Annotated in this window: 76 protein-coding genes (1 of these 76 running past the window's edge); 43 read left to right on the forward strand and 33 right to left on the reverse strand. The window is 46.2% G+C overall.

Annotation, left to right across the window (positions count from 1 at the left end):
* The first annotated feature begins 417 nt into the window (after positions 1–417).
* The 3 genes from QUA74_RS00005 (at position 418) to QUA74_RS00015 (ending at position 6,408) form a co-directional block, all read left to right on the forward strand.
* Positions 418–1,131 (forward strand): hypothetical protein, encoded by a 714-nt coding sequence (locus tag QUA74_RS00005; RefSeq protein ID WP_333323809.1) that lies wholly within the window; start codon positions 418–420, stop codon positions 1,129–1,131.
* A gap of 767 nt (positions 1,132–1,898) precedes the next feature.
* Positions 1,899–3,920, forward strand: a complete 2,022-nt coding sequence (locus tag QUA74_RS00010) for a S8 family serine peptidase (protein WP_333323811.1) — start codon at positions 1,899–1,901, stop codon at positions 3,918–3,920.
* 148 nt (positions 3,921–4,068) lie between these two features.
* Positions 4,069–6,408 carry a CHAT domain-containing protein gene (locus QUA74_RS00015; protein ID WP_333323813.1) on the forward strand — a complete coding sequence of 780 codons (2,340 nt, stop codon included), beginning with the start codon at positions 4,069–4,071 and terminating at the stop codon, positions 6,406–6,408.
* Between the two features lie 48 nt (positions 6,409–6,456).
* On the opposite strand, the gene QUA74_RS00020 is transcribed toward QUA74_RS00015, so the two are convergent.
* Positions 6,457–8,415, reverse strand: coding sequence for a cation:proton antiporter domain-containing protein (locus tag QUA74_RS00020; protein ID WP_333323815.1), 1,959 nt, complete (start codon positions 8,413–8,415; stop codon positions 6,457–6,459).
* A gap of 505 nt (positions 8,416–8,920) precedes the next feature.
* On the reverse strand, positions 8,921–10,171 hold the full coding sequence (locus QUA74_RS00025) for a GH25 family lysozyme (protein ID WP_333323817.1): 1,251 nt from the start codon (positions 10,169–10,171) through the stop codon (positions 8,921–8,923).
* A 113-nt stretch (positions 10,172–10,284) separates the two neighbouring features.
* Here QUA74_RS00025 and QUA74_RS00030 point away from each other — a divergent pair, with 113 nt between their 5' ends.
* Together QUA74_RS00030 and QUA74_RS00035 are read left to right on the forward strand one after the other, a co-directional pair.
* A complete protein-coding gene (locus tag QUA74_RS00030; protein ID WP_333323819.1) occupies positions 10,285–10,779 on the forward strand; it encodes a DUF427 domain-containing protein in 495 nt (164 codons plus the stop codon).
* Between the two features lie 391 nt (positions 10,780–11,170).
* Positions 11,171–12,280, forward strand: coding sequence for a GGDEF domain-containing protein (locus tag QUA74_RS00035; protein ID WP_333323820.1), 1,110 nt, complete (start codon positions 11,171–11,173; stop codon positions 12,278–12,280).
* 248 nt (positions 12,281–12,528) lie between these two features.
* Here the strand turns inward: QUA74_RS00035 and QUA74_RS00040 are convergent, their stop codons facing one another.
* Positions 12,529–13,536 (reverse strand): methyltransferase domain-containing protein, encoded by a 1,008-nt coding sequence (locus QUA74_RS00040; protein WP_333323822.1) that lies wholly within the window; start codon positions 13,534–13,536, stop codon positions 12,529–12,531.
* Positions 13,537–14,120: 584 nt separating this feature from the next.
* Here QUA74_RS00040 and trxB point away from each other — a divergent pair.
* From trxB to QUA74_RS00065, 5 genes are all read left to right on the forward strand, one after another.
* Positions 14,121–15,491, forward strand: coding sequence for a thioredoxin-disulfide reductase (trxB, locus tag QUA74_RS00045; protein ID WP_333323823.1), 1,371 nt, complete (start codon positions 14,121–14,123; stop codon positions 15,489–15,491).
* 266 nt (positions 15,492–15,757) lie between these two features.
* Positions 15,758–16,642, forward strand: coding sequence for an ABC transporter permease (locus QUA74_RS00050; RefSeq protein ID WP_333323824.1), 885 nt, complete (start codon positions 15,758–15,760; stop codon positions 16,640–16,642).
* A gap of 147 nt (positions 16,643–16,789) precedes the next feature.
* Positions 16,790–17,995, forward strand: coding sequence for an AAA family ATPase (locus QUA74_RS00055; RefSeq protein WP_333323826.1), 1,206 nt, complete (start codon positions 16,790–16,792; stop codon positions 17,993–17,995).
* A gap of 45 nt (positions 17,996–18,040) precedes the next feature.
* Positions 18,041–18,646, forward strand: a complete 606-nt coding sequence (locus tag QUA74_RS00060; RefSeq protein ID WP_333323828.1) for a DUF4276 family protein — start codon at positions 18,041–18,043, stop codon at positions 18,644–18,646.
* Between the two features lie 805 nt (positions 18,647–19,451).
* Positions 19,452–19,616 carry a hypothetical protein gene (locus tag QUA74_RS00065; RefSeq protein WP_242728775.1) on the forward strand — a complete coding sequence of 55 codons (165 nt, stop codon included), beginning with the start codon at positions 19,452–19,454 and terminating at the stop codon, positions 19,614–19,616.
* A gap of 148 nt (positions 19,617–19,764) precedes the next feature.
* Here QUA74_RS00065 and QUA74_RS00070 read toward each other — a convergent pair whose 3' ends face one another.
* Positions 19,765–20,013 carry a hypothetical protein gene (locus QUA74_RS00070; RefSeq protein ID WP_333323830.1) on the reverse strand — a complete coding sequence of 83 codons (249 nt, stop codon included), beginning with the start codon at positions 20,011–20,013 and terminating at the stop codon, positions 19,765–19,767.
* 292 nt (positions 20,014–20,305) lie between these two features.
* Here QUA74_RS00070 and rpoD point away from each other — a divergent pair, with 292 nt between their 5' ends.
* The gene (gene rpoD, locus QUA74_RS00075; RefSeq protein ID WP_242723539.1) at positions 20,306–21,472 is read left to right on the forward strand and encodes an RNA polymerase sigma factor RpoD; all 1,167 of its coding nucleotides are present in this window, start codon (positions 20,306–20,308) and stop codon (positions 21,470–21,472) included.
* Between the two features lie 215 nt (positions 21,473–21,687).
* Here the strand turns inward: rpoD and QUA74_RS00080 are convergent, their stop codons facing one another.
* The 3 genes from QUA74_RS00080 to gyrA form a co-directional block, all read right to left on the reverse strand.
* Positions 21,688–21,840 carry a high light inducible protein gene (locus QUA74_RS00080; RefSeq protein WP_015179166.1) on the reverse strand — a complete coding sequence of 51 codons (153 nt, stop codon included), beginning with the start codon at positions 21,838–21,840 and terminating at the stop codon, positions 21,688–21,690.
* A gap of 122 nt (positions 21,841–21,962) precedes the next feature.
* Positions 21,963–23,417 carry an ATP-binding cassette domain-containing protein gene (locus QUA74_RS00085; RefSeq protein WP_333323832.1) on the reverse strand — a complete coding sequence of 485 codons (1,455 nt, stop codon included), beginning with the start codon at positions 23,415–23,417 and terminating at the stop codon, positions 21,963–21,965.
* Between the two features lie 196 nt (positions 23,418–23,613).
* Positions 23,614–26,166, reverse strand: a complete 2,553-nt coding sequence (gene gyrA / locus QUA74_RS00090; RefSeq protein ID WP_333323834.1) for a DNA topoisomerase (ATP-hydrolyzing) subunit A — start codon at positions 26,164–26,166, stop codon at positions 23,614–23,616.
* Positions 26,167–27,667: 1,501 nt separating this feature from the next.
* Here gyrA and QUA74_RS00095 point away from each other — a divergent pair.
* Entirely contained in the window at positions 27,668–28,063 is a 396-nt protein-coding gene (locus QUA74_RS00095) for a response regulator (RefSeq protein ID WP_006632892.1), read from the forward strand.
* Positions 28,064–28,373: 310 nt separating this feature from the next.
* Here QUA74_RS00095 and QUA74_RS00100 read toward each other — a convergent pair whose 3' ends face one another.
* The 7 genes from QUA74_RS00100 to rpsT all read right to left on the reverse strand — a co-directional run bounded on the left by QUA74_RS00100 (position 28,374) and on the right by rpsT (position 41,401).
* Positions 28,374–32,501 carry a DNA-directed RNA polymerase subunit beta'' gene (locus QUA74_RS00100; protein WP_333323836.1) on the reverse strand — a complete coding sequence of 1,376 codons (4,128 nt, stop codon included), beginning with the start codon at positions 32,499–32,501 and terminating at the stop codon, positions 28,374–28,376.
* Positions 32,502–32,939: 438 nt separating this feature from the next.
* Complete coding sequence (locus tag QUA74_RS00105; protein ID WP_333323838.1) at positions 32,940–34,814, reverse strand: DNA-directed RNA polymerase subunit gamma; 1,875 nt, start codon at positions 34,812–34,814, stop codon at positions 32,940–32,942.
* Positions 34,815–34,897: 83 nt separating this feature from the next.
* On the reverse strand, positions 34,898–35,986 hold the full coding sequence (locus tag QUA74_RS00110; RefSeq protein WP_333323840.1) for an HNH endonuclease: 1,089 nt from the start codon (positions 35,984–35,986) through the stop codon (positions 34,898–34,900).
* 142 nt (positions 35,987–36,128) lie between these two features.
* Entirely contained in the window at positions 36,129–39,515 is a 3,387-nt protein-coding gene (gene rpoB / locus QUA74_RS00115) for a DNA-directed RNA polymerase subunit beta (RefSeq protein WP_333323842.1), read from the reverse strand.
* A gap of 98 nt (positions 39,516–39,613) precedes the next feature.
* On the reverse strand, positions 39,614–39,808 hold the full coding sequence (locus tag QUA74_RS00120; RefSeq protein ID WP_333323844.1) for a hypothetical protein: 195 nt from the start codon (positions 39,806–39,808) through the stop codon (positions 39,614–39,616).
* Between the two features lie 295 nt (positions 39,809–40,103).
* A complete protein-coding gene (locus tag QUA74_RS00125; RefSeq protein WP_333323846.1) occupies positions 40,104–40,883 on the reverse strand; it encodes a TatD family hydrolase in 780 nt (259 codons plus the stop codon).
* Positions 40,884–41,101: 218 nt separating this feature from the next.
* Complete coding sequence (gene rpsT / locus QUA74_RS00130) at positions 41,102–41,401, reverse strand: 30S ribosomal protein S20 (protein WP_333323848.1); 300 nt, start codon at positions 41,399–41,401, stop codon at positions 41,102–41,104.
* A gap of 887 nt (positions 41,402–42,288) precedes the next feature.
* On the opposite strand from rpsT, the gene hisD reads away from it, so the two are divergent.
* Together hisD and QUA74_RS00140 are read left to right on the forward strand one after the other, a co-directional pair.
* A complete protein-coding gene (hisD, locus tag QUA74_RS00135) occupies positions 42,289–43,602 on the forward strand; it encodes a histidinol dehydrogenase (RefSeq protein WP_333323850.1) in 1,314 nt (437 codons plus the stop codon).
* Positions 43,603–43,925: 323 nt separating this feature from the next.
* On the forward strand, positions 43,926–44,354 hold the full coding sequence (locus QUA74_RS00140; protein WP_333323852.1) for a universal stress protein: 429 nt from the start codon (positions 43,926–43,928) through the stop codon (positions 44,352–44,354).
* A 41-nt stretch (positions 44,355–44,395) separates the two neighbouring features.
* Here QUA74_RS00140 and QUA74_RS00145 read toward each other — a convergent pair whose 3' ends face one another.
* The 3 genes from QUA74_RS00145 to QUA74_RS00155 form a co-directional block, all read right to left on the reverse strand.
* The gene (locus tag QUA74_RS00145) at positions 44,396–45,670 is read right to left on the reverse strand and encodes a carbamoylphosphate synthase large subunit (protein WP_333323854.1); all 1,275 of its coding nucleotides are present in this window, start codon (positions 45,668–45,670) and stop codon (positions 44,396–44,398) included.
* Between the two features lie 206 nt (positions 45,671–45,876).
* A complete protein-coding gene (locus QUA74_RS00150; RefSeq protein ID WP_333323855.1) occupies positions 45,877–46,770 on the reverse strand; it encodes an isoaspartyl peptidase/L-asparaginase family protein in 894 nt (297 codons plus the stop codon).
* Between the two features lie 611 nt (positions 46,771–47,381).
* A complete protein-coding gene (locus tag QUA74_RS00155) occupies positions 47,382–48,014 on the reverse strand; it encodes an alpha-ketoglutarate-dependent dioxygenase AlkB (protein WP_333323857.1) in 633 nt (210 codons plus the stop codon).
* A 217-nt stretch (positions 48,015–48,231) separates the two neighbouring features.
* Here QUA74_RS00155 and QUA74_RS00160 point away from each other — a divergent pair, with 217 nt between their 5' ends.
* Positions 48,232–48,504: a hypothetical protein gene (locus tag QUA74_RS00160; protein ID WP_333323859.1), complete on the forward strand. Its 273-nt coding sequence runs from the start codon at positions 48,232–48,234 to the stop codon at positions 48,502–48,504.
* Here the strand turns inward: QUA74_RS00160 and QUA74_RS00165 are convergent.
* Positions 48,476–48,739 carry a hypothetical protein gene (locus QUA74_RS00165; protein ID WP_333323861.1) on the reverse strand — a complete coding sequence of 88 codons (264 nt, stop codon included), beginning with the start codon at positions 48,737–48,739 and terminating at the stop codon, positions 48,476–48,478. The two genes, QUA74_RS00160 and QUA74_RS00165, sit on opposite strands and share 29 nt — an antisense overlap.
* The gene (locus QUA74_RS00170) at positions 48,720–54,851 is read right to left on the reverse strand and encodes an AAA family ATPase (RefSeq protein ID WP_333323863.1); all 6,132 of its coding nucleotides are present in this window, start codon (positions 54,849–54,851) and stop codon (positions 48,720–48,722) included. The genes QUA74_RS00165 and QUA74_RS00170 overlap by 20 nt, the downstream gene beginning before the upstream one ends.
* Positions 54,852–54,948: 97 nt before the next feature.
* Between QUA74_RS00170 and QUA74_RS00175 the strand changes: the two genes are divergently transcribed.
* Positions 54,949–55,077, forward strand: a complete 129-nt coding sequence (locus QUA74_RS00175; protein ID WP_333323865.1) for a hypothetical protein — start codon at positions 54,949–54,951, stop codon at positions 55,075–55,077.
* On the opposite strand, the gene QUA74_RS00180 is transcribed toward QUA74_RS00175, so the two are convergent.
* Together QUA74_RS00180 and QUA74_RS00190 are read right to left on the reverse strand one after the other, a co-directional pair.
* A complete protein-coding gene (locus tag QUA74_RS00180) occupies positions 55,074–60,443 on the reverse strand; it encodes an AAA family ATPase (protein WP_333323866.1) in 5,370 nt (1,789 codons plus the stop codon). The genes QUA74_RS00175 and QUA74_RS00180 overlap by 4 nt on opposite strands.
* 1,087 nt (positions 60,444–61,530) lie before the next feature.
* Positions 61,531–61,923, reverse strand: a complete 393-nt coding sequence (locus tag QUA74_RS00190; RefSeq protein ID WP_333057711.1) for a hypothetical protein — start codon at positions 61,921–61,923, stop codon at positions 61,531–61,533.
* 375 nt (positions 61,924–62,298) lie between these two features.
* Between QUA74_RS00190 and chlP the strand changes: the two genes are divergently transcribed.
* Together chlP and QUA74_RS00200 are read left to right on the forward strand one after the other, a co-directional pair.
* Positions 62,299–63,519, forward strand: coding sequence for a geranylgeranyl reductase (gene chlP / locus QUA74_RS00195; protein WP_333323868.1), 1,221 nt, complete (start codon positions 62,299–62,301; stop codon positions 63,517–63,519).
* A 412-nt stretch (positions 63,520–63,931) separates the two neighbouring features.
* The gene (locus QUA74_RS00200) at positions 63,932–64,825 is read left to right on the forward strand and encodes a phosphotransferase (RefSeq protein ID WP_333323870.1); all 894 of its coding nucleotides are present in this window, start codon (positions 63,932–63,934) and stop codon (positions 64,823–64,825) included.
* 195 nt (positions 64,826–65,020) lie between these two features.
* On the opposite strand, the gene QUA74_RS00205 is transcribed toward QUA74_RS00200, so the two are convergent.
* Complete coding sequence (locus QUA74_RS00205; RefSeq protein WP_333323872.1) at positions 65,021–65,563, reverse strand: Dps family protein; 543 nt, start codon at positions 65,561–65,563, stop codon at positions 65,021–65,023.
* A 355-nt stretch (positions 65,564–65,918) separates the two neighbouring features.
* Between QUA74_RS00205 and QUA74_RS00210 the strand changes: the two genes are divergently transcribed.
* The 3 genes from QUA74_RS00210 (at position 65,919) to QUA74_RS00220 (ending at position 68,508) form a co-directional block, all read left to right on the forward strand.
* The gene (locus QUA74_RS00210) at positions 65,919–66,170 is read left to right on the forward strand and encodes an Asr1405/Asl0597 family protein (protein ID WP_333323874.1); all 252 of its coding nucleotides are present in this window, start codon (positions 65,919–65,921) and stop codon (positions 66,168–66,170) included.
* 67 nt (positions 66,171–66,237) lie between these two features.
* Complete coding sequence (locus QUA74_RS00215) at positions 66,238–66,900, forward strand: (2Fe-2S) ferredoxin domain-containing protein (protein ID WP_333323876.1); 663 nt, start codon at positions 66,238–66,240, stop codon at positions 66,898–66,900.
* Positions 66,901–67,176: 276 nt separating this feature from the next.
* A complete protein-coding gene (locus QUA74_RS00220; RefSeq protein WP_333323878.1) occupies positions 67,177–68,508 on the forward strand; it encodes a hypothetical protein in 1,332 nt (443 codons plus the stop codon).
* 45 nt (positions 68,509–68,553) lie between these two features.
* Here QUA74_RS00220 and QUA74_RS00225 read toward each other — a convergent pair whose 3' ends face one another.
* Positions 68,554–70,674: a flavin-dependent dehydrogenase gene (locus tag QUA74_RS00225; protein WP_333323880.1), complete on the reverse strand. Its 2,121-nt coding sequence runs from the start codon at positions 70,672–70,674 to the stop codon at positions 68,554–68,556.
* Between the two features lie 193 nt (positions 70,675–70,867).
* Between QUA74_RS00225 and QUA74_RS00230 the strand changes: the two genes are divergently transcribed.
* Positions 70,868–71,101: a hypothetical protein gene (locus QUA74_RS00230; RefSeq protein WP_006632866.1), complete on the forward strand. Its 234-nt coding sequence runs from the start codon at positions 70,868–70,870 to the stop codon at positions 71,099–71,101.
* Between the two features lie 187 nt (positions 71,102–71,288).
* Here QUA74_RS00230 and QUA74_RS00235 read toward each other — a convergent pair whose 3' ends face one another.
* Together QUA74_RS00235 and QUA74_RS00240 are read right to left on the reverse strand one after the other, a co-directional pair.
* Entirely contained in the window at positions 71,289–71,870 is a 582-nt protein-coding gene (locus tag QUA74_RS00235) for a hypothetical protein (RefSeq protein ID WP_333323883.1), read from the reverse strand.
* 141 nt (positions 71,871–72,011) lie between these two features.
* A complete protein-coding gene (locus tag QUA74_RS00240; RefSeq protein ID WP_333323885.1) occupies positions 72,012–73,091 on the reverse strand; it encodes a M23 family metallopeptidase in 1,080 nt (359 codons plus the stop codon).
* Positions 73,092–73,251: 160 nt separating this feature from the next.
* Here QUA74_RS00240 and QUA74_RS00245 point away from each other — a divergent pair, with 160 nt between their 5' ends.
* Positions 73,252–73,953 (forward strand): phosphatase PAP2 family protein, encoded by a 702-nt coding sequence (locus tag QUA74_RS00245; RefSeq protein ID WP_333323887.1) that lies wholly within the window; start codon positions 73,252–73,254, stop codon positions 73,951–73,953.
* An 11-nt stretch (positions 73,954–73,964) separates the two neighbouring features.
* Here QUA74_RS00245 and QUA74_RS00250 read toward each other — a convergent pair whose 3' ends face one another.
* Complete coding sequence (locus QUA74_RS00250; protein ID WP_333323889.1) at positions 73,965–74,849, reverse strand: aspartoacylase; 885 nt, start codon at positions 74,847–74,849, stop codon at positions 73,965–73,967.
* 270 nt (positions 74,850–75,119) lie between these two features.
* Between QUA74_RS00250 and QUA74_RS00255 the strand changes: the two genes are divergently transcribed.
* The 8 genes from QUA74_RS00255 (at position 75,120) to QUA74_RS00290 (ending at position 80,799) form a co-directional block, all read left to right on the forward strand.
* Complete coding sequence (locus tag QUA74_RS00255; RefSeq protein ID WP_333323890.1) at positions 75,120–75,458, forward strand: DUF433 domain-containing protein; 339 nt, start codon at positions 75,120–75,122, stop codon at positions 75,456–75,458.
* Between the two features lie 3 nt (positions 75,459–75,461).
* Positions 75,462–75,824, forward strand: a complete 363-nt coding sequence (locus tag QUA74_RS00260; RefSeq protein WP_333323892.1) for a DUF5615 family PIN-like protein — start codon at positions 75,462–75,464, stop codon at positions 75,822–75,824.
* A gap of 156 nt (positions 75,825–75,980) precedes the next feature.
* On the forward strand, positions 75,981–76,118 hold the full coding sequence (locus QUA74_RS00265; protein ID WP_333323894.1) for a hypothetical protein: 138 nt from the start codon (positions 75,981–75,983) through the stop codon (positions 76,116–76,118).
* 22 nt (positions 76,119–76,140) lie between these two features.
* Positions 76,141–79,098, forward strand: coding sequence for a leucine-rich repeat domain-containing protein (locus QUA74_RS00270; protein ID WP_333323896.1), 2,958 nt, complete (start codon positions 76,141–76,143; stop codon positions 79,096–79,098).
* A gap of 66 nt (positions 79,099–79,164) precedes the next feature.
* Positions 79,165–79,677 carry a dihydrofolate reductase family protein gene (locus tag QUA74_RS00275; RefSeq protein ID WP_333323899.1) on the forward strand — a complete coding sequence of 171 codons (513 nt, stop codon included), beginning with the start codon at positions 79,165–79,167 and terminating at the stop codon, positions 79,675–79,677.
* A gap of 67 nt (positions 79,678–79,744) precedes the next feature.
* Positions 79,745–80,161 (forward strand): XisH family protein, encoded by a 417-nt coding sequence (locus QUA74_RS00280; protein WP_333323900.1) that lies wholly within the window; start codon positions 79,745–79,747, stop codon positions 80,159–80,161.
* Positions 80,149–80,484, forward strand: coding sequence for a XisI protein (locus tag QUA74_RS00285; protein WP_333323902.1), 336 nt, complete (start codon positions 80,149–80,151; stop codon positions 80,482–80,484). The genes QUA74_RS00280 and QUA74_RS00285 overlap by 13 nt, the downstream gene beginning before the upstream one ends.
* An 18-nt stretch (positions 80,485–80,502) precedes the next feature.
* Complete coding sequence (locus QUA74_RS00290; protein ID WP_333323904.1) at positions 80,503–80,799, forward strand: hypothetical protein; 297 nt, start codon at positions 80,503–80,505, stop codon at positions 80,797–80,799.
* Between the two features lie 83 nt (positions 80,800–80,882).
* Here QUA74_RS00290 and ileS read toward each other — a convergent pair whose 3' ends face one another.
* The 4 genes from ileS to QUA74_RS00310 all read right to left on the reverse strand — a co-directional run bounded on the left by ileS (position 80,883) and on the right by QUA74_RS00310 (position 87,340).
* Complete coding sequence (gene ileS, locus QUA74_RS00295) at positions 80,883–84,485, reverse strand: isoleucine--tRNA ligase (RefSeq protein WP_333323906.1); 3,603 nt, start codon at positions 84,483–84,485, stop codon at positions 80,883–80,885.
* A gap of 458 nt (positions 84,486–84,943) precedes the next feature.
* Positions 84,944–85,354 (reverse strand): Npun_F0494 family protein, encoded by a 411-nt coding sequence (locus QUA74_RS00300; protein ID WP_333323908.1) that lies wholly within the window; start codon positions 85,352–85,354, stop codon positions 84,944–84,946.
* Between the two features lie 72 nt (positions 85,355–85,426).
* Positions 85,427–86,137 carry a hypothetical protein gene (locus tag QUA74_RS00305; protein ID WP_333323910.1) on the reverse strand — a complete coding sequence of 237 codons (711 nt, stop codon included), beginning with the start codon at positions 86,135–86,137 and terminating at the stop codon, positions 85,427–85,429.
* A gap of 3 nt (positions 86,138–86,140) precedes the next feature.
* Positions 86,141–87,340, reverse strand: a complete 1,200-nt coding sequence (locus QUA74_RS00310) for an AAA family ATPase (RefSeq protein ID WP_333323912.1) — start codon at positions 87,338–87,340, stop codon at positions 86,141–86,143.
* 154 nt (positions 87,341–87,494) lie between these two features.
* On the opposite strand from QUA74_RS00310, the gene QUA74_RS00315 reads away from it, so the two are divergent.
* From QUA74_RS00315 to QUA74_RS00330, 4 genes are all read left to right on the forward strand, one after another.
* Complete coding sequence (locus tag QUA74_RS00315; RefSeq protein ID WP_333323914.1) at positions 87,495–88,985, forward strand: catalase; 1,491 nt, start codon at positions 87,495–87,497, stop codon at positions 88,983–88,985.
* 230 nt (positions 88,986–89,215) lie between these two features.
* Positions 89,216–89,656, forward strand: a complete 441-nt coding sequence (locus QUA74_RS00320; protein ID WP_333323916.1) for a peroxiredoxin — start codon at positions 89,216–89,218, stop codon at positions 89,654–89,656.
* 452 nt (positions 89,657–90,108) lie between these two features.
* A complete protein-coding gene (locus QUA74_RS00325) occupies positions 90,109–92,763 on the forward strand; it encodes a C39 family peptidase (protein ID WP_333323918.1) in 2,655 nt (884 codons plus the stop codon).
* Positions 92,764–93,292: 529 nt separating this feature from the next.
* Entirely contained in the window at positions 93,293–102,574 is a 9,282-nt protein-coding gene (locus tag QUA74_RS00330; protein ID WP_333323920.1) for a DUF4347 domain-containing protein, read from the forward strand.
* A gap of 200 nt (positions 102,575–102,774) precedes the next feature.
* Here QUA74_RS00330 and QUA74_RS00335 read toward each other — a convergent pair.
* Positions 102,775–103,609, reverse strand: a protein-coding gene (locus QUA74_RS00335) for an IS5 family transposase (protein WP_333323921.1) whose coding sequence is annotated in 2 segments (ribosomal slippage) — positions 102,775–102,861 and positions 102,863–103,609 — 834 coding nt in all. Because the reading frame shifts where the segments join, the coding sequence is not laid out codon by codon here.
* A gap of 61 nt (positions 103,610–103,670) precedes the next feature.
* Between QUA74_RS00335 and QUA74_RS00340 the strand changes: the two genes are divergently transcribed.
* Positions 103,671–104,186 (forward strand): calcium-binding protein, encoded by a 516-nt coding sequence (locus QUA74_RS00340; RefSeq protein WP_333324149.1) that lies wholly within the window; start codon positions 103,671–103,673, stop codon positions 104,184–104,186.
* Positions 104,187–104,273: 87 nt separating this feature from the next.
* Here the strand turns inward: QUA74_RS00340 and QUA74_RS00345 are convergent, their stop codons facing one another.
* A complete protein-coding gene (locus QUA74_RS00345; protein WP_333323923.1) occupies positions 104,274–105,176 on the reverse strand; it encodes a PEP-CTERM sorting domain-containing protein in 903 nt (300 codons plus the stop codon).
* A gap of 336 nt (positions 105,177–105,512) precedes the next feature.
* Here QUA74_RS00345 and QUA74_RS00350 point away from each other — a divergent pair, with 336 nt between their 5' ends.
* Positions 105,513–105,635, forward strand: a complete 123-nt coding sequence (locus QUA74_RS00350) for a hypothetical protein (protein ID WP_333323925.1) — start codon at positions 105,513–105,515, stop codon at positions 105,633–105,635.
* A 205-nt stretch (positions 105,636–105,840) separates the two neighbouring features.
* Here QUA74_RS00350 and QUA74_RS00355 read toward each other — a convergent pair whose 3' ends face one another.
* Positions 105,841–106,056 (reverse strand): hypothetical protein, encoded by a 216-nt coding sequence (locus QUA74_RS00355; RefSeq protein WP_333323927.1) that lies wholly within the window; start codon positions 106,054–106,056, stop codon positions 105,841–105,843.
* Between the two features lie 611 nt (positions 106,057–106,667).
* Between QUA74_RS00355 and QUA74_RS00360 the strand changes: the two genes are divergently transcribed.
* From QUA74_RS00360 to QUA74_RS00390, 6 genes are all read left to right on the forward strand, one after another.
* Positions 106,668–108,551 (forward strand): ferredoxin--nitrite reductase, encoded by a 1,884-nt coding sequence (locus tag QUA74_RS00360; protein WP_445302117.1) that lies wholly within the window; start codon positions 106,668–106,670, stop codon positions 108,549–108,551.
* Positions 108,552–108,642: 91 nt separating this feature from the next.
* Positions 108,643–109,977, forward strand: coding sequence for a CmpA/NrtA family ABC transporter substrate-binding protein (locus tag QUA74_RS00370; RefSeq protein WP_333323929.1), 1,335 nt, complete (start codon positions 108,643–108,645; stop codon positions 109,975–109,977).
* 153 nt (positions 109,978–110,130) lie between these two features.
* Positions 110,131–111,000, forward strand: coding sequence for a nitrate ABC transporter permease (ntrB, locus tag QUA74_RS00375; protein WP_006632842.1), 870 nt, complete (start codon positions 110,131–110,133; stop codon positions 110,998–111,000).
* A gap of 148 nt (positions 111,001–111,148) precedes the next feature.
* Positions 111,149–113,173 (forward strand): nitrate ABC transporter ATP-binding protein, encoded by a 2,025-nt coding sequence (locus QUA74_RS00380; RefSeq protein ID WP_333323931.1) that lies wholly within the window; start codon positions 111,149–111,151, stop codon positions 113,171–113,173.
* Positions 113,174–113,277: 104 nt separating this feature from the next.
* Positions 113,278–114,882 (forward strand): nitrate ABC transporter ATP-binding protein, encoded by a 1,605-nt coding sequence (locus tag QUA74_RS00385; protein WP_333323933.1) that lies wholly within the window; start codon positions 113,278–113,280, stop codon positions 114,880–114,882.
* Between the two features lie 374 nt (positions 114,883–115,256).
* Positions 115,257–115,343: the 5' end (the start) of a nitrate reductase gene (locus tag QUA74_RS00390; protein ID WP_333323935.1), read on the forward strand. Its footprint extends 2,121 nt past the window's final position; only the first 87 of its 2,208 coding nucleotides appear in the window; it begins with the start codon at positions 115,257–115,259; its stop codon lies beyond the right edge, outside the window.

The raw sequence follows: 115,343 nt of genomic DNA on the forward strand, positions 1-115,343 counted from the left end.
AGTTTTTGAGCAATAACTTGCCTGCGGTTGAGAGGCAGCTACTTTTAGGTGCGATCGTTTTTTAGTCTAAACTCCAGGTAGTATTTTCGTAAAAAAACTCGTTTCGGGGCCCCATGTAATTTTCTTTCGATCCTCGTAGGCACAGGGCATTGCCGTGCCCATACAATAAAGCCGTGTCCCTACAATAAAGTTAATCAGGCGGCAAGATATTTTTGGATTAGTTGCACTTTCCCGCAATCAACATTGCACCCATCTCTTCATCAGGTCTGTGGGTAGAACGAGTGAAATTCCCATCTGGGTTGCTTAAGATTCAAGTAAAGAAAGACTCGAATTAAAAAATAGTTTGGCACTACTGAAATTCAGTCTTCTGTTTACTAAAAGTCGCTGTTCATTGCAGATATTTGCAAGGTAAAGCCGATGAAAACACAAAAATCAATTCTACCAACCAAAGCAAAATGGGTCTCTAAAGTCATTGGATTTTCACTGTTGAGTGTTCCACTCATGTCCAATCTTACCCATGCACAATCCGGATCGCCTGCCCCTCAAATTGGATTCAGATTTCAACAATCTGAGGAATTTAATATGGGTGTAATCACTAAATCTGTCACTCAATACAATGACTCCGGCGGGTGTCAGTCCTACTCTACCACAGAGGAAATCGGTGGACAAGCAGTATTCATTTCTAGCACGATGCCGCCTGCTCCAGGGTTGCGCGTTGTGATCCGAAATGTCACCCCTAGGATTGACCACAACCCTTCTCCCTATACCGATCGTGAATACGAAAAAGCTCCAAATTCGGAAGGATTTAAAGTGTCTCTTGGCACAATTCATAGCGGTAGATATTTAGCGGTGCAACCCGGAGTAAACCACTTTTACTATGAGATAAAAAGCGGTAACACCATCATTGAATCTGGTACTTTCAACGTCAGAATTGACCAAAAAACTCAAAATATTGTTCGCGGAAGTGATAAGGAATGTCAAAGAGAAAATGCCTGGCCGATGGAAGATACCTGGCCGAGGGAAAATGCCTGGCCGATGGAAGATACCTGGCCGAGGGAATTTGATCCGCTGAGAAAAAATAATCTGATGAGGGAATATCACCGGCAGAAGGACAAGCCAAGAAGGCGTTAATTAATCAATCTTTTGAACTCAGGAAAGGAGTTGAAATCAAATGAATCGACCTACGCTCAAAAACCACAAAAATAACACCAATAATTGGTTTGGAAAGCTCTTTTTTTCATACTCCTGCCTGGTTTTTTCTGGTCATTAGCTGGATGGATGTATGTGACGATTCCCGATCGCTATCGAACCGAAGTGGACTTTCGAGCTAGAGCAGTTAGAACTTCGGGCATCGTCACTAAAAAAAATCAAAAAACAACTTGTTATGGAGGAGGATACGGTTGTTCTTCTAGTTGTGACGTAACCGTGAATTTTCAGACCAACCGGGGAAAAACTATTGTGTTTTCCAACAGTTGCACGTCTGCGGAGGAAAATCAAACAGTTCCAGTAGTGTATGACCCAGACTCTTCCCCCGTCAAAGCTCGGATTGATATAGGGGATAGTCCTGATAGTCGAAGAACAAACGATTTTATATGGTCTTTCATTCTTTTCCTTTTTGGACTCGGTTCACTCATTACTGGCTTTTCAATCTATAGAAAAAAGCACACACAGGATTGAAGGGTTGATTGCTTTGTCAATTCAGATGTATTTCACGCACCGTTTCCTCGCCCAGGTGCTGTCTAGTTTCGCAGGAACAGTCCTGGACGCACTCCGACTCCTCGAAACCGGGTTTTTACGAAAATACTTGGTTGCGACCCGCAGATTCGCTAAAAAACGCGGTTTCTGACCACCCGTGCGATCGTCCTAATGAATAAATTTTGTAATTTGGAGCAACTTCCATGAAAAATGATTTTGCAGATATAAGCTTGTCTACTTCCCTCGCTCAAAACAATCTTCTTCTCGACAGCAACAGCGCCAGCCCGATCGCATTCCCGAATAATCTGAACAATCAGATTCAAGGATTCAACCACTTAAACGATGCGATGGATGGACAAGGCGGCGACGATCGCATGGCTGGACAGAGCAGTGATGACATCGTGCGGGGCACTACTGGCAACGATACACTCTGGGGCAACGCTGGCAAGGATATACTCTGGGGCTATGCTGGCAACGATATACTCTTGGGCAACGGTGACAACGATACACTTTGGGGTAATGCTGACAACGATATACTCTGGGGCGGTGCGGGGCGAGATGTTTTAATCGGTGGGAGCGATCGCGATATCTTTGCGCTGAAACCACAGGAAGGAACTGATACGATTGTTGACTTCAACCTGAGTGAGCGCGATCGGATCGGTTTAGCTGGAGGGTTAACTTTTGATGAGTTGACCATCTCTCAAGGCACAGGGGACAATCGCAACGATACATTAATCAGCACCGAGACCGGTGAGCTACTGGCAATTCTGAACAATACCCATGCAAGCACGATCGGCAATGCAGCCTTTCTCACCTTGGGGAATCGAGGATTAGTAACCAGCCAGGGCGATCGGGCAATGCGATCGGATGTCGCGCGCGATGGTTTTCGGGTAGACGGCACGGGCATAAAAATCGGGGTTTTATCTAATAGTTTCAACAGGCTGGGTGGGGCGGCCCAAGACATTGCAAGCGGTGACTTGCCCGTAAAAGGCAAGGTGTTGGCAGAAGATTTGGGAAATAACTTTTCTACGCTGATCGATGAAGGCAGAGCCATACTGCAACTTATTCACGATGTTGCTCCAGGAGCCGATTTGTTGTTTCATACAGGCTATGCCAGTGGTCAGTTTAACAGCCAGCTAGAATTCTACAAAGCAAGTGAAAAGGCTATGGCTGATGGTATTCGCGCATTGGCAGCTCAAGGAGCGCAAATCATTGTAGACGACCTGCGCTTCCCATCTCAACCGATGTTCCAAGATGGCATCATTGCCCAAGCGATCGATGAGGTCGTCAAAAAGGGTGTTTCCTACTTTACTGCTGCGGGTAACTTTGCTCGCGATAGCTATCAAAGTGATTTCAAGTCGGCTGGGTTCTCCGCGGATTATGGAGAACTTCATGACTTCGATCCAGGAACTGGGGTCGATTTCTATCAAAGCATCACACTGGCGAAAAACGATTCCCTCGCGATCTCATTCCAATGGGACTCACCGCTCGATCGTTCAACCAACGACCTCGATATTTACCTGGTTGACAATACAAAACAAAAAATCTTGGCTAGCAGCAAACTGTCAAATGTGGGAGGAGATCCGATCGAGTATTTCACATTCCGCAATGATGGTTCGTTTGGCTCGGATCAGTTTAATCTCATGATTGCCAAGCGATCGGGTTCTGCTCCCGGTTTGATGAAGTACGTGGCGAGTGGTTCCTCTACCTTCAAAATCAACAATTACAACACCAATAGTTCAACTATATATGGCAACGCAAATGCCAGGGGAGTTGCAGCAGTCGGAGCCGCCCCTTACTTTGGCACTCCTGCTTACGGTGTAAATCCGGCAAGATTAGAAGACTTTTCTTCGGCTGGCGGCACTCCGATTCTGTTTGACGAGAGGGGTAATCGTCTACCCAAACCTGAGTTTCGCCCGCAGCCGAAGTTCGTCGGGCCTGACAACACCAATACGACGTTCTTTGGCACAGACATTCCTCAAGATGCTGACGGTTTCCCCAACTTTCTGGGCACATCGGCAGCGGCTCCTCATGTAGCGGCAGTTGCGGCTTTGATGCTGCAAGCAAATCCCCGCTTAACTCCTGCGGAAATTAATCGAGCACTAGAGCAGACGGCTCTGGAGATGGATGATCCAAACACGCCCGGTTTTGATGTTGGATTTGACTATGCTAGTGGATCTGGTTTGATTCAAGCCGATCGGGCGATCGCTAAAATAGTCATCTAATTCAGATTAGAGTCCCCATCCCTGCCGCGAGATTGGGGAGACAGAGTAAGCTTCTATGAAAGTCGATCGCCTGTGGCAGATTGAGGCGATCGCACGACGGCAGAAAGAGCGATCGGGCTAATTCTCTAAATTCCAACTCTAGAATCCTATGGTGTATTCCCCATTTAAGCGACTCAAATCGACCCACTCTAGGCTCACTAATGTTTTCCTAGCTTCCATTTCCCTGTTCCTGCTTGCTACTATCCCCCTATTAACTACTCCTGACTCTCTCTTGCCAGCGATCACTCAAACTACCGATGCCCGTCAAGCAGAGGGCGATCGGCTCTTGCGGCAGGGCATTCGACAGTATCAAACTAGCCAATTTCAAGCCGCGCTGAACTCCTGGCAAAAGGCACTTCAACTTTATCGTGTCCTTAAAGATCGCTACAAGGAGGGTTGGACGCTGGGCAATTTGGCAGCCGTTTATGGTGATCTGGGCAATTATGCCAAAGCGATTGAGTATGGACAGCAACAGTTAGTCATTGCCCGCGAAATTAAAGACCGCGATGGGGAAGTGGCAGCACTAAATAATTTGGGACGCACTTACCAGTCTTTGGGCAATGATACCAAAGCGATTGAGTATGGACAGCAAAGTTTAGCGATCGCCCGCGAAATTCAGGACCGCGATGGGGAAAGTGCCACACTAGGTAACTTGGGACTTGCCTACTACTCTTGGAGCAACTACGCTAAAGCTGCCGAGTATATGCAGCAGTGGTTGACGATCGCGCGCGAAGTCAAAAACCGCCGAGGGGAAGGTTTGGCACTGGGCAATTTGGGACTCCTTTACCAGTCTCTAGGCAACGATACCAAAGCCATTGAGCATATGCAGCAGAGTTTAGCCATTGCCCGCCAAATCAAAGACCGTCAAGGGGAGAGTGCGGCACTGGGCAATTTAGGACTCGTTTACCACTACCTCGGCAACTATGCTCAAGCCATTGAGTATGCACAGCAGAGTTTAGCGCTCGCGCGCGAAACTAAAGACCTCCAAGGGGAAGGTATGGCGCTCAACAACCTCGGAGCAGCGTTCTTAAAGGCTGGCAACCCAACAGAAGCTGAAAAAATGCTCGTGAATGGGATTCAAGTTTGGGAATCGATGCGTCAAATGCTCGGCTCCAACGACGCGAATAAAGTCTCCATCTTTGAAGGACAAGCTATGACTTATCGGACTTTACAAGAAGTCCGAGTGGCTCAGAATAACCCGATCGCCGCTTTAGAAATTGCCGAACGGGGACGTGCCCGTGCCTTCGTCGATCTACTCACAGAGCGCTTATCCTCTGGTGATGCTAATTCGGTTATTGCCGCTGCTCCCAACCAGGAGCAAATCCGACAAATCGCCAAATCGCAAAACGCCACTTTGGTGCAGTATTCCATCATCTATGAAAGCTTCCAGATTCAGGGCAAACAAGTAGGGCGAGAATCCGCGCTCTACATCTGGGTGATTCAACCGACAGGCGAAATCACATTCCGCCAAGTTGACCTCCAACCCCTTTGGCAAAAACACAACGCCTCTCTAAGAAGCTTAATTATTGGCAATCAAGAATTTCTGGCTGTCCGCAGTCGCAGCAGTTTTGGCTCCACCCAACCCCAACCCAACTTACCGACGCTGCATCAACTGCTGATCGAGCCCATTGCCAGTCTCCTACCCAAAGACCCTAATGCCCACGTCATTTTCATTCCCCAAGATTCCCTGTTCCAGGTGCCTTTTCCCGCCCTGCAAGACTCTGGCGGCACTTACTTAATCGAAAAACACACCATTCTCACCGCCCCCTCGATTCAAGTATTAGATTTGACTCGACAACAACGACAGAAGCTAGCACAGAAGCCAGCTAACAGCGGCCCGGCTCTAGTATTGGGCAATCCCACCATGCCAAGCGTGTCTCTCTCTCTGGGAGAACCCAAGCAGCAATTGTCTCCTCTACCTGGGGCCGAAGCCGAAGCTAGAGCGATCGCGCCTCTGCTCAAAACCCAAGCGATCTTAGGCGCTCAAGGGACAAAAGCGGAGATCGTCCAAAAAATGCCCCAAGCATCTATTATTCACTTAGCAACGCATGGATTGCTCGATGATGTGCGCGGATTGGGAAGTGCGATCGCTATGGCTCCTTCTGGTAGCGATGACGGCTTATTGACCGCAGAAGAGATTTTTGACATGAAACTGCAAGCAAACTTAGTCGTTTTGAGTGCTTGCAACACTGGAGAAGGCAGGATTACCGGGGATGGAGTGATTGGCTTGTCGCGCGCTTTGATTTCGGCAGGAGTGCCGAGTGTGATTGTTTCTTTATGGGCGGTTCCAGATGCGCCGACATCGGAATTGATGCAGTCGTTTTATCAAAACTTGCAAAATAATCCCGACAAAGCACAGGCATTGCGGCAGGCAATGTTAACTACGATGAAAACTCATCCTGGGCCACGAGATTGGGCGGCATTTACTTTAATTGGGGAGGCAGAGTAAGGACGATCGCGACAAGCAAATTACAGAGTACGATCGGGGATACTGCTCCTATCGCGAAACTGGCGGCTGCAAAATTTCATCCTCTGGAACTATTTTTGCTGACTCCAAAACCTCCTCTAAAATCGGAGAAGGAATCGGCACTTTCTCAACTACCTGATGCTTTTCCAAAGTCAAGCGAGACTGCGACGAACCAGACAATCTTTTCAATAATTGCGGTTTGCGATCGCACAGCAAATAAATTATTCGATCGCCTGCTTGCCAAATCTGGGTCGCCGACACTACTTGCAAGTATCCTTGCCTTTCCAGCAGCAACGGCGCCAACTCCCCGGCTTTAACCAAAGCTTGTAAGTGAGCAATTTGAAACTGCAATCCCTCTGTTTTTAACTCTGTTTCCCCCAATTTCACTTCGCCGTCGCTCAAATATTCGTTCCAATCCTTCAGCGACAAATCGGAGACAAAGGCTTGATTGATTTTAGTCGGATTTGCAGGCGTATTTGCTTGCGGATCTTTGGGGAATATTGCCAAAACCCTCGGCGGTGCAAACTCTTCGGCCGCTCGCTGAGCTAACACTAAGTTTACCTCGCCGTTGTTAGTCATTGCCAAAAAAGTTCCCATCGATTCCATTCCGGCTTCTTCTAAAACGCTGTGGTCGAGAGCACTGCTCAAAAATACCCGCAAACCTTCTCGTTCTGCTTGTTCGCAAGCTTCGGGGTTTGTGTCGATAATTGCCACTGATTCTCCGCGTTCTTGAAACAAGCGAGCAATTAATCTGCTCAAAGGATTTGACCCCACAATGACAGCACCGGTGGCCGATTTTGAGGTGATGCCCAAAAGTTGAGCCATCTGTCCAGCCGTTAGTCCCTGGACGAAAACTGTCATAATAATTGTTAGGAAAACTAAGGCTTTAATCGAGTCGCCGCCGTTGATTCCCCGCTGGGTGAGCAAAATTGCAAATAAAGAGGCGATCGACGCTGAGACAATTCCCCTCGGCGCTACCCAACAAACAAATAATTTCTGTCGCCAATTTAGTCCGCTGTTCCAAGTACACAACCAAACATTGATCGGCCGCACTACCCACATTAAAGCTAAAACTGTAAACAAACTTCCCCAACCGAGGGCGACCACACTAGCGAGGGATAAATCGGCCGCCAGCAGCACGAACAGCATGGAAATAGCCAGGACTGTGAGTTGACCTTTAAACCTCCTCAGCAGCCTTTCTTCCGGGACAGCAGCGGCTCTGAGGACGATGCCGGATACCACAGTTGCCATCAGTCCCGATTCACTGCGGATTTCTTCTGCTAAGCCGAAAAATCCCCACAAACCGGCTAAAACTACTAAGTTTTTGAGGTCTTCTGAGAGAAATTGCGATCGCTTGAGAATGAATCCCAGCAGCCAACCTCCCGCAACCCCGATGACTGCGCCAACTAATAGTCGCACGATTAAATCTCGGAACAAAACCAGCAAATCAGCATTGCCATTCAAAATAATATTCAGCACCAATACTGCCAGAATTGCCCCGACAGGATCGATTAAAACGCCTTCTGCTTCGAGCAACGAGGCGACTTGTTTGTCAACAGATACTTGTTTGAGTAAAGGGCCGATTACTGTCGGGCCTGTGACGACTACTAGAGAAGCATACAAAAATGCGATCGGCCAGGGAAATTCCCCCAACCAGTGTGCGGCCATTCCGCCGCCTATTAGCGTAATTAAAGTGCCTACGGTAACTAAATTGCGGATGCTGCCGGAAAGTTTGCCCAAATCTCGCAATTCCAAATTCAAGCCGCCTTCAAACAGAATTAAAGCTACGCAAAGGGATACCATAACTTCCAAACCGCTTCCCAGCAGATTGGGGTGCAGCACTCCCAAGCAGTCTGGGCCTGCTAAAATGCCAAACAACAGCAAAAAGACGATCGCCGGAACTTTCAGATAAGCGGCCAGAACTTGAGCGCTGATGCCACAGATGACGGTCATGACCATCAACAGGGTGATGTTAAAGGAGATTTCCATAGATATAATTGTTACAGGCTGCCCGCTTAGTTTTAAATGTTCGATCGCGGGTAACGGGAGTGCAGGCGTTATTTTCCGCGCAGCTTACAAACTCGGCACGGCCCTGGATTTTTCCCAATAAGATTAAAAAACCTTGATAGTCGCTATAACTTTATCAGATAATTCTCTTGGCGTCAAAGATGGCAGTAAGTTGTAGCTAAGCGAGAGAGTTTCTGTAATATTCGAGAGTCTGATGGGGATGCGGGCACAGAGGGAGAGGATTTGACGAATTTTGATGCGGAGTCAATCTCAAATCTTAAATAGCAAGATTTGCCAGCTTTCCCATTATATAGGCCTTTCAACCCCAGATTCATCTGTGGAGTCAATCTCCAATCAAAAAGCTCACATCTCAAATCAAATCGATCACCCCCAGACTCATCTTTAGAGTAGATTTCCCATCTAAAATCTCAAATCGCAAGATTCATCTGTAGAGTCAATCTAACATCTAACATCTAACATCTAACATCTATAATCGATTCGCATTCTGCCACTTGCGAAAAAACTCTGATAGAATTGCAGGCGAAATTCGCCCTTGCAGCCAATCTAAAGCCTGGTTTTGTTGGGGGGCGGCCCGATAAAATTTGCACGCATCTATCAACCGAATCGGAGAAGTAGTGACTGTAGATTGAGAGCGCCACTTTTGTGCAAACTCGGTAAGAATAGCCGGAGAAATTTGTTTTTGCAACCAATCTAAAGCTTGGTCTTGTTGTGCTAAACCGCGATAAAATTTGCCAACATCTATCAATCGCAAATTAGTGTCTGGAGGTACGGCAGTGGCCCGCCATTTTTGAGCAAATTCCCCTAAAATAGAGGTAGAAACTTGACTTTGCAGCCAAATTAAGGCAGTATCTTGGCTAGCGCTAGCTTGATAAGACGAGAATACCTGAGTCAGCCGCACGCCTGATATGGGAGTGGGAGTGGGCGCTGGAGGGGGGACAACTACTTTGGGAGATTTTCGCATCAAAGCCGCCCAGGTTTTGAGGCTTGCAATGCCGTCGGGATTGAGACCTTGAGATTTCTGAAACGAGATGAGCGCGGCTGTGGTGGTGGCTCCAAATTTACCGTCCATCGCGCCTTGATAAAAACCTTTAATTCTTAATTCCTTCTGGATGTCTGCAACTTTATAACTTACGGCGCCTTCTCGGACGCTTTCAAAAATATTGGTGTCTACATTGCCCGAGACGCCGGACACGGTGCCTGTATCGCTGTATTGCCAAAAAGTCCAAGTTTTCCAGCCGCCGGGAACCCAAGGTTCCTCAGCAGTGGTATAGTGAGCAATCCACAGTGGGTAATCGGCAAACCGTGTGGTTCCCAAGTTGTCCCAGAAACCGGGGTAGGTGTAGATAATCGGCCGCATCAAGGTGGCTTTTTCGACTGCTTCTAGCCAAATTGCGGCTCGATCGCACAATTCACCCGCACTCAAACCGCCTGTAGTTTCCAAATCCAAGACTGCCGGCAAATCTCCCGTTTCGAGTTTGACAGTTTTCAGGAACAAATCTATTTGTCCTTGAACGCTGCTTGTCGGTCGAAAAAAGTGGTAAGCACCGCGTTGAATCCCCGCCGCTTTCATCGCCGCCCAATTGCGGGCGAAAGTTTGGGCAACGAACGTTGCACCCTCGGTCGATTTGACAAAACTGAAGGTAATACCATCCCGCGCCACGGCTGGCCAATTGACATTGGGCTGGTAGTCGGAAACATCTATACCACGAATACTCATATTACAAAGAGTTGAGAAAAGCTGGTTTGCTCTGAAGCAGCGACTCGATTAAGGGTACATTAAATTGTAATGCTAAGTCGCTAATTGTTTTTTTTGCAGGGGAGATGGTGCAAATGAACTTCGATCGAATAGAGCCCGGCCCTGGTCAAGAGTCTGTTTGGGATTACCCACGTCCCCCTCGGCTTGAGGAATCGACCAAACACGTACAGATAATTTTTAATGGAGTGACGATCGCCGACACGCGCCGTCCTCAGCGGGTATTGGAGACCAGTCACCCTCCTGCCTACTATATCTGCCCCGATGACATCAAAATGGAATATTTGCACAAAACTTCACGAGGTTCTTGGTGCGAGTGGAAGGGACAAGCCGGTTATTACACTGTGACGGTAGAGTCGAAAGAAGTAGTAAATGCTGCTTGGTTTTATCCCAATCCTAATCAGGTTTTTGCAGCTATTAAAGATTATGTGGCTTTTTATCCGAGCAAGATGGATGCCTGTTATGTGGACGGGGAATTAGTCCAATCTCAACCAGGGGATTTTTACGGTGGCTGGATTACCAAAGATATTGTCGGCCCGTTTAAGGGAGGGTCAGGAACGTGGGGGTGGTGAGGGAAGATTGAGTTTTAAGTTGTGAGTTGAGAACAGGGGCAGAAACCACCTTTTTTTTACGCAAAACCTCGTTACAGCCTCGACCCAGGTTTAACAACCAGGTTTTTTGAGTTTGTGTGCACTGTCAATGAGTTGAGGAATGGCGCCAAAATCGTTGTTTTACGCCCTAAAAAGCCCATCGTAAAAAATCGAGAATAATTCAATAAATCTGTAATTTAGTGAGGAGGAATCAATGCAATGCAGCTACGGCAAAAACTAACGGTGCAGCTTCTTCCCTTATGAAAAAATAGTGTCGTAAATAATACAAGCAATGGTAACAAATAAATAATTATATAATTTAATAGCTGACACTAGCTTTGTTGCTGGTTTATTGTTTATTCGGATCTGCGCTGTGTCTGTTGAATTTATTGAGCCGTCTAACTCGGCAGAAAACTCACCCCAAAATTTATCTTTAGAGTCTACTCTTAAGGATCTGGCTCTATTCAATTTTCAGGTGGAGTCCTCATATCTCGCCAAAGAAGTAGCTCGGTTGTTTCAATCTCACCCGCTGCTTCCGGGAGTTATCTTGACCGTAAATGGGAAATTTTTAGGGATGATATCGCGTCGGCGATTTATGGAACGCATGAGCCGCCCTTACGGAGTAGATATATTTGCTTGCCGACCGATTATAGCCTTGTATCAAATAGCTCAAACCGATATTTTGATTTTACCAGGAGTAGCCTTAATTGTCATGGCAGCTCAGCGCTCCGTGCAGCGACCGCCGGAACTGCTTTACGAGCCGATTGTTGTGCAGTTAGAACCTCAAGTTTACCGACTTTTAGACGTGCATCAACTCTGGGTAGCTTTATCCCAAATTCACCAAGAAGCTACTTGGTCTATGAGTGAACTTTATTACAATTTATCGCTCACGCAATCCGAGCTAGAAGCAGCTAATTCTCAATTAAAAGCAGCTAATTCCGAATTGTACCGCCTTGCCCACTTAGATGGCTTAACTCAGATTGCAAACCGCCACTGTTTTAACGAATACTTAGATAAAAAATGGCAAGAATTGGGAGAAGCAGCAGCCGAACTATCTTTGATTTTATGCGATGTTGACTTTTTTAAGACATACAACGATACTTACGGACATCAGGCGGGAGATGCTTGCTTGCAGCAGGTAGCCCAAGCTATTTTGGCAGCGGTAAATTACTCAGCAGGCGCAGTTTCGGGGGAGACTCTGGTAGCTCGTTACGGAGGTGAAGAATTTGCGGTAATTTTACCCCGCACTTCGTCGGAAATAGCTGTTTGGATTGCAGAGCAAATTCGAGTTTGGGTAAAAGAACTAGAAATCGAACACCTTAATTCAGCGGTGTGTTCTTTCGTGACGCTGAGTTTGGGGGTAGCGAGCACGTTTCCTCAGCCCGAAACTTCTCAGGAAAATCTGCTTGCAGCGGCAGACCGCGCGCTTTATCAAGCTAAAGACCGAGGTCGCGATCGAACAATCCTCGATACTAAGCTTTAGCTAAGCGAGAGGGGGAGAGGATTCTCGCTTGTTTTGATAGGGAATTAAAATATACAATTCAAATGCAGTAAAGCTTATAAAGTTAGATTAATAGTCCTGGACGCACAGAGTGTCAGAAACTGAGTTTCTTGCCGCCGAAAGAGCCTAAAAGCGTAGGTTTTTGCTCTATTAACCCGGTTGCTTTGGTGGCGAGTGCATCCCGGACAGACTAAGTAGGAAAAATTGCGTTCGATCGCCCCATCCAAACTCTACCTCCAAACACGTTCTGCCGTCCAGTGCCTGTCTGAAGATTCATAAATCCTCAATCCTTCCAATCCGACAGTTTCCACCATCATCTCAACTTCATCCAGCGTAAAAGCCGCTTGCAGCGAATCGCTGAACAATTGTTTCTGATGCGAGTTGCAATCTCCCGCATACATCTCCACTAAATGACTCCTCATTTCCTCATCCATAGGCCGGAGTAAATCGCGCAGAAATATTGCTGCGTTCGGTTTTAAGACTCGCTTGACTTCGCGCAAAAACGGCAGCGGATCGGGCAAATGGTGGATAATGCTGTTGGAAATCACCATGTCAAAATAACTGTCTGGATACGGCATGGCTTTAGCATCGATTAATTCGAGACTAATTTGCGATCGCACGCCCGCCTTTTCCACATTTTGGGCCCCCACTTTCAGCATATTTGCCGACAAATCAATGCAAGTCAATTTCCATGCTGGCCGGAGTTGAGAAATTGCGATCGGAATTCTCGCCGTACCCGTGCCCGCATCCAAAACGTTTCCAAAAACCGGCCCCAACGCCGCAGCACTGTGAGCAAAAGCAGCATTAACCTCAGCAAAATCCATCGAATCGTATTCGATCGCCTCTTCCAAGGAATCCATCACTTCCGGTTCCAAAACTCGCTGCATAAAATTTATCTCGTTATCTGGCATTTCCATATAGGGGCTGAGTTTTGCCTGCAAAAGCTCGACTAACTCCGGTTCCATATATTCGTAATTGTCCGGGATTTGCAGGCAAATAACTTTCTTGCCCTCGATACTTTCGGGAAATTTGCTGCGAAGTCGATCGCCATGCTTCTTCTCCATCACAAATATCCAATCTGCCCAGCCCAGCAAACCCTCAGTTACTCTGATTCTTGCACCTTTTTCCGTTCCCGCCGATCGCACGCTGTAGCCGCTAACTTTCTCGCATATCTTCTCGGCAGTCAAACTTCTCCACTTATTCTGACTGCACACAAACAATATCTTGGTTTTATCCATCAGACACAAGTACAAAATTCTATGTTAATTGTGGCACGGGCGTCCCGCCTGTGCTTCCGAAGCGGTTAAAAATTTCCTTCTAATTTTCCCCCAATCGCACCTTACATACCACAAACACTGTATTTTGTCAAATTTGGCAAAATCTCCGTTACAATTCTTAAACCATAAAATGCTGATTTTGCATAAATAATTGTACTTATTACATTTGAAGAGTTTGCTAATTTTATGAATTAAGTAGGTTTCAGCGTCAAAAAGTGAAATTAGTCATAATGCCCCTGGATTGTGAAAATCGTACCACAAGCCTCAAAGCAAGTAAATAGGTAAAATAATTGAGAATGAAGTCAATAATTTCGGTCGTCTTTAGATTTTTTTAATAATTGAGGGGTTAAAATAGATCGAACATTTAAAACTAAATCGACTTTTAGATTGTTTTTGCTTATTAAAGTAGCTGGAATTGGCCCGAAGACCGATCGACCCTCAACAATAGATACAGATGCTCGATCGCACAATGGCATCAAACCAAACTCGATCGCACTCTGCTAAAATTAATAAAACGAAGTCGTTATGAGTTTAAGTAAATACCTATGACCAACGAAACCGTAGAAAACCTAGTAATTATCGGCTCAGGCCCAGCAGGCTACACAGCAGCCATCTACGCAGGTCGAGCAAACCTGAAACCCGTAGTGTTTGAAGGCTACCAAGCGGGAGGCGTCCCCGGCGGTCAACTGATGACCACCACAGAAGTCGAAAACTTCCCCGGCTTTCCCGAAGGCATCACCGGGCCGCAGCTTATGGATCGGATGAAAGCTCAAGCAGTGCGCTGGGGTGCCGAATTATACACAGAAGATGTAATTTCGGTGGATTTGACCAAGCGGCCGTTTACAGTGCGCTCGGAAGACAGAGAAATCAAAACCCACACGATAGTAATCGCTACAGGCGCGACGGCGAAAAGGCTGGGATTGCCTAGCGAACACGTATTTTGGAGTCACGGCATTTCTGCCTGTGCCATTTGCGACGGCGCTACCCCAATTTTTAAAGGAGTAGATTTAGCTGTAATCGGCGCAGGCGACACCGCAGCGGAAGAATCTATTTATTTGACAAAATACGGCTCTCACGTACATATGCTGGTGCGGCGCGATCAAATGCGCGCCAGCAAAGCCATGCAAGACCGAGTGCTGAGCAATCCCAAAATTACCGTGCACTGGAACACCGAAGCACTGGATATTTTGGGCGAAGGGGGCGCCAAAATGGACGGGGTGAGAATTAGAAATATCGAGACAGGCGCTGAGAGCGATTTGCTGGTGAAAGGATTGTTTTACGCGATCGGTCACACTCCCAACACTCAACTGTTCCAAGGTCAGCTAGAACTCGACGAAATAGGTTATATCACCACCAAACACGGTTCGGTAGAAACCAGCGTCGAGGGAGTTTACGCCGTCGGCGACGTGCAAGACCACGAGTTTCGCCAAGCAATCACCGCCGCCGGTAGCGGCTGCATGGGGGCGATGCTGGCAGAACGTTGGCTGTCAGTCAACGGTTTAATGCAGGAATTCCATCAAACTGAGGAATCCGAGCAACCCACAGCAGCGCCGGAAGCTCAAAAAGTACGCAAAACCAGCGCGAACTTTGATATCACAGACACGCGCCACGAAGGAGGTTATGCTTTGCGGAAGTTGTTCCACGATAGCGATCGACTGATTGTGGTCAAATATGCCTCTCCGAGTTGCGGCCCTTGCCACAGCCTCAAGCCGATTTTGAGCAAAGTAGTAGATGAGTTCGAGGGCAAAATCCATTATGTGGAAATTGACATCGAAGAAGATCCAGAAATTGCTGAAAATGCTGGCGTGATGGGTACGCCGACGATTCAGTATTTCAAAGACAAAGCTTTGGTGACTGAGCTCAAGGGAGTTAAACCGAAAAGCCAGTACCGCGAGTTAATTGCCAGTAATTTGTAGGAATTAGATCGATTTTAGATTTGAGATTCCCCAAAAGAGAGTCAACCTAAACTCAACTTGCGTCCAGCCTGCCAAAAACCAGGTTTCTCCCCTCCGCGCCAGTCCGTGCAGGGGAGAAACCGGTTTTTTTTTTAGCCAAACACTCGCGAAAAAACCCGGTTTCTCGCGAGTGTTTGGCGAATGAGAAAGAGGATTTTTGACTGTTCTGGGTTTTTTCGTCTGAGTGCTACTAAAATCTAAAAGTCTTATATAGGTCGATCGTCATTATGGCTCAAAGCCGCCTCCGACTGCCGCGATTTCTCAAGAGTGCCTCACCGTCAAGCCTGTCAATGAAAATGATGTGGGCAGGTTTGACAATAACTGCCGTCTTTGTATTGGTAGCCACTTTGTCTCCAGCTATGCAAGCTTGGGGATGGCTGCAAAATCCTACCGAGGCTTTGAGTAACCCCATCCACGAACCGCCGTCGGCGAATTATTGGTTTGGTACTAGCCGCAGTGGCTACGATGTTTTTTCTCGGACGCTTTTTGCTTCTCGCGCTGCTTGGCAAGTGGTGCTTTTAGCCACAGCTTTGAGTTTATTTATCGGTGTGCCGCTGGGACTCGTTAGTGGTTATTTGGGCGGTAAGCTCGATCGAGTGTTGTTATTTTTAATGGATACAATTTATACTTTGCCGGGGCTGCTGCTTTCTTTGACGCTAGCGTTTGTAGTGGGAAAAGGAGTTTTGAATGCTGCGATCGCCCTGAGCATTTCCTACATCCCTCAATACTACCGCGTCGTCAGGAATCACACCGTCAGCGTCAAAACCGAATTATTTGTCGAAGCCGCGCGAGCAATGGGTGCTGACACTTGGACAGTGCTTTCGCGCTACCTGTTTCTGAATGTGATTCAGAGCGTACCTGTGCTGTTTGCGCTCAACGCTGCCGATGCAATTTTAACATTAGGAGGTTTGGGATTTCTCGGATTAGGACTTCCCGAAGCAACTCCCGAATGGGGACACGACTTGCGTTTAGCTTTAGATGCGCTACCTACTGGCATTTGGTGGACAGCTTTGTTTCCCGGTTTGGCAATGACTTTAATGGTAGTGGGACTATCTTTGGTGGGGGAAGGATTAAACGAGTTTGTTAACCCTCGCCTGCGGAATCAGCAGTAATTTTTCTGTAGCACAATCTCAAAAAACCAAACACCCCGATTCCGGACTTCTTTGAGAAGTCGGGAATCTAACGAAAAAGCGTTTTAGGTTTAATGAAAACGACCTACTTATCCAAGAAACACCAAGTATAGTTAAGGAGGTGAAATTATGAAAAATGTTCCACGCATAGAATATCTCAAAGTCCAAAATTACCGAGCTTTACATAATCTAGAACTTAAAAAAATTACTCCATTAACCGTCTTCTTAGGACCAAATGGCAGCGGAAAATCAACTATTTTTGATGTTTTCGCTTTCCTGTCCGAATGTTTCACCGAAAGCCTCAGAAAAGCATGGGATAGACGAGGCAGATTTCGAGAATTACGCACCAGAGATAGTACAGGCTGTATCATCATTGAATTAAAATATCGAGAGACATCAAAATCACCGTTAATCACCTATCATCTCGCCATAGATGAAGAAAATAATCGTCCTTTTATCGCTGAAGAATGGTTACAGTGGAGACGAGCAGGTCAAGGTAAACCTTTTCGCTTTTTAGATTTCAAAAAAGGCGAAGGACAAGTCATTAGTGGCGCAACTCCTGATGAAGAAGATGAAAGGATCACCGAACAACTAGCATCATCTGAATTATTAGCAGTAAATACATTAGGACAATTTGCCAAACATCCCCGCGTCAGTGCTTTAAGACGTTTTATTACAGGTTGGTATTTATCCTATTTAACCGCAGATAATACCCGCAGCCTTCCCGAAGCAGGTGCACAGGAAAGATTGTCCCCCACTGGTGACAATTTACCTAATGTTATCCAATACCTAAAAGAACAACATCCCCAACGGTTAGAAGAAATACTAAAAACCCTTTCTGCTCGTATTCCACGCCTCGAAAAAGTCGAAGCCTCAATCATGCAGGATGGCAGACTTTTGTTGGAAATTAAAGATGCTCCTTTTTCTCATCCAATTCTGGCAAAATTTGCCTCGGATGGTACGTTAAAACTATTAGCTTATCTAACAGTCTTATACGATCCTAGTCCCCCCCAATTAGTAGGAATAGAAGAACCAGAAAATCATCTACATCCGCGCTTGTTGCCCCATATAGCAGAAGAATGTCGTGCTGCTTCTGCTAATACTCAATTAATGGTGACAACCCATTCTCCTTTTTTTGTGGATAGTTTGAAGCCAGAGGAATTATGGGTATTATATCGAGATGAAAAAGGTTTTACTCAAGCAAAAAGAACCGCAGATATGCAGAGAGTCAAACAATTTATGGAACACGGTGCATTACTGGGTTCGCTATGGATGGAAGATTTCTTTGATGTGGGAAATCCGCTTAAAAATGCGGGTGTACCGCACATATTTTAAACTTAAAATAAAGAGAAGGTGAGCACTTTGCATCTTGTTTTTTTTGTGGAAGAACCATCCCTAGAATTAGCTTTGACCCAGATTTTGCCGAAAATATTGCCATCAAATGTTACCTTTAACATTCATGGTTATGAAGGAAAACCAGATTTTTTAAAGAAAGTGCCTAATCCTTTGAAAGGTTATCAACCATCGCTTCATCCAGATTGGAAGATTGTTCTTTTAATAGATGAAGATCGAGAAGATTGTCTTAACTTAAAAAAGCAACTAGAAGAGATGGCAATATCAGCCGGATTAATTACTAAATCTTCCTGCCAAAAAAATAAATCATTTCAAGTCTTAAATCGAATTGTAGTTGAAGAATTAGAAGCGTGGTTTTTCGGCGATGTTGAAGCAATTTGCCAAGCTTATCCTAAAGTCTCTCCCCATTTAGCTAAACAAAAAGGGTATCGCGACCCCGATGCTATTAAAGGGGGTACATGGGAGGCTTTGGAAAGAGTCCTGAAAAAAGCTGGATATCATCCGGGAGGACTAGAAAAATATAAAGCCTCTAGCGAAATTTCTCAATATATGAATCCTGAATTAAATCGCTCTAAAAGCTTTCAAGTCTTTTATCAAGGTTTATTAGAAATCATCCATAGTAAGCAGGTATAATCATCTTTATAGACAATTTTCGCTCTTGTCATTGCTGAGCTAGGAGCGTGATGAATGATTTAGAGAGCAAACCTAGATCCGCGCTTTCGGAGGACACGCCGTAAATAAATGTAACAAAAGTTTTAGCGCTCGCACCAGCGTCGTACCCCTCCACATCTTTAAGCGCATCCTGCAGCTTATGCCTTCTCCAACAATAGCAAGCACATCGCTAACTGGGTAAATTTTCCTTCCCTTGCAGAGTTATCTTCTGCAGGCAGTTGCATCAACGTCCGCTGGAGATTTTTTTGCGTCTGCTTGAAATTATCAAGATAATTCGGGAATGCTATCTAAATTTAATTAAAGGGGTTTATGGAATCTTAACACTGTCACGATATATTTAAAGGAATCGTGAAGTTATACTTCCGGGAGATGTCGAATTGTATGGTTTGTGAGAGTGTGCGATCGCGTAAGTGCGAACCGAAAGCCAAAAAATTTTAGAGAAGTCCGCAGCCGAGAGTTGCGCGGCGGGTTAACTCTCAGTAGAATTTATCCTAGTGGTTTTTGCCACTGACGCGACAAACTCGTGTCGAACTGCTTAAATAAGAATGTGACGTTAAGAACTTAATGTGATTTAACGTCAAAATTAAACCCAATTTCTGAGATTTGAGCTAACTTAACAATGAAAGCCCCTGTTGCACTACTCAACCCGCAACGCTTCATGGGGGGTCAGAGTCGGTCTCTAATCCAGAGTGGCCGGCTTAAAACTAAAGCTACGAGCTTTATTCAATCGCAGATTGCGTATGATTCAATTCAGGGAAACAGGGTAATGATGGGTGTATCTACACGGATTGTATTGGTTCCAATTTGGGCAACTCAAAAATTGTCTGCTAACTGTCTGGCCAACTACGCCGCAGCCGTTCACCCAGATATACGCAGAAAACAGCGCCGTTTGATCGTGCCAAAGTTTTTGCGTGCCGTTCTCAGGATTTAGCAGAGCCGGACATGAGTTAGTATTGTCAAGCTAAGCTGACAGAGTTTTCCTAGTTCTTGACAAACAATGGAAAACAACTTCCATTTTTTGTGAGAAAGGCTACAATCGGGAAGGTCTTTGCAAGATCCGATTCTCCCCGTTTGGTGCTTTAACCCTCTGCTGTTGCATTTGAGGCAGCAGACCGATATCCAAGGTGGCTAAAATTTGCTGTGCAACTCCCATGTCTGACAACCAGAGTGAAAGCAAGGCGAATCAAAAGTTCGACACCTCGAATACAAAAGTTAGAGGGTGCCGTGCCGGAAAACTTGTACGGGTAAAAACTCGAAGTACCGGGTGAAAAAGCCAGTATTTTTGGAAGTGCGATCGATCGCACTTCATGGTTTGCTTCTGGGGGCAAGGTATTGCAGATGATGTGGTAACTCGCTCCGAAAGAAAAAGCCGCTAGCTCAATTTAAGGTCGCGATGTTAAAATCTGCGATCAATTGAATGCGCTGCCTGCTTCAAACCCGAACTCGAACTTTGACTCATAAAAATGGTGCAATTTCGGTAACAGATTCAGCTAGCAGACCGAAAATCCCACTATTTTTTCCTGCGGGAATGTCAATACTGGCTAACTTGTCTAAACTACAAACAGACGACACTATTCCACTGTTATTTATTCTTTAATTCAGGAGCATGAGGAAGACGGCATGATCCAGGCTAACACCGTACTCGAAACCACAATTACATCGGAAATGGAAACAATCGAGTTGCTTCGGAGCGCCGAAAGCGTTCTACCTGAGAGCGAGTTAGAACTTTTTATCGACGAAGAAGACGATCGAGAAGAATTCTTAGACTCTCAATCTGAGGAAGATCCTAAATCTGGCAAAGGCGCCAAAGCCCGCCGTCGGGCACAGGCAAAGAAAAAGCATTATACTGAAGACTCTATTCGTCTTTACCTGCAAGAAATTGGTCGGATTCGACTGCTGCGAGCTGACGAAGAGATTGAACTAGCGCGCAAGATTGCAGATTTGCTGGAATTAGAGCGAGTTCGAGAACAACTGCTCGAAGAGTATAACCGCGAACCCAAAGACAGCGAATGGGCGAATGCTGTAGATATGGCACTTCCTGCATTCCGTCACCGACTCCACGTCGGCCGTCGGGCAAAGGAAAAAATGGTGCAATCTAACCTGCGTTTGGTGGTGTCGATCGCCAAAAAATACATGAATCGCGGTTTGTCTTTCCAAGATTTGATTCAGGAAGGCTCTTTAGGTCTGATCCGGGCCGCTGAAAAATTCGATCACGAAAAAGGCTACAAGTTTTCTACCTACGCAACTTGGTGGATACGTCAAGCCATTACCCGGGCAATTGCCGATCAATCGCGCACTATCCGCCTGCCGGTTCACCTTTACGAAACCATTTCGCGGATCAAGAAAACTACCAAACTTCTGTCTCAGGAAATGGGTCGCAAGCCTACGGAAGAAGAAATTGCTACCCGCATGGAGATGACGATCGAGAAGTTGCGGTTCATTGCTAAGTCCGCACAGTTGCCCATCTCTCTAGAAACTCCGATCGGCAAAGAGGAAGACTCACGTCTAGGAGATTTTATTGAATCAGACGGGGAAACACCAGAAGATCAAGTCTCGAAAAACTTGCTCAGGGAAGACTTGGAAAGCGTTTTGGATACTCTCAGCCCCCGAGAACGGGATGTACTGCGACTGCGTTACGGCTTAGATGACGGACGGATGAAGACCTTGGAGGAAATTGGTCAAATCTTTAACGTCACTCGCGAGCGGATTCGCCAAATCGAGGCTAAAGCCCTGCGAAAGTTGCGCCATCCCAACCGCAACAGCATCTTAAAAGAATATATCCGCTAGAGTAATTTGCTAGCATCACCCAAAAGAGTGATCCGCACTCTTTTTTTTGGGGGGGGATACCCCCCGCCCCGGTTTTAGATATAGCTGTTAATTTTTGGGCAGCTAACTGCCCGGAGCAAGTGGCTATTTGCCGCCCACATCCCGCTGCCAAAATTTAGGGAGTCCGTGACGGAACTCCCAAGCTTTGCAGTGTCACAAAAGTCTTAACTAGAAAATTACATCACGCCCCAAAAGTGAAGCAGGCCTTGACCGGAAACCAATTCGATGATGACAGCGGCAGAGAAACCAATCATTGCCAAACGACCGTTCCAATTTTCGGCTCCTTCGCTGAAGCCCCAATTCCAAGCGTTGCGTTTTTGTTCTTGCATAGTGCGAACTCCTTTCGTTAACTTTTGTAAGGCTTATGTAAATAAATATAACATTTTTTGACAAAAATGCAACTTTGTGAATATGGAGATAGGTCACAACGGTCGATCGACCTTGATAATGCCTAACGAGGAAAAATAGCCAACTCGGTATCGGGGTCGAACAAGTGAATCTTGTCATGGGCGATGGCCAACCAAAGCTCCTCGCCAACTCGGATCGATCGCTCAGGAGGAACCCGCACTTGCATCCGCACCGCCGGAGCATCCGTCAAACAAACCCCCAAATAAGTTTCGTGTCCCAAAGCCTCTACAATTTCCACTTGTACCGAAAGATTTTTCGTAGCCGGAGGGTTAATGCTCAGATGTTCCGGCCGAATGCCCAAAATTAGCCCTCGCCCGTCATATTGTTGTAGACTTTTTGCCCAAATATCGGGTAAAGTAAAGCGAAATTGCGGGTGAGAAATCAACAACGGGGCACTAAATTCCACAGACAAAAAATTCATCGGCGGAGAACCAATAAACTCAGCAACAAACAGATTAGTCGGCTTGTTATAAAGCTCTAGAGGTCGAGCTACTTGCTGAAGCTGGCCTCTATTCATAATAGCAATCCGATCGCCCATAGTCATCGCCTCAGTTTGGTCGTGAGTTACATAAATAGTTGTAGTTCCCAACTGTCGCTGCAACTGCACAATTTGCGATCTAGTTTCCGCCCTCAATTTTGCATCAAGATTCGATAACGGTTCGTCCATCAAAAAAACTTCAGGATTTCGAGCCATCGCCCTACCCAAAGCTACCCGCTGCTTTTGCCCTCCCGAAAGTTGTTTCGGCAAGCGATTTAAAAGAGATTCTATTTGCAATAATTCAGCTACCTCTCGCACTCGTTTTCCTACAGCCTTTTCCCGTTCCGACAAATAGCGCAAACCCGGAGGCAACTTGCGAGTGGCTCCTCCTAAAAAGTCCTCAAACAAAGGATAAATTAGATGATTTTTAAAAGAATTGGAAGCTAAATAATTAATAACCTCTTCTACTTTTTTGCTGATTCCTTCTGCATTCTGGTTTCTGCCTTCTCCTCCTCCTTCTGCCTTCGGCATTAGCTCTTCTTCCATCTTTCGTATTCCGTCTTCCGTCTTCCGTCTTTCCTCTTCCTTCTTCCTTCTTCCTTCTTCTTTCTTCCTTCCTTCTTCTTTCTCCCTTTCCGAGCGGCGCAATCCAAAGGCGAGATTATCGTAAACTGTTAAGTGAGGATAGAGAGCATAATTTTGAAATACCATAGCGATATCTCGGTCTTTAGGAGGCAAATCGTTAAGGAGCCGATCGCCAACCCAAATATTGCCGGCCGTCAAAACTTCCAAGCCGGCGATCGAGCGCAGCAAAGTGCTTTTTCCGCAGCCAGAAGGCCCCACCAGCACCATGAATTCCCCGTCTTCGACCGTCAGGTTAATGCGCCGCAAAACGCTGTTAGACGAAGAGCGATCGGCTAGAGGCGAGACAGTTTCTGCGACGGTGTTTGCTTCTTTTTCCTGTTCTCCTTGGCGGAGCGGAAAACTTTTGTAGATATTTTCTAATACAACTTGCGCCATTAAACAATTTTAGGTTTTAGATGGGGTATGGGGTATGGGGCATGGGGCATTGGTAATTGGGGTATTCAAGGAAGGAGAAAGTTCGGCAACGAGCAGTATACGGGATTTAAATGATTTAACGGATGGATGTTGAATTCAGAAGTCAGAGGTCAGAAATCAGATTAATTCCCAATGCCCAATGCCCAATGCCCAATGACTATTGACTGCTGATAACTTTGATAATTTTTTCACCTGGATTCAGGTCAAAAACTCGATCGCCCGCAGCATCTTTACCCCAAAAAGCTATAGCATCCATAGTCGATCGCAGCACGCGGCCAGAATTAGTAAAAAGTTTGACATCCGTACCCGGAACAGCCTGCAGCAAGCCAACTAAAGCATCTTTAGGCTCTGAGAAACGAAAAGCTTGAGTGCCAATTTCGCCCCGGTTAGTAAGTCTGACAGAACCTGCAGGCATTCGTTTTGCCCAACCCAACTCGGAAAATAGCACCAGACTGTCGTCCGGGTAGAGAGTGATGCAACCCACCAACTGTTCCTGCTTCCGCAACCTGGTTACTTGAGATCCCTGGGCCGCGCGGCCCATTGGCGGCAGTTGTTCGTCATCAATCTCAAACCGGAGGACTCGGCCTCCTGAAGTTGCGATCGCCACTTGCTCCCCGACTTTAGCCAGACTCGCACAGCGCAGCCGATCGTCCTCCTTGAGTTTAACAACAGTAACGCCGCGATTAGTCAAATCAGCAAATTCCTGCATCGCCAAGCGCTTAATTTTGCCTTGCTGAGTCAGAGTTACTAAATCCGCCGCCTCCGAATTTTCCGGCAAAATAAAGTGTGCAACTGTGATTTCCGACAAAGCGCGATCGGCACTGTCTTTAGTAGCACTCGGCGACAACAAACTGACGATCGGCGTTCCCCGGTCTTTGGCGCTACTACTAGGAATATCGGCCACTTTCAGCGGGTAAGCTTTGCCGTTAGGAGTTAAGACGACCAAAGTGCGATCGGTTTTCGTCAGATTTGCCGTCACAATAAAATCTTCATTTTTTTCTAAAGCTGAAACCGATTTTTCGCGACTTTTCGAGCGTGGCTTTTCCCCAGTCGGCAAGCGTCGCACGTACTGCTTGTGGGAAAATTCAACTATAGTTTCCTCTGGCTCTAGAACGGGCAATAAGTTCGGCTGAATCGTTGCCGGCGACAACTGCTTCACCCCAGAATTTTTCTTACCAGAAAATTGTGATTCGGCGTTTGCTGCGCGTGCAGTTCCATTGGCGAATTTAGTGCGGCGGGGGTCAGCGTACTTGCGTTTGAGCGATCGCAATTCCTTCTTTAAAGCCTTCAAAAGTTCGCGTCTGTCGCTCAACAACCGCTGCAATTCTTGAATATTAGCCATCAACTCATCAAACTCAGACTGCAAATTTTGCCTTTCCAAACCAGTCAGCCTACGCATAGGCATCGCCAAAATCGCATCAGCTTGACTTTCGCTCAAATTGAGGCGAACTTGGAAAGTTTGCTTAGCAGTAGAGCCGTCAGGAGAATTTCTGAGAATGTCGATCGCTGTATCGAGATTTGTCAAAGCCAACATTAAGCCTTGGACAATATGACAGCGGCGTTCTGCAGCTTGCAACTCGTAATTGTAGCGGCGGGTAAGAGTCACTTCCCGGAAATCCAGAAATTCCTGCAACAATTGTCTCAGCGTCAACTGTCGCGGTTGACCGTTGACAATTGCCAGCAAAATCGCCCCAAAATTTGTTTGTAGGTCAGTTTGTTGATAAAGACGAGCCAGAACCGCTTCTGGGGTAAATTCCCGCTTGAGTTCAATCACCACTCGAATGCCTTCGCGATCGCTCTCGTCACGCAAATCAGAAATACCGTCGAGGCGACCAGCATTGACCAACTCCGCCACCTTTTCAATCCAAGCCGCCTTATTTACCTGAAACGGAAACTCCGTCACCACGATCGCCGTTTTAGTACGCACTTTGCGATTACCAGGCACTTCTTCCACCCCAGCCACACCCCTGACCGCAATGCTGCCTCGACCCTTAGTGTAGGCGTCAACAATGCCCTCTGTAGCGACGATTTCCCCTCCTGTTGGAAAATCCGGGCCCGGAATCAGTTCTATCAACTTCTCGTCCGATAGTTCCGGGTTTTCAATCAAAGCAATTAAACCGTCTACCACCTCCCCCAAATTGTGCGGGGGGATATTAGTTGCCATCCCCACAGCAATGCCCGTACAGCCGTTGAGTAACAAAAACGGCAACTGAGCAGGCAGCGCAGTCGGTTCCTGCTGCGAACTGTCAAAGTTAGCAGTAAAATCAACAGTTGCATCGCCGACTTGGGTTAGCATAGCTTCGTGGGCGATCGGTGCTAGCCTAGTTTCCGTATAGCGCATAGCAGCCGCCGGATCATTGTCCACCGAACCGAAATTGCCGTGACCCGCCAGTAAAGGATAGCGGCTCGAAAACTCCTGAACCATGCGTACCAGAGCGTCGTAAACCGATTGGTCGCCGTGCGGGTGATATTTTCCCAAAACATCTCCAACTACCCGCGCGCACTTACGGTAAGGTCGGTCTGGCGTCAGACCGAGTTCGTGCATCGCATATAAAATTCGACGGTGAACAGGTTTTAAACCGTCGCGGACATCAGGCAAAGCTCGCCCGACGATCACACTCATGGCATATTCGAGGTACGATTGCTGCATCTCGGCGTGCAGAGGCGTAGAAATTACTTGCCCGGAAAGTAGGTTGAGTTGTTTAGCCATGAGTCCTTGTGTCCGTTAATTCCTGAGTGAAAACAGCCTCTGTCAATAATGCCGAGGTTGCCTGTCTCGATTGAAAAGCGTTTGCCGCAGGCGAACCGAAAGTTCGACCCAACCGCCCTGTTGAAGAATAAAAATAAACTTAACTTGTGAAAGCAGAATCAGAGTTCCGAAGACGGGCAACACTTGCCTCTTACTCTCCACTCTTACCCTAACCTCTATGTTGCCTTCATTTGCGCCTACCTGTCTATTTACCTTCTGCCGTGAGAAGGTTGATTCACAGGAGAACACGGAATGCCAGAAACTCAGAACGTAGTGAGGCTGTAGCTCTTCCTAGGAAAGCATCACGAGGGACTTGAGTCCCCGTCAATCCATGATAGAATTTAATTGTAATTAGGAATAACCATCTACACGAAGAAATATTCTATTCAGGAGAAACCCCAGATTGATCTCGTCTCGGTACAGCCGTAGCGTGGATCAAGCAGCAATGGTAGACGATCGAGCTTACCGTATTTTGGCAAGCGTGATGTACTCCGAAACTATTAAAAAAGAAAAGTAAGCGGAATTGGAATACCTCTGGTACTGGTACTTGTTCTGTCTGATCGTGTAGAGGCGACTGGACTATGAGTGAAGTCCAAGTTTTGGGCTTATTCAACCATAGATCGTGGCCGTGACTCGCTGAGAGTGTCAAAAATACCGATCCGATATTGATGAATTCATCAGTCAAAAGCTCTCCTGGCGATATCTCCTAGTCTGACATCCCATTGATGAACGGAAGCGTCGATATTTTAAGCCGTTTTGATGGGTTAAAACTGAGAATTAGGAATCTCCAACAATCCCCGCCAACTCCCGCTAGATTCGCTACTTCAAATGCTGTGGCGACGGGAGTATGTGAATAAACATGGCTTGATTTTAATGAGGAAGAAGGAAAATAATTATCACACATTCCCGAATCTAATACCAGTTCAAAAAATAATGCAACTGTCGGCCCGTGATCCAAACTGATATCCAGTCAATCAGTTCCCATCTAAAATCTAAAATCTAAAATCTAAAATCTAAAATGGTAGAAGCCGAAGGCTTTACCGAAAGAGAGGATACTATAGTCGAGGACGAACGGGTAGTCAGAAACCGGGTTTTTTCATAGCAATAGTTCGTTATAGCCCGCCGAAACGAGCAAAAACCGCGTTGCGAGGCGTCGTCCATGCGTCTTGGATTGTACTATAAACCTGCTACCTGAGAATCTTGAGACTCTCACCAGTGCCAGGTCTAGTTATAAAAAACAACTAAACTGTCTGTGTGTAGTAGTCTAAATGATGGTACTGGATGCTTCTCGGCATCTGTAAACCCTCTCACAGCTAGTGGCTCAAGGATATACATACGGGTTTTGCAGGGTTCCCGGCTGATGGCGCTAAAAACTCTGCATTTTTGACGGGGAATGTAGTCCCCGTGTCGTGTTCCTCTTTGGACTAAAGTCACAAAGTTTCTATACTTCCCATATTTATTTATGAAAACCGTTCTGATTGTAGAGGACGATTTGGTTAATGCTCGGGTTTTTTCCAAAATTCTGACTAAGCGGGGGGGCTTAGCCGTGAAGCACACGGAAAATGTTGAAGAGGTGATGCAGATTGCTGCCAACGGCGAAGCTGATTTGATTTTAATGGATGTGTCTCTTTCGCGCAGCGTGTACCAGGGCAAATCTGTTGACGGCATTAAGATTACTCAACTGCTCAAAGCTGACCCGCAAACGGCATCGCTGCCGATTATTTTGGTGACTGCTCACGCGATGGCTGGTGATAAAGAAACATTTCTGGATCAAAGCGGTGCCGACGGTTACATCTCTAAACCTGTGGTAGACCATCAAGAGTTTGTTAATCAAATCAAGGCTTTGCTGCCTGATTGAGTGAACTATATATGCAGAAGGAATAAGAAGGAAGAAGGAAAAAGGAAGAAGGAAGAAAGAATTATTTGTTTGAACCAACAAACAATTAAAACTCTAGAATTACAAAGTTTGCTTAAACTCTGAATCTTCCTTCTTCCTTCTTCCTTTCGATGTCCCATCGCACAATGCTATGAGTTCGGACTTGTAATTTGTGAGGAAAAATAGGAGCTTTTTCAACTCATGAAATCGGAGTGTGCGTTGCGACGAGGAACCAACTTATCCTCAGCGAGCGCAACGCTGTTCACTCCTTCATGCAATCTCAAAACTATGATTAGTCTTCGTCCTCATCGAAGTCAAAACCGATATCATCATCGTCAACGTCAGGTCCCAAGGCATCATCGTCAGTCTCAGCGACAAAATCGTCCTCATCAACCTCCACTTCCTCAAAATCCTCATCAGGCTCAAGATCAGACGGGCGTCCGATCTCAAAACCGCTCTCGATCGTATAGGCGCGGCGGGCAGTACGGTCATCAAGTACCACATCCTCCTGTAAATCGTGGATGTCGTCATCAAACACAGCACCATCAAAACCCGCATCCTGGACTCCAGCATCCTCATAGGCATTGAAGCCAGTACCAGCAGGAATCAGGCGACCGATAATCACATTTTCCTTCAGGCCCCGCAGCCAGTCAGACTTACCTTCGATCGCAGCCTCAGTCAACACCCGCGTAGTCTCCTGGAACGAAGCAGCGGAAATAAAGCTATCAGTATTCAGCGAAGCCTTAGTAATCCCCAGCAACACCGGAGTATAATCCGCCGGCGCTCCACCAGTAATTGACATCGCCTCATTCACCTGCTCAACCTGCCGCAATTCTACCAACTCGCCGGGGAGCATAGTAGTATCGCCGCCATCTTCCATCCTGACTTTGTTGGTCATCTGGCGAACGATGACCTCGATGTGCTTATCCGAAATATCCACGCCCTGAGACTGATAAACCGACTGCACCTCATTCACCAAAAACGTCTGCACCTGTTGGAAACTCTCCAAGGCAGCCTCAAAAGTAGACTGCCGCTCCTTGAGCACGTGGAAGAACACCTCCAGAATTTCGTGAGGGTTAGCAGGCCCGTCGGTCAAAGCTTCGGCGACGCCTACGCGCTGTCCGTCGGAAACGATCGGGTTTTGACCAGGCAACAAAGGATACTCCTCAATCCGGCCATCATCCTCAATCACCGCAAGTTCCACAACATCGTCATCCGTAACCACACGAGCTGTGCCCGGCCGCTTGGCTAAAATACAAGCTTCCTTCGGCTTCCGCCCTTCCAGAAGTTCCTCAATCCGTGGCAAACCCTGAATGATATCCCCAGTCTTTGCCCGCTCAAACACCAGAATCACCAAATTGTCACCCCGCTGCACCAAGTCGCCATCGTCTACGTGCAGCACCGCACCGGCCGAAACCCGGTAAGGACGAGCCACCCTGAGCAAGAGTTTCGCCGGTTCCGTCTCCGATGTCGGTACAACCTTCACAACTTGGCCCGACTCTTCCAGAACAACCCCTGGAGCTATTTCGGTACCAGCCACCAGCAGTTGACCCGGACTCACATCCGGCGTACCCGCCACAGAGATCGAAATAGAATCCGCATCTCGCATCACCAACAGTCGGCGCACTGGTTCGCCATGCCCCTCACGGATGCCCCGAACGATACCCGCTTCTTTGCAGAGAATCTCTGTGCGGGCGACTACTGCCCCGGGCGCGATCGACTGCCCATCTTCGACCAAGAGCCGCGTGTGGGTGCTGCCCTGAGTCGGATCTGCAGACACGTCCCGCCGAATCACCAGCGATTCCAAAATGACTAGCTGCAAGCGGAAAGTCTTTGAAACTCGATCGCCCCCATCAGCCACAGCCATCGCCAACTCTTGCGACTCCGTACCGTCTTCAGGTGAACCCCAAGCCGGACCCGAACCGTCCGCCCCAAAAGCCATAGCATCATCCTCATCCGGCAGCAGCTCGATATCCGCCGCCAGTTGCGGAGCTCCCGAACCAATTTCCAAGATAAGCTGAGTCCGCAGCAGTTCCAATCCCTCGACAGACTTGACGCGCTCTCCATCCTTATAAGGAAGTCGCTGCACCGCTTTCAAAGAGATTGACTCATTCAGCGCCGTCTGAGAAGGCACTGGTGGCTTATCCGGCACCGGAAACTCCACCACAGGCCGCAGCAGCAAAGCCGGGCCTTCGGGAGTTTCGATATACTCTGCATAGCCCAACTCTTCGGCAACCAAGCCCGGGAAAATTTCTTGACCGGCGTTGACGATTTGACCTTCCCCAAATGTTAGCGGCGGGCGGTCTACTACATGGAGTGTCCCCGGTTTGATCACAATTTCCCGCAGGATGTCATTTTTCTGAGTGATTTCCACTGCCCCGCTGGTTTGGCAGAAAATATCCTTAACCACCTCAGTACCGGCCTCAACGTACTGGCCATCTTCAACCAGCAGCAGAGAAATATCCTTATTGACCTCGTGGCACTCTTCCGGTATCCAGAGCAGAGTGCCACCTTTAACGACTTCGTAGCCAAGTTTAGCTTTGCCGCGCTTGTGGACTTCCACCCCGCCGTACTTGACAATGCCCCCTGTAGCTGTGCGGTAGCTGTCGTCGAGCAGTTCGGCGACGACTTCCCCGTTAATCACTTTGCTCCCAGGAGCCGTCTTCAGGGAAAACCGCTGCTTAGAAGCTGTTTCGATCGTGTAGTGGTCGCGGCCGCCTGCGCTTTCAGCCCGCACAACAGCTTGGTCGAGCAGGACTTGGGCGGTGATAATTTCGATTTCTCTGGGGTCAGCGATGCGGACTACGCCACCGTGTTCGGAGACGAGTTTAGTTTCGGCAATCACGCTTTCTGCCGGAATGCGATCGCCATTTTTCACTGCCGGTTCGGCGCCGGGGGGCAAGTTGTAGACTTCTCCTGAGAGAATCCAAATCAGCCCGCCTTTGCTGGCTGTGCGGGTTGTGTTCCCTTGGCGGTCGGTTTTTTCTTCGGGCACCAAATCCGCAAATTTGGCTTCTCCGGCTAAGTCGGAAGCCACGTCCGTAGTAACTTTTTCCGTTGTTTTGCGGGCTGCGCGACCGAGGATCGGCACTTCTGCCAAAACTTGACCGGGAATGGCCCGTTGTCCGTCTTTGACCATCAGAGTAGAACCCTGGACGATCGCCAATTCGATTTTCAGTTTTTGATTTTTGGCGCCGGATTTCCCTTCTTCAAAGCCGTCGCCTTCAAATACAAGTTTGCCGTTGTTTTCTGCCACCAGTGCTTCTTCGCCGTGTCTGGTGCGGAAGGAGCGGGTACGCAAGTTCTTGAATTTCACTACGCCGGGGAAGGGTGCGCGTTCTTGTTTGGCGACTTCTCCGGTGAATACGCCACCTGTGTGGAAGGTACGCATGGTGAGCTGGGTTCCCGGTTCCCCGATCGACTGAGCTGCAATAATCCCGATCGCTTCTCCCATGTCCACCATTTTCAAGTGGGCGAGACTCCAGCCGTAGCAGTGCTGACAAACCGATCGGGTTGATTCGCAAGTCAGGGGCGATCGTAAATACACCTCTCCCACCCCAGAATTACCAATTTCCCCCGCCAACTCTTCGGTAATTGGCTGATTTCGGACGGCTTTTTCGCTGCCGTAAGACACGATTTCCCCGGTTTTGGGATGCACCACATCTCTGGCGAACACACGCCCTAGCAGCCTGTCCTTGAGGGGAATCAGCACTGTTGCTCCGTCCGTCATCGGCCGTACTCGAATTCCCCGCTGAGTGCCGCAGTCCACTTCCCGCACAATTACGTCTTGGGATACATCCACCAAACGGCGAGTCAAATAGCCAGAGTCTGCCGTCCGCAACGCTGTATCTACCAAGCCTTTGCGCGCGCCGTAGGAAGAGATGATGTATTCGGTAACGGTGAGTCCTTCCCGGAAGTTGGTTTTAATTGGCAAGTCGATGATTTCGCCTTGGGGGTCAGCCATCAATCCGCGCATTCCGACTAGCTGCCGCACTTGAGAAATGTTTCCCCGGGCGCCGGAGAAGGCCATCATGTAGACCGAGTTTAGGGGGTCTGTGGCTCGGAAGTTTTTGACTACTTCGTCTTTGAGGTCTTCTGATGTGCTGTTCCAGGTATCGATTACTTTTTGGAAGCGTTCGACTTCGGTGATTTCGCCTCTGGTGTATTTTTGTTCGGTGATGCGGATTTCTTCTTCGGCTGCATCTAGGAGCGATCGTTTTGACGGTGGCACCTGCAAATCATCCACGCTAATCGAAACACCCGCCCGTGTCGCAAACCGGAAACCCAAATCCTTGAGTTTATCGGCCATTTGCGCTGTACGGGCCGTTCCGTAGTGCATGAAAGACCAAGAGATTAATTTTTTGAGCTGACCTTTGTCAACAACTCGATTGCGAAAAACAATTTCCTTATTTTCTGTCATTTTTCTGAGTAGTGGTAATTGGTAATTGGTAACTTTTACTGCCGTTCAACTTCGGCTCCACTGAGCGAAGCCGAAGGATTGAGGAACCGCGTAGCCGAAGTATTGGTAATTGGTAATTGGTAATTGATAAGTAGAGCGACGGGAAAAAACAACAAGCATTTTGTAGGGGCTGGTTTAGCGTATAAGGAAGAGAGCTAAGCTAGGAGATGAATGGACTCACCTGCCCTTCCCATAATAAAGTTTATTTGCACCTACCTACTTACTTGGTAATTGGTAACTTTTACTGCCCTTAGACTTCGCTCATTAACCGCGTCGCTGAAGTATTTGTAAGTAGTAATGGGTGAATTTTCCGGTTTCAATCACTATTATTTGTTAGCGATTATTTGTCAGTTATTACCCATTACCTCTTACCCGTTACCTCTTATCCATTACCTCTTTCTAATTGTTAATTACCGATTCGATGGTTTGGTGATAGATAATCCTGCCCGGAGTAGTGCGAATGAATTGATTGATCACCTTGCCGTCTCCGTCTTCCCGAACCCGGCGGAACTTGTATTCTTTCGTCACGATACCGTCGGTAGAGCGTTCCACCTTCAGCGGTTCTCCTTCGGGTTCTGTGTTTTCTATGGCGCCTTGAAACCTCACCCACACATAAGAGTGCAAGTCAACGACTCCTTGTTCGTAAGCTACAACCGCGTCGGTAAGGTTGGAAAAATAGTGACCAGCTCCTTTTTGAGCGTCAGGATTTTCGGCTGTTAAGTAATAGCAACCGAGCACCATATCTTGAGAAGGAGTAACGATCGGTCTTCCGGTTGCCGGCGACATAATGTTGTTAGAAGCCAGCATCAGCAAGCGTGCTTCCGCCTGAGATTCCAGAGACAAAGGCACGTGCACGGCCATTTGGTCGCCGTCAAAGTCAGCGTTAAAAGCCGGACAGACTAGCGGGTGAAGCTGAATTGCCCTCCCGTCAACCAAAATCGGCTCAAAGGCTTGAATCCCCAAACGGTGAAGCGTCGGCGCCCGGTTTAGCATTACCGGGTGTCCTTCAATCACCTCCTGAAGCACGTCCCAAACGCTGGGATCGTTGCGCTGGATCAGTTTTTTGGCAGCTTTGATGTTGTTGACCAATCCTTGGCGGATCAGGCGGTGGATGACGAAAGGCTGGAAAAGTTCGATCGCCATTTCCCTCGGCAAACCGCACTGATGAATTTTCAGTTTCGGCCCCACCACAATCACCGAACGCCCGGAGTAGTCAACCCGTTTACCCAGCAAGTTTTGCCGGAAGCGACCTTGTTTCCCTTCAATGATGTCCGACAGCGACTTCAGCGGGCGGTTGTTTGCCCCCACCACCGTCCGGCCCCGGCGACCGTTGTCAATCAGCGCATCCACAGCTTCTTGCAGCATCCGCTTTTCGTTGCGGATGATAATCTCCGGCGCCAGAATTTCTTGCAGTCTCGCCAAGCGGTTATTGCGGTTGATGACTCTCCGATAGAGGTCGTTGAGGTCACTGGTTGCAAAACGCCCGCCGTCTAACTGCACCATCGGCCGCAAGTCGGGGGGAATCACCGGAATCACATTGAGCACCATCCAATCGGGTTGAGAGCCCGTAGCGATGAAGTTGTCAATTACCCGCAAGCGTTTAATTAACTTTGCCCGTTTTTGACCTTTAGCATTAGCAATATCTTCCCGCAACTTTTCCGCTTCACTTTCTAGCGGAATATTTTGCAGCAAAACTTGCAAAGCTTCAGCACCTATGCCTACTTCTACGCCCGTCAGCGTGGAATCTTCGCTGTAAAGTTCGTCTTCTATTTCCAGCCAAGCATCTTCCGTGAGCAATTGCTTGTATTGCAGCTTTTCTGCATTACCTGCATTAAGGACAACGTAGGCATTGAAATACACGATTTGTTCGACATCTCGCAGCGGCATATCTAATAGAATTGCCATGTAACTCGGGATGCCTTTGAGATACCAAACGTGAGCTACTGGAGCTGCTAATTTGATAAATCCCATCCGGTGACGGCGCACGCGAGATTCTGTGACTTCTACACCGCATCTTTCGCAAACAATACCTCTATGGCGAACTCGTTTGTACTTCCCACAATGACATTCCCAATCTTTTGCCGGCCCAAAAATGCGCTCGCAAAACAAGCCATCCATTTCAGGTTTTAACGTCCGGTAATTTATTGTTTCGGGTTTTGTCACTTCACCGGTAATCTGACCGTTGGGTAAAGTTCTCTCTCCCCACTGTCGAATTCTTTCTGGTGAAGCTAATCCTATCTTGACGTAATCAAAGCGTTGTTCTACCTTAGCCATTTTGACTCCAATTGATTATTTACTGTCGATTAGTGCTGGCAATTTATATTTTTTGTTTGCTTCGTTTTGAACTCAAATCAATATTACTCTCCTCTATAGGTGACGTTTCTTTTAATATCAGAAATGATATTTCTGGATACTCCAAATTCCTGAGCTATTTTAGCAAGGGATTCTCCGGCTTGGATTCGTTCTCGGATCTCAATAGCTTGAGCAAAAGTTAGCTTGCGATCGAGATATCCACCCGTGCGAGGAACTGGAACCTCTTCGCCTGCTTCCTTCCAAGTGACGTGATACTTAATATCGTGTATGGTTTTGCGACCAACACTGTATTTCTGAGCTACATCCTTCACTCTCTCTCCTGCTGCTAGTTTTTGCCGAATTTCTCGCACTTTTTCCCAGTCTAATTTGGCATTGGAAAGGGGATGACTTTTGCCTTGAGTGCGTCCTTTCTTAGAAGCATCTAATGAATTTTGGGAACGAGTACCACCCCACAGGTGTTCTGGATTGATACAACTGGGACGATCGCAGCTATGACAAGCATCTATTGAAGTGGGAATTTCACATCCTAATTTCTCTGCTAAAACAGCACGAGTGACTGATTTCGATTTCCCATTTTTAAAGTACCTGCCATAGCCTTGACCGTCCTTTGAGCCTTGAAAAATGATGCAGCCGTTGTCTTGAATTTCTCCTAAAAAACCTGGCGAAACTGTAGTGAAGTTATCGGGAATATTTGTCTGAAGTATCTTAGTAATAGTTTCATGTTGTACCCCATACTCTTTTGCTAGGTGGTTTTTGACTGTTCCAGATAAATATTTAGTCTGAATTTCCCGTAGTTGTGCGATCGACAATATGCCAATACCGGGAATACTTTTGCGTCTGGGAGTTTTGCGATCGCGCCCAATCATCTGCCCGGTATTCTCAGCAGCAGTACCTACTACCAGATGTGCCGGGTTGATGCAGCTTCGATTGTCGCAGGTATGGCAACCAAAATAACCGGAACCGAGGAACCCTGCTATTTTCGATTCGAGGACTAAACGGTGGACTAATACTGTTTTGCCATCGATCCACTTGCGCGCGTAACCGTTGCCAAACTTGCTCCCTTGCCAATTAATACAGCCCGTCGCCCGGTCAACTTCTCCTTGAATTCCTGGGACAACTGTTACAATATTCATGTTCAGCGTCTCTCCTGTTTAGAGCGTTGATTCGCCTCAGCAGTGGTACGAACACTGCTGAGGCATTTTAATTTGAGATTGCCGATTAAAGATTAAAGAATTCAATGCTGTCAAAAAATCTTTAATCTTTAATCTTTAATGCCTAATCCTCGTCCAGTTCGTCACGAGAAAGGGATTCGTAAGTAGGCCGGGAGGGCGATCGCTTGCCCCCAGCATCTGCCATCAAATCCACCTCAACGTGCTCGCTGCCCTCGTCGGACGTATTCACCTTGTGCACGGCAATATCCAAGCACAAAGACTGCAACTCCCGCATCAGCACCTTGAAAGATTCCGGCGTACCGGGGCGCGGAATAGCTTTGCCTTTGACGATCGCATTCAGCGCTTCATTCCGCCCCTGCATATCGTCCGACTTCACAGTCAGCAACTCTTGCAAAGTATAAGCTGCGCCGAACGCTTCCAGAGCCCAGACTTCCATTTCTCCGAACCGCTGACCCCCCTGCTGCGCTTTGCCGCCCAAAGGCTGCTGCGTTACCAGCGAGTAAGGGCCTGTGCTGCGGGCGTGGATCTTATCGTCTACCAAGTGCACCAGCTTCAGCATATAGGCGATGCCGACTGTGATCGGGCGATCGAACGGTTCCCCAGTTCGGCCATCGTAGACAATAGTCTTGCCGGGGTGCTTTTCGTTAAACACCCAAGGCTTGCCGGTTTTTTCGCGTGCCTCCTGTAGCTTGCCGTGTACGGTTTCGCGAGACTTTTCAGCGCCGTGCATTTCATCAAAAGGCACCATCTTGAACCGCATAGACAGATTTTCGCCGGCCCATCCCAGCAAGCACTCAAAAATCTGACCCACGTTCATCCGCGACGGTACGCCCAAGGGATTGAGCACTATGTCAACGGGAGTCCCGTCGGGCAAATAAGGCATATCCTCCATCGGCAGAATCCGGGACACAATACCCTTATTTCCGTGGCGGCCGGCCATTTTGTCGCCGACTTGAATCTTCCGCTTTTGAGCCACGTAGACGCGGACGACCATGTTGGCGCCGGGGGGCAGTTCGTCGCCCTGTTCGCGGGTAAACACCCGCACGTCCACCACGCGGCCTTTTTCGCCGTTAGGAACTCGCAGGGAATTGTCGCGCACGTCGCGGGCTTTTTCCCCGAAGATTGCCCTCAGCAGTTTTTCTTCCGGCGGTTGGTCGGATTCACCTTTGGGGGTCACTTTGCCCACCAAAATGTCGCTAGCTTCCACCCAAGCACCTTTGCGAATAATCCCCTGTTCGTCTAGCTGGCGCAGCGCGTCTTCACCGACGTTAGGAATTTCGCGAGTGATTTCTTCTGGGCCGAGTTTGGTTTGGCGGGCTTCGATTTCGTATTTTTCAATGTGGATCGAAGTGTAGACATCTTCGTACACCAAACGCTCGCTAATGAGCATCGCGTCTTCGTAGTTGTAGCCTTCCCAAGGCATATAAGCTACGAGGATGTTGTGACCCAGAGCGAGTTCTGCTCCTTCGGTGGAGGAACCGTCGGCGAGCACTTGACCTGCTACGACGCGATCGCCCTCATAAATCAGCGGACGCTGGTTTAAACAAGTATCCTGGTTAGAACGCTGATATTTTTGCAGCTCATGTTCGATGCAGCCAGCATATTTTTGCTTCCAAACCGATGGCTGTTTGACTTTGAGCTCGTCGTATTCCTTAATCAGGAAATGTTCTTCGCTGGAATTCGATTCGGCATCTACAGCCAGGGGTTTGACAATAATCCGGGTAGCGTCGATGTAAATCACCTCGCCGTCGATCCGGGAAACCACAACCATCCCGGAATCTCGCGCCGCCTGAGCTTCCAAGCCCGTACCAACTAGGGGCCGTTCTGGTTTCAGTAGCGGCACAGCTTGCCGCTGCATATTTGAACCCATCAGAGCTCGGTTGGCGTCGTCGTGTTCTAGGAACGGAATCAGCGATGTCGCGACGGAGACGATTTGCACGGGCGAAATCGCCATGTAGTCCACCTGCATCGGAGTGGTGGTAGTAAACTCTTGGCGGTAGCGGACGGCTACGGTTTCGCCCAAGAGGTTGTTGTTTTCGTCGAGGCTGATGTCTCCGGGGGCTACGCGCAAATCGTCTTCTTCGTCGGCTGTCATGTAAACAGGGGCTTTGTCGCGCAGCACCCGTCCTTTTTCTACTGGATAAAAAGGAGTTTCGATGAAGCCGTAGGGGTTGACGCGGGCGTGGGTTGCCAATGAGCCGATCAGACCGGCGTTGGGGCCTTCTGGTGTTTCGATCGGGCAAATCCGGCCGTAGTGGGACGGGTGAATGTCCCGCACTGCAAACCCGGCGCGTTCCCGAGTCAGACCTCCAGGGCCCAAGGCGGAAAGCCGACGTTTGTGAGTCAGTTCTGCCAGAGGGTTGGTTTGATCCATGAACTGCGATAGCTGGGAGGAACCGAAGAATTCCTTGATTGCTGCTACCAGCGGTTTGGGGTTGACCAGAGAAGCGGGGCTGAGGGAGTCGGCATCCGAGACGGTCATTCTTTCGCGGATGATCCGTTCTAAGCGGTTGAGACCGACGCGCACTTGGTTTTGCAGCAGTTCTCCGACACTGCGGACGCGGCGGTTGCCTAAGTGGTCGATGTCGTCGGTGGAGCCGATGTCGAATTCGAGGTTAATTAAGTAGTCGATCGCCGTCAAGATATCTTGGGATGTCAGCACCCGCATCGTATCGGGGACTGTCAAGCGCAATTTTTTGTTGAGTTTGTAGCGACCGACTCGGCCCAAATCGTAGCGTTTGGGGTCGAAAAAGCGCGAGTTTAGGAGCTGTTCGCCGCCCGCCACGGTGGGGGGTTCGCCTGGACGGAGTTTGCGGTAGAGCTCCATCAAAGCTTCTTCTTCGCCGAATTGTCCTTCTTTCTCGATCGTTTTTTGGAAGTATTCCGGGTGGCGGAGTGAGTCGTAGATTTCGCCGTCTGTGAGTCCGAGGGCTTTGAGCAGCACCTGGGCTGAGAGTTTGCGGGTTTTGTCGATTCTGACCCAGACTAAATCGTTTTTGTCTGTTTCAAATTTCAGCCAAGCGCCGCGGTTGGGGATGAGCGAGGCATTATAGGAACGGCGACCGTTTTTGTCGGTTTCTGATTTGTAGTAGACGCCGGGGGAACGCACGATTTGGTTGACAATCACCCGTTCTGCGCCGTTGATAATGAAAGTGCCGCGCTCGGTCATCAATGGCAAGTCGCCGATGAATACTTCTTGTTCTTTGATTTCCCCTGTTTCTTTGTTAATCAGGCGGGTGGGGACGTACATTTGCACCGAGTAGGTGCTGTCCCTGCGCTTGGCTTCGTCCACATCATATTTGGGGCGTTTGAGTTTGAAGTCTTTGCCCATGAAGTGGAGTTCCAGCTTGCCCGTGTAGTCTGTAATCGGGGAGAAGCTGTCGAGTTCTTCGATCAGCCCGGCTTCTAGGAACCAGCGAAAACTTGCCCGCTGGATTTCGATCAAATCGGGCAAGGTGAAGGCGAATTCTGTGTAATCTTTAGTGGTCATGGGGGTCCTTTTTCCGCAGTGGCTCTAGCTTTTTACATGGCGCCAAGGCTGGGCTTTTTTACCTTGTTGCGTTTTTTTGATTGATTGTGTGAGAGAATTTATATGATGTTTTCGATCGCCTGCCAACTACTGCAACGGTTATTTTTGCGGGTGGCTCGCAGTATTTTTGTGCGGATTTTGGTTTCGATCGAGATGCTTTTAGCTTCGATATCGGGGTGTCCCAGGGTAAGTTCCCTACACTTTTGACTCCTAAAATTGACTTGACAGCTATTGCCAAATTGCTGAGGTTCCAAGTTTCTTCTGATGTGTAAGTTTGAGGTATTGCGTGAAGTTTTTGGCGATCCCGAAGGTTAGCGTACTCGCTTTGTGTTGGCCGCAACCGGGCGACATCGCAGTCGCGGATACTAAGCCAACGCCCGATCGGTCGGTTCTTTTTATTATAGGACGCAAATCCGATCGCAGCAGGCAACGCCAAAAGAATCTCAAATAAAGGATGAATCCGGTTTTTCGGGCAGGATATAAATGGGATTGTCCCTATCGCTTGCCCCTAAATCGACCTGTTTTCCTCGTTTCTCTATTCTGAATCAGCTAAACTGAAAAGCCGAATAGCTGACAGGCATTTTCGGTTGTCTGCTGGGACAAAGTTAATAGAGAAACTCCTCTCAATTTAGCAACTTGCTCGGCTACGTAGTAGACATAGGCTGGTTCGTTGCGTTTTCCCCGCTGGGGTACGGGGGCGAGAAAAGGGCAATCTGTCTCGACTAGGATGCGATCGCTATTTACCATACAAGCTGATTCTTGTATTTGCAAGGCTTTTTTAAAGGTGACTGTTCCGCTAAAACTGATGTAGAAACCTAGGTCTAAAAACCACTGGGTTTCTTCGGGTGTGCCTCCCCAGCAGTGCATAACCCCGCGCACTGGCCCGCGTGTTTGCCAAAAGTTCCTCAGCATTTCGGCCATTGGGGCGGCGGCGTCGCGACAGTGGATAATGACTGGTTTGTCAAGTTCCTGGGCGATTGCAAGCTGTGCCTCAAACACTTTAAACTGGTGTTCTCGATCGTCAGCTTTATAAAAGTCCAGTCCGGTTTCGCCGATCGCCACTACCCTAGAGTCGGAATTCGCTAATTCCCTAATCTGGCTGGCAGTCTCGTCTTTCCACTTGTCGGCATCTAAGGGGTGGAGTCCCACTGCAAACGAGACTTCTGCAAACTGATTGGCGATTGCTTGAATGCCGGCAAACTCTTCTGGCTCTACACAAGAATGAACCAGCCGAACTACACCAGCTTCGCGCCAGCGTTCTCGAATGGCTTCTAACTCAGATTTGTAGGTCTCAAAGTTGATATGAACGTGAGTGTCGATGAGCTGCATGGGGGAAGCAGATTAGAGGTGATACGGGAGAGTCCTAGTGGGATAGGGCGAGGGGGGAGTGAGAGAGTCTGGGAGTGGGAGTGGCAGAGAGTGTGTGGGAAAAATCTTCCGTCTTCTTTTTTCCTGCTTCACGCTTGACTGCTTCACGCTTGACTGCTTCCCTCAACATCCATCCCTTAAATCTTGTAAACTGCTTCGTTGCCGAACTTCCTTCTTCCTTAAGATGCTACCGATACTTCGTGCGGCTTGAGGGTTCTTGCCAAGCGGGACTTTTTGCGAGCGCCGTTGTTGCGGTGGATTACACCTTTTTTGACAGCTTTGTCAATTTTGCTGTAGGCCTCAGACATTCGCTGCTGGACTTCTTGCATTAATTCCGGGCTCGGAGCTGCGGCGTACTTGTCTACGGCAGCGAAATACTTCTTCATCAAAGTTTTGACCGCTGACTTGTAAGATTTGTTGTACAAGCGGTTACGTTCGGCGATTTTGACTCGTTTGACGGCGGACTTAATATTTGCCATAGTTCAGTTGCTGGAAGTAGGTATTCATTGATACACCCTAGTCTCAAGACAGTCTCAAGACACGGGGATTTTGAAGGACAACCTTTTCGGGATCGATCCGCAAAAAGCTTGATTTTTAATGGCGGAGTGAGACAGCCACTTTCCATTCGCTCAGATTGAGCTGAGTCTGTGGCTACTTTTTGGCGACGCCCGCGCAATAATTTTTTATTGACTCATTTAACTGCCTGTTTTTTACCCCTGACAATACCCAAAGGTATGACACGGGTGTTACGCAGGCGTTTTGCGGTGTTTCCACCGTCACGAGTTAAAGTCACGGTTTCTTGCGCGCAATTTTCAAGTATACAATAATTTGGCGTTTTTTTATAAAAAAATTATCAGGTGTTGGAAAAACTAATATAGCATCTATTCTGCTTAAAATCCAATTCTCTGAAAAATCCAAGTTAAGCTATAACAAAGAATACGGGTGATTTGGGCTTCGGTAAGAAGCACTTACCGAAGGTAGAAGGTAAAAAGCTGAAGGTAGAAGGTAGAAGACAGCACGGATCTGAAGGTAGAAGGTAGAAGGCAGAATCAAAATTCTTCCGCTCGAACACTCTCCCTCTCGGATATTATCGGGGTAGGACACTCTCCCCCTCTGCGTTCCAACCCTCTTCCTCCGCACCTGGTTCTCTGGCGGGCAATTCAAGAGAGAAGGTTGTGACTTGTCCTCAGTGTTGCAAAATCCTCGATCGAGATTTAAACGCTGCACTGAAGCCTTGGAAAATGCCGCGACTCTCGCGGTTTAAGCTTGTGGACTGGTGGTGGCCTACTTCTCTAGGAAAACTCCACAAAAATCCCCAATTGTCAAGCAAATGTTAGTGAAGTTATAGACGGCATTCCTAATCTCCATGCTGCGAATCATTACTCAGTGGGTTGAGGCACAAGCTGAACTGCGACGGATCTGCGATCGCACCCATGACGAACTTGTCGTTCACAAAGAAGCCACCGTGCGGGAGGTGCTGCAAGCTGTAAGGCGCAGAGGCGATCAGGCTGTGCTGCACTACACTGCTGAATTTGACCGCATGACCCTAAATGTGGAAGATTTACGGGTCAGCGGCGCCGAATTGGATGCTGCTTACCAGCAGGTGTCGAAAGAATTATTAAATGCCATCCGGCTGGCTTGCAAACAGGTAGAGGCGTTTCACCGACAGCGCGTACCCAAGTCTTGGGTGCAGTTTGGTGATGACGAGATTGTTTTGGGCAAGCGCTACACACCGGTCGATCGAGCGGGAATTTACATTCCTGGCGGTCAGGCGTCCTATCCGAGCTCGGTGATCATGAATGCGGTTCCTGCGAAGGTCGCCAAGGTGCCGAGACTGGTGATGTGTACTCCCCCCGGACAGGAGAAGAAAATGAATCCTGCGGTGCTGGTAGCGGCTCAGGAAGCGGGAGTTGATGAGATTTATCGGGTAGGCGGAGCGCAGGCGATCGCAGCTTTAGCCTACGGTACGGAAACAATTCCGAAGGTGGATTTAATTACTGGGCCGGGGAATATTTACGTCACCCTGGCTAAAAAACTGGTTTACGGGACTGTGGGGATCGATTCTCTGGCTGGCCCGTCGGAAGTGTTGATTATTGCGGATGGTTCGGCGAATCCTGTACACGTGGCTGCGGATATGTTGGCTCAAGCTGAGCACGATTCGATGGCGTCGGCAATTTTGCTGACGGCGGATTCGGTGCTGGCTAGGAAGGTGGTGGCTGAGGTAGACAGACAGTTGGCCAATCACCCGCGCCGAACTTTAACAGAAAAGGCGATCGCCAACTATGGTTTAGTCGTAGTAGTTGACTCGCTCAAAGCGGCGGCGGAACTCTCTAATGAGTTTGCGCCCGAACACTTGGAATTGCAAGTTGCAGATCCTTGGGCTTTGCTCGACCAAATTCGCCACGCTGGGGCGATTTTCTTGGGCTGCTCGACGCCGGAAGCTGTGGGTGATTATTTGGCGGGCCCGAATCATACTTTGCCGACTTCAGGGGCTCCGCGCTATGCGTCGCCGCTGGGTGTCGAAACTTTTATGAAGCATTCGAGTTTGATTCAATATTCGCCTGCTGCACTTAAGAAGGTGGGTAAAGCGATTAATGTTTTAGCCGAAGCAGAGGGGCTTCCTTCTCACGCTGATTCGGTGCGGCTGCGGACTGAAAATGAGGGAAAGGATAAATTTTAGAGGGTAGATTTAAGCAGATGATCGGCAAAATACATAGGTAGTCAAAAGTGAGTGAAATGCAATGAAAGGAAGCAATTCTCTTGCGATTATGGTAGCTTTACATTCTGTGACAAGCGGCCCAGTTTATTTGCACCTACCTACTTACCAACTCCGGGCTTAAGAAAGCCGGTTTCTTTAAGTATCTTGCTTAAATGACGCAATTATGTTAAGAAACCGGGTTTCTGGGTAGGTAATAATGATGTTGGTGGGAAGCGCGAAATTGTGGACAGTAGGCGACAATCAACGAAAAATTTAAAGTCTAAATATCTGAAATTTAAAGGTGCATGGTATTGAATACTGTTTTGGTAGCGATCGACAATTCACAGCTTGCAGAACGGGTTTTGCAAGCTGTGGGGCAATTTCGCCTAGAACCGACGGCAAAGGTGATTCTAGTTCATGTTGTGAGTTCTGGTACGTCGGATTTTGACGCGGTTGTCGATCGACCTCACGCTCAGGGAGATGAGATTGCTTACCGAGAGGTGGAAAAGTTACTGCAATCTTATCAGGAAAAGTTGCCTTGCCAGAGCGAGTTGGAGATTGTTTCGGGGGAACCGGCAGCAGAAATTTTGCGTTTGGCTAATATTTATAAGGCCGATTTAATTGCGATCGGATGTCGCGGTTTGACTGGTGTAAAGCGAATTTTGGAGGGTTCGGTGAGTGCTGAGGTTGTCGCTGAGGCTCCTTGTTCGGTGTTGGTGGTGCGCGCCAGATGAGCGGGGAAACCGCATAACCGCGGCAAGGGGTAGAGTAGATATTAACCCAATTGCTGCAATCCCTTACTGTGCAAGTTCTCCTCGATGTGCTGCATTTCCTTCATATCCTCACCCGCCACTATCCCGTACATTTCCGTGTAGATTTTTCCGTATTTAACCTTCTCTAAAGCTGACAAGATTATCAAGTCCTTGCGATCGAGTTCGGGTTTCAGGGTGACAAGAATCGATTCCAAAGTCCCATCCATTCGGCAGTTACTGGAATATTTAGCCACCTCCTTTCCCAGCCCCAGTAAAGTATGGCGCTGCACACAAAGCGGAGTGGAGCCATTAACTCGGAAATTGGCATCAATGGCATACAGTTGTCCCTCAGAGTCTTCCAGCACGTCAAAGCCAATAACGCCGAAATAACCCTGTTGGTGAGCATATTTACCAATAGCCGCAATCATCTCAAAAAACCTACTCATGTCGGTTTCGCGGTAGTGAATCAGTCCCCCTAAATAGCTGCCCTCTGGGGTGACAAGTTGACTGGTAGTGCCGATAAGCGTGATATTTCCCGTTTTGCTTACATAGAACTGCACGCAGTAGTTCTGCACTTCATTCTTGACGAATTCCGAGACAATAATCGTATCCAGCAACTTAATATCGAGATATTTCCTCACTTCCTGCAAGCAGTAGTTCAGATCGCTGGCGCTTTTGATAATATAAGTGCCTTCTCCAGAGAGCCCGTGGGATGCTTTAATCAAGTAGGGGAATTGCTCTGGTAATTGAATGCTTTCGAGATTGACTTCGTGCAGATTGTAGGTTTCGTATTTCGGGCATTGCACGCCTAATTCTGCTAGCGTTGCTTTGCTGAGCAAGTGGTAGTGGATGTCGGGATGGACGGCGTGTTTTTCGGGCTTGAGATTGTCGAAGGGAAATAGAGTCAGGAGTTTGTCAAAGCGATCGCTTACGCTGAGATCTTCGAGATAACTTGAGCAGTCTATCATCTCCATACTGCTGTAGCTGAAGCCAAAATACTCCCGCCAATAGTCCATCAGCGAGTTCGGCGGCTGATTAATCACAATCCCTGGGATGGCATCACCTAACACAGCCAGATTTTTCCACGGTTCCTTCTGACCAATCTTGTCGAAAGAAGTTTTGGTGGCTTCACTGCTGCCATCTTGAATAAAGTATTTTTTCCTGTTGGGGTAAGCAGCCCAACTCGCAGTTGCAGGATAATTTAGGATAAACGCATAACGTGCATCTGTGATGTCTGGAGCAAACAAATCGGAAAGAGAATTACCCTGAAAGTAAGGAAAGTCGTATGTTGAGTTCATCAGAAACCTTCAAGTCGAGTTTGAATTCAATTGTTTTCCCGGCAAGTAAGTAGCTCGACATAATAATTAAACGTAGGGCGGGCATTGCCCGCCCTACAAATTGAAAGAGTGTTTATTGATGTCCAGCTACTTAATACCTAGGAAATAAGATATTAGTTGCGAAATTGTCACTCTCTCCAACTAGAGAGAATGCAGCCTCAATAACTTCAATGATGGACGAGTTGTTTTTTCTTAGTGAACACAGCCACCTTGTCCATTTCTGAGGTTCTATAAGCACAAGCCATGTCGGTTGAGTTATGCGCCCAGCCAACCCGCCCTTGAGGGTCTATGAGGATGCACCCAGCTTCTCCTGCCACCTTAGAGGCCAGAGTCTCAATTGCCATCTTCGCTGCTTCGTCTGGGTGCTTGCCGGACGCTAGAAAGTCGATCGCCGTCTTAGCCAGAACTACTGGTATAATCGACTCGCCATCGCCTGTGGTCGAGCAACCGCCTTGTTGACTGTCAGCAAACAAGCCTGAGCCAATAATGGCGCTGTCGCCGACGCGACCAGCGGGCTTATTCATAGTGCCCCCAGTTGAGGTACCGGCAACTAAGGTGCCACTACTATCCAAAGCTACACAACCAACGGTATTGGGGCGGTCAATAACTTCTTTTTCCTCCTCCCACTCTTCCTGTTGCTCGTCAGCGATTAAGTCTTCTTTTGCAGACATTTCGGCTCCATTTTCTGCTGCAAAATGTTCGGCGTGATCCGCTACTAAGAACATGGGTTTTTTATCCATAATCTTTCGGGCCACTGAGATGGGATGGCGCACGCCTTGAACATTGGCGAGCGCTCCCCAAGCTAATAAACCGCCTTCCATCATCGCTGCGTCTAGCTCTACCTCTCCCTGGTTGTTGAGAACCGCTCCAAAGCCTGCGTTAAATGTCTGGTCAGCTTCCAGAACCCGGATAGCTGCCTCAACAGCTTCTGCTGCTGTACCCCCCCTTGTCAGCACTGCCCAACCAGCTTCTGCTGCTGCGGTACAGCCTGCATTGTTGGCTGCAACCTTCTCTTCTGTGATGGTTTTTGCTCCACCGTGAACAATAATACTCAGTACCATAAATTTCCTTTTTTTCTCTTAAGCTCTACTTAAAAATCCCTTATATTAATCAATTTTTAAGTAGTTTTTTCTCCCTCATAGTTTTATAGATTAGCTGTGTTTAATTTGGGGTTCTTCTATCTTCAGAGATAATTATTTTTGTCGAGCTTGGTGTTCCTTCAGACCTAGCTATTTACAAATTATTAATAGACATATGACCAAAGTTATGTCAATAGTGTGAGGCAATTTGGCTTCGAGTTAGTTAGGAAAATTGAAAGATTTAGGGAGTAAAGATGAGGTAAAATTTAAGGCGATGCACTACACATTAACAGGCAAAATGGGTAAACGTGAAGAAGGAGACTTTGAGAGACAATAAGTGCGATCGCGCTTCACACCACTCTGAGCCTTTCTGCTTACCCGCCAAAAACCCTCGCAGCGGCAACAAACTAGCCGTTTGACTCAAATTCAGCCGTAGCAGCGGCACTCCCGTGCGATCGCTAATTCGGCGGTACTGTTATTGCTGTGCGAAAATCGCTACTTTTACTGTTAACAAAAGTTGCAATATTTTTTATTTAAACCGCACGTAAAGGCAGATAAACGCATATGCAAATTACAAATTACCATTAATTCATTTAGGTTACTTTCCTGAAAGTAAGGTTGATTCTTGGTTCAGTAACTTTGGCTGCTTTCGGGATTTGGTGTTGCCAAAAATGCTGGGTTACTCCTTTCATCAGCAGGAAGCTTCCAGGAGTTAATTGAATTTCTACTTTCCTTTCTTTTTGATATTTGTGCCTGAGCATAAAACGACGAGTAGCCCCAAAACTTACAGAACCGATCGCTGGGTTTTCACCAAGTTCTGATTCATCATCACTGTGCCAAGCTACACTATCTTTGCCGTCGCGATATAGATTAAGCAACACGCTGTTAAACAATGTACCTGCTATTGCTTCTATTTTAGATTTGATGGTTATGAGTGTAGGTGTCCATAGATTAGGCTCCATTTTTATTTGGGAGTAAGTGTAAGATTTACCTGCATCTCCGTACCATGCGCTAAGTCGCGGTATAGCGACTTGCTTGCCAAAAAGCAGAGCCGCCTCTTGCTTCCAATTAATAGTGCCGTACAATTCCGCAAATATCTGGTTGCTCTCATTGTTATTGAAGAAGTCGCGGTACATGATTATTTCGGCATCAGGCAGAGATAATTGCTGACCATGCTTCTGGCTTTCTGCTTTTGGCTCTTCCCACAATGAAAGTTGAGTATACATAAATCTGCTCGATGATTACCTTTTACTGAAATTTATAAATATACAGTTGTTGACACAAACACTGCCCAGCTTTACCATTAATCATGTAAAGCTAATTTTAGCATTTTAACAAGACAAGGATAATTACTTTTTGTAACCTACATAAATTTTCATGTATTCACCAACAAAATCCTGAATCGTGATTTAAAATGAGACTGCTGTCAAGTAGCTATGTACTATGAATTGCTTTCAAATAATTAAATCTGTTCTTGATGAAGCTTATGTCCAAATTCCAGGAGATGAAGCTGAAAAGGATGAGGTAATTAATGACGCACTAGAATACCTGCGACGAGAATATTCTCAACTATCGCAGGAATGTAACATAGATTATAGCGAGCCGAGGTTGACGGGGTTGTCACCCCGTCAAATGAAAATGATCTCCGCCTCTAACAATGTAGCGATCGAGTTTGGGACTGTTCCAATTAATCTAAATTGTGTAGCCGGTCTTTAATTTTTGTGCGATTTCTTAAAGTAGACTGACAGCGTTCCCAATAAATTTTAGCCACGCGATCGCCCTGATTCTGACGCCAACACTCGGCAAACAGCCGCCCCGCCTCAGCTAACTTCCTTTCCGAGTAAATTTCCAAAGCTTCGGCAAACAATTGCAGCGTAGCTAACTTGCCCTCTTTAATGTCTGGCGTGTCGGCCTCAAACACTTCATCCAGGTCACATAGCTGCCATGCCATCAATCATAGCTGACTGAATAATTTTATAAGCCTCTACCCAAGCTTTCTCAGTTGCAGGTGTCCACTCTAAACCCATCTGCGCCTTCAGGGCTTGAATGAGTGCATTGGCCACAACAGGATAATGTTCTACTGAAACGCCATATTTGGCATGAGTTGCACCTAATCCTTTAGCCAAAACATTAATTAACTTAGGTTTCCGTAAATTTTCAATAATTATTTCTAAGCTTTGCCAAAGCTTTTCTTTTTGGTGTGCCATTTTTGTATTCATGAAAAGACTTTTAATCTGAGAAGAATCCTTAAAAAGGATTTCATAAAAATTACTGACAAATTCATCAGAGTGAGGTTTAATTAATGCTAAAATTCTCTCTAATAGATCGATGTTTAAAGTGATAGTTTTTTGCTCACACCAGTCCAAATAAATTTGGGCAACTTGATCCGAAGGGCAGAAGCTTAAACATTGAACAAAAAATTCTGTAGCTTCGATAAATTTTTGTTGGCGGTATAAGCTCACACCTCGATCAAATAAGTTTTTTGTTGCTAATTTACCTCGCTTTGTTTCAGGAATATCTGCCTCAAAAACTTCATAAATAGTAGATAAGTTTACTTTTCCCTTAACACTAACTTGAGCAATCATCCGCATAGCATAGTTGCTAGGATTAGCTAACTTATTAAAAGTTTGCTGTGTAATCAGTAAAGCAACACCATAATTTTTTGTTAATCCTTCCACACGAGAAGCTAAATTCACCGCATCACTAATTACCGTCGTATCCATGCGATTTTGCCCGCCCACCGTGCCTAACATTAAATTCCCCGTATTAATGCCAATGCCAATCTTAATCGGGGCATAACCAGAATTAACCCGCTCTTGATTGTATACTTGAAGTTGATGCAGCATGGCAAGACTGGCATTTACTGCATTATCAGCATTACCGCTAAATAGGGCCATAATCGCATCACCAATATATTTATCAATAAAGCCATGATTTTCAATAATCGCTGATTCCATCCGAGATAAATAAGCATTAATAAACTGAAAATTGTCCTCCGGCGTCATACTTTCGGAAAGCGTAGTGAAGTCGCGAATATCAGAAAATAGCACCGACATTTCTAACTGCACTTGGTCGCCCAATTCGACATCGACAATGCTTGGTTTCTCTAAAAAATGGAGGAACTGATTGGGGACGAAGCGCTCGTAAGCTTTGTTGAGTAGAAAGAGTTCAGCGGTAAATCTGATGCGCTCTGTTTCGGCTTTTTTACGCTCCGTGATATCTTGAAAGGCTACAATTGCATAAGAAATGTTGTCCTTTTCATCATAGATGGGAGTACCCCAAGCCTCGATCGGAATAATCTTGTTGCCTTGGTGAATTTCCATATCATCTACAGTGGCACTTTCGCCACTCAACGCCCGCGTAGTGGGCAATTGTGCAGAGGGATATTCTTGCTCTGTTCCCGCTTGATAGATTTGATAAACCTCGGGTATTTGCTCGCTGGTGACTTCAGGAATAACTCCTTTACCGAATAATTGGATCGCAGCGCGATTACTATAGTAAGGTTTGCCAGAAGCATCCAGCACTGAGACACCTACTGGAATTGCTTCTAAAAATTGAGCGAGTCTGTTCTCACTTTCGCGGACTTCTGTATAAAGCTTAGAATTTTGAATCGAGATAGCCGCCTGTCCCGATAACACTTTTAATAATTCCACTCTTTCTGGCGTAAAAGCTCCGGCTGTCAGATTGTTTTCTAGATAAACTATACTGACGGTTTGAGATTGGTTAATTAGCGGCACACATAAAATAGATTTAGGCTGATGCTTTTGGATGTAGGAGTCGTTGGTAAATTGTCCATCTCGAACCGCATCATCTAGTACCACGGTATCTTGAGTGCGGGCGACATAATTAACAATTGCGGAGGAAAGTTCTTGACAATCTTCAACGCGGATTGACTGCAACACGGTGACTTGTTGGGAATTTATGGTCCCTTCAGCTTCAATGAACAGTTGTCCCTGGCTTGATAAAATGAGATAGCCTCGTTGGGCGCCTGCATTTTCCATCAAAATTTTCATCAAGCTAGACAGTAGCTTATCTAGCATTATTTCACCGGAAATCGCCTGAGAAGCTTTCATTACTGTGCTGATATCTAAGTGATTTACCAAACCCGTAGTCGTCACGGTTGCGGTAGTTTTAGTGTTTTTTCTTCCGGCTTGAATAGGTTTTAATAAGTGGAGGTATCGCGTTTCTAAATCTTTTACCTTAGCAGTGGCTCCCCATTGGATATAACAATAATACGCCTCAATCATGTAGAGTTGGGCAAATTTTTCTTTATCCCATTCTAGGTAAAATTTGGCGGCGAGTTCGTTGGCAAGGGCTTCTTCGTTGAGAAATTGATTTTCTTTAGCGAGGGAGATGGCGCGATCGTACATTTCAATCGCCTCGGCTTTATTGCCCAAAACCCGATGTTTTTCGGCCTCAACCAAATACCATTTATGCAGATGATTCATCGGAGCATTTTGGGCCCACTGTTGCAGAGTGGTTTGATGGGCTTCCATCAGGGCCAAAATTTCACCTTGCTCGGTTTCTGGCTGTGTGGGGAAGAGTGCCAAGTGCGTCAGAGCTGCATAAAAATGGAAAGCGGGAACAAAAACCAATCCCGATAATGCCATCAAATACGGCTTGACTTGGCAAATATGGTTTAAGGCAGCCGGATAATTGCCCCATGAATAGGCAAGCAGCAGTTTATAAATGTAGACAGCAGCGATCGCACTGAGTTGATTATCCTGATGGTGCTTAGGAATCATCACTGTTTCATCGTAGGCAGAGCCGATTAAGCAATCCGACAGAATACGGGCTTCCCTCAAGTTCCACACCATCTGCTGCTTCATATCCAAAGAATCCTGAGCAAAATATTGCTTCACCTGAGCCAAGGCAGCACTGTAACTTACTATTTCCGTTTCCCAAGTGTCTAGCTCTACGCCACCAAAAAAGTTTGCATCAAAGTAAATACTTATGCTGCAGCCAGCGTCTATAAAGTGGCCTGTTTCCATGCCAGCCGTATAGCCATCTTTCAGCGTCGGTATCGTTGCCCTTAGAGATTCTTGGTGATGCTGAATAAAAGCCCCAAACAGAACCAGTATTAAAGGCTTGAATTCCCGCGCCTTGAACCGATCCAGCAATGAGAGTGCCAATTGCCCAAAGGCATAGCCTGTTTCTACCTCTCCCAAAAAACCACACAATGCCATCCCATGAATTGCATACCCCACGCTTGATGCGGGTGCATTCCCAAAGGAGAGCGATAAACTCACCATCGTCGAGCTAAGCAGAGGCAGCAAACCGGGCATTCCCAGGAAAATCGATCCAGGTAACATTCCTAACAGTTGCATGGTTGCCTGACTCTGGAGATTGTTCATCGCTGGTAGATCGACCAATTCCTCAATTCTTCGGCTCTGAAGTTGGCGGGCAAAAGTTTGTAGCGCTTTGCCAATCAAGGCTTCGTCAGGTTCGGTGGGGAGTTCAACCCCCAGTTGTAAGAGTGCATTTCTGCCCACGGCGATGGCTTCTACCATCTTCCACTGGGCTGTCTGGGCAGCGATTGAAATTTCGTAAATTTTAATTTTGTCTAAAATCGTCTTAGCTTCTTGCAACACCAGTCCAGCTATCTGTTCCATACCATCAAAGTCACCATTCAAATAGGCAATTTCAGCAGCAGCAACATAAAGATTTAGTGTCAATTCATATTGAGTTTGCCAGCAGTTGACTGTCAGTAGCTCAATTCCCGTTTGTAGATAGATATTTGCCGCAGCGTAGGCGGTAGAATTTCTAGCCTTACGTCCAGCTTCTAAGTTGAGTTGGGCTAAGGCGGAGCGTTCACTTAATTGATTGAGTAACTCAATTCCTTGATTCAAATGCCCCACAATATCAAAGATTTTTTCTTCTGTTTCTATCTCGGAAGAGCTTTGTAGCAGTAACTGTCCTATTTTCAGATGAGTGGCTTGTTTTTTGTCTTCGGGAATCAAGGAATAAGCCGCCTGCTGGACGCGATCGTGCAGGAACTTATAAGTGGGATTAGCCACAGACTGATTTGGGGATTGAGCATCGGCTTGAATGAAGTTATAGCCTTCGGAAATCACTAAAATGAGTCCTTCTTGCAAGGCTTTCCACAGCGCTGATTCTGTTTGTTCTGGTAATTCTTCGCTGACTATTGCCAATGTCTCTAAATCAAACTGCGCCCCAATGCAAGCCGCCAGTTTGAGAATATTCTGAGTTTCGGCAGGCAACTTCTGCAATTGCACCGCCATAAACTCCACCACCTCCGAGGCATAAGTAAGTCTAGCTTGAGCAATATCGTATTGCCACCCCCCTTTACTTCCCCCCTTAGTAAGGGGGGACTGAGGGTGGTTAAAGATAATTTGACCATCTTCATACAATGCCTTAAGGAATTGAGTAGAGAAAAAGGGATTACCTTTAGTTTTTTCATAAACCAATTCTGTCAAGGGCCCGGCTAAGGATAAATCGCAAATCAGCGTATCTGCCACTAACTGATTAATATCTGCTAAACTCAACAGTTGCAAAGTAATCGTATTCACCACTGCCCCAGACTTAACAATCTCATCCACCGTCAGCATAAATGGATGAGCAGCGGACACCTCATTATCTCGATAAGCACCCAATACTAACAGATGCCCCGTATCCTCCATCAATACTTGTAGCAACTTCAGAGATGCCGAGTCTACCCACTGCAAATCGTCCAAAAATATCACTAAGGGATGTTCGGCTTGGGTGAATACTTGCACAAACTTTTGCATCAGCAGATTGAAGCGATTTTGGGCCGCACTCCCTGATAGTTCTAGCGCAGGACTTTGAGCGCCAATGATGCGTTCTAACTCAGGAATCACCTCAATCAGCACTTGCCCGCTCTCGCCTACTGCTGTTAGAATCAGGGTTTTCCATGTTTGTAATTGAGCATCGGATTCTGATAATAATTGCCCCATCAATTCCCGAAATGCTTGCACAAATGCACTGAAGGGAATATTACGCTGGAATTGGTCGTATTTGCCTTTAATAAAATAGCCCCTCTGTCTGGCGATCGGCTTATGTACTTCTTTCACTACGGCGGTTTTCCCAATCCCAGATAAGCCAGCTACCAGCATCATTTCGGCGCTACCGATACTGACTCGCTCAAAGGCTGCTAATAGATTAGAAACTGAAGTTTCTCGGCCGTATAGTTTTTCGGGAATCAGAAAACGGTCGGTAATATCCCGCGTTCCCAAGTCAAATTCTTCTATGCTATCCGTCTCTTGTAATTGAACTAGACACATTTCTAGATCGTGCTTTAGCCCCCCGGCTGTTTGATAGCGGTTTTCGGCATTTTTCGCTATCAGTTTACTGACAATTTGCGAGAGAATTAGGGGAATTGTGGGATCGATTTCGTGCGGAGGAACTGGCTGTCTGGCAATGTGGCAGTGAACCAACTCTAAAGCATCTTCGGTCTCAAAAGGCAGTTTTCCTGTCAGCAATTCGTAAAAGGTAACACCGAGGGAGTAAAAATCAGCACGGTAATCGAGAGAGCGATTCATTCTCCCCGTTTGTTCGGGTGAAATATAGGCTAATGTGCCTTCTAAAATATTCGGGTTTTTTAGGGTTGGCGTTTCTCGCGTTAGCTGAGTGGAAATACCAAAATCAATAATTTTTAATTGTTTCGTTTCCGCGTTGTAAACAATATTCGAGGGGTTAATATCTTTGTGGATGATGTTTGCCCTGTGAATTTGCCCTAAAGTTTCAGTGGTGGCGATCGCAATTTGCAAAAATTCCTCGATAGTAAACTTTCGCTGCTGCATCCAAATTGTCAAGGATTCGCCACCAAAGTCCTCCACAAACATCACGAGGCTGTTTTGGTATTTTTGCAAGTCATAAACCTGCACGACTCCTGGCTCTTTCAACTCTTGGATGATGCGGTATTCGGTGCGGTAGCGCGCCAACTCTTGAGGTGTGGGGTAGCTTTCTTTGAGCATTTTGAGGATAATCGGCTGGTTATCTGCTTCCCGAATAGCCCGATAAACCAGAGAGTTGGCACTTTCATAGAGAAGTGTCTGGGCGGCAACGCCTGCAATAGAGAGCATATTGATTTTTCTGCTAAAATTTAACGCGCAGTCACAACGCACCAGCTTAGTGTATAGAATAGCGCGTTAAAAAGGAAAAAATAAGGTTTGTTAACAAATGTTGAGTTTTTTGGCTAGCAGCCTGCAAATACTTTCTGGTTGCCCCGATTTCGATCGCCTAGTTGGTAGGGTGTCTCAACAGTCGATCGTACTTTTGCTGTGCTTTTCAGATATAGCAACCGCTTAATTTAAATTGTGTAGCCTGTCTTTGATTTTTGTGCGAGTCACCAATGCAGACTCACAGCGTTCCCAGTACATTTTAGCAACGCGATCGCCCTGATTGTGACGCCAACACTCTTCAAAAAGCCGCGCCGCTTCAAATAACTTCCCTCCCGAGTAAAGTGCCCTAGCTTCTGCAAACAATTCCAGCCTAGCTAACTTGCCCTGTTTAATTTCTGGCGGATCTGCATCAAAAACCTCATAAATCGTCACAGCTTCGGATTTGCCCTTGACTTTTACCGTATCGAGGGTGCGGATTGCGTACTGGGATGGATTTTTTAGGCGCGTATAAGTTGGCTGGGTAATTAATAGCGCCACCCCATAATTTTTCGTCAAACTTTCTACGCGAGAAGCTAAATTCACCGCATCGCTGATGACTGTCCCGTCCATGCGATTTGGTCCTCCCACAGTTCCCAGCATCAAAGAACCCGTATTAATCCCAATCCCAATCTGAATCGGTGCACAGCCAGCGTTAGCGCAGTATTCATTGTATTCAGCGAGGCGGTGCAGCATAGCAATTCCCGCTTTCACCGCATTATCCGCCTCGCCACTAAATAGCGCCATAATCGCATCGCCAATATATTTGTCGATAAACCCCTTATTTTCATTAATGACGGGTTCCATACGACTGAGATAAGAATTGATAAATTTGAAATTATCCTCCGGCGTCATAGTTTCCGAAAGCGTGGTGAAGTCGCGAATGTCGGAAAACAACACCGACATTTCTAACTGCACTTGATCGCCCAATTCCACATCAATAATGCTTGATTTCTCTAGAAACTGGAGGAATTGATGGGGAATAAATCGCTCGTAAGCTGTGTTGAGTTGAGCCAGCCTGCTTTCATTTTTGCGTACTTCTGTATAAAGCTTAGAATTTTGAATCGAGATAGCTGCTTGTCCAGATAACACTTTTAATAGTTCCACTCTTTCAGGGGTAAAAGCACCCGCTGTTAGATTATTTTCTAAGTAAACAATACTAATGATTTGAGATTGGTTAATCAGCGGCACACATAAAATTGATTTGGGCTGATGCTTTCGGATGTGGGCGTCGTTGGTAAATTGTCCCGATCGCGCAGCATCATCTAGTACCACGCTTTCTTGAGTACGACTCACATAATTGACAATTGCAGAGGAAAGTTCTTGACAGGTTTCAACGGGGATTGACTGCAACACGGTGACGAGTTCGTCATTGATTGTCCCTTCAGCTTCAATGAACAGTTGTCCCCGGCTTAACAAAATCAGATAGCCTCGTTGCGCCCCTGCATTTTCCATCAAAATTTTCATTAAGCTAGACAGTAGCTTATCTAGCATAATTTCTCCAGAAATCGCCTGAGAAGCCTTCATGACTGCGGCGATATCTAGGTGATTCCCCGAACCAGTCGTTGTCATTGCTACGGTAGTTTGAGTATTTTTCCTTCCCGGTTGAGTTACCGCGAATAATTGGGGATATCGCGTTTCTAAATCCGTTACCTTAGCAGTGGCTCCCCATTCAACATAACAATAATACGCCTCAAATATGTAGGCTTGAGCAACTTTTGTTTTGCCCCATTCCCCGTAGAATTTGGCTGCTAGTTCGTTGGCCAGGGCTTCGTCATTAACATATTTGTTTTCTTTGGCTCCCGAAATTGCGCGATCGTACATTTCAATCGCCTCGGCTTTATTGCCCAACACCCGTTGCCGTTCTGCTTCCACTAAATACCATTTATGCAGATAATTTATCGCAGCATTTTGCGCCCACTGTTGCAGCGTGCTTTGATGGGTTTCCACTAAGGCAATAATTTCAGTTTGCTCAATTGCTGGCTGTCCGGGAAAAAGTGCCAGGTGCGTCAGGGCTGCATAAAAATGAAAAATTGGAACAAATGCTGATCCAGAGACTCCCATCAAATACTGTTTGACTTGGGAAATGTGGTCTAGGGCAGCCGTGTAATTGCCATAGCAGTAAGCAAGCAGCAGTTTGAAGATGCAGGCACAGGCGATCGCCGTGAATTCATTATCCTGATAGTGCTTGGGAATCATCACCGTTTCATCGTAGGCAGAGCCTATTAACAAATCCGGCCGAGTATGGGTTTCCCTCAAGTTTTGCACCGTCTGCTGAATCATATCCAAATAAACCCGCGCAGAATATTGTTTCAACTGCGCCATTACCGCCCTATAACTTGCTATTTCTGGTTCCCAAGTGTCTAGTTCTACACCAGCGAATAAATGAGTATAAAAGCAAATATATATGTTGTAGCCAGCGTCTACAAAGTCGCCGGTTTCCATACCAAACCTATAGCCCTCTTTCAGCGTCGGTATCGTTGCCAAAAGAGATTCTTGGCGATGCTGAATCCAGCCACCAAACAAAAGTAGAACTGTGGACTTAAATTCCGGTACATTCAACCGATCCAGCAATGAAAGTGCCAATTGCCCAAAGCCATAGCCCGTTTCCACCTCTTGGAAAAAGGCACAGAAAACCATCCCGTGCATCGCATAACCCACCGTCGATGCGGGTGCATTCCCAAAGGAGAGCGATAAACTCACCATCGTTGAGCTCAGCAGGGGCAGCAAACCGGGCATTCCCTGGAAAATGGGTGGAAACAACATACCAGACAGTTGCATAGCTGCCTGAGTCTGTGGATTTGTCATCACAGGTAGGTCAACCAATTCTTCAATCTTTCTGTCGCCGAGGAGGGCCGCAAGGGATTGTAGCGCTTTGCCAATCTTGGCTTGATCAGGTTCGGCAGGCAGTTCAATCCCCAATTGTAAGAGTGCTTCTCTTGCTACTGCGATCGTTTCTAACACCTTGCTCTGGGCTGTCTGAGCGGCAATTTTAATTTCGTAAATTTTAACTCGATCTAAAATCGTCTGAGCTTCTTGCAAAACCAGTGCTGCCATCTGTTCCATACCATCAAAGTCCCCATTCAAATAGGCAATTTCAGCAGCAGCAACATATAGATTTAGTGTCAATTCATATTGAGTTTGCCAGCAGTTGACTGTCAGTAGCTCTATTCCCGTTTGTAGATAGATATTTGCCGCAGCGTAGGCGGTAGAATTTCTGGCCTTACGTCCAGCTTCTAAGTTTAGTTGGGCTAAGGCTGAGCGTTCACTTAATTGATGAATTAACTCAATTCCTTGATTTAAATGCCCCACAATATCAAAGATTTTTTCTTCTGTTTCTATCTCGGAAGAGCTTTGTAGCAGTAACTGTCCTATTTTCAGATGAGTGGCTTGTTTTTGGTTGTCGGGAATCAATGAATAAGCCGCTTGCTGGACGCGATCGTGCAGGAACTTATAAGTGGGATTAGCAACAGACTGATTTGGGGATTGAGCATCGGCTTGAATGAAGTTATACCCTTCTGAAATCACTAAAATGAGTCCTTCTTGCAAGGCTTTCCACAGTGCTGATTCCGTTTGTTCTGGTAATTCTTCGCTGACTATTGCCACTGTCTCTAAATCAAACTGCGCCCCAATGCAAGCCGCCAGTTTGAGAACATCCTGAGTTTCGGCAGGCAACTTCTGCAATTGCGCCGCCATAAACTCCACCACATCCGAGGCGTCGGCAAATGTAACTTGATTAATATCGCACTGCCACCCCCCTTTACTGCCCCCCTTACTAAGAGGGGATTGAGGGGGGTTAAAAATAATTTGACCATCTTCATACAATGCCTTGAGGAATTGAGTCGAGAAAAATGGATTACCTTGGGTTTTTTGATAAACCAATTCTGTCAGGGGCCCGGCTAAAGATAAATCGCAAATCAGCGTATCTGCTACCAACTGATTGAGATCTGCTAAACTTAACGGTTGCAGGGTAATCGTATTCACTACTGCCCCAGACTTCACAATCTCATCCACAGTCAACATAAACGGATGAGCTGGTGATACCTCATTATCCCGATAAGCACCCAATACTAACAGATGGCCCGTATCTTCCATCAATAGTTGTAATAACTTCAAAGATGCTGAATCGGCCCACTGCAAATCGTCCAGAAACATCACTAAGGGATGTTCTGCTTGGGTAAATACTTGGACAAATTTCTGCATCAGCAGATTGAAGCGATTTTGGGCGGCACTCCCCGACAATTCTAGTGCAGAACTTTGAGGGCCAATGATGTGTTCTAATTCAGGAATTACGTCAATCAAGACTTGCCCACTCTCGCCTACTGCGGTGAGAATCAGGGTTTTCCATCTGTGTAACTGAGCGTCACTTTCTGATAATAATTGTCCCATCAATTCCCGAAATGCTTGCACAAATGCCGAAAAGGGAATATTGCGTTGAAATTGGTCGTATTTGCCTTTGATAAAATAGCCACGCTGTCGGGCGATCGGCTTATGCACTTCATTCACTACTGCGGTTTTACCAATCCCAGAAAAGCCAGCTACTAGCATCATTTCGGCACTAGCATTACGAACTCTTTCAAAGGCATTTAATAGATGAAAAACTTCTGTTTCTCTGCCGTATAACTTTTCGGGAATCAGGAAATGGTCTGTAAGATCCAGCGTTCCCAAGTCAAATTCTTCTATACTATTGGTTTCTTGTAATTGAACCAGACACATTTCTAAGTCCTGCTTAAGGCCCAATGCAGTTTGATAGCGATTTTCCGCATTTTTTGCCATCAGCTTGCTGACAATTTGCGAAACAATTAGGGGAATTTCTGGCTTGATTTCGTGCGGGGGAACTGGTTGTCTGGCAATGTGGCAGTGAACTAGCTCTAAAGCGTCTTCTGTCTCAAAAGGCAGTTTTCCTGTCAGCAATTCGTAGAAGGTGACACCGAGCGAGTAAAAGTCAGTGCGGTAATCGATAGAACGATTCATCCTACCAGTTTGTTCCGGCGAGATGTAAGCGAGGGTTCCTTCTAAAACGTTGGGATTTTTCAGGGTTGGCATTTCTCGCGTTAGCTGAGTGGAAATGCCAAAGTCGATAATTTTGAGCTGTCCGGTCGCTGGATTGAATACTATATTAGAAGGGTTAATATCCTTGTGGATGATGTTGGCACTGTGAATTTGCCCTAAAGTTTCAGTGGCAGCGATCGCAATTTGCAGAAATTCCTTGAGGCTAAACTTTCGCTGCTGCATCCATATTTTCAAGGATTCCCCGCCAAAGTCCTCCACAAAAATCACGAGGCTGTTTTGGTATTTTTGCAAGTCATAAACTTGCACGACTCCCGCCTCTTTCAGCTCTCGGGTGATTCGGTATTCGGTGCGGTAGCGTAGCAATTCTTGAGGTGTCGGGTAGCTTTCTTTGAGCAGTTTGAGGATGAGCGGTTGGCGATCCGCTTCCCGAAGGGCCCGGTAAACCAGAGAGTTAGCACTTTCGTAAAGCAGCTTCTGGACGGCAATGCCTGGAATGGAGAGCATATTTATTTTTCTGGTAAAAATTAACGCGAAGTCAAAACACACCGGGTTCGTTGTGTCGAGAATAGCGCTTTAGAAAGGAACAAATTATGTTTTTATAACACACTCTTAGTTTTTCGGCAGCGAAGAGGCTTTCAGGTGGTCTGGCATAGTAAGGGTAAGGAGTTATCATGCGACGTACCTAAGCCTTGTTAATTCTCAACTCCATGAATTGTCACCGTTTCGGTTATCCAAACATCGTTAAAAATTGTCCCACCCCCAGCGCTAAGCAAAACTTTAAATGTATATATTGTCACAGGCAGTTTGTTTAAAACCCCAGACATCAAAGGATTTCAGAAGAAACAAAAAAATTGAGAGATCAGCTTTTATTAGAAAAAATATCTTGAGTCGCGATTGTAAAAGTCACGAGGGTGTCCCCCCGTTGGTTCCAATACTATGTGTTTTTCAACAATTAGCCTCAGTCTCCCGGAAAGTTCAAGTAAAGTCAAAAAACCAAGGCACGCTAACGATCCACCATGATGAAATGTAGTCGTTTGTAGGCAATAAGGGGAACAAGCAGTGGAAAGAGCTGCCAATTGATGCCTTAACCCAAGAAATTCTAGCGGTTTATAGCAACCCTACATGAGTCGTAATTTTTTTACCCCACCCCAACCCTCCCCTTAGTAAGGGGAGGGAGTAAGAAATTCACCAATCATTTAGGATGGCTATATATAGGAAGTCGAGTTGAAATGGGTGCTAAAGGTTTTTGGGATTCCCTCCCAGCAGTTTACAGACAATGTGCCGTCTATTATACAGATTTTTTGGTCGCATATAAAAAAGTTTTGCCTCGCCAGCGACACAAATCTGTCGGGAAAGATACGGGCAAAACTTCTGATATCGAAAGATGCAAGAACTCCCTGATGTACAGGATATCTCGCTATTGTTGTAAGAAAGAGTCTTTCCTAATCTAAAAAGCTCTCCAATCGTGTGGGAGCTTTGTGGTATTTTATTCATCATTACAACGCTTCTTTATCCCTAAAAGGATTAAGAATTTTTCGTTGCTATGCAGGACTACCAGACTTTGTTCTGATGATTTTGGACAGTCATTGATCTACTTCCGCTTACCCTTCCCGGCTACAAACTCCCGCAGCCGGAGTAAACTAGCCGTTTGCCCCAAATTCAGCGGCAGCAGCGACACTCCCTCCAACCGAGACTGCACCCAACCATCGCCCCAATACCACTCGTGAAATCCGTCAATTCCCTGACTCAATAACAGCCGCAGACAATTGTGCTCAACAATATCAACGTGATGCTGAACTGCCACGGGGCCTAGCCAACTTGTAAAGGTCAAACCTTGAGCAAATTCTTCCGGCAAACCGCTAGACAACTGCTGCGGCCACAGCCACTGCTGCAATTGACTCGGACGCAACAAGCTGTCTCTAATCGCTGTTTCGGAAGCTTCAAGCTCAATCCGCAGGTTGCTTTGTTGAAAATTACCGAGCATAAGAATTTTAGATAACTGCAAGTAACTTTAATGTAACTTATTGGACTGGTTCTAACCTATTCCGGGCGGGCTAGAAGCCCAACCCCTACTCCCCACAAGCAGAAAATTCATCTGTTGTGGAACAGGCCGGAAAGCCTGTTCTTAGAAAATAGGGCAAAATGTTCGATCGCACATCACCGTCCATCCACCTTCATCTACACTAAAAAATTTAAGATATTCGATCGCACCTACTGCCGGAAACCCGATTTTCGTATCGAACTGTTAAGCTCTGTTTCATTTCATTGAAATCTCCCCTGCTTCACGCCACCGCATCCAAAGTCCGTGATACCATCACACCTGAGTAATGCCTATAGAAAAAAACTGGAGAGAAAAGCTTTGACACTAAGGGTTGCAGTAGTAGGTTCAGGCCCTGCGGGTTCTTCCGCCGCCGAAACATTGGTAAAAGCAGGCATCGAAACATACCTATTCGAGCGTAAATTAGACAACGCCAAACCCTGCGGTGGGGCGATTCCCCTGTGCATGGTCAGCGAATTTGACTTGCCACAAAGTATTATTGACCGCCAAGTCAGAAAAATGAAAATGATCTCCCCCTCCAACGTCGAGGTGGACATCAATATTGAAAACGCACACGAATACATCGGTATGTGCCGCCGCGAAGTGCTCGATGGCTTCCTGCGCGATCGCGCGGCTTCCTTGGGTGCGAAACTGATTAACGGCACCGTTCACACATTAGAGATTCCCGCCAACAATACTGACCCCTATACACTCCACTATGCCGACCACTCCAACGGCACCGCTGTGGGAACTCAGAAAACTCTGAAAGTGGATTTGGTGATTGGGGCCGACGGCGCCAACTCCCGCGTAGCAAAGGCGATCGACGCTGGTGATTATAATTATGCGATCGCCTTCCAAGAACGCATCCGCCTGCCAGAAGATAAAATGGCTTACTACCAAGACTTAGCCGAAATGTACGTCGGCGACGACGTTTCCACCGATTTCTACGCTTGGGTGTTCCCCAAATACGACCACGTAGCCGTCGGTACCGGCACAATGAAAGTAAATCAAGCCAGCATCAAAAAGCTGCAAGCAGGCGTCCGCGCCCGCGCTGCCAAAAAACTGATGGGCGGTGAGATTATTAAAGTGGAAGCTCACCCCATCCCGGAACATCCGCGTCCCCGCCGGGTTGTCGGCCGAGTTGCTCTCGTAGGCGATGCAGCAGGTTACGTTACCAAGTCTTCTGGCGAGGGAATCTACTTTGCTGCGAAGTCTGGCCGGATGTGCGCCGAAACTATTGTGGAGATTTCCAATAAAGGCGCGCGCATTCCGACTGAAGAGGAAATCAAGCTTTACCTGAAGCGGTGGGATAAAGCCTACGGCATTACTTACAAAGTTCTCGACATTTTGCAGCGCGTTTTCTACCGTTCCGATGCTACTCGCGAAGCTTTTGTGGAAATGTGTGCCGATCGCGATGTGCAGAAGCTCACATTCGATAGCTACTTGTATAAAACAGTAGTACCGGCCAATCCTTTCGTGCAGATGAAGATTACCGCCAAAACCATTGGTAGCTTGTTGCGCGGCAATGCTTTAGCGCCTTAATTCCCTGGGGGTGAGCGCACTTTGTATAAAAAAAGCGGGCAGTCACAAAACTGCCCGCTTTTTTTTAGATATCAATATGTGCGATCGAACAATGATAATCAAATTTGTTTGTAGTAAGGACAAAGAATTAATATTGGCCATGTGTAAAATGGTGTTAAAGTTATCTATGACGGTGTTCTGAAGAGTTAAATCACAGTGATACGTTACTACAAAAAACACAAAAATTAGTGAAGCCGGTGCAATCGGGCTAAATGTCCGACTAATTTTGATTGTTTGTTGTATTAACGTCAGGAGTTACTATAGCGGTTCTCAAGAAAGTGAGGTATGGGCGCGAGTCCTATGCCTATGCCCTATGACCTATGCCCTATGCCCTATGCCCGCGAGAGCACCTCATGTTACTGAGAAAGGCTATATGAATATTCCTTGTGAGTATCTAGAAAAAATTAGTGCTGTTTACCCTAATATCTCCTTTGAGCATCTGGACTTTAATCAAGATGGCATGGTTAACGACGTGGTAGTTGTTAATCATCAGATTGTATGTCGCTTTGCCAAAGATGACTGGGGGAAAAAGGCTCTTTCCCAGGAAGCTAAGGTGTTGGAAGTAGTGCGAAATTATGTTGAATTGCGGGTTCCACACTTTGAACATCTGGAAGAAGGCTTTGTTAGCTACACATTTATTAAAGGTGAACCACTTTCGCGTAACACCCTGCTGAAGCTAACTAAAACATCACAAGCGCGTATCATCTCCCAACTAGCTGGATTTTACCAACAATTGCACAGCATTCCAAATGAAGTTTTAGTTAATGCTGGGCTGTCTTCATCTGAGGTGGGGCGTTCCCGTGAAGATTGGTTAGAATTGTACGGGCAAGTTCAGGAAACTCTCTTTCCTTATTTGTGGCGTCATCAGCAAACTTTTATACACGAGCTCTTCGCACCTGTAGTTACAGGTGAACTTAACCTCAGCTACACACCCGTACTTATCCATGGCGACCTGGCAGTTTATCATATTCTGTTTGATCGCCTTTCAGAGAGCATCAGCGGGTTAATCGATTTTGGCACTGCTGGTTTGGGCGACCCAGCTTGTGACATTGCTGTGCTACTGAGTAATTATGGGGAAAGTATTGTACGGCGTATGCAAAGCGACTATCCTGTGTTACCAGATGTTATCAACCGGGCACGCTTTTGGGTGGGGACACTTGAGCTTCAATGGGCTTTAGCTGGAATAAAGTACAACAACAGATCCGTGTCGTTGGCGCATATTGGTTTGGCAAAAGACGTTCAACCTGTAGGTACACGTATTAATTAATCCGCTTACCGCCAATGAGGACTACTCACCCTTTTACGTAGACACGAGATGATGAGGACTGAGGTCCTCACTACAAACAGGTTGCTAGTTTAAGCTCAACCGATCGGATGAGCCGAGTAAAATTGGTTTGTAGCAAGGACTCTAGTCCTGATTGATTAAGGGATGACGACTTGAGTCCTCACTACAAACAGCTTGTTAGTTCAAGTTCAACTGCACTAAGGTATCGGGGGCGAGGAAGTGGGAAATGTGATAAGCCCGTTCCTCGGTTTTTAGCAGGATTTTTTCGTAGAGGTAGCGCGTAGCTCGATCGCCCAAACTTTCTGCTTGTCCTGCTTGACGCCGCAGCAAACTTATAATAGCTTGTTCCGCCGTCAAATCGTGTTCTAGCATTTGGCGGCAGGAATACACGCCGTCTGGTTCCGGCTCAAAACAGCACAGTTCGGCTAACTTGCTAAAACCCGCTGCTGGTATGCCGCCCAATCCGTTTAACCGTTCGCCCAACTCGTGGACGCTATCTTGAGCTTCTCCGTAGCTTTCTTGAAAGAATTGGTGCAAGGAGTAGAATTCTGCCCCTTCCACCACAAAATGATGTTTTTGATATTGCAGGTATAAAGCCTGAAAACTGGCCAGCAGCGCGTTCATCCCTTCACAAATCGGTGCTGTGACTGAATGTTCCAACAAAATTGGGTTTTCTGCTAAGTGGCCAAATGGTCTCAATGCACTCTGAATCTGGGCCATGTGTGTTCTCCTCTCAATAGGCAGTTTTGTTGCCAATAGAGTCAGTCTAGCACCCTAGATTTACCCGTCAAGCAGCGTCTGCCTCGATAGTGGAAGATTTTATAGAGTAGGAATTTTTTTTTATAAACCTATTGAGAATAATTAGCAGTTGGGTTATGCTTTAAAAATATTCTCGTTCTGAACGCTTCCTGAAAGTGGGGCGCACCTTCTGAAGGCAGAAGGCATAAGGCAAAAGGCAGAATTTTTCAGGAAGGGCTTCGGACAATCCTTGATTTTCTGGGAAAACCTAGCTTTTAACTTCTACCCGCTACCAGTCAGGGTAAAAATTAATGCAAATTATTACTGTTGTTAAAAAATGAATCCAGCAGATGCAGAATTAGAAGTTTGTGACATTGTGCAAGTTAGTTGGCTAGATAGGTGGCAAGTTTACAAACGCTTGCAAGAACTAGAAATTCCCTGCTGGTGTGCGGTTGACCAACCTTTGCGGGCAAAAATCAACACTATTAAGCAAGCTGCTCAGCTAATCAGCGTGTTGAAACAAGTCAGCGCTTCTAGGACAGAACTGGTGCAGTGGCTGGAGTGCTGCTGGCAAATGAGAGCAAGGTAGAAGGAAGTTTGGCAACGAGCAGTGTACAAGATGTAACGGATGTAACCGATTTAAAGGAGTCATAACAATGTATAAATCTGGCAAGCAAGTTTCGGAATTCAGTTTAGAGGGAGAAATCCTCGGCCTGATTGTTGAAGATGGCTGCAAACTTAAATATTTGCGAATTAGCAACGATCGCGGAGTAGAATTTTTTGTTAAACTTTCCAAGGAATTGCGGTCATTTCTGTTACCTGTTTTGACGCCCGGGTTGAAAGTTCAAGTTGTAGGTGAGAAAGAACTCAATTTAAAAAATGGTAAAATAAAACTTAAAGCTCGCAGCCTTAAGCTGGCTCAAGGTCAGAACGATCGATCGCCTGAACTGCTCGACTCCACCAATGTACCTGTTGCGGTAGGGACATCCAACGATCGCGCGATCAGCAAAAGCGAATTCTCCTCTTCCACAGCAGCTCAAACTGTAAAATCTCCGGCAAAAACCCAAACCAAAATATTAATATGTCAAAAATCAGACTGCCAGAAGCGGGGCGCTGGAGGAGTCTGTAAAGCTTTAGAAAATGCTTTGAATTCGCGCGGTTTAGAAGACCAAGTGACAGTTCAGGGAACCGGATGTCTCAAACAGTGCAAAGCGGGCCCAGTTATAGTTGTGATGCCGGACAAAACTCGCTACAGCCGCATTGCACCGGCAGAAGTTCCAGCAATCATTGACAAACATTTTGCAGTTGTTAAAGCTTAGGCGAGCGAATCGCTGCTGAATACAGGGCGTTAGACATCGGGAAAAATTATTCCGATCGGACTGGCGGCCAAAAACTCACGTCTTCTGAGTGCTGGTGCGCGCACCTTACGCCTTAATTTGAGTTGGGCTTGTAGTTCGGATCGCGCCACTCGATTTAGAGGCTATTGCCCGAAAAAACAGGAAAAATGACAAAAGCTATGACTTAGGGGCTTCCTTCTAGAGAATCTATAAGGATAGACTGTATCTGAGACCCTGTGACTATTGGGATAAAAAGCCATGTCAGAAGCTGATCTTCGAGCCCATCAGCACCAACCGCACCCTGCTGTTCCATCCGATACCGAACCATTGCAGTCAAATTTTGCTGCTGCTGGGGGTTTTGAGCCGATCGTCCCCCATCCGACAGACACTCCCGCAAGGGTTCCCCAACAGCCAGAAGAGGACTGGCAAACAGTAGATTTTCCCAACGCCATCGGCGTAGATGCAATTCCCACACAACCTGAAACAAAAAATTCGCAATCTCAGACGCAGCCGACCGAGGCGGGCTCGCCCCCGATTTCAGATCATCTGAAAAATCTGCTTAGCAATGCGGAAGAGGCTAAGGGCAAAGGATCGACCCCAGTTACCCTCATGCAAGCGCTGCACGAATGCAACCGCGACCTTTTGCAGCGCCTCGCGCAGCTAGAAACAGCTCTCGAAGAGTCCCAAAACACCTTGCAGAATCGCGAAACTTTGCTAGAACAGCGCACAGCCGAACTCGAAAATACTCAAGAACAATTGACGCGGCTGTTTGGCAAAGTGGAAGTTTCCCATCAAACCCTCCAAAGTCAAGAAATTTTAGTCGAAAGTTTAAGAAGTCAGTTGGCAACCAGCCAAGTCAGGCTAGCGACTGTTGAGCGAGAATGTGCGTCTACTGTGCAGCGCTACAACGAACAGTTACACCAGTTAGTAACCACAGAAAATCTTTGCAGGGAATTACGATCGCGCTTGCACCGCCAGCAGCGCCACACCCTGCAATTTAAAGCTGCCTTGGAAAGAAGTTTGGACAGGCCGCAGGTAAAGTCGCCGAGGATCGAGCCGCCTGACAATGCAGAGGATAGCGCCAGCGCGCAATTAGAATCATTGCTGGCGGTGGTCAAAAGCTCTCAAGTTCCGCTGCCGCCAGCCTTCAACGCTTCCCCTGTCCAACCTTGGTCGGAAACCGAAGAGCATCCAGAGGTAGCGGTTGTTGTCGATGCGATCGAGCCTGAATCCCCAGCCCCTCTAGAACTCAACAAATTAGCCCAAGTATCCGCCATTCAATTACAGGAGACCGAAACCTACCAGCCTCATGAGCCGGCACCTGACTCGGCCCCTGCGGTTGCGGAACCTGAACTGCCGGTGGCGGAGTCTGAACCCGAAACTGCTACCAATGTGGACACGCAAGAATTAGCCAGGGCTTTTCAAATTTTGAACTCCGTTGAAACCTTTGGCATTCAAGAAGTGCGATCAACTGTGGCAAAACCTACAGCAGTCGCCCAACCCGACTGGCTGACCTTGATTGCCAGTCCGCTGCGGGCTTCTAAAAAACGTCGATCGCTAGCTGAAATTGAATTGCCGAGTTTTCGATAGCGAACTGAAGTTGCTAGTTTTGAGTTTTGACTCAAAACTCAAAACTCACAACTCTTTTCTCCCCTTTCCCATGCCATAGGTGAGAGCATAGCTGGTAGCCAACAGCCACAGCCAAACAGCCGGATACCGGGGCTCCAACCAAGGCTGTACCCTGCGGGCGAAGCTGGGAAGCCATCCGAACAGCAAACTGGCCAAAGCCAGCAGAGTAAAATTCAAGTAACTTCCCAGCCAGCGCCAAATATCCCCCAAGGTGACAAAATCTAAAATCCACAAGAGGAGAGAAGGGTTTTTTCCGGCTGCTTCGATCGCCAGTCGATTGAAAGTTAGCCAGTCGGTTCTGTCTTTAATAAAAGTTTCGGCTACGGCGAGTTTTTGCCCTGCCAAAATACCGAAAAAGGTATTGAGAATTGAATTAATTCTTTGGGGTGGCAAACTGCTCCTGGTAGGAACCATCATGCCTTTAGAAAACAGCCAAGTTACTGAAACATTGCTCTGGTAAGCGCGAATTTGGTTTAAGTGATTTGCCGTCAACAAATTGTGCTTTAAAGCTGTATTCAACAGGTCTGTTAAGCGGAAAAGATTGCGGACAAGAGAGCCGAAGCCGGTGAAAACGAGGGGAGATTGCAGGGATGCTGCGTCGCCGATCGAGATTAGGCGATCGATCGCCACGGAGCGATCGCTGCTGTTGCTGCTAAAATGCCCCGGAATATAACCAAAGGTCGGTTTTTTCCACACCAATTTATCGACATCGCAGCGGCGGTATTCCGGCAAAATTGCGAAAAAATCCTCGTACATTTCCAGCAAAGAACCGGGATTCTCTGGATGTACTTGGTGGTAGTGAAATAGATAAACTGTCAGTTCTGTGCCGGCGCCGGGAAACAACTCCCAAATGAGCTGGCGCCCGCGGGAAATGTCCCCGTGAGTGTAGAGCACATCCCCGTACTCGGAATCCCACACTCCCGGCTCAAATCCTGCGTCGATGACTGCTCCCACTGTCGGACAAACGCTGTCAAAAGTCCGCCCTTCGTTCAATTGCCAAGCGATGGGAGAAGCCGAACCCATTGCATCCACCAGCAGCCTTCCTAATGCAGTGCGATCGGCTTTTGTTGGCAAGTGGTGGCCTTGAACTACTACTTTTTCTGCTTCAACATCGGCTCTAAGAAACTCAGTTTCGTCCCAGATTTCTCCACCAGCTTCTGTTAGCTTAACTCCCGCTAAATTCAGCAATTTCTCTCCGTCCAAAGCTACATTGAGTACCTTTGGTGTGTGCAAAACTGGCGCTTTCGCCACGGGCGGATTGTTAGCATCAAAAAACTTGTTGTAGCCATCTTTGTATTCTCTGGCAATCAAAGTTTCGATTTCTGCCGCCGTAAATAAACCCAAATCAATTAAGCTTTGAATTTCGTCCCGCGAAATATTCCACTCGCGATTCATTCGCCCGAAAGGCATTCGTTCAACTAGCAGCACCCGGTAGCCCAATCTCGCCATGACTGCGGCGTGAATCACTCCCAAGGCCCCGCCAATATAAATTAAGTCATAAAAAGTATCGCCAGAATCAGACACCGAAATCGTGTCTTCTACCTTCTTCCCTGTTCCCTCTTCCTTCAAAAACACTACTTGTTTTGGCGTTTGAGGATTGCGAGTGCCTTCGCGCCAACGCTGTTCCCACCAGTAGACACGCTTGAGGTCGTATTCGCCTTGAGGCATTTTTTGGAAGTATTTGACGGTCAAGGGGTAATAGGGGGCAAGAGCCTCAAAAATTGACTGTTTGGAGAGGTCTATGACAGGGGGTTCCCGGTAGCGATCGGGAAACTTGTTTCTCACAGCAAGATTCAGAGCTTCTAGGAACTTTCTTTCTCCCGCAGGCGCGTCTTCTAGACGAAAGACTTTTAAATAAGTGGTGCGTTGCAGTGACCAGACAAAGGTGGAAAGTTCTGTCGATCGCCAATTTGGGTTTCCTGAATTGATGTCAGCCAATGCGGGTTTTGGATTGGCATTTTGAGTTCCAGACTTCAGAACCTCGGCTGTTGTGGCTGGTGAAAGCAGGCGAAAGCCGTCAGCAGTAATAATTTTTTCTCCGATTCCGGGATCGAATTCGTGCTGCAACCAAGTGCAGACGGCTGCTGTATCCGGTGTCGGGACTTCTAGATAAAGAATTTCTTGCATGATTAGGCTCTCAATTCTGAATAAATTAATAAAGATGGGGGAGTTGACAAGGGAGCAAAGTAGGCTATACTCCCGAATACTTATTGAGTTTTAAATAAGTTTACAATGTTCTCAGATTTTTAGGTTTTCGATCGCTCTTGCTCTCGGTGGGGGCGCAGTGGCTGAATATCTACTCCTTTCGGTATGCACTTCTATGAATTATCCCATTCCTACGAATCCTCAAGAAATGATTGCTTTGCGACAGCAGCCACTGAATGAAGAATTGGTGGCGTCGGCGATCGCGGGTGTGATTCAAATAGCTCGATCGCGATCTCAGTCTTTGGAGGAATTAAAGGCTGAGGTACTCGCGGACGACAATCTGCTCGATTTTGCTCAGAGGCTATGGCTGAGCGACATTGTGGCTCAAGCTTGGAACAATTTGCCCTAAATTTTCCCCATCCAAACCACCCTCCCGAACGCTCGCGTTTGACGGGGAAGGATGAGCGATCGAGCCGACGACAACAAGCTGATGAAAGCTACATTGTCCCGGACAATTTGTGATCTTGTAAAAATTATGGTTAAGTGATTGTTAAATTTATCTCGATTGAGCAAATTTCATAAATTGGCTCCCACTTTCATAGGTTAGCTGCATCGACCAAATATTTTAAGATGCCAATAATTTTACTAATATTATCAATGAAATAATCATTTAAATCAACTTCCATAATTTTATTGCTAAGTCGTAAAAATTTCCAATTAGTCCCTGTTGTGACCACTCCATATATTTCGGAAATATTATTGTTTCTTCTTTCATTAAAGATTTGAGCGGCAATCATTTCTGCCATACATTGTGGAAGCCCAGCTTGGATATTATCATTTTTAGCTTCTACTAAGGCGACCACGGGGGCTTTGATTAGCAGTTGTTCGGGAGAACGACTAATCATAAAATCGCAGAAACCCGTTAATCCTTTTTCTAAATCTACATTAAACTCTTTTCCGGAAAAAAAGCTAATTTGATATTTAAACTGCTTTCTAAGTTCTACTAAAATAGGTGTGACAATTAATTCTGAGCGAGCTTTTTCGGTATTAATTGCTAAAGCTAAAGAAATGTTTTCTTGCAGAGTTTGGCTGAGAAGATCGCTATACTCGGAGTCGGGTAAATCGGCAAAAATACCAACTTTGTCAGCAATGGTTATGCCAAAGTTGGTTTCAATCATTTCTAGGTTTGTGAATTGGCTGTATGACACTTTTATTACGAGCCAAGGAAAACTTGACCATCAAAAATGAAAAAATATTGTTGTTATTTTAACATATTTGATGCTCGTTTTCAAAGGAATTTGGTATGAGTAACTTAGCGACTAACGCAACTCAACTTCTCGCTTGACTTCTGCCAAAACTCGATCGCCCCGCGTCAACCGGTATTCGGCCCGCCAAACTCCGGGAATCAGAGGAGAATTTGTGCTGTTTCTTTTGCCGACATAACCCAACCAAGTGCGGCTGGGGGCTTTAATTTCATTGGTCTGATCGGCGATGGTTGTGCCGTTGGGTGCAAATAATTTGTATTGTTCCCGATCGCCCTTGAGCACTCCGTAACTTTGTACCCAAAACAACAAAGCTGGACTGTTTGCAGGGAGTTTAGTCTCTGAAAATTGTCCTTCCCAGGCAGCGTTGATATCGGGTGGCTTATTGGCAAAACCAGCCCGAATTAAACCTGTGGAAATATAGTCTAGAGGCTTGTCCCAAATAGGATTGCGGGCGATGTTGCAGCCTACCTTCGCGTCGGGGCCGACAAACGGATCTACGGGTTTGCCTTGATAGCGGAAAGTTACGTGTACGTGGGGAAAAGATGCCATCCCAGAGTTTCCCACCATGCCCAAAACTGTGCCTTTTTGTACCTGCGTACCCGGTTTGACGGCAACGCTGCCTTTGCGGAGGTGGCAGTATTGGGCTTCCCAGCCTGCGCCGTGGTCGATTACCATGCCGTTGCCGCATTCTGTGCCTGCGATGTTGGCTTTTTCTGTATCATTTTGTAAACGCCGATCGACCACACCATCTCGTGATCGCAAAACTTTGCCGGCAGCGGAGGCAATAACTGGCACTCCTTTTGCCATTGCTTTGGCGTCGGGAATGGCAAAGTCTGTGCCGTCGTGGCCGTCGTAGGTTTGGCGTCCGCAGCCAAAATCGACGGCGGTGGGGCCGGGTTCTCGATCGAAATACAGCAATACAAAACAGTCTTTGCCTAGGGTACAGTCGATCGGCTGACCGAATTGCGGGTTGTTCGGCTTTTGGGCGACTGCGGTCGAAACGAGACGCTGGGCGATCGTGTTTGCTTCGGCGATCGGCGCACTTACTCCGCTGTTATTAGCACAACTAGAAAGACTTGTCAACCCCAAGGTCAACAAAATTGCAGAAATGTATTTTGTGGAGAGTATAGTCATTCGCCGATTGGATGTAAAAGTTGAGGTGGGTAGTGAAAAATCAATTAATCATTCAGAATAGAGTTGCTCAAGAATCTAGACGATGGGTAAGGCGTTTTCGTTTCCTATATTTGTTGTATTATTTTGAGTTGGAAATTTAAAATTTTTAATTAATTCAAGAATGCGTTCTAAAATTCGATCGCTCATTTCGATAATTCGGCTGGCCGGGCTTGCGGTTGCGGCTTTGGCGATGTGGGGATTTGCCACCATTGCCGAAGAGGTGTTGGAAAAAGAAAGTTACGCTTTCGATACCTCTATTTTACTAGCTCTGAGGAAATTGCACACTCCGTTGCGCGATCAAATAATGCTGGGCTTTACCTTTTTGGGGGAGCCGAAGTTGCTGCTAGTGATTTGTCTGAGCTTGGGTATTGTTTTGCTAGGGCGCAATCACCGATCGGAATCTGCAACTATTGCGATCGCGGGTGGTGGAGCGATCGGTTTAAATTTACTCTTAAAAAAACTTTTTGCCCGCGATCGACCTCAACTTTGGGAGCGCGTTGTTAATGTAACATTTTACAGTTTTCCTAGCGGACACGCGATGATTTCAATGGTTATTTACGGTTTGCTAGGATATTTTTTGGGTGCACGCTTTCCCAAGCAGCGGGGGTCGATTTACAGCTTGACAGTTGTATTAATTGCTGCTATTGGTTTGAGCCGGCTTTATCTAGGAGTTCACTGGCCTACGGATGTTATTGCCGGTTATACGGCTGGTGTGGTGTGGCTGATTACCTGTATTATCACTTTGGAAATATGGAAGGAATTGCGTTCTTTGACTACGGCTTCTAAAGAGGAGTTTTTGTCACCTGAAAATTCTCAAGAATAATTTTTAAATTTCTACTCCAGACTGACTATTAGCTTTTGGGTAAAACACATGGCAATTCCTTTTTCGTAGTAAGCAGCCTCGTTAATAAAAATTGGATAAACGGTTGATTTACCTTCATACAAGACCGACTCATCATCAAATGTCAAAAACATCGGATCGCCAGGATTCAGGGCTTGATAATCTCTGGATTGCAGATGAGGATGAATCATTGCCTCAATTTCTCTGTTCTCGTTTCTGGGATAGTCGATCGCCCGAATGCTTTGATAAATAGTCAGGGGATTCTTTGCAGCAGGCATTATGCCTTGATTGTAGGCTTCTACACAGTCTAATATCGTGCCGACAATTTGTTCAGTTTGCTGAAATAAAGACGCATCTAATACGCTTTGCGGGACTGCACCAACTTCCAGCGTACCGCCTAATTCGGAAAGCGATCGCAGCAAAGGACTATCATGATTCTTGGTTGTAGAAGCGAGTACCTTGAGGTGGGGATACACAGAGGTTAAATAAGCTGCTAGTTTCAGGTTAAATGGATGCTGGCTGGCGAGAATAAATGTTAGCCCCATGTTGGATGTGGTGCTGTGCAAATCGATAATTACGTTGGGCTGATGAGTGTTTTTTGAACTCAAAATGCGGTAGATTTCTTTCGCCCGCTGTGCTTCATAGCTGGAGAGATGGGGATTTTCTAAATCTTGCTTTCTAAAGCAGCGGTTGAGGTCGATATCGATGTAGCGTGTCCCGATTTCGCAAGCTTTGGGATTGGCTAGCAGGGTGATTGTTTCAAAAGTCGATCGCCCAATTAACTCTGGCGCGCGATCGAATTTCTTCACGAGGTAAATTCCTGTGAGTTCGTTTCCGTGGGTTCCTCCCACTATGGCAACACGTTTAATTTGGTTCATAGACAAATAACTTCCTATCTCCAGCCTATCACCCTTTGTCATCTGTTGGTAAAAAATATGAGATTGAGGTTTATTATGTGTTTATATTTAGATTATCTAAAGTTTAAGTAAGTAGGTATCACACGCAGACCTTGGAAACCCAGTTTATCTGGGTATTTATCGTCACTAGATAAAAAAATATGATCGCCACCGCGAAGAAATCGATCGCATTATTGTTTCCGATCAAACCGAATAGTAGAATAGTAGATAGCAAAAAGAGGGATTTTAGATATGGCACTGAATGAGTATTTTGATTTCTTAGCACCGGATGATATTCGCATTAAAGGACATCGCATCGGGATTGAAACGGTACTGTATGAGTATCTTTATCGGGAACGCACCCCAGAAGAAATTCAGCAACTATATCCATCTCTAACTTTGGCAGAAGTTTATACGACTATTTTGTATTATTTACAGAATCAAGAATCAGTAAGTAGATATTTGCAAGATTGGTTGGAATGGTCGCATCAGCAGCGAAAGCTCCAAGTAGCAAATCCCCATCCGGCGACAGAAAGATTGCGAAAATTGAAAGCTGAACGGGAAAGACAATCTATTATCCAGGGTGCTTGATCGATGGCGCTCAAATATTTAATGGACGAGAATGTTACGCCCATTTATGCTACACAACTTCGGCGAAAACGCCCTGATTTAGTAGTTTGGGCAGTGGGCGAAATTGGTACACCCCCAAAAAGCACTCTCGATCCGGAGATTTTGGTGTGGTGTGAGGAGCATAACTTTATTTTGGTGACAAACAATGGCAAGTCAATGCCCGTACATTTGGTAGATCATCTGGCTCAAGGTGGTCATATTCCAGGGATTTTCGTTTTGAATCAGGATTTAAGTATTGGGCAAAATATTGAGGAATTGATTGTGATTGTTGATGGTTCGTTTGATAACGAATACCAAGACCGAATCATTCATCTCCCTTTAACATAAATCTACTAAACAAAAAATCTGTAGCCTTTTTCCTCCCCAGATTCCTCGCGGGTGGCCAGAAACCGGGTTTTTGCCCAGAAGACGCGCTACAGTCGTAGAAACCCGAAAAAACCCAGTTATGAAAGTTTTGATGCGTAGGCCCTGGAGGACACGGCAATGCCGTTTCCCTACCCCAAAATAATCGACGATCGCCCTCCCTCGGATATAATCATCGCCAGATTAATTGTAGGGAAACGGCACTGCCGTGTCCTAATTCCCCCCCACCAAGCGAAAATTCCTGTCACAATAAAATGAATCCTACCGAGAGACAAAGGGCATGACGCGAGAGGAAGCAGTGCGGCGAATTGACCAAGCAGCCGAGGAAAAATTGACGGAACTGGATTTGTCGGGGTTGGGGTTGGAGGAATTGCCGCCGGAGATTAGCAAGTGCACGCAGCTTGAGACGTTGGTGTTGGGGAAGGCGGAGAAATGGGGATGGGTTGATGGTAAAGTGCTCCCGCAACTAATCACCAATCAATTAACCGCACTGCCAGAAGAATTGCGATCGCTGGAAAATTTGCGATCGATTAACCTCACTGGCAATCCATTCGGAACAATTCCAGAATTGCTGCTGGAAATGAAGCAATTGGAGAGTTTAGATTTAACCAGCCTTGATTTAACAGAAATCCCAGAAGCGATCGCCAAACTGTCCAATCTGACACAGCTTTACCTCAGTTGTAATCAGATTACCTCCATTCCAGAGGCGATCGCCCAACTATCGAATCTGACAGAGCTTGACTTCTGGAACAATCAGATTACCTCCATCCCAGATGCGATCGCCCAACTATCGAACTTGAAAGAGCTTCACCTCAGTAACAATCAGATTACCGTCATCCCAGAGGCGATCGGGCAACTGTCGAATTTGACACAGCTTAACCTGTATGACAGTCAGATTACCTCCATCCCAGAGGCGATCGGGCTAATGTCGAATCTGAAACAGCTTCACCTCAGTATCAATCAGATTACGGTAATCCCAGATGCGATCGCCCAACTGTCGAATCTGACACAGCTTTACCTCGGTAACAATCAGATTATCGAAATCCCAGAAGTCATAGCCCAACTGTCCAATTTGACACAACTTTACCTCTTTAACAATCAGATTGAAAAGATTCCTGAATGCTTAGAAACACTGTCAAAACTTGAACAACTCGACCTCCGCGGCAATCCCCTGCCCATTTCTCCAGAAGTTCTCGGCGACAACAAAACCCCAGGTACTCCCGCCGCCATCTTCAACTACCTGCGCCAACTCCGCAGCGGCGAAGTCCGCCCCCTCAACGAAGCCAAAGTCCTCCTCGTGGGGCAAGGCAGCGTCGGCAAAACCTCCCTGATCAACCGCCTCATCGACAACAAATACAACCCCAACGAGCCCCAAACCGACGGCCTCAACATCACAGACTGGAAAATTACAGTCAACACCAAACCCGTCAAACTCAACGTCTGGGACTTCGGCGGACAAGAAATCTACCACGCCACCCACCAATTTTTCCTTACCAAACGCAGCCTCTACCTCCTCGTGTGCAACTGTCGCACCAGCGAAGACGAAAACCGCCTCGAATACTGGGTGAAACTGATCGAAAGCTTCGGCGACGCCTCCCCCGTCATCCTCGTCGGCAACAAATGCGACGAACAACCCCTGGATCTCAACCGCAAAGCCTTGCGCGACAAATATCCCAACATCAAAGCGATTATCGAAACCTCTTGCCCAAACGGAACTGGCATCGACGAACTCCGCAGCGCCATTCACACGGAAATCTCCCAACTCAAAGAAGTCTACAATCTTTTGCCGCTAAGCTGGTTCCAAGTCAAGCAGCGCCTGGAAAACCTCGACAAAGACATCATCAGCATCAGCGAATACGCCACCATCTGCGCCAAAGAAAACATCTTTGAAGAAACCGACCAAACCCAACTGATCGGACTGCTGCACAACCTGGGCATTGTCCTCAACTTCCGCGAACACCCGATTTTGCAATCCACCAACATCCTCAATCCCCACTGGGTGACTGAAGGCATCTATGCCCTCCTCAGCGACGAGGAACTCAAAGTCAAAACCAAAGGCATTCTCACCTACGCCGACCTCAGCCGCATCCTCGACTCAAATAAATATCCCAGCCGCCGCTACCACTGCCTCACCGAGTTGATGGGCGAATTTGAACTCTGCTTCCCCGTCAGCCATTGTCCCGCGCCAACTTTCCTCATCCCCGGCATCTTGCCCAAAGAACAACCGGAAAACACCGAACTCCAAGGCGAAACCCTGGAATTTCAATATCACTACCGCATCCTCCCCGACAGCATCCTCTCGCGCTTCATCGTCCTCATGCACGAGAAAATCCACAACCGCACCCACTGGCGGACGGGGGTTATGCTGGAGTACAGGGAAGGCGCTGAGGTGTACAACATCGCCCGGATCAAATCTGACCCGGAAGATAAGAAAATCTTTATTGCCGTTAGCGGGCGGGAATCGACGCGGCGTTCTTTCCTCAGCATGATTCGCGATACGTTTACCAAAATCCACAATTCTTTTGCCAATCTGGAAATCAGTCAATGGGTGCCGGTTCCCGGTTATCCCGATGCTGATCCGCTGGATTATGATGAATTGCTAGGGCTGGAGGAGATGGGCGAGAATACAGTGCGTGTCGGCAAACTTAAACTCAAACTCGATTTGCGGCAGTTGCTGGATGGGTATGAGTCGATCGAACTTCGTCGCAGAAACCAAATGGGCGATCGAGAAATGGAAAAATACGGAAGAGAATATAACGATGGTGTAAATGCTTCTAATTCTCAGCAAATTGTGTACAACGTTCACTTAGGTAATAACAAAATGACTCAAGATTCTCCCCAAAACAACAATAATTTTCAAGGCGCACAAATAGCCAACGCTGCTATTGCTAACGAAGTAAAAGACAATGCCCAACAAACAGCCTCTGGCGGCCTTCAAAACAATAACGCGAATACCGCTGAAATTCTACAACTGATTTCATCGATGCGCGAAACCGCCGCCCAGTTACCCGAAGACATCCGCGAGGGCGTAATTATCGATATTGAAGATGTCGAAACGGAAGTCGAGAAACCGGAGAACGAATGGAATAAAGCCAGGTTAAAGAAAAGCTTAACAGCTCTTGTCGCGTTGGCTGGTATTCTCGGTACTGGTGTGGGAGGCGCGATTGATATTGCTAATAATGCGATCGATGTCGGTCAAAAGCTGGGTATCGAACTCAAGTTACCGTCAGGACGCTAAATCATTTAAAATTAAGGTGACTGGGGCTATCATCGCCCCAATAGCCCCAAAAACCTCGGTGTTGCCATGCGAAAAATTGTACTATACATTGCATCTAGCTTGGACGGTTATATTGCGCGATCGAATGGCGATATTGACTGGCTGTTTACAGACCAAAATTACGGTTATAGTAATTTCTTAGATAGCATTGATACGGTTCTCATGGGTCGAAAGACTTACGAACAAGTTCTAACTTTTGGCGAGTATCCGTACCAGGAAAAAAAGAGTTATGTTTTTACGAAAAATCTAGATTTTCAAGCTACTTCGGATGTCGAAGTGGTAACAGATTTAGAGAATTTTGTCAATGATTTGCGCTTGCTTGAGGGAAAGAATATTTGGTTAGTGGGAGGTTCTCTGCTGATTCGTGATTTCCTGAATCAAAATTTTGTCAACGAAGTGATTCTCTCGGTGCACCCGATTATTTTAGGCGAGGGAATCCCTTTATTTGTTAATCCCATAAATACTACAGATTTGCAGTTAACTGGATGTCAGACATACAGTTCTGGTATGGTTCAGCTATCTTATGATGTCGCGACTTGAGGGCGATCGCAGCAGCTTGCGCGCTTTCGCTGCTATAAGATAGATATAGAAGCTGTATGAGGGAGAAATGGCTGCTAGAGATTTATTTCACGATGCTGTAAAAAAAGCGCTTCAGAAGGAGGAGTGGGAAATCACCGCAGATCCGCTGATCGTCAAAATTCAGGGTGTTAAGTTTGAGATTGATTTAGCCGCAGAGAAGATTTTGGCGGCGGAAAAATTAGGGCAAAAAATTGCTGTTGAAATTAAAAGCTTCCTCAAGAACTCTGCAATTACTGACTTTCATCTCGCCTTGGGTCAATTTTTGAATTATCGGCTTGCCTTACAAATCAAAGAACCGGACAGAACACTGTATCTAGCAGTACCCTTTGATACTTTTGACTCGTTTTTTCAAGAGCCATTTATACAAGAAGCGGTCAATGTGTATCAACTTAAACTCGTCGTTTACGATCCGCAAAAGGAGGTAATTGTGGAATGGAAAGAGTAGAACATTACCGCCAGTGTATCCGCAAATTGCTCACTCAACAAGCAACGATAGAAAAGCCTAATTCAGACGTTGAATGCCAGCTTGTTTTTGATGGGGAACATGACCACTATCAGTTACTAGATGTTGGCTGGGAGGGGCTAAAGCGGATATACAACTGTTTCATTCATTTGGATATTAAGGATAGCAAAATTTGGATTCAGCGCAATATGACCGAAGTGGATCTTGCACGGGAATTTGTAGAGATGGGAGTGTCTGAGGAGGATATTGTGTTGGGGTTACATCCACCTTACAAGCGTCCGCATACTGGATTCGGAGTAGCGTAAAGGAAAATGCGATCGCAGATGATGAAATGTGTTTGCTGCTTGTTGCTATTAATATCTTTTTTCTGGGTCGCGCTTCCTGCTGAGGCCTCTGTATGCCGCAAATATCAAGGAGGCGAGATTTGCATTGTCGATATCAAACGCAGTGCAAAAAATTATTGGGAATACAGGGTAATTCTGAGTGTTGATGGAGTTAAACAGCCTCTGGAAGTCTACAATTGCCGCGATCGCACTACAGTTAAGAAAGATGGCACAGTTTTGGCGTTTGGACAAAACAACCCTGGTGAAATCGTCTGCCGTTTTTTTAATCAGAAATAAGTAAATGAAGTTATTGTAGGGTGCGCTTCGGGATGAATGTGGCTACCACAAACTCAAGAATTTTTCCCGAAGCGCAGCCTACGTTAGAATTTGCCGTCTACTGCTGAAACGCAGCGTTCGCAAATTAGCGGATGTTCGATCGACTCTCCGACATGAGTCGAGTAATTCCAGCAACGATCGCACTTTTCCCCCTCCGCTTTGACTACACCAATCGCCAACTCGGGAGACTGATAACTGTACGGCAATTCTTGCAGGATTGCATTCGATTCAACCAGTTCCACTTCCGAAGTAATAAACAAATAGCGCAATTCGTCTACACCCTTGCCGGTCATTGTAGAATCGTGCGTTACAGCTATGGAAGCAGGAATTTCGGGTTTGGGTTCGATCGCCACTAATTCTGCTTGCGGGATTTGGGGTGTTTCTACAAACACTTTTTCGGCTGGGGCTGTTTGTACGATCGCCTGTGTTTCTACAAGCACAAGCGCTGTCTCTAGTGGGGGTGCGAGGACGATCGCCTGTGTTTCTGCAAGTACAAGCGCTGTACTCCGGCCCACCACATCTGCTGTCAGGAAATCAATTTGTTCTGCAATTTCTTGACGGTTGGCGGCAAACAGCAAGTGACGGAAAGCAAACCAGATTGTAAATAAGATGCCGATGACTTCAAAGAGGCCTCCCAAAAGCGGAATCTGATTCATCGTATCCAAAATCGCCAGCGTTACTCGGCCCGTTATCAACACAGAGGCTAACAGTCCAAGTGTGACCAGCGCTTTTTGGTATTCTGTAAAAAAGTTGCCCGCGTATTCAGGCAAATTAGCTACAAACTCGGCGGCTTGATCTAAGATTGGCTGCGAATCTGAAGCCGACAGTTCAGGGGCGGAATACTCTACTATCTCAGAAGGTCGATCGCTCTTTTGTGCGCTCGTTTTCGGCTCAACATAAATTGTATTTTCTGTCAAGACTTTGGCAACTTTGGCCGCTTGTTCTTCCTGTCGATCTTGTGCTGCTTTTGCTTTCTCCTCTGCCGCTAACTCGATGACTGAATTTTGCGATCGCACATAATCCACCAATTCTTCGCTGCTGGGATTCAAAGCTTGCAATTGCTCTCTTTTCTCAACATCGGGAACGTACAATAAAACCTTAGCTTCCAAAGAAGAACCGATCGCCTTTTCAATCCTGGCTTTTTCCAAAACCTTGTTAACTTCGCCGCGCACTTGCCGCAAATACTGCCAGCGAGTAGCCAATTCTGGATTGTGCCATGAAGCATCAATTTGCACCCAGCCGGCTTCAAACACGGACTTGTAAGGAGTCGGATAGGGAAGGTACTGCCAAATATCCTCAGCCATGTGACACAACACAGGTGCGATCGCCCTTGCTAAATTCTCCACAGCAATTGCAATCACCGTCTGACAACTGCGGCGGCGAAGGGTATCTGTCGCACTGATGTAAAGTCTGTCTTTGGCAATATCCAAGTAAAAATTCGACAAATCCACCGTGCAGAAATTTTGCACCGTTTGGAAAAATCGGGAAAATTGGAAGCTTTCAAAAGCATCTTGGACTTCCGCAAAAACTTCACCCATTCTGTGCAGCATATAGCGGTCGAGTTCCGGCAATTCCTCGTAAGCAACGGCATCTTTTGCCGGATCGAAGTCGTGCAAATTGCCCAGCAAAAACTTAGCTGTATTGCGAATTTTGCGGTAAACATCCGATTGCTGTTTGAGAATGTTTTTGCCCAAAGGCACATCAGCGGAATAGTCTACCGAAGACACCCACAACCGCAAAACATCGGCTCCATATTCCTTAATTACGACCGCCGGATCGACGACATTGCCTTCAAATTTGCTCATCTTGCGGCCTTTTTCATCGAGCACAAAACCGTGAGTCAAAACAGTTTTGTAAGGAGCAACGCCGTTAGTTGCTACACTGGTAAGCAAGCTGGATTGAAACCAGCCGCGGTGTTGGTCTGAACCTTCCAAATAGATATCAGCAGGATAGTTTAATTCCGATCGACCTTGGGCAACTGCGGCCCAGGAAGAACCCGAGTCAAACCATACATCCATCGTGTCGGTTCCCTTGCGGTAAGTGCGGCCGTTATTACGGTAAGATTCCGGCAGCAATTCATCGATCGACAATTCCCACCAAGCATCAGAACCTTTCTCGGCAAAAAGGGCTTGCACATGGGCGATCGTTTCTTGATTCAGCAGCGGTTCGTTGGTTTCTTCGTCGTAGAATACCGGAATGGGAACGCCCCAAGTTCGCTGGCGAGAAATACACCAATCCGATCGATCGCCCACCATTGCAGTAATCCGATTTTCCCCTTGGGCGGGAATCCAATTCACATCGGCGATCGCTTTTAGGGCTTCATCGCGGAACCCTTCAACGGAAGCAAACCACTGTTCCGTCGCCCGAAAAATGGTCGGCTCTTTCGTGCGCCAATCGTAAGGATAAGAGTGAGCGTAACTTTCCTCTTTAATCAAACAATTTGCTGCTGCAAGGGCATCAATCACTGCGCCATTGCCGTCTCGGACGCCTTTTCCGAGGACATTTAAACCTGCAAACTGTCCTGCTTCTGCGGTGAAATTTCCGTTTTCATCTACGGGCGTTAAAACTGGTAAACCGCAGCGTTTTCCGACGATAAAGTCTTCTTGTCCGTGCCCCGGTGCAGTGTGCACTAATCCCGTACCAGAATCAGCGGTAATGTAGTCGCCGCCGGCAACAATTGGACTTTCGCGATCGAACAGCGGGTGTTTGTAGATGCAGCCTTCTAACTCTTTGCCTTTGAAGGTGGCAAGTATTTTTAATTCAGTGTTAAAAGTTGCCGACAGCCGATCAACCGCATCGACAGCTACTAACATAAATTGTTGTGCGATGTGGGAATTTGCCGGCGGTTCCACCACCGCATAAGTCAATTCGGGATTAACTGCGATCGCCAAGTTTGCCGGAATTGTCCAGGGGGTAGTCGTCCAAATCGCCGCCCAGAGGCTCGGCATATAGCGCTTGAGCTTCGTTTGCAGGGATTTTGACAATTTTTTCACATGAAAGCCGACGTAGATGCTGCGCGACGTGTGGCCTTCGGGATATTCCAATTCCGCTTCGGCGAGGGCTGTTTTCGAGCTCGGACTCCAGTGAACAGGTTTGAAGCCGCGGTAGATGTAGCCTTTGAGAACCATTTGACCGAAAACGCCGATTTGAGCGGCTTCGTATTCGGGTTTCATGGTTAAATACGGGTGTTCCCAGTCGCCCCAAACGCCGTAGCGCTGGAAGGATTCGCGCTGCTGTTCCATTGTTTGCTGCGCGAAGGCGGCGGCTTTGCGGCGGAGTTCGATCGGGGTAAGATTTAGCCGATCGTCCGATTTCATGTTTTGCAAAACTTTAAGTTCGATCGGCAATCCGTGACAATCCCAACCCGGCACGTAGCGGACTTTTTTACCGCGCAGCATTTGGTAGCGGTTGATAAAGTCTTTGAGGATTTTGTTGAGGGCGTGGCCGATGTGGAGTTGTCCGTTAGCGTAGGGCGGGCCGTCGTGGAGGATGAACAAGTCGCCTGGGTTATTCTCGGATAGGCGATCGTAGATTTCTTGATCGGCCCAAAATTGTTGCAATTCTGGTTCCCGTTTGGTGGCGTTGGCGCGCATATCAAACTTGGTTTTGGGCAGATTTACCGTGTCTTTGTAAGATTTAGCTTCCATTTTTGACAAACTTTTTATGTAGTTAGTTGTTAGTAGTTAGCGGTTATTTGAGAGATGATATCAAGTCCAGTTAAATAATCATAATTAAGTTTGTAGTGAAGACCGCAAGTCCTCTCTCGTCCTTGAAGAGCTGACAACCAGATATTCTAGTATAAGCGATCGACCGCACATTTGATCGAACCAAATCCGTAGAGATCTCTCTCTTCTCGAACTCTGCGCCCTCTGCGCCCTCTGCGGTTAAATCATTCCGGTCGAACCATAAACGATATCACAAATCGACCTTGGGCTATTCCGTTAGCCAACTGAACATTTCACCGACGGTGAGATTGAAGGATTCAGCAATTGACACTTGCAGTCGGTTTTAACCGACTTTCGCTATGAGACAGGGAATTCATTCCCTGTCGGAATGTCGGAATGTCGGAATGTCGGAATGTCGGACTCGGGCAAGTGAAAACCCCTCAGAGGAACAGTCCCAACCCACGGCTAAAAGCATTACCAATACGATCGCACAATGACGCGGCGGGCACTCCCTGTCCTTCCTGTTCCCATTTTTCCACGAGTTGGCGGCCCAGGGGCGTGAGGCGAAAACTGTCGGTAATCCCTTGTCCGTCTACTTCCCGCCGCAACACGCCGACTTGGATCAGCCAGAGTAGGGAGTTTTCAGCTACGAGTTCGGATACGGGCGATCGGGTGTAGCCGCTTTCAACACCGGAATTTGAGGCGATCGCAGTTAGGAAAACACTGTTATCGCGGATGGTCTGAAAGAAGTGTAATAGAAAAGGGGAACAGCGGACGGCGCGATCGGCTCTTTTGACGGTGCGATCGGGATAACTAATAGATTTAAACGCTTCGGATGGGATAAAAGTCATTGAGAGAACCTCTGAATAGGTTGTATATTTTTAATTGTTACCGATTATATGGTAAGTTTGGCGGTTGATTTACTAAACCAAGAAACTATCTATCTCATCAATAAACCTTTTGAGTTGGTTAACTCTCTTAACCAAGTCCAAATACAAAAATTCATAATCAAGATTATTTATAATCTCTTGCGAAGTTATTTCACTTTTATCATAATTTCTACTTACTAATCGATAAATATCCTTTAAATCTTGACTGGGATGTGGTCTTTGTTCAATATCAATATTTATTAAATCTAAACCTAATTGTTGCAAAATAAAATCTGGGATTAAACGGCTATCTAATTTATAAAAATAATGCCATTCTGCTAAAAACCATGCTTCTATTTCCATAACAGCTAAAGTTATATAAATTGGAATTCCCATTGGCTGCACCAGCTTCAACCATCCTTTAATTCCTCCTTCTACTTGTCCCTTTTCACTTAAAGATTTTGGGTATAAATCTCTCAAGCCTAAAATTTTTTCATAGCCACTATTCGTTAGACTTTCATGCTGTTTTCTGATATCAGAAACTACATGAGCATCACAACCGCAATCATATAAAAGAACAAAAAAAGGAGCATTTTTTATGGTACTTAATTTAAGGGGTTGAATTATACGACTAGCTTTGCCACCTTGAAATTTATAAGTTTCAATATCTATTTCTTTGTATCCCGCAATTTCCTGAAATAACCTTTCAACAAATATCTGTTCTGTTTGTCCTTCAACAAAACAAGCAATTTTCTTTGGTGTCATAATTTATTCTGCCTCTTCATCACCTTCTTTTTGTAACAGAAACTCACTGGTGAACAAATCAAAGTTATTAAGTCCAATAAACTTAAACTCCTCAATCTTCTCGCGTGAATTATAAATATTATGTAATTTGGCACTCCCAGGAGTTCGTTCAATCAATGACCAATATTTTAACGGAACACCATTCATAATAAACTCATCATTGGTAGTCATAATAAGTTGAATTAATCCTGTTTCAGCTTTTTTTATTAGAATTTTAATTATAGAGGAAGAGCGTTGATAATCTAACCCTTCTCCAATATCATCAATCACAATACAACTAGGTTTACTCGCTAGTAAAGAGTAGTTAATTTGAATAAACAATGATAAAGCTCGAAACATTCCTTGTGAAATTTCGGCTTGTTCTGTCACGGAAGTTAAATCTGCTTCCTTAATGTATAGAGATTGTGGTAAGTCCTCTGAACTATCAGCAGCAGAAATATCGGAATTGATGGAAGATGGCACTTTTATTCCAACTTCTGATAACTGATAACCAATTTTCGTCATATCAGAGATAATTGCTTCTATAAACTGCTCGCCAATTTCCTGTTTTCCCAGCGCAAATATACCGACAACAGAGCTAGCATCTTTGACCTTTATATCATTTTTTGATAATTCTCGGTCTCGGGGAAAGGGAGGAGCCCACATAACCTTCTTACCTAGTTCTGTTCCAAACTCATAAAATCTTAGGGAACTAGACCATTGATATAAACCCTCTAAAAATGGATGCTGAATAGAATCTCTACGCTTAACAACTGCGAGTTCTGTTGGGTCAGTTTGAAAATCAATATTTTGCTTAATTTTCTTGGCGAATATAATACCTTCACCTGATTCAGCCCTATCTAAAAGTGGCTCATCACTTTCACTGTATATAATTAATTTTTCTTGAATTACCAGACCTTTCTCTATTTTCAATATATATTCTGTTCTTTCTTCAGGTTGATCAATATCAAACCACAAATGCCATTCAGAGCTTTTGGCTTGTGGAAGACGAGACCTACTATTTGATAGTAACTCTGACAGAGTATATATGATCCTCACAATTTTTGATTTACCAGTAGCATTTTTACCTACAATTAAATTTATTGGGCTTAATTGACATTCTTCGACTCGCCATTCATCAGGCAGACCTTTATTATACACATAGTCAAAAATATCTAGCTTCATAAATTTGTTACCTTTATTACAAAATTTTTATAACACTAAAATGAAACACTTATAATATAACACGCGATCGCCAATCTGAGAATTACCACCGCAGAAACACCTCGACCCCAGAAAGGTATAGAATACTTAGAATAGAGCAATCAATTTACCCACTATGACAGAAGACAAAACATTGACAACCGCTAGCGGAATTCCGGTTGCAGATAACCAGAATTCCTTGACAGCAGGTGAACGCGGGCCAATCCTCATGCAGGATTTTCACCTGATGGAAAAACTGGCTCACTTCAACCGGGAACGCATTCCTGAGCGCGTTGTCCATGCCAAAGGGGCCGCTGCATTTGGCACGTTCACCGTCACCCATGACATTACTCGCTACACCAAAGCTCATATATTCTCAGAAGTTGGCAAACAAACTCAGGTTCTCCTGCGTTTCTCTACCGTAGGCGGCGAACAAGGTTCAGCGGATGCCGAACGTGACCCCAGAGGTTTTTCGATTAAGTTCTACACCGAAGAAGGAAACTGGGATTTAGTAGGCAATAACACGCCTGTTTTCTTCATCCGCGATCCGCTCAAATTCCCTGATTTGATCCACACCCAAAAGCGCCATCCCCAAACGCATCTCAAAGATGCTGACGCAAAGTGGGATTTCTGGTCGCTGAGTCCAGAAGCTTTGCATCAGATAACTATTCTGTTTTCCGATCGCGGTACGCCGAAAAACCACCGCCAGATGGACGGTTTTGGCAGCCATACCTTCAGCCTAATCAATGCTCAAGGAGAACGGGTTTGGTGCAAATTCCACTTCAAAACCATGCAAGGTATTGATAATTTCACCGCCGAAGAAGCGACGCGGATCAAAGGCGAAGACCCAGATCATTCGACTCGCGATTTGTTTGAGGCGATCGACCAAGGTAATTATCCCAAATGGCGGTTTTGCATTCAAGTAATGACCGAGGCCCAGGCCGCAGAATATCGCGAAAGCCCCTTTGACTTGACAAAAGTGTGGAAGCATTCAGAGTTTCCGTTAATTGACGTGGGAATTCTTGAACTCAATCGCAATCCACAAAACTTTTTTGCTGAAGTGGAACAGGCGGCATTTTCTCCTTCTAATGTCGTTCCAGGTATTAGCTTCTCTCCAGACAAAGTGCTGCAATCTCGCATCATGTCTTATCCAGATGCTCAACGCTACCGTCTCGGTGCAAACTATCAGCAATTGCCCGTCAATCAACCAAAGTGTCCGGTGATGCACTATCAACGGGATGGCGCAATGGCACCGGGTAACAACGGTGGTAGCGGGCCCAACTACGAACCCAACAGCCACGAGGATGCCCCGAAGCAAAACTCGGTCTATGCTGACCCAGCTTGGGACTTAGGAAATGTCAAAGTCGATCGCTACGATCACCGTAAGGGCAATGACGATTACACCCAGGCAGGAGACCTCTATCGCTTGATGAAACCCGACGCACAGCAGCGGCTTGTCGCTAACATTGTGGAAAGTTTGGGTGCAGCAAAACCGGAGATTCAGATGCGCCAACTGTGCCATTTCTTCCGCGCAGATCCGAATTACGGCCGCCAAGTCGCAGAAGGTTTAGGAATTGCGATCGATCCGTCTATGATGCCCGCTGCCGCTCAACCGGTTGGTGTGTAGAACCTACGAACATTCAATTAGACATCTGCTTTTTAGCAGATGTCTATTGAAACTATGCGTGTAACAGGCACTCTTACCCCGCGTCTTAGGTGCAAATTAAATGCAGTACAGCTTAACGTCATGGAGTTGGGGGCGATCGCGATTTTTAGCAATTGTCTCTTGAAAAGGCACAGAACCAAGTAAAATAAATTGAGGAACTGCAATAAAAACCAAACAAGAGAAACCAAACTATGACATTACCAATTGGCTGTGCCGCTCCTCAATTTACCGCCACAGACACCAACGGCAACACCGTCTCCCTCTCCGAATTCGCCGGTAAAACCGTAATCTTGTATTTCTACCCCAAAGATGACACCCCTGGCTGCACCAGACAAGCCCAAAGCTTCAAAGCAGCTTATGAAGAATACAAGGGCAAAGATTTAGTAGTTCTCGGTGTCAGCCGAGACAACGAAGAATCGCACCAAAAGTTCACAGAAAAATATGGTTTGCCTTTCCAGCTATTAGCAGATGTTGATGGCACAATTACCAAAGCTTACGATGTCGAGAAAGGCGATTATGCCAAGCGCGTCACTTTCGTCATCGACGGCACCGGCAAAATTATTCAGGTTTATGAAGGGGAAACCATGAAAGTTGACACTCACGCTCAAGATATTCTTGTCACCATAGTTTAGCCGAAGTTTAGTCGAAATTTAGCCGATCGCACTAACACTCCTGCACGCACCAAACGGCTAAAAACCCGGTTTCTTACTAGATGCCTCGTTGCTATAAGCAATAAGCAATATTCTCCTAGAAACCGGGTTTTTTTCGTAAGTCCTGACTCAGCAAATGAGGGGTCAAGGGTACAGGGGGAAGTAACCTACTCGAACTAAATTCCTTCCCTCAAAACTTGCACCACAAATCCGCTCAACCAGGCATATATTCGGTTAAGGTGCTTATTGTACGCCTAAAGTTAGATTTGTGGCGCAACTCCCACCAATAATTAAAAACTTATACTGGAAAAGGCATTAACCGCCCGTAGGGTGAATCTAGGGGCGATTTTGTCCTGGTTCGAGTCATTGTGTTTGATAAAATCAGAAGTTATCCTTGCTTTAGCTGAATAACTAAGTAGGTAGAGGGATATATAATGACAACCAACAACATTATTTTGAGTTACTTAGGCCCGCGAGAAATAGAGGCCAATAGAGCCACTGTCTTAGTTGGCAGTTTTGACAAAAATCTAGTGGCAGCGATTTCAGCAGCAGAAGGCTCAAATGCGCTGAATGTGGAGATCAATCTCTCTAGAGGCTTTTGGAACATCAGTTTAGAAAAAGGATTCGATAGCGCAGGAACTCGCACAGTGCAGGTGAGGGCAACTGATAAAACCGGCAAAGTTATTGGCCAACAAACAATTAACATCAAAGTTAATCCTGCTTCTGTGTCACCCGCTCAATTCTTCACCTTAATTACTCTCACAGATACCAAATTCAAAGTCGGAACATTGCCCGCAAGCAATCTCAACAACCTGCAAAAAGCGGATATACCAGCAGGTAAAACTTATCAAATTAAGGACTACGAGTTAGAAGACGGTCACCTGAATGTTCAACTAAACAATCCAATTCCTCCGGTGGGAACCTCTGGCTTTTTCTACGAAAAACACGTACTTATAACCAAAGGCGCAAAAATTCTCATATTCGATCGCGCCGACTTGCCGGTTCCGCCGCCTGGAATGCAGTTACTGTGGGTGATCAAAAAGACCTGGTTAAAGTTTACCCCCGCAGATTCTGGAACTTTAGGATCAACTCAGAAATTACAATTTAACCCGGGAGAAACTTTCAATATTCTCGGCTACGCTTGCGTGGAAAACCATTTTCGAGTCGCTTTTGCTCGGGCAGTTCCTAACTTGGGAACTTCGGGATTTCTGTACTGGCAGCACGTCCAAATTTTGCGAGACGGCAGGGGAATTGAGTATGATAGAAATGCAGTTACGATGACAATCATCAAAACGACTGTGTTTAAAAAGCGCCCGCTAAATGCGGCTAGCCTGCCACCCGAAGAAAAAACTACCTTGCCGGCGGGAAGGATTTACGGAATTGCCGGATTCTCGATCGAACAAAGCCACATTAAAGTCTCGCTGACCGAGAATTTGCCGCAATTTGGCAATACGGGTTTCATTTATCCCGATTTTGTGCAATTCAGTCGCGGTGGGACATCTTTTAATCCCGCTGTGAATTTAACTTATCAAGGGCCGTCAGAAGTTTTGGTAAATCAGCCGATCGTCCTTCGGGGTACTTTTGACCGGCAACAAGCAGCAAAAATTGACGTGATAGCTGAGGATACATTTCCCCTAAGCGTCACGCTAAACCAAGAGACCAGCACTTGGCAAGTTAATTTGTCTAAAGGATTTAGCGTAGCGGGAGGTCGGTGGCTGAGGTTGCGGGCAACTGACAGCAAAGGCAACGTTACTGGCAGCCAAATAATTTACATTACCGTAACTTCCGATCCGCTAACTGTCGGGCGAGGTTTGACCTTAAAGATAGTTTCGGACACTTTATTTAAGGTAGCTCCCCTTGATTCTTCCCGGCTCAACAATCAGCAAAAAGTTTTTGTCAAAGCAGGCCAGACGTTGGCCGTTAGCAAATACGGATTTATGGACGGGCATCTCAAGGTGGTTCTGGATTCAGCAATTTGGCCGATCGGCACTTTTGGCTATTTTTATGAACCCGACGTTCAGCTTGCCAAAGGTACTCAAATCCTAAAATTTAACCTGGCTGACGTACCGAATAGCAACGTCAGCGCTCAACTGTTAGTAACTCAAACAACTCAGATTAAAGCTAAACCTGAAGATTCATCGAAACTGCCTGCCGATCAAATGGCTGACCTACTTTTAGGCACTACCTATGCCATTACTGGTTATGCCTGCATTTTGGGGCATTTCCGAGTAACTCTAGCCGAATCTATTCCCGGTTTCGGCAATATCGGATTTATTTATTGGCAGGACGTTAAAATTAAAAAAGACGGCAAAGAAGTTCCCTTTGACCCCGATGCTTTGACGATGACAATCCTGCAAGCAACTGTGTTTAAAAAACGGCCGGTAGATTCTGCTAGCCTGAGTAGTAGCGAGAAAACTACGCTGCCTTTAGGTCGAGTTTACGGCGTGAACAGCTACGGTGCGGAAGGATCTCACCTGAAAGTTTCCCTGACTGAAGAACTGCCGAATTTTGGCAATACAGGTTATGTTTTTCCTAGTTTTGTTCAGTTCAAGCGGGGAGATAAAATTTTCGATCCGGTTCCGAACAATGTGGAATTGAACGTGCCGTATTTTTCGCAGCGGGACAATCCGCGTTTTGACTGGTCTACTTGCAACGTAACTTCGATCGCGATGGTATTTTATTACTACGGCGTTCGTTCTCAGTGGGGCGGACAGTTGGAGGATGAGTTGTTGCAGTGGTGTTTCGACTATGCCGGCCAGGGTTCTCAAACGGATCACAGTGTGCTTTCGGCGCTGATTCAGGCCTACGAGTTTAAGACGAGTTTTAGTACGACTCGCACGTGGGCCCAGGTGCGATCGGAATTGCTGAATCGGCGGCCAGTAGTTTTAGCCGGAGATTTTACTGCGGCCGGTCACATTCTGACTTTAATTGGCTACAATTCTCAGGGTTATATCGTGCAAGATCCTTGGGGAAATGCCCTCACCGGTTACAGCGATACTGAGGGGAGAAAGTTGATGTATCCCTACAGTTATGTCAATCAAGTTGCTGGGCCAGATGGGAATGTTTGGGCGCATTTTATCTCTAAATAATCTTTTGAGGTGCGATCGAGATTGCGACTGTCGCTCCGGCTAGGGTTGGCAGTGCATTTGTGTCAATTTACAGCAGATTGCAGGTTTATAGGTACTATCAATATCCCCGTAGGGACACGGCATTGCCGTGTCCCTACCTCTATTAGATATATCGTTGGTATCGCAGTCTCGATCGCCGGCAATCAATATTACTTAATAATTTGAGCTATTTTCATGGGTAAAAATTTACATAGATTTCTGAAAAAAATGTTAGGTTTGGTACAAATTTTACACGATCTAATCAAAAGTCGATGACAAGTCGATGAGAACTCACTCAAGTTCTCAAATAGCCACCTGATTTAATAGCAATACGGTAGAAAGTCCGATCGACCCGATTTGGATATCCCCCCAGTTTTTGTAGGGGCAATCCCCCCGCGGTTGCCCTCGTGGGGGGTGGGGAGGCACCCTTGGCACTCCCAAGGTCGATCGAGGGACTATTTATCAATACATCTTTATCAAATCTTTACAGAGTTTTATGCAATCAAGCCTTATGGTTGATACAACAAATTTTCAGTCTTTTTTAAACCAGGAATTAGGTGGTGTGATGCCAAATTTTAATTGTCAAGTTTCAAGAAGTGCGATCGCCTTTATCGATTCTCAAGTTGAAGATTATCAAAGTTTGATTGCCGGAGTAACATCGGGTACGGAAGTAGTGGTTTTGGATGGGAACAGGGATGCGATCGACCAAATTACTGAAATTTTAGCTCTTCACACCAATATAGACAGCATTCACATCATTTCTCACGGTGCTCCGGGTAGCTTGCAACTGGGCAAAACTAGATTGTGTTCTGAAAATCTGGAAACTTATTCCAAACAATTTCAGCAGTGGGGAAGCGCTTTAAATCTGGGTGCGGACATTCTGATTTACGGTTGCAATGTCGCATTGACATCCTTCACCTTCATCCAGCGCATCGCCAAACTCACAAATACCAACGTTGCCGCCTCCAAAAACCTCACCGGAAGTGCAGCAAAAGGCGGCGACTGGGAACTAGAAGTCACAACCGGGAAAATAGCAGCCTCTTTAGCATTCCGGCCTGAAGTTCTAGCAGCATACAGCCACATCCTCTCCACCTTCAGTGAAGCCGGGAACTATAGTGTCCCCTACTACCCCCAATACATGGGTACGGGCGACTTTAACAGCGACGGTTTCCTCGACTTAGTAGTGCTAAGCAGCGAAGATATTGCCATATTGTTGGGGACGGGTACTGCGGGTGGCTTTGGTACTCCTATCAAATTATTTAACCCAGGTAGCGGCGAGCAGCACTCTGACATTGCTATACAAGACTTTAATGGAGATGGCAAACTCGATTTAGCTGTAGCGAATACTAAAAATAATAGCGGTACCAGTCAAGTCAAAGACGGTTTCGTTTCCATCCGGCTGGGGACAGGTACTGGCAGTTTTGGCAATCCTACTAACTTCAATCAAGGGACAGATCCTTGGTATATCGTAGCGGGCGACTTTAATGGAGATAGCAAGGTAGATTTAGCTACAGTATCGGCTAACAACGACAAAATTTCAATACTTTTCGGAGACGGTACTGGTAGCTTTAGCACTCCCGTTAACATTAAAACATCAACATTCAAAGATGGTGTTACCACAGCCGACTTTAACGGCGACGGCAAACTCGATTTAGTCACCTTCAACTCTACATCGAATAATGACAACCGAATCTCCGTTTTCTTAGGAGATGGTAATGGCAACTTTAACGCCCCCATTAACGTTATTAATACGAGGGCTTTTTCTATTGAGAAAGAGAGCACCGTCACAGGCGACTTTAATGGCGACCGCAACATCGATCTCGCTGCAATTAACTATGCTAAGGATGCTGTATCCGTTTTCTTGGGAGATGGTAAAGGTAATTTTGGTACTGCTGCCAATTTTACTGTGTTACAATATTCCGATTCTCTAATTGCAGGCGACTTTAACGGCGATGGCAAACTCGATTTAGCCACGTTGGATGAGGGTGCTCGTAGTAACAAATTTTCACTCTTGTTAGGAGATGGTACGGGTAATTTTGGTACTGCTAACACCAACTGGGAGACTACGCTAAATGATAATTCAACTAACCTTATTTCTATGGTGGCAGGAGATTTCAATGCTGACGGCAAGTTAGATTTAGCTACAGGAAATAGGTCGAATTTCACTACTTCGGACTTCTCTGATAATGTCTCGATTTTACTGAATACATCCAATCCAGTTAATTTCGGTGCGGCCACTTACAGCGTTACCGAAGGAACAACAGACAAAGTAGTTAATATTCCTATCACCATCAGCGGTGGCACTCCCTTAAGCGATGTAGTTGTGCCAATTGTCCTCGACCCCAGCAGCACAGCCACCGAAAATTCAGACTACACCTTTTCCCCTACTTCGATTACATTCCCCGCAGGTTCAACAGGTGACGCACTCACCAAGAATATTGCAGTTACTATCAATTCTGACAAGATACCTGAAAACGCCGAAACCGTAATTTTCAATTTTGGCACAATTACTGGTGGCGTTGCCGATACAACAAAACAAACAACGCTAACTATTGCAGCTAACTTTGATATTTCTTATGCCATTGCCACCGATACCGCCAGCATTGACGAAGGCAATAGCGACAAAAAACCTCTAACTTTCACTGTGACTCGCAGCGAGGGCACTAGCGGGGCAAGTAGCGTCAATTATGCAATAGAAGGAACAGCTACCAACGGCAGCGATTACAACAACATCGGCGGCACTTCTGGGGCAAAAACTGCTACTGGCACGATTGATTTTGTAGCGGGTGAAACATCGAAAACTATTACTATCGATGTGTTAGGCGACACCACGGTTGAACCCGATGAAACTATTACCGTCACCCTGTCAAATCCCACAGGTTCAGCAACAGTAACACCGATAATTACTGCTGATACTGCTACCACAACTATTATTAATTACACTGCACCGACACCAGAACCACCAACACCGCCGACACCGCCACCAGCACCACCAATACCGAAAATTACGGCTGATGAGGACGATCGTGGGACGATTACAATTAATGGGGAAGTAAATGCAGTTGAGCAGAATGCCGGAAATGTAGCCTTTAGTTATTCTCAATTCAGTCTTAATGAAGACAGAATTGCCGTTGCTGCTGTAACAGTAACTCGTAGCGGGGGAAGTGATGGGGCTGTCAGTGCCACGATTAATTTGAAAGATGGCACCGCTAAAGCACCAGATGACTACAATAATGAACCCATTACCGTTAATTTTGCGGATGGCGAAACCAGTAAGACAGTCATTATTCCCATTGTCAATGATGCGATCGCAGAAAAAGATGAAACCGTCAAACTGACCCTAACTACTCCCACTGGAGGAGCAACAATTGGTCGACAAAATACCGCAACGCTGACTATTCTCGATAATGATATTACCCCCATAATCACATTCCCTCAAGGGGTTTCTGGTAGCAATAAGGGTGAAACTACGATCGCGATTGCGGGTGAGAAGTTTTCACCAACGGATCGAATGAGCTTAATTGCTCCCAATGGTACCACAAAAGCTGCTAGTAAAGTTTATTGGGTGAATGACAAAGAAGCTTGGGCAACTTTTGATTTGCAGGGGTTAGACACTGGAAAATACGATATCAAGGTTGCAAATGAGGCAAATACTGCTACTTCTAAGGCTGCTTTTACAGTAACCGATGGTGCGTTGGGGAATATTCAGACTAAGTTGAGTTATCCAGCGCCGGGAGTGGTGAATCTAACTTATACAAATGTCGGACAAACGGATGTCACAGCCCCTTTATTTCGATTATCTGCAACCAATGCCGGGGTTACTTCCCTTCAAGGTAGTGTAGCTCAAGAAAATACCACCAGTACAAGCCTCAGCCAACTGCTGAATTTAGGGTTTGGTGGCAGCGATAAGGGTGCAGCAGGGATTTTAGCCCCTGGTAAAAGTCATCAAATTTCCTTTAACTATACTCCCAAGGGCAATGGCTTAATTAACTTTGCAGTCGAACAAGTTAATCCCAATGAAGTCATTGATTGGGCGGCGATTAAAGCAGAATCTCGTGCAGATTATCCTTTTATTGACTCTGGTGCTTGGGATGCCATCTGGAGTAACTTTACAGCAGCAGTCGGGCAAACCTACGGACAGTTTCAGGCTGTCATGGCAGAAGATGCCAATTATTTAAGTCAACTGGGACAAACGACGAGTAATTTAACCCGATTATATGCCTTTGAATGGAATCAAGCTGCTAATACCCTCACTAATGTGGGTTTAATTAGCGCAACAGATGTGGTTGATGCTGCACCGGGATTATCTTTAACGTTTAATCGCACTTTCTCCCAATCTATTGCTGAACGCTACAATTTAGGAACGTTAGGACGAGGTTGGTCTAGTCAGTGGGATTTACGCGCTACAACTGAGAGTAATGGCAATGTTGTTATTCGCAGTGTAGGGAATTTACAGCGATTTTTTGAGAAGCAAACAGATGGCACATTGACTGAATATGGTGGTGCAACTTTAACGATCGCCAATAGTGAGTATCGCTTAACAGAAGCTAACGGAATAGTTTCTCTATTTGGAAGTGATGGCAAACTCAATTATGTTGAGGATACTAACGGTAATCGGATTACTCTGCAATATACCAACGATCTCCTGGCTAAGTTAGTTCACACTAATGGAGATAGTTTAACACTTGCTTACAACGATCGAGAGCGTATTAGTCAGATTACCGATTCTACAGGACAACTTACTACCTACAGTTATGATACCAGTGGGGAACATCTGTTATCGGTGAAAAGTCCCGAAGGCACAACTACTTATAGTTACGATACGGGTGATATAGCAGCGAAAAAACATTCTTTATTGTCTGTTAGTTCGGATTTAGGTTATCAACGTAGTTTTGAATACGACGATCGAGGTCGTCTGACGGAAGAATTTAGTAACGAACAAAGCCAAAGCTTGACCTATAGTTATGATAGCCTAGGCGGTGTTACTGTTACCGATAGTACGGGAGCATCCCAAACGCTTTTACTAGATGACAGGGGTAATCCGAGACAAATTCGGGGAGTTAATAATCAAAATCTGCTATTTCGTTATGATGCGGATGGGAATTTGATTGGTACAACCCTGCCGAATGGAGGAAAAACAGCTTACGGTTACGATAAGTCAGGTAATTTAACCAAACAGACGAATTTACTCAGTCAAGATGTTAAATTTACCTACGATGCCACCTTCGATCAACTGACAGGTTTTACAGATCCCAAAGGGAATGGCGTTAATTATACCTACGATCCTAAAGGCAATCCCACTAAAATCGCATACCCTGATGGCAGTAACCAACAATTTAGCGTAGATGCGTTGGGGAATATTACCAGTGCGATCGACCGTCGGGGTAATACGATTCAATATACCTACAATAAAGACGGACTGCTAACTCAAAAACAATCCGCAGATGATTCTAAAGTTAGTTATAGCTACGACACTAACGGAAATCTTACCACTGTCACTGATGGGACAGGAAGCATTACGATGCAGTATGATGCTGCAAACCAGCTTACTAATATCAAATATCCTACGGGGCGTTCTCTCAGCTATACCTACAATGCCGATGGTCAGCGTACTAAACTTGTCTCTGAAGATGGTTATACGGTTAACTATAGTTACGATCCCGCCGGCAGCTTAAAGACTTTAACTAATGCCACTGAAGAAAAGATTATCGGCTATGACTACGATAGTGCAGGTCGTCTGATTAAAGAAACCAACGGCAACGGGACTTATACCAGCTATGAATACGATTTACAGAGTCAGTTAACTGGGTTAATCAATTATCAGGCGGATAATACGGTTAACTCTAAGTTTGAGTATGCCTACGATAACTTAGGTCGGCGTACTAGCATGACCACTTTAGAAGGGACTTTTCAATATGGTTATGATGCAACGGGACAATTAACTTCTGTAGTTACGCCGACTAATCGCACGATTAAATATCAATATGATGCCGCCGGAAATCGCACCAGGGTAACGGATAACGAGACTAACACGAATTACACCAGCAATAATCTGAATGAATATACCAAGGTGGGTAATGCTGTCTATACCTACGATAAAGATGGTAATTTAATTAGCAAAACTGAAGGCGAAAAAACTTCAACCTATACCTATAATGCCGAAAATCGCCTGACTAAAGTAGTCACTCCTCCAGATACTTGGGAATATGAATATGATGGCTTAGGAAACCGTGTTGCTACAGTTTTCAATGGTCAACGAACGGAATATTTACTCGATCCGACTGGTTTAGGGAACATTGTTGGGGAATATAAGGGTAGTACCTTAGTTGCTAACTATACTCATGGCATTGGTTTAGTCAGTCGGGTAAATGGTAGCAATAGTAATTATTATGATGCAGATGCGATCGGCTCGACGGTAGGCTTGACAGCGAATGATGGAAGTTATGTTAACCGTTATAGTTATTTACCGTTTGGGGAAGATTTAACCAAAGTTGAAGGTGTTGCTAATCCCTTTGAATATGTTGGGCAATGGGGAGTCATGGATGAGGGGAATGGACTCGATTTCATGCGATCTAGGTTTTATGATAGTGGTTTGGGAAGGTTTACGGCAGTCGATCCGATCGGAATCAATGCTGGAGATACTAATTTTTATCGGTATGTATTTAATAACCCTACACAATATAACGATCCATCAGGAGAAGTTATCCATATACCACTATTACTGGGAATTGTATTAGTTTATAATGGTGGAATAGTATTACATTATGGAAGAAATGTGTTTAATAATACTCCATCATCTTTATATCATCTAGAAGATGAGGGCTGGATTCATTCTGAGCTAGCAATATTTCATCAACAGGATAAAGGAAATGAAAACAATACAAAATGGTTGAAGCCAGATAAGGGGTGGTTTGGAAGCAGTGAAGCTATAATATCTGGACCTGGACCTGTTAGAACACTTGTGACAGACCCGTTAAACGGGGGAACCTATAACTATTTTGATGTTAGTTGGGGATGGAAGATACCTCACGGTTTTGATGTAATTCCTTATGTGATTCTTGGTAATTCTCCTGATGACCCATCTACCCTATCCACAAGATTGAATCTAACAATTTTTGGCAAAACTCATAACGACCCCCACCTAACAACCCTCGACGGATTACGCTACGATTTCCAAAGCGTAGGAGAATTCACTCTTGTCAAATCTACCACTGACAACTTTGAAATCCAAACCCGACAACAACCTTGGAAAAATAGTAAAAGTGCTTCTATTAACACTGCCATTGCCCTTGAAAATGATGGACAACGTATCGCCTTTTACGCTGGAAAAACCCTATCTATCCTTATTAACGGGAAGGATGCAAACATTCCTGATGGCCAACTCTACGCAGTCGGGAAAAACCTCATTACCCGTTCCGGCAAACAATACAGTATCACTACCGCTAATAATGACTTAATTATTATTGACGATCGAGGTAGTTTCCTAAATATTAATGTCGGTTTAGCTGATAACCGTCAAGGTAAAGTTGTCGGCCTTTTAGGCAACGATAACGGCAACAAAAACGATGACTTTGCCCTCCGCGACGGTACAGTTATCGGCGGCACTATATCCAATCAACAACTCTACGGCGAATATGCCAATAGTTGGCGAATTACCCAAGCAACTTCCCTCTTTGACTACCCTTCATCTCAATTACGGTTGGCTGGGTATGATATGTCCAATGCCACTAATTTGCGGGCATCAAAAATAATTCCGAATCAACCGGAAACGAGATCAGGACAAGATACCACTACCTTTACAGATCTCACATTTCCCAACAAGATCGTCACCTTAGCTACCCTCACCCCCCAACAACGCGCCGCAGCCGAAGAAATAGCCCGAAAGGCAGGAATTACAGATCCAGATCTGCTGGAAGATGTCATTCTAGATATTGTTATAACTGATGGAGATCCGGAATTTATTGAAGCGGCTACCAGTCAGCAACGACTAGAAACTGTCAACGCAGGCAACACCCTAATCAACCCCGAAGGTGTTGGAAACGAATATTTGTTAACAGCAAACGCCATCATTCTCAATACCATCCGCTTCACCAACGAAAACCCCCAGGAAAGCACACCCATTGCCAAAGTTACCATTACCCAACAACTCGATTCCGATCTCAACCTCGATACCTTCACCTTAAATGACTTTGGTTTTGGCGATATTACAATTAACGTTCCCCTTGGCGTACAAAATTACAGCGAAAGACTCGATCTCCTTACTACCAGAGGTGTATTTGTTGATGTTGACGCTGAATTAGACACTGCTACAGGGATTGTCACCTGGACATTTACCGCGATCGATCCCACCACAGGCAACCCTGCTAACAGCGCAACTCAGGGCTTCTTACCTCCCGACGACGAAAACGGGGTAGGACAGGGTTTTGTCGGCTACAGCATCCAACCTAAAGCCAACCCCTCCACTGGCACTCGTATTGATGCCCAAGCCACCATCACTTTTAACAGCCAAACTCCCATCCAAACCACCCCTGTCTTTAATACTTTAGATAATGAGATTCCCACAAGTACAGTAAATCCTGTACCTACCAACAGTAGCCCTGAGTCGATCGAATCCGCACCCAATACCCCAGATACCGAAACTCCCACCAATGCAGTCAATAGCCTCAATTCGGGTATCTTAACTTTTAGTAACCCAGAATTTAGCATTAAAGAAGATGGTAGTGCGATCGCGCCCCTAAAGATCGATCGGGCCAATGGCAGTGATGGAATAGTCAACACCACAATTACCCTAACCGACGACACCGCCACCTCTCCCGCCGATTACAACAATACTTCCATTACAGTTAGTTTTGCCGATGGAGAAACCAGCAAAAATGTAGAAATTCCCATCATTGACGATACCGAAGTTGAGAGTAACGAAACCATCCAACTTAGCTTAAGCAATCCCAGCAACGGTGCTACTATTGGTATCAACAATACCGCCACATTAACGATCGCAGATAACGATACTTTTTCCACGCCAGTTAACAGCCAAGGCAGCAAAAATAACGACACCCTCACAGGTGGAAATAACAACGATACCCTCACAGGCGGTAAAGGAGAAGATACCCTAATTGGCAACGAAGGTAACGATTATTTGGATGGTGGTAAAGGCAACGATTATTTGGATGGTGGTAAAGGCAACGATTATTTGGATGGTGGTGAAGGCAACGATTATTTGGATGCTGGTGAAGGCAATGATATTCTGTTCGGTGGTAAAGGAAAAGATACCCTAATTGGCGGGCAAGGAAATGATAACCTTGATGGAGGTAAAAATAACGATAGTTTAGATGGTGGCGAAGGTAACGATAACCTCAGTGGCGGTAAAGGAGAAGATACCCTAATTGGTGGCAAAGGTAACGATAACCTGAAGGGTGGCAAAGGAAAAGATATCCTAACTGGCGTCGATCCAAATTCTGTCAATGCTGGATTTAGTGAAATTGATATCCTAACAGGTGGCAGAGAGCGGGATAAATTCATCCTCGGAGATACCACCCAATTTTACTACAATGACGGCAATGATGCCGACCTAGGTTTGAGTGACTATGCTCTGATTACTGATTTTAAAGAAGGGAAAGATTCGATTCAGTTACATGGCACAAAGAGTAATTATATTCTGGGTGCATCTCCTGTAGGTTTGCCAACAGGTATCGGGATATTTTATCAAACTACAGACCAAAATGAACTGATTGGTATTGTGCAAGGAGTTTCTGGTTTGAGTCTCGATAGTGATGCTTTTGCCTTTGTGAGTTGAGATGAACAGGACTTACGCACGCTCGATCGAAGAAACCGGGTTTTTTACCGAATCTGTCGGTGGGAACCGAGTATTTCGCAAAAAAACCCGGTTTCTGGGCCCCCGTGCGTAAGTCCTCATGAATTTGGCATTACCACTAATTGGGATGTCTCAGACCTGCGATGTTACAATAGACCTCTTGCGAAAGTCTCAGGCGATGGCTAATTTGTCTTCAAAGAAAGTTCATAATTATAAATACCAGCGATCAAATTAAATCTTAATCCGAAGCGTCTTCTTCGATTACGATATCGGAAATGAAAGTATTCTAAATATATTTAAACTTCGATGGATATTTTCAATGATAATTCTGTCTTTTGCCAGTTGCCGATTGAAAAATTTTTCGGCTTGACTCAGTTTTTGGTTTTTGGTTTTTTTGAGCGGTGTTCTACTATTAGTATGAATCTTTTTGATTCCTTGATAACCTTTATCACCTAGCAATTCAACTTCTTGATTCATCCCTATCTTGCTTTTTTTAAACAAACTAAAATCATGCGTTTTCCCGTTACTAAAAGCTGTACATATTATTTCGGCAGTTTTTTGGTTGGCTAAAACTTGCGATTTTATTGTATGATATTTTTGCTTGCCACTATAATATTTTTTTTGCTTTTTTTGGGGACGCTCTATTTCATGCTCTGACACATCCAACGCTACAGTTTCTATCTCCTTGTTACTTTGATACAGAATCTTTTTGCCAGGTAAATTAAATAAACCTGAATTTATTAAAGCTTTCTCTGTTCTAATTACAATTCGATAAGCATTTGATTCATCAATACCCCATTTAATTCCTAAATGAAAAAAACTCGGATATTCTCGAAAATAGGATAATGTCATTAAGATTTGGTCTTCTGGGCACAATTTACTTGGTCTTCCAGATTTTTTTTGAAAAATTTTTTCCGCTTTGACTATTTTTACCATTTCTTTGAATGTTTCTTGATGTACTCCACAGTAGCGTTTAAAGTCTTTGGCGGTTGACTTTTGTAATTGTTCGTAATTCATATTATGGGAGCTAATTTTTTCTTTTATTTTACTAGAGCGCTCGCACTTTCGCAAGAGGTCTATTCTCGGTACAAATGACGACGATATCCTGAATGGCGGCAGCGGAAATGATGCTTTGATGGGCATGAGGGGCAATGATTACCTCGACGGTGCGATCGGAAATGACTCTCTTTTCGGAGGCAAAAATAGCGATAATTTGCTAGGAAGTAGCGGTGATGATGCTTTGTTTGCAGGTCGCGGTGCTGACATTTTGAATGGCGGTGATGGTAACGATATTCTGCTGGGAGGTAAGGGTGATGATTTGCTGACTAGCGGTTTAGGAAGTGATACTTTGACTGGAGGTGATGGTAATGATAAATTCTTGATTTCCACCAATTCTGGCATCGATACTATCTTGGATTTTGAGGATGGCAAAGATTTGCTAATACTCGCCAACAATCTCACTTTCTCTCAACTCTCAATTACTCAAGAAAACAGTTCAACTTTCATCCGTTTGTCAGCAACCGATGAAATTTTAGCCTCTCTCAATGGAATGTCTGCCAGCTCAATAAGTGCTGCCAATTTCAACCTAGCTTAGAGGAGTCGTAGATACAGCAGATTGCAGTTTATGAAGTGCAGGACACGGCATTGCCGTGTCCCTACGGGGAGCGATATAAAATCCATTTCAGCTACTCTTGTGCTGAATTTTGCGTTTCGCTGCACCAATACCTAGAATCCCAAATCCGGCTAAAGTACCGAAGATAGTAGCAGGTTCTGGTACTGGTTCAGCAGCTTCTTTTTCAAAAGAGCCTTGAATAGCGATCGCATCGTTAGCGCACTCGGCAAAAAAGTTAGCAATATAGTTCCCCGAAGGCATTGAGGATTTATTGAAACTGAATCCGATTGTTTGAGAACCTACTGCATAAAACTGAGCAAAATTAAGACCGAAGACGCTCAAAGTTGCTGGCGTTAAAAAATTGATTTCTCCTACTTTTGTACCAGTAGCTATTGAGTTGAGAACAGTCCAGTTTCCTGTTTGTTGAAAATAGGGGTCTGTAGCAGCTAAATCGCCCATTGATGGGGTTCCGCCTTGAGATGCAACTACCGTATTGAATTGATTTAAATTGCTAAAGCCAGAGTTAGTTTGAGTGACGCTTTTAGCGGTAACATTCGTGTAAACGCCTGTTGTCGCCACGCCGGAGTCATTTCCTTCGGCAAAGCGGATACCAAACAAGCTGCCGTTTGCGTTAGCTGTATTGAAGTTTTGACCGGAAAAATTGAAGAATAAATCGCCGTAGTTGATGTTGCCTCTTTGAGCTAGTGGGTCGGCATATCCTGCTAAACTTAGATTAGAATTGATGGCGATAAAAGCTGTATCTGATGTTTCTTTGATGGCGATGCCATAAAATTCAAATTCCCCGCCGCCGATTTGGGGTCCTGTCACGCCGTCGTTGAAGGAATCGATCGCATAATTCCACCCGTTAGATAGGGTGGCTGCTGTAGCTTTTTGTTGCGGTATTGCGAAAAGGGTACAGAAAATAGCCACTGAGTAAGTCCAGTGGATGCGGTTTTTAGCAATGGATTTCATAAAATGCTCCCTGGGAATCATTGTTAAATTGTCCAGTCTGATCGATCGACTATTCTTAATTTTGAGTAAATCATATATTGCGGCTGAATATATTAAAATATTGCTAAAGTTGGGTCGGGCAATTGCATCATGTTAAATAGATTGCTTAAAACACCCAACCAATGCCAGTAACTAAATATAGGACTTATGCAGAGTATATAGTGTGCCTGGGTCAGTCCTGTATAGGTAAAAATAATTTTCATAAATTGTCTTTCATCGCCAGCCCTGTTCAATCTACCTCTCCAATAATTATTGTGGAACAGGCATCCTGCCTTTTCAAGACAGGCTTTGCTTGAGATGTCTAATAATTATAATTACGTTGGTTGGGATGACTTCATGCCTCAAACTCCTCAAATGCCGATCGCGCACAACAACTTTACTAATATTACCATCAGCGTTCCACCCAACAAACTCTCATGAATCAGCACTTTTTCTGTAAGTGCCGCCCAAAGCGAGAATTGGAGAATCAAAAAAAATCATACGGCAATAGCGATCGCACGTTTTTAAAACATCCAATCAACTTCCTGCCCTACATCCGCTGCAGGCATCGTGGGTTCCTTCTAACTCGGCCGGTGGTTTCTGCACTCTTATGCGCTGCAGAAATCAATCAAATTTTTAAATGCTGTTAATATATCGCCGACAGTTCGTTGACAATCTTGACTCTTCCCTTAATCACAGAACGCAGCAGGCGGTTGATCGAATGTCTATATTCATCGTCGAGAGAGTCGTCCAAAACAGCGGCCATCAAGCCGTAGCGATCGGCTAAAGTCAAACAACCCGTATCCGTAACAGAGGCAAGCATTTCGGAAATAGCGCCGGGGATAAGTTGAACTAAAAACATGAGACGTTCCCTGAATTCGATGCTTATATCATCTCTCGTTCTCCGAAAATTAATAGTGATGCTGGCATAGCACATAATGTGATGTTTTGAGGCAAACTGTGTGACAGCGACCGCTCTAATGTTGTGACGATCTCGTTTTAAGTCTGCGATCGCAGTCACAAAATTAATCTTAGATATTCCAATACCCCCTCTTCCCTCCTAAATCTAAAGATTTAGAGAGATTTTTCGGTTTTGTGGGCGTCTTTACCCATTTCCCATGTATAAAACGCATCGGGCCTATGCGAAATATTCATAAAACTCAATCTTTTGTAAAAATAGCTACGAATATTTACAATCGTGGGCTTTACATTAGCTCATAACAAAGGTGCATGGAAACGCAGCGATCGACCGAATCATCGGTAGCAACTATAACCATAAATAGTTTGGCGACGTTCGAGCCAGCGCCCAGTCAAGCTCAAATGTACAGAAGACCAACCATGCTTAAAAGAAATTCCATCTAGTAACTAAATATACAGTTTTAAATCCATACAGTCACTAAGGTTAGCAGGAAACACACACTTTATGCTCCAAGTCAATACCTCCCCACACCAGCCAGCAGCGAGGGTAAACCGATGACCCAAACAGTAGAACCCAAAGCCCAAGCGAGCCTGAACAAGTTTGAAAAACTCAAAGCCGAAAAAGATGGCTTAGCATTAAAAGGCGAACTCGACCACTTCGCCGCCATCGGCTGGGAAGCAATGAACGAAACAGATCGCGAGCACCGCCTCAAATGGCTCGGCATCTTCTTTCGGCCAGTAACTCCCGGCAAATTCATGATGCGGCTGCGCTTGCCCAACGGCCTCATTACTAGCAATCAAACCAGAACGCTAGCAGAAATCGTCCAACGCTACGGCGACGAAGGCAGCGCCGACATCACCACCAGACAAAACCTGCAATTGCGCGGAATTCGCATCGAAGATGTACCCGACATCTTCCGCCGCCTCAAAGAAGCGGGCATGACCAGCATCCAGTCTGGCATGGACAACGTACGCAACATCACCGGTTCCCCAGTCGCGGGCTTGGACGCCGACGAACTGATTGATACGCGGGAACTAGCGAACCAAGTCCAAGACATGATTACCAACAGCGGCGAAGGCAACCCCGCGTTTTCAAATTTGCCGAGAAAGTTTAATATTGCGATCGCAGGCTGCCGCGACAACTCAGTCCACGCAGAAATCAACGACATCGCCTTCGTACCCGCTTACAAAGACGGCAACATCGGCTTTAACGTTTTAGTCGGCGGCTTCTTCTCCGCCAAACGCTGCGAAGCTGCAATTCCTCTCAACGCATGGGCAAGTCCCAGCGACGTTGTAGATTTGTGCAAAGCAATTTTAACTGTGTTTCGCGATCAAGGCCCGAGAGCAAACCGCCAAAAATCGCGGCTGATGTGGCTGATTGACGAACTCGGAATCGAACAATTCCGAACCGCAGTTGAACAAGAATTAGGTCGCACTTTGCCCGTCGCCGCGCTCAAAGATGAAATCATCTGGGAGAAACGCGACCACATCGGCATCTACCCCCAAAAACAATCAGGGCTCAACTATGTAGGGCTGCACGTTCCAGTCGGACGGCTGCAGGCATCGGATTTGTTCGATTTGGCCAGAATTGCCGAGGTTTACGGCAGCGGCGAGCTCAGGCTCACTGTCGAAGAAAACGTGATTATTCCCAACGTTCCCGACTCGCGGATTGAATCGCTGGTCAAAGAACCGCTGTTGCAGCGTTTTTCGATCGAGCCCGCACCCCTGATGCGAGCCTTGGTTTCCTGCACCGGCGCCAAGTTTTGCAACTTCGCCCTCATCGAAACCAAAAGCCGATCCGTGGCAATGATTGAGGAACTCGATGTCGAACTGTCACTTCCCAAACCTGTGAGAATTCACTGGACGGGTTGTCCCAATTCCTGTGGCCAACCCCAAGTAGCAGACATCGGTTTGATGGGAACAAAAGTTCGCAAGAACGGCAAAACCCTCGAAGGTGTAGACATTTACATGGGAGGCACAGTTGGCAAAGATGCTCATTTGGGTGCTTGCGTCCAAAAAGGCATTCCTTGCGAAGACCTCAAACCGCTGCTGCATCAACTGTTAGTCGAGCAGTTTGGGGCAGTTCCCAAAGAGATTACAGGGGATGTAGCTGTGCTGAACCGGCAACTGCAATTGACGGTTGAGGAGGGCGAAACGGCAGTCCCGGCAGCCAAACCTCAGACATCTACTGTCATTTTCGCTCGATCGGGCAAAGAAGTTGCTTGCAGCGAAGATGAGTACATTCTCGATGTTGCCGAACGGGCCGGAGTCGAACTTGACAGCAATTGCCGGTCGGGAAGCTGTGGCACTTGCAAGCAGCAACTCTTAGAAGGCAAAACAGTCTACGACAGCCAACCCGACGCGGCCGCCGACTTAGAACCAGGGTTCATTTTAACTTGCAGCGCGCGGGCGATCGGCAAAGTGTCGATCGACGCCTAATCTCATAATGTGAGATGCGATGCCAAGGTCGCGAATCAATCTCACATCTCACATTTCCACCATCTCAAAGTACAACAACAATTCAAGACAAATGAGCAACCTTTCTAGAAGAAAATTCATCATCACCGCTGGAGCAACAGCAGCCGGCACCCTCCTAGCCCACGGTTGCAGTTCCGGTTCCACCACATCTAACGGAAGTGCCACCCCCGCAGCCGGCGGCGCATCACCCACCGCCGCCCCAGCAGTCAACATCAACCCCGCCGACGCCCCAGAAGTTACCGCAGCCAAACTCGGATTCATCGCCCTCACCGACGCAGCACCCTTAATCATCGCCCAAGAAAAAGGGTTATTTGCCAAGTACGGCATGAAAGACGTACAAGTTACCAAACAAGCATCTTGGCCAGTTACTCGCGACAACTTAGAACTCGGTTCCGAAAAAGGCGGCATTGACGGTGCCCACATCTTATCCCCGATGCCTTACCAAATGACATTAGGCACTATTACCAAAGGCAATCAGCCAGTGCCGATGTACATTGTCGCCCGGTTAAATACTAACGGTCAGGCAATTTCCCTGAGCAAAAAATACCTAGATTTAAAAGTAGGTACAGACAGCGCACCTCTGAAAGCAGCTTTTGGTAATCAAAACGTTCCTATTGCTATGACCTTTCCCGGCGGCACCCACGACTTGTGGATACGCTACTGGCTAGCAGCCGGCGGTATTAATCCAGATACAGATGTTTCCGTGATTCCCATTCCGCCGCCCCAAATGGTAGCGAACATGAAATCTGGCAGCATGGAAGCCTTTTGCGTAGGCGAACCTTGGAATGCTCAGCTAGTTACTCAAAAGGTAGGATACACCGCCTTAGTAACTGGAGAAATGTGGAAAGATCATCCTGAAAAAGCTTTAGGTTTAAGAGGAGATTGGGTTGACAAAAACCCCAAAGCTGCAAAAGCAATTACAATGGCCGTACTGGAAGCCCAGCAGTGGTGCGACAAGCCCGAAAATCACGATGAAATGTGCCAAATCATCTCTCAAGATAAGTGGTTAAAAGTTCCAGTAGCAGATATTATCGGTCGCTCTAAAGCTCAAATTGACTACGGTACCGGCCGCATTGAAGCTGCCAGCCCTGTGGCGATGAAATTCTGGGCTGATAATGCTTCTTATCCCTACAAGAGTCACGATGCTTGGTTCTTAGCTGAAAATATTCGCTGGGGTTATATCCCGGCCACTACCGACATCAAAGCAACCGTTGATAAAGTTAACCGCGAAGATATTTGGAAAGCAGCAGCGACAACACTTGGCGTCCCCGCCGCCCAAATTCCTACTACCACTTCTCGCGGTGTCGAAACCTTCTTTGACGGTGTGAAGTTTGACCCAGAAAAACCAGAAGAATATCTGAAGACTCTGGCAATCAAAAAAGCATAATTAGTGGGTTGAGTGTTGACAGTTGACTGTTGAGAGTTGACCAATTTTTAAATTGAGTGGAGTTGGGTTTTCTAACTCAACCCACCCCAGACACGGTGAACACTTCAAAGTATCTACAAATAATCGATTATTCACAATACTGCAAAAAGAAAAATGGCAACAAACCTCGCTGTTACTAAAAGCAAAAATCCAGTAAATTTCGTTCTGGATCAGGTTCAAAAAAACCGCCGAAAAATCATCCGACCGCTGGTAGCAATTACAGTTCTGCTCATAATCTGGCAAATCCTCTGCAACAGTCCAGAGTCCAGCTTGCCGGGGCCAATCAAAGCCGTCCAAGAAAGCTGGAATCTGATTATTAATCCTTTCTTCGACAACGGCGGTACAGACAAAGGCTTGTTCTGGCAAATTTTGGCTAGCTTGCAGCGGGTGGCGATCGGCTTTACTTTGGCAGCAGTTCTCGGCATCAGTTTAGGAATCCTGATCGGCACAAACTCCCTAATGTTCGATGCTTTAGACCCGCTGTTTCAAGTATTCAGAACTATCCCGCCCCTGGCTTGGCTGCCGATCGCCCTGGCCGTATTTCAACAGTTCAATCCCTTTGAAGGCATGGGGGTGAAAGCTAACGAAGTTTCAGCACTTTTCGTAATCTTAATTACCGCCATTTGGCCGATTCTAATTAACACCACAGTAGGCGTTCAACAAATACCCCAAGACTACAGAAACGTCGCCCGCGTCTTGCGCCTTCCCAACCAAAAATACTTCTGGAAAATCCTGCTGCCTTCTTCAGTTCCTTACATCTTCACTGGCTTGAGAATTGGTATCGGTTTGTCTTGGCTGGCGATCGTAGCTGCGGAAATGTTAGTCGGCGGCGTCGGCATCGGCTTCTTCATCTGGGACGCTTACAACAGTTCTCGACTCAGTGCAGTGATTCTAGCAGTGCTTTATGTAGGAATCGTCGGTTTGATTTTAGACAGAATCGTTGGTTTCATTGCTTCCAAAGTTGTTCCCGAAGAACAGAAATAGGATTTGGGAATGGGAAATGGGGAATGGGGAATGGGTGATTAGTTATTAGGAAGCGGGAATAATTATATATGCCCAATGCCCAATGCCCAATGCCCAATTTCCCATTAATAATTAGCATCTAGAAATTACCAACTAACCTAAAATAGCCATGTCAGTATTTGTTGAAGTAGACCACGTTGACCGCGTATTTAACTTGCCCAATGGAGAGCAATACATCGCTCTTAAAAATATCGAACTGAAAATTAAAAAAGGAGAATTCATCACCTTAATCGGACACTCTGGCTGCGGCAAATCTACGCTGCTAAATATCATCGCCGGTCTCGACAAAGCAAGTCAGGGCGGGATTACTTTAGAAGGACGCGAAGTCCGCGATCCAGGCCCGGACAGAATGGTGGTGTTTCAAAATTATTCGCTGCTACCTTGGCTGACGGTGCGCGAAAATATTGCCCTAGCAGTAAATGAAATTTACAGCGGTAACTCTCAAGAAGATCGCGAGTTGGTGATCGAACACCACATTAAATTGGTCGGACTCGGACACGCCGCCGACAAACGCCCAGGCGAAATTTCTGGGGGGATGAAACAAAGAGTTGCGATCGCCCGCGCCCTGGCGATTCGCCCGAAATTGCTGCTGCTAGACGAACCCTTCGGAGCTCTCGATGCTTTAACTCGCGGCGGTTTGCAAGACCAGTTGATGAAAATTTGCGAAGAAAGTAAAGTCACCAGCGTGATGGTAACTCACGACGTAGATGAGGCTTTATTACTGAGCGATCGCATTGTGATGCTCACCAACGGCCCGGAAGCGCAAATCGGGCAAATCCTCGAAGTGAACATTCCCCGCCCCCGCAAGCGCATGGAAGTTGTCAACCATCCGAGTTACTACGCGCTGCGTAACGAAATGGTTTACTTCCTCAACCAGCAAAAGCGGGTAAAACAGCGCCGGGCCAAACAACAACCGCCTGTGATCGCCCGCAACGGCCTGGAAAAAATCAACCTCGACATCGGCTTTATTCCCCTCACCGACTGCGCCCCCTTAGTGGTAGCCAAAGAAAAAGGATTCTTCCAAGCCCACGGCTTGGAAGAAGTCACCCTCAGCCGCGAACCAGGCTGGAAAGCGATCGCCCAAGGAGTCGCCGAAGGACGGCTGGACGCGGCGCAAATGGTCGCAGGAATGCCGATCGCCATGCTGTTGGGCATGGACGGTCAAGCCCCTGTACCCGTCTGTAGCGCCCTCACGCTGTCCCGCAACGGCAATTCAATTGTTTTCAGCAAAGACCTTTACAAACAAGGCATTCGGACATTAGAGGATTTCAAAGCTGCGATCGCCAAGAGTCCCGATAAAGTTCACACCTTGGGCATGGTACACTCGGCCTCCATGCACAATCTGCTGTTCCGCTACTGGCTGGCCGCCGGCGGCATTGACCCCGACCTCGACGTGGGCTTGACCGTGATTCCGCCCCCGCAGATGGTATCGAATTTAAAAGCAGGAAACATTGACGGCTACTGCTCAGGCGACCCCTGGAACTCCCACGCAGTCAACAGTGGTACGGGTTTTGTCATGGCCCGTTCCCTCGATATTCTGCCCGGACACATCGAAAAAGTTCTCGGTGTTAGTGAAGATTGGGCTCAGAAATATCCTCAAACCCACCTCGCCCTCGTCAAAGCGCTTTTGGAAGCCTGCGACTACTGCGACGACCGCCGCAACCGCGAAGAAGTCCTAGCATTGATTAGCCAAGAACAATACATCGGCGCCGATCCGAAAGACATCCGTCCAGGGTTCATCGATCCGTACAACTCCGGTACGGAGGCAGAACCAGAAATGCTCTACAATTTCAACCAGTTCTCTGTTGACAAAACCAATTTTCCAGACCGCCTAGAAATGGTGTGGGTGATGGCGCAGATGGCTCGGTGGGGACTCATCCCGTTCCCGAAAAACTGGGTGGAAGTGGTCGATCGAGTTTTGCGGCCCGATGTTTTCGGTCAAGCCGTGCGTGAATTGGGCTTGCCGGATATTGCCAGAGATCGCCGGACGATCGAGCTATTTGACGGCACTGTGTTTAATCTCGACGACCCGATCGACTATCTTCACAATGTCAAAATCAAACGCGCCGTCCGCATTGAAGAAATCTTAATTGAACAAATAGGCAGTCAGTGTTCCATCAAACTGCCAGCTTAGCCAGCAAATAGGAAGAGGGAATGAGGAGCAAGAAATCAGGAAACAAGACTCCACATTTTCCGCTTCCTAAGTCCCTAATTTCAAATTCTCAATCCAAAGTTGTCATGTCTAATTCCTCAACCCAAAATCCAAATCCTGAAAATATGCAAACTCTAAAAACCCCGCAAACAACCACAGTTCAAACGCCCAAGCAAGACTTTCTTACTATTAAAGACGTATCGAAAGTCTACGAAACTCCTAAAGGCCCTTACGTCGTTCTCGACGGTGTAAACCTGACTATTAATGAAGGCGAATTTATTTGTTTGATCGGTCACTCTGGCTGCGGCAAATCAACTTTGCTGAATATGATCGCGGGATTCAACGGGCCGACAAACGGAGAAGTAGCCCTGGAAGGTTCGCAGATTACTGAACCAGGCCCCGATCGCATGGTGGTGTTTCAAAACTACTCGCTGCTACCGTGGCTGACTGCTACAGAAAATATTCACCTCGGCGTGGAAAATGTTTACCCGGAAAAGTCCGCAGACGAACACAATACCATCGTCAAGGAACACTTGGAATTAGTGGGACTCACCGAAGCTTGTAACAAAAGACCGGGCCAATTGTCCGGGGGGATGAAACAGCGGGTGGCGATCGCCAGAGCTCTGGCAACTCGCCCTAAACTGTTGATTTTGGACGAACCTTTCGGAGCTCTAGACCCGATTACCCGAGAAGAGTTGCAGGAAGAATTGCTGAAAATTTGGCGGAAGGAAAAAATTACCGTCATTATGATTACTCACGATATTGATGAGGCTTTGTTTTTGGCTGATCGCATCGTGATGATGACCAACGGGCCTGCTGCTTCCATCGGCGAAGATATGCACATTCCGTTCAGCCGTCCCCGCAACCGGGCGCGGATTATGGAAGACCCGAAATACTACGAACTGCGTAACTTTGCTTTAGAGTTCCTGTTTTCTCGCTACGCGCACCACGAAGAAGGTGAAGCCACGGACTCGGAGACAGAAGCTGTCGCGCTACCGATGCCATTACCTGCTAGCAAAAAGCCTGGGGTTGCTGACAGGTCGATCGCACCTGCACCTTTTGTGCATCATACTGCCGAAGCCCCAGAAGCCTCGTCGATCAAACGCGGCATCCTGGCAGCCTCGTGGTTCGTAGCAATGGTTACTTTAGCTGCCGTCAATATGTCGGTTGTTTCCAGCCAGCTAAAGCAAGCGAAAGTAGAAGAAACTGCACCGCAGGCGGCGACTGCGGCGGCGGTTGTGAGTTCTCCCCCCAGCCCGCAAATCCCAGTAAGTTCGATCGCACCGAATGCTAGTCCTGCACCCATCGCTGCTGCTGCAAGCCCTGCACCCATTGCTGCTGCTAACAGCGCCGTCGCGCCCATTGCAGCCACCACTGCCACATCAGAGATTTCTGACCAAGCCGAACTCGATGCGATCGGACAGAAGTTGTATGCACAAATCGACGAAAAGTGGCGTACAACTCCGACATTTACCGAAAGTTTGACTTATCGGGTCAAAGTCAAACAAAACGGCGATATCCTCCAGTTCGATCCCACAAATAAAGCAGCTAAAGATTTCGTCAAAGAAACTCCTCTGCCAGTTTTGCAAACTCCTGCAGATGCCAGCGCAGGTACTGAAAAAACTGCTGAATTTCAAGTAACTTTTAGCCCCACCAACGGCGGTGTGTTTCAAGTTAAAACAGAGAAGTAGGCGACATAATACTCCCGCACTAAATCTCGGATTGGTATTAACAACCAGGTCAAAAGTAGTACCTGGGCGCTATTTGAGTCATGCAAGAATTCTTCCTCGCTCCCCATAGTGGGGGTGACAAGATTTAGGGCTGGAGTACCTCTGTTTGAGAGGGATTTAGGAGCAGCGATCCACTGACTACAAACCAGATGGCTCGCGAGTTGTAGTAAGAGAGCGGTTAATTTGAAGTGAGGGTATTGTCCGTTGCTGTGAAGCATTTTTGCGGTAATTTAGTAATTATTAAAACGTTATTTGCAGGAACCCTCAGTTCCGACTATAATGATGAATTACCAATTACCCATTAGCTTTCAAAAATTAGCATCTAAAATCACCAGATGGAAACTATAAAAACTCTTTGCCCATACTGCGGTGTAGGTTGCGGTCTAGAAGTTGTTCCCGACAAAAAACAAAGTTGGAAAGTC

It is taken from the genome of Microcoleus sp. LAD1_D3 (assembly GCF_036702135.1).
Taxonomy (GTDB): Bacteria; Cyanobacteriota; Cyanobacteriia; order Cyanobacteriales; family Microcoleaceae; genus Microcoleus.

What these genes read in the sequence shown, in the direction of transcription:
- QUA74_RS00025 (WP_333323817.1), bottom strand. Translation starts at nt 10,171, where the DNA reads ATGAGTATTCGTGGTATAGATGTTTCCGACTACCAGCCCAATGTCAAT.
- QUA74_RS00010 (WP_333323811.1), top strand. Translation starts at nt 1,899, where the DNA reads ATGAAAAATGATTTTGCAGATATAAGCTTGTCTACTTCCCTCGCTCAA.
- QUA74_RS00250 (WP_333323889.1), bottom strand. Translation starts at nt 74,849, where the DNA reads ATGAACCAAATTAAACGTGTTGCCATAGTGGGAGGAACCCACGGAAAC.
- QUA74_RS00350 (WP_333323925.1), top strand. Translation starts at nt 105,513, where the DNA reads ATGTCTAATAATTATAATTACGTTGGTTGGGATGACTTCATGCCTCAA.
- QUA74_RS00015 (WP_333323813.1), top strand. Translation starts at nt 4,069, where the DNA reads ATGGTGTATTCCCCATTTAAGCGACTCAAATCGACCCACTCTAGGCTC.
- rpoD (WP_242723539.1), top strand. Translation starts at nt 20,306, where the DNA reads ATGATCCAGGCTAACACCGTACTCGAAACCACAATTACATCGGAAATG.
- QUA74_RS00080 (WP_015179166.1), bottom strand. Translation starts at nt 21,840, where the DNA reads ATGCAAGAACAAAAACGCAACGCTTGGAATTGGGGCTTCAGCGAAGGA.
- QUA74_RS00275 (WP_333323899.1), top strand. Translation starts at nt 79,165, where the DNA reads ATGCGAAAAATTGTACTATACATTGCATCTAGCTTGGACGGTTATATT.
- QUA74_RS00225 (WP_333323880.1), bottom strand. Translation starts at nt 70,674, where the DNA reads ATGCAAGAAATTCTTTATCTAGAAGTCCCGACACCGGATACAGCAGCC.
- QUA74_RS00180 (WP_333323866.1), bottom strand. Translation starts at nt 60,443, where the DNA reads ATGCTCTCCATTCCAGGCATTGCCGTCCAGAAGCTGCTTTACGAAAGT.
- ileS (WP_333323906.1), bottom strand. Translation starts at nt 84,485, where the DNA reads ATGGAAGCTAAATCTTACAAAGACACGGTAAATCTGCCCAAAACCAAG.
- QUA74_RS00095 (WP_006632892.1), top strand. Translation starts at nt 27,668, where the DNA reads ATGAAAACCGTTCTGATTGTAGAGGACGATTTGGTTAATGCTCGGGTT.
- QUA74_RS00300 (WP_333323908.1), bottom strand. Translation starts at nt 85,354, where the DNA reads ATGACTTTTATCCCATCCGAAGCGTTTAAATCTATTAGTTATCCCGAT.
- QUA74_RS00150 (WP_333323855.1), bottom strand. Translation starts at nt 46,770, where the DNA reads ATGGTACTGAGTATTATTGTTCACGGTGGAGCAAAAACCATCACAGAA.
- QUA74_RS00065 (WP_242728775.1), top strand. Translation starts at nt 19,452, where the DNA reads ATGATGGGTGTATCTACACGGATTGTATTGGTTCCAATTTGGGCAACT.
- QUA74_RS00110 (WP_333323840.1), bottom strand. Translation starts at nt 35,986, where the DNA reads ATGAATATTGTAACAGTTGTCCCAGGAATTCAAGGAGAAGTTGACCGG.
- rpsT (WP_333323848.1), bottom strand. Translation starts at nt 41,401, where the DNA reads ATGGCAAATATTAAGTCCGCCGTCAAACGAGTCAAAATCGCCGAACGT.
- QUA74_RS00190 (WP_333057711.1), bottom strand. Translation starts at nt 61,923, where the DNA reads ATGCTCGGTAATTTTCAACAAAGCAACCTGCGGATTGAGCTTGAAGCT.
- QUA74_RS00260 (WP_333323892.1), top strand. Translation starts at nt 75,462, where the DNA reads ATGGCGCTCAAATATTTAATGGACGAGAATGTTACGCCCATTTATGCT.
- QUA74_RS00020 (WP_333323815.1), bottom strand. Translation starts at nt 8,415, where the DNA reads ATGGAAATCTCCTTTAACATCACCCTGTTGATGGTCATGACCGTCATC.
- QUA74_RS00330 (WP_333323920.1), top strand. Translation starts at nt 93,293, where the DNA reads ATGGTTGATACAACAAATTTTCAGTCTTTTTTAAACCAGGAATTAGGT.
- hisD (WP_333323850.1), top strand. Translation starts at nt 42,289, where the DNA reads ATGCTGCGAATCATTACTCAGTGGGTTGAGGCACAAGCTGAACTGCGA.
- QUA74_RS00255 (WP_333323890.1), top strand. Translation starts at nt 75,120, where the DNA reads ATGGCACTGAATGAGTATTTTGATTTCTTAGCACCGGATGATATTCGC.
- QUA74_RS00290 (WP_333323904.1), top strand. Translation starts at nt 80,503, where the DNA reads ATGATGAAATGTGTTTGCTGCTTGTTGCTATTAATATCTTTTTTCTGG.
- trxB (WP_333323823.1), top strand. Translation starts at nt 14,121, where the DNA reads ATGACCAACGAAACCGTAGAAAACCTAGTAATTATCGGCTCAGGCCCA.
- QUA74_RS00270 (WP_333323896.1), top strand. Translation starts at nt 76,141, where the DNA reads ATGACGCGAGAGGAAGCAGTGCGGCGAATTGACCAAGCAGCCGAGGAA.
- QUA74_RS00170 (WP_333323863.1), bottom strand. Translation starts at nt 54,851, where the DNA reads ATGCTCTCTATTGCAGGCGTTGCCGCCCAGACACTTCTCTATGAAAGT.
- QUA74_RS00055 (WP_333323826.1), top strand. Translation starts at nt 16,790, where the DNA reads ATGAAAAATGTTCCACGCATAGAATATCTCAAAGTCCAAAATTACCGA.
- QUA74_RS00200 (WP_333323870.1), top strand. Translation starts at nt 63,932, where the DNA reads ATGAATATTCCTTGTGAGTATCTAGAAAAAATTAGTGCTGTTTACCCT.
- QUA74_RS00160 (WP_333323859.1), top strand. Translation starts at nt 48,232, where the DNA reads ATGAATTGCTTTCAAATAATTAAATCTGTTCTTGATGAAGCTTATGTC.
- QUA74_RS00235 (WP_333323883.1), bottom strand. Translation starts at nt 71,870, where the DNA reads ATGATTGAAACCAACTTTGGCATAACCATTGCTGACAAAGTTGGTATT.
- QUA74_RS00105 (WP_333323838.1), bottom strand. Translation starts at nt 34,814, where the DNA reads ATGGCTAAGGTAGAACAACGCTTTGATTACGTCAAGATAGGATTAGCT.
- QUA74_RS00280 (WP_333323900.1), top strand. Translation starts at nt 79,745, where the DNA reads ATGGCTGCTAGAGATTTATTTCACGATGCTGTAAAAAAAGCGCTTCAG.
- QUA74_RS00245 (WP_333323887.1), top strand. Translation starts at nt 73,252, where the DNA reads ATGCGTTCTAAAATTCGATCGCTCATTTCGATAATTCGGCTGGCCGGG.
- QUA74_RS00380 (WP_333323931.1), top strand. Translation starts at nt 111,149, where the DNA reads ATGTCAGTATTTGTTGAAGTAGACCACGTTGACCGCGTATTTAACTTG.
- QUA74_RS00285 (WP_333323902.1), top strand. Translation starts at nt 80,149, where the DNA reads ATGGAAAGAGTAGAACATTACCGCCAGTGTATCCGCAAATTGCTCACT.
- gyrA (WP_333323834.1), bottom strand. Translation starts at nt 26,166, where the DNA reads ATGGCTAAACAACTCAACCTACTTTCCGGGCAAGTAATTTCTACGCCT.
- QUA74_RS00385 (WP_333323933.1), top strand. Translation starts at nt 113,278, where the DNA reads ATGTCTAATTCCTCAACCCAAAATCCAAATCCTGAAAATATGCAAACT.
- QUA74_RS00175 (WP_333323865.1), top strand. Translation starts at nt 54,949, where the DNA reads ATGTTGAGTTTTTTGGCTAGCAGCCTGCAAATACTTTCTGGTTGCCCC.
- QUA74_RS00345 (WP_333323923.1), bottom strand. Translation starts at nt 105,176, where the DNA reads ATGAAATCCATTGCTAAAAACCGCATCCACTGGACTTACTCAGTGGCT.
- rpoB (WP_333323842.1), bottom strand. Translation starts at nt 39,515, where the DNA reads ATGACCACTAAAGATTACACAGAATTCGCCTTCACCTTGCCCGATTTG.
- QUA74_RS00145 (WP_333323854.1), bottom strand. Translation starts at nt 45,670, where the DNA reads ATGAACTCAACATACGACTTTCCTTACTTTCAGGGTAATTCTCTTTCC.
- QUA74_RS00040 (WP_333323822.1), bottom strand. Translation starts at nt 13,536, where the DNA reads ATGGATAAAACCAAGATATTGTTTGTGTGCAGTCAGAATAAGTGGAGA.
- ntrB (WP_006632842.1), top strand. Translation starts at nt 110,131, where the DNA reads ATGGCAACAAACCTCGCTGTTACTAAAAGCAAAAATCCAGTAAATTTC.
- QUA74_RS00220 (WP_333323878.1), top strand. Translation starts at nt 67,177, where the DNA reads ATGTCAGAAGCTGATCTTCGAGCCCATCAGCACCAACCGCACCCTGCT.
- QUA74_RS00325 (WP_333323918.1), top strand. Translation starts at nt 90,109, where the DNA reads ATGACAACCAACAACATTATTTTGAGTTACTTAGGCCCGCGAGAAATA.
- QUA74_RS00305 (WP_333323910.1), bottom strand. Translation starts at nt 86,137, where the DNA reads ATGACACCAAAGAAAATTGCTTGTTTTGTTGAAGGACAAACAGAACAG.
- QUA74_RS00205 (WP_333323872.1), bottom strand. Translation starts at nt 65,563, where the DNA reads ATGGCCCAGATTCAGAGTGCATTGAGACCATTTGGCCACTTAGCAGAA.
- QUA74_RS00100 (WP_333323836.1), bottom strand. Translation starts at nt 32,501, where the DNA reads ATGACAGAAAATAAGGAAATTGTTTTTCGCAATCGAGTTGTTGACAAA.
- QUA74_RS00140 (WP_333323852.1), top strand. Translation starts at nt 43,926, where the DNA reads ATGGTATTGAATACTGTTTTGGTAGCGATCGACAATTCACAGCTTGCA.
- QUA74_RS00030 (WP_333323819.1), top strand. Translation starts at nt 10,285, where the DNA reads ATGAACTTCGATCGAATAGAGCCCGGCCCTGGTCAAGAGTCTGTTTGG.
- QUA74_RS00050 (WP_333323824.1), top strand. Translation starts at nt 15,758, where the DNA reads ATGGCTCAAAGCCGCCTCCGACTGCCGCGATTTCTCAAGAGTGCCTCA.
- QUA74_RS00125 (WP_333323846.1), bottom strand. Translation starts at nt 40,883, where the DNA reads ATGCAGCTCATCGACACTCACGTTCATATCAACTTTGAGACCTACAAA.
- QUA74_RS00005 (WP_333323809.1), top strand. Translation starts at nt 418, where the DNA reads ATGAAAACACAAAAATCAATTCTACCAACCAAAGCAAAATGGGTCTCT.
- QUA74_RS00265 (WP_333323894.1), top strand. Translation starts at nt 75,981, where the DNA reads ATGCCGTTTCCCTACCCCAAAATAATCGACGATCGCCCTCCCTCGGAT.
- QUA74_RS00210 (WP_333323874.1), top strand. Translation starts at nt 65,919, where the DNA reads ATGAATCCAGCAGATGCAGAATTAGAAGTTTGTGACATTGTGCAAGTT.
- QUA74_RS00155 (WP_333323857.1), bottom strand. Translation starts at nt 48,014, where the DNA reads ATGTATACTCAACTTTCATTGTGGGAAGAGCCAAAAGCAGAAAGCCAG.
- QUA74_RS00165 (WP_333323861.1), bottom strand. Translation starts at nt 48,739, where the DNA reads ATGGCATGGCAGCTATGTGACCTGGATGAAGTGTTTGAGGCCGACACG.
- QUA74_RS00360 (WP_445302117.1), top strand. Translation starts at nt 106,668, where the DNA reads ATGACCCAAACAGTAGAACCCAAAGCCCAAGCGAGCCTGAACAAGTTT.
- QUA74_RS00370 (WP_333323929.1), top strand. Translation starts at nt 108,643, where the DNA reads ATGAGCAACCTTTCTAGAAGAAAATTCATCATCACCGCTGGAGCAACA.
- QUA74_RS00085 (WP_333323832.1), bottom strand. Translation starts at nt 23,417, where the DNA reads ATGGCGCAAGTTGTATTAGAAAATATCTACAAAAGTTTTCCGCTCCGC.
- QUA74_RS00355 (WP_333323927.1), bottom strand. Translation starts at nt 106,056, where the DNA reads ATGTTTTTAGTTCAACTTATCCCCGGCGCTATTTCCGAAATGCTTGCC.
- QUA74_RS00315 (WP_333323914.1), top strand. Translation starts at nt 87,495, where the DNA reads ATGACAGAAGACAAAACATTGACAACCGCTAGCGGAATTCCGGTTGCA.
- QUA74_RS00230 (WP_006632866.1), top strand. Translation starts at nt 70,868, where the DNA reads ATGAATTATCCCATTCCTACGAATCCTCAAGAAATGATTGCTTTGCGA.
- QUA74_RS00240 (WP_333323885.1), bottom strand. Translation starts at nt 73,091, where the DNA reads ATGACTATACTCTCCACAAAATACATTTCTGCAATTTTGTTGACCTTG.
- QUA74_RS00320 (WP_333323916.1), top strand. Translation starts at nt 89,216, where the DNA reads ATGACATTACCAATTGGCTGTGCCGCTCCTCAATTTACCGCCACAGAC.
- QUA74_RS00310 (WP_333323912.1), bottom strand. Translation starts at nt 87,340, where the DNA reads ATGAAGCTAGATATTTTTGACTATGTGTATAATAAAGGTCTGCCTGAT.
- QUA74_RS00215 (WP_333323876.1), top strand. Translation starts at nt 66,238, where the DNA reads ATGTATAAATCTGGCAAGCAAGTTTCGGAATTCAGTTTAGAGGGAGAA.